Raw genomic sequence first — 108588 nt, 5'->3', positions numbered from 1 at the left:
TTCAAATCTTCAAATCTTCAAATCTTCAAATCTTCAAATCTTCAAATCTTCAAATCTTCAAATCTTCAAATCTTCAAATCTTCGCTTTATTCTCTCGACGGATTCTAATTTTTCCGCATTTGGGATGGAGAGTAGCCAAAGTGCTTTTTAAAGCGATGACTAAAATGGCTGCTGGAGCTAAATCCATACTGCTCCGAAATGTCCGTCATATTGGCAGTCGTTTGCTGTAGCGCTTGGTATGCCAGTTCAAGTCGACGTTGCATCACATATTGGTGCGGTGGCATGTGCATGGATTGCTTAAACATATGGGCAAAATGGTACTCACTGAGCTGAGTTTGCTCGGCCAAATCTGACAAGGTCAAACTTTGCTGGATATGCTGATCAATCCATTCTAATAACTGTTTCAGGCTATATGGAGAAAGCCCGCCTTTGACTTCGGGGACTTGCCACTCGGTATGGCTATAATTTTTAATCAAATGGTTGAGCAGAAGTGTCGTGGCAGTACTCATCTGCAAGTGATTTTCCCTGTTCTGCCAAGCCTCATTGAGTAAAAAGTGTCGATAGATCATGGCAATCTGTGGGTCGGCCACGAAACTTTGCGGATTTAAAATAATTTGGCTCGGCTCACGATCCCACACCTGTTCGGCGACACGTTGTAAATGTTGCTCGGTGTAGTACAGATGCACAAAAGTCAGTGGGTCGCGCAGATCCCATGTTGACTCAAAGTCCTGTGGCATCAAGCACATATGATCTGGCCCACCGCCATTATACCAACCTTGCGCTGTCTTTTGATAACTGTGATATCCCCCTTGAATATACAGACTAAGAGTATGGTGGTTACTACAAACACTGACGCGGTCTTGGTTGTTTTGCCACATGGCCAACTGCATGCCTGAACCCAATTCGACCGAGTCGAGGAGTTGAGCTTTATGTTGTTGTAATTGATCTAGAATCTGATATTTCATCATCTATACGCAGTGCCGAATGGAAGAATGAGTGTAGGACTTTGACTTCATTTTGTCATCTATATCCGAAAATCAGTAAAAAACCACAAGTTCATGATAGTGATCACAAGAAGGTGCAAGCAATGGGAGACCTAAATCAAGCACAATAGCGTGAGTAGTTTGAGTTTGGTTGAAAGAGTATGAATGCGCTGTTATATGCTTTGGTGGTCGTGATTTGGGGAACGACGTGGATTGCGATTAGTTTGCAACAACAAAGTGGTATATCGACCAATGTGGCAGTATTTTGGCGCTTCTTTATTTCGGCTCTGGTGTTGTTTACTTTTGTTGTGTTGTGCCGAAAACTGCAAAAGCTGGCTGTAAAAGATCATCTGTTTTGTATGTTGCAAGCGTGTTGTATTTTTGGTTTTAACTTTGTTTGTTTTTATTATGCAGTTCAATATATCAGCAGTGGTTTGGAGGCCGTTATTTTTTCGATGGCGGTAATTTTTAATACCCTCAATGCCAAACTGTTCTTTGGACAACAGGTTTCTACACGTTTTTATCCTGCGGCTTTGTTGGGTGGATTGGGGATCATCGCCTTATTTTGGCATGATGTGGTAGGGAGTACCTTAAACAATCATACGCTGATGGGGATTGGTCTCTGTGTATTAGGAACCTATGGTTTTTCATTGGGCAATATGATCAGTGCGCGCCATCAAAAACAAGGTCTGGATATTTTTACTACCAATGCTTATGGCATGTTGTACGGTTCAATTCTGATGGCATTGATTGCTGGATTTAAACAAGACGAGTTTTTCCCCGCTATGGAATTCAGTGCGGTGAGTGCTTTATTGTATTTGGCTATTTTTGGTTCAGTGATTGGCTTTACCGCCTACTTCTATTTGGTTGGACGGATTGGGGCAGGCAAGGCTGCTTATAGTACCTTATTATTTCCGTTGGTGGCTTTGGTGATTTCGACTATCTGGGAAGGCTATCAATGGCATATCAATGCGGTCATTGGGGTGATTTTGATTTTATGTGGTAATGCAATTTTCTTTATTCAAGCGCCTAAGTTGAGACTGAGTCAAATGTTGAAGCGAAGCTGAGTGATGGAGATCCAAAGGCACTACAGTTTATAAAGCCCAGACACGAGATCTGGGCTTTTAAATCTATAAGCTGTTAGCTCTAGTGAATCAAAATTTCCCTAAGCTACGGCTCAATATTTTGATTTTATAAACGCTAGTAATTCTTGGAATAGTGGATGCCAATCTGCGGTTGGTGACTCAAAAAGAGGGTGCCAAAAGAAATTAAACTCTAGCCCGCCATCATCATTGCAAAAATGTGTCCAGCGCTCTTTTAAAGTTTCTGTGGTATGGCATATAAATACATGCCAGTTAGGACCTTGCTCAGATGGATGATGTAAACCCACATATGAGTGAATGTGTGCAGAAGAAATCCCCGATTCTTCATAAAGCTCTCGCAAAGCTGCCTCTTCTAGTTCTTCATTAGTCTCAACTGTACCTTTTACGATTTGAATGCCTGCAATAGGATGTTTAAAAACTAATATTTCTGTTCTTTGATTTATATCCCGAAATATAACAGGGACTACTTTTTCTATTAATATCATTTTTCAATTTTATCAATTAGGTAGGTCATTATAGCAATTTAAAAGAATAGAGCTTCGGCGAAATAAACGTATACAGCGTTACCGCTGTGATCATTGGCTATACTGGACATAGTCGTATCTAGAGCTGTCAGGGAATTTTTCTACTGACAATAGCTTGAACTAAATCTACATGAGCTCATCATGATGCTGTATTGGCTTTAATCCGAAGCGCTTCCATCTCCATTTCAACCATTTTCTGAGCATTTTTCCATTTCTCATTCAGCTCAGCAAACTTTTGTCGATCTGGCGAAGCTGACAAGATAATGTTACCCATTTCAATTTGGAGATTATTTTCTTCTTTTAACCTTTCACGAGCTGCTGTGACTTCAGCACTTTTGAGTGTTACAGCATTATATTTTTGATTCAGGTCATGAATTCGTGTAGTGGTTTGTTTAACAGCCGTCATCAGCGCATTCCTATTACCGCTGTCTAGCGCATGCTGCATGCCCATAAAAGAATCTTGAGCCTTTTGTTTGGCGGTTTGAGATGCAGCTCCAAGAACGATGAGATCATATTTAATGTCTGCAGCATTATCTTGACTCAGATGTAAGGTGGTATGGGGAGGAGTATGAGCTGTAACATTAAGCTCAGCTGTTGATTTTGCTTGTTGTCGTGTGTTGTCTAATGCCCCAGTATTTAGCTGAGGGTACACCATGTGTTGCAAGGCTCTCATTTCACTGACAGAACTTTGTTGTATAACGCTGATTTTCGCTTCTAATCCGGTGATGCGATCCATCTGTGGTGGATTTTTAGTATCTTCTTGTGCAAGCTCAATTCCTAGAAGATGGACTTGCTTAAATTTTTCACTGAGCGCAGCAACCTCACTGCTTTTGAACTTTGTTGCATCCAATGCAGCATTAAACTTAAGTGAGTGGGTTTTCAGCTGCTTTAGCAGAGCAGGTAGGGCATCGACTTCTTTATTTTGAATGGCTGTTCTAATAGCCTTTTGTGCGTTCAAAATGGCTTGAGAGTTTTGATTTGAAACCTCATCTAAGGTATCAAGATCAGTTTTAATGTCAGTTGGATTGGCTGTACTTAAGTTTTTATGTGTTGGTGTTGAGTCTGACGGTGTTTGGGGTTGTTTAGATTCATTGCATGCTGTCAGGGAAAATGTTGCCATTATTAAAATTGGAAGCCATTTTTTATTCATTATGAGACCAATGATTTAGAATTTAATTATATCGCTTGAGTATATTTCTTAAGTGTCTGAAAAGTAAAGTCTTACTGTTTTTTCTGTGTTTGGGTGATATTCGTAAATATACAGCAGTTAAGCTTCGGTTATATCATTGAGCGCTATAAAATAAAAAACCACCCAACTGTTCCGCTGGATGGTTTTATCAGCTCAAGTTGCTTTAAGGTGTTGCTTGCTGTTCCGCTTGAATTGCGGTGAGTGCAATCGTAAACACGATGTCGTCGACCAAAGCGCCACGAGACAAGTCATTTACAGGTTTGTTCAAACCTTGCAACATGGGGCCAACGCTTACCACATTGGCAGAGCGTTGTACGGCTTTATAAGTGGTGTTGCCTGTGTTTAGGTCTGGGAAAATAAACACATTGGCACGACCTGCAACTTTAGAATCAGGTGCTTTCGAGCGTCCGACGCTTTCAACCGATGCTGCATCGTACTGAAGCGGCCCATCAATCAACAGATCAGGACGACGTTCTTTTGCTATACGTGTTGCCTCAGCGACTTTTTCAACCTCAGCTCCGGCACCAGAGGTACCCGTTGAGTATGAAATCATGGCAATACGTGGGTCTAAACCGAAGGCCTTTGCCGAATCAGCCGATTGAATCGCAATTTCAGCGAGCTCTTCGGCATTTGGGTCTGGGTTAATCGCACAGTCGCCATAAACATAGACTTCATCGGGTAACAGCATAAAGAACACGGAAGAGACTAGTGAGTACTCAGGTGCTGTTTTAATCAGTTGGAATGCTGGGCGTACAGTATTGGCTGTAGTATGTATTGCGCCTGAGACCAAACCGTCGACTTGATCGAGTGCCAACATCATGGTGCCTAGAACGACTGTGTCTTGTAGCTGTTCACGCGCTTGCAGCTCGTTCAGTTTGCCTTTACGCAGGTCCACCATTTTTTCGACATAATTTTCACGAATCAAATCTGGATCGATAATTTCTAAGTCATGTGGAAGCTCAATACCACGTGCTTTTGCCACTTCTACAACAGCTTCAGGTTTCGCCAATAAGATACAGTGAGCAATGCCACGAGATTGGCAAATGGCAGCCGCTTGAACTGTACGTGGCTCATCGCCTTCAGGGAGGACAATACGTTTCTTCGCAGCAATCGACTTTTGGACCAATTCATGGCGGAAAGCCGAAGGTGAGAGACGAGGTTGGTACGAGCCATTCAACATTACCTTTAGCCATTCTTCATTGATATGGCTCGACACAAAACGAGTGACTTGTTCAGCGCGTTCCGTATCATCGACAGGAATTTCATTGCTGAGATTGGCTAAGCTCTGCGCCGTGTCGAACGTGCTGAGCGCTGTATGTAAAATTGGTAAGCCTTGTTTAATCGCTGTTTGGCAGAACGCAAGCACTTGCTCGTTTGGCGTATGGTGTTCAGTCAGTACCAAACCTGCCAATGGAATACCGTTACTGCTGGCTAAGCTGGATGCCAAAAGCACATCGATACGATCTGATGCACTAATGATCAGCTCGCCTGCGACAAATTTATGTAGTTCATGCTCAATGTTCGATGCAATCAAACTGCTATGCAATACACGACGTTGGGTCGCATCGCCTTGATTGATCCATTCCGCTTGAATGTGCGAAGCCAAGTCTGATATACGCGGTACGCTGAGCGTGTTGCTAAACGGAACCAAGCCGATTACAGGGAGTTTGTCTGATCCGAGCTTTGCATGGGTCTTTTGGAGCTCAATTATAAATTTATTGGTATCGCTGATTAAACGCAGACTTGGGTCAAACGTCACTGGAATGTGTGCTGAGTCATCGGGCAAGCCTTTGGTGCGCATCAATAACACACCCGCAGTTCGCTCAGAACTGGCACCGCCAAAATAGCGTAGCTGGCTATCGACTTTTTCAGCCGTCGCGCTTGGTTTATTAATGTCTGCATTACTGACAATAATAACTTTGGCATCGAGTGCTTGCGCAAGTTGTGCATTTAGTTCAGAGGCAAAAGAATCTCGGCTATTCGGGACTAAGCCTTCAACAATGATCAGGTCATGCTTACGCGCAATAGCACGGTGCAAACGAACCGCATCTTCAAGTAACTCATCATTTTCACCTGCGCTGAGTTGTTGCAAGATGGTGTGATAGCTAATCGGTTCTACGGTTTCGTTTTTTGAAACATGGTGATAGAGCGCTGTTGTGCGGTCTGCACCTGTGGTCAGTTCTTGAGAAAAAGGTTTTAAAAATCCAGCCTTAACACCTTGGCATTCCAGCGCATAAACCAAACCCAGACAAGCGGATGTTAAGCCGACGCCTTCCCCAGTGGGCACAAGTAAAATCGTTTTCATATATTTATTCGTCATACAAGAATTTAAAACAGACTTGAGGGAATGTAACGACCGCTTAAGCGATCGCTACATTGTCTTCAGACTTTTTTGCAGCAGTTTGAATCACCTCATCGGCCACGGATGCAGTTTCTTTGGCAATACGGCCTTCTTCATCGGTCGGTACAACCCAAATTTGCGGGCCTGTACCTGTATCAATACGACCTTCGGTACCACGTTTTAAACTGTCATTGGCTTCTTTACTCAAGTTAAAACCAAAGTGCGGTAGGAAAGCGACTGTTTTTTCACGAATATATGCCGAGTTCTCGCCAATACCACCCGTGAAGAACAAGCCATCAAGACGTGGTAGACCACAGCTCAGCGCGGCCAATGATTTTGCGAGGCGGTAGCAGAACACTTCAATGGCTAAAGTTGCATCTTCATTGCCTTGTTCAGAGGCTTCAATCAAAGTACGCATGTCATTTGAAAGATCAGACAGGCCGAGTAAGCCCGATTGGCTATTCAGCATTTTATCAATTTTATAAATGTCCCAGCCTAAATTGCTGGCAAGGAAACTATGTAAGCTTGGATCGACATCACCACTGCGTGTACCCATCACGACACCTTCAAGTGGAGTTAAGCCCATTGAAGTGTCTACACTTTGTCCATTCCAAATGGCACAAGTAGAGCTACCATTACCCAAGTGTGCAGTTAACCAGCCCCCTTGTTTGAAGCTACCTGCCAGTTCTGAACCGCGTTCAGACACATAAGCATGGCTCGTACCGTGGAAGCCATAGCGACGGACATTATGCTCAGTGTATAAAAATTTTGGCACAGCGTAGCGGTAAGCATGTGCAGGCATAGTCTGGTGGAATGCTGTATCAAATACAGCTACTTGTGGTAGCTCTGGGAATAAACGCATCGTGGCGTCAATCCCAACCAAGTGCGCAGGGTTGTGTAATGGTGCAAGTGGTGTTGCTGCACGAATGCGTTCTACAATTTCTTCTGTTAAAAGCTCAGCTTTGGTCAATGTACCGCCGTGTACTACGCGGTGACCAATGGCTTGAGGGTTATAATGTGAAAGGCGTTCTAAGATGGTTTCCAATGCTTTTTCATGATCGGCATGTGGAATAGACAATTCAAGGGGTTGACCACCCGCTGTAATGCCTTTGATACGAGCGTCAGCAGAACCTAAGTTCTCAGCTAAACCGAAAATACGATCTTCACGACGTTCAGAAACGAGCGCATATTTGATTGATGAAGATCCGCAGTTAATTACTAATACTGATGTAGACACGTTTTAATACCTGATTCTAATTGAATTATCCGTCCTAGAACTGATCTTCATGCAGTACGTTCTTATGCAATCTTGATCATTTTTTATGTTGTATCATGTGTATATTTTTAGTCCAAGATAGACTTTAGGTGATTAGACTTAAGCACTATCGACCATCTGATGAATAATAATTAAAATTTATCGGTTCATGATTTTCATTTATTCATGAAATGATGCTGAATTATTCATCAACTTCAACGCTATAAAAATAACACGCTATCTGCTGAAAGCAGCTGAATATATTGTGGCGTTCCTGTTTATTTTTGATATGTCATTTTAAGTCCATACATAATCACATACGCAATCAACGTGACCATCAAAAAAGCATGATTTCCTCTAGATTTTGAGAATTCGCATTGAAATGGTAATGATTGAGTTGGCAAACGCCTTTATGTGAAAAAAGGGATATCAAGTCAAAACAACAACCGATAGGGGATCAGTAAAATACGCGTGCATCTTATGATGATAATGCTTTTATTTTGAGTGCTTGCAGAGGGTGTTCAGATATAAAAAATGCTCAGCCCTCTTAAGAGGGCTGAGCATCATGCTTTAAAATGAGTTGGACGCGCTATTGGCGAATTTGACCATCGCCAAACACAATCCATTTTTGTGAAGTCAGGCCTTCTAAACCGACTGGGCCACGGGCATGGATTTTATCAGTTGAGATGCCAATTTCTGCACCTAAGCCATATTCAAAACCATCGGCAAAACGGGTCGAGGCATTGATCATGACAGAACTCGAATCAACAGCAGCCAAGAACTCACGAGCTAGAGAGTAGTTTTCTGTAATGATCGAATCGGTATGGTGTGAGCCATATTTGTTGATATGCTCAATCGCTTCTTCCATACCAGACACCACTTTCACTGCTAAAATTGGACCGAGGTATTCGGTGTACCAATCTTCTTCTGTCGCCGTTTTGACTGCTGTACCTAGAATGCGCTGAGTTTCAGCACAGCCGCGCAACTCTACTTGTTTTTCAGTGTAGAGCTCAGCGACACGCGGTAAAAACTCATCTGCGACTTTTTCATCGACCAGCAAAGTTTCCATTGCATTACATACGCCATAACGGTGAGTTTTTGCATTGAGCGCAATCGGTAGGGCTTTTTGTAGGTCAGCTTGCGCTTCAACATAAACGTGACAGTTCCCATCCAAGTGTTTAATCACAGGGACACGGGCTTCATTACTGATACGTTCAATCAGGCCTTTGCCTCCACGTGGAACAATTACATCGACAAATTCAGTGAGTGTAATCAGTTGCCCCACGGCTGCACGGTCTGCGGTATTAATGACTTGAACCGCATGTTCAGGTAAACCCGCCAGTTTTAAGCCGCGTTGGATGGCTTCAGCAATGGCTTTATTGGATTCGAGTGCTTCAGAACCACCACGTAAAATAATGGCATTACCAGACTTTAGTGCTAAAGACGCAGCTTCTAAGGTCACATTTGGGCGAGATTCGTAAATCATGCCAACCACACCTAAAGGAACGCGCATCTTACCAAGCTGAATTCCTGACGGACGATAGGCCATGTCGGTGATTTCACCAACAGGATCTTTGAGGCCAATCACATCTTTTAAGCCTTGCAACATGCCTTTAAAGCGTGCGGGAGACAGTTCTAAGCGATCAAGTAAAGCACTGTCTAAGTTGTTGCTGTGTGCTTTGTTCATATCTGCTTGGTTCGCCGCTAAAATAGTGGGCTCACTGTTGACTAAAGCAGTATAAATAGCTGACAACGCGTTGTTTTTAGTTTCGGTAGAGGCACGCGCCAAAATACGAGAAGCTTGACGTGCTTGCTGTCCTACCGTTTGCATATATTGTTCAATCGACTCTTGCATAGCGGTTTGATCACTTAGAAATTTCACAGAAGATAGTAACAGCCTAACACTCGACCGCATAGTCTCTACATGAAAAATCCAGCGTATAGGCGGACTTATACATATTTTGAAATTGTTTTTTATCTAAAACATGATGAGCGGTTACACAATCTGTTGCGTGTAAAACAGTGCTCTGTATAGAATGAATTTTAGGACATGAAGTCCTTGCATAATTATTACAACACTGAACACCCTGTTGTCGTTGACAGGCGTGATCGTGCATTTCTTGCAAAACAAAAAGTACAGGCAAGAGTAGAGGGAAGTAACATGAATTCTATGATTCAAATGGATGCCGAGCTGGATGACGCGAATTTACGCTTAGGTTTTTTTGATGTTTACCATCGTAACAGCTTTAAAGAGCCTGCACGAACCACATGGATTGAGGGCTGGAAAGTCGAATACATGGCGATTGCTCAACCAGAGTCATTCCATCGCACGCCTATAGTGATTATCGGTGGGGCATTTCAAAACTTTAATTCCTACAAATACTGCGTTGAGCAACTGCTCGATGCCGGTCCGATTATCCTGATTGATCTGCCTTCAATGGGCGCCAATCAACAAATTCGTAATATCGATTCAGGCTTGTCTGCGGGCACGTTAGAACTGGGTGATCTCGCAAAAATGCTCGGCGTTTGGTTAGATATTGAAGGATTAGACAAAGTTTCAGTGATGGGCATGTCACTGGGTTCAGTGGTGGCGTCTTGTCTGGCCGATCAACGACCAGAGCTCATCGACCGTATGATTTTAATGGGTGTGATGCAAAAGACCCGTAAAAGCTGGCGGATGTTGCTGGAAGAGTCGCTGCATTTAATGCGTGAACAACGCATGGATGAGTTTGGTCAGGCTGTGATTTTGTATTTGGTCAATCATGCCAAAATGGATAAAACCAAAATGTCACCCACAGCCAAGCGTTTGTTCTTTAGACAGATGGCGGAGTTTACCGCAACAGAACAAGAGCGTTATGAAATCAACTGTAATCGTTTGCTTCGCCTCACCGATGTGCCGATTCCACAGTGTAAAGTCTTGGTGGCCTGTGGCCAATATGACAGTTTTACCTTGCCACATGAAAATGCCAACTTTGCTTTGCAATGTCCTGATATGGAATATGCGCAAATTGCCAATGCAGACCATGTGCCACAACTACAACGCCGTAAAGAAACCATGCACTTGTTTGCGACGTTTCTGAAGGATGAGTCAATTCAACATCTAGATGGGATTATCCCATTTAGTCGAGCACAAATGCTGGATATGGAGCGCCGCGGTGAAGAGCGGGTTCAGATTCAACAACCTGAAACCTTTTTAAGCTATCGCCATTCGGATTTGGTGATTGCGACAGAAGTGGTGGACTTGAACTACTTTGGGGTGCTTTTACGCTTTGAGTCAGACTTAGCTGCTATAGCGGCTAAATATCCGCGTGATTTGGCTTTACACTTGAGCGATGAAGAAGGCGAGTTTCAGATTGAATGTTTAATTTTTGCGGAAGATGGACCGCATATTCGTGCCTTGTTTAAACATGGCAGTTTTGAACTCGCGGAGCGACTGCTTCGCTTTGTTGAGCGTCAGAAACAAGAACAGACGTTGCTCGAAGCCGTGAGTTAATAGAGATTGAAAAATAAAAAAACAGCGTGTCATCGCTGTTTTTTTATGGGGACTAAGTTTATTGCTCGGGTTGATTGGGCTTTTGCCATTGGCTATGTATCAACCAGACCAAGTCACCTAAGTGATCCTGCTGATCTAAGTTTGAAGTATCGGACTGAGTGCTATTGAAAGCTAAAGTGGGTTGGTGAACAGTAACAGTATGAAAGCCCGCTTGTTTGAAAAACTGAGTGGCTTCAGGCGGGCTGATAAAGTGAAAGCCAAAGGCGCTACGGGACATCCATTTTAAAAGCTTGCTACTGCTCCAGATAAAGTTGGCCAGCTTATTTTTTACAGGTTCAGGGTAGAGGTCAGTCAGATAATACAACTGATCAAACTGCTGTCCGTATTGGACAATGCCTTGTAACAGTTGAGCGAGCATGTCTTTGCTAAAGTAGTTGATCAAACCTTCACTCACCACCACCAAGGGGCGCTTTGGGTCAAACACCTCAAAAGCACGGGCAAAATCTGCACTAAATAAGTCGGCGGAGAGAACTGCTGGACTGGTCTGATCGATCTGTTGTAAGGCCTGAGTTTTGATTTGCGCCATGTCAGGTAAGTCGAGTTCACGATAGTCAATCTCAGGATACTGTTGGCGAAAGCTCCAGCCACGTGGAGACAGGCCACTGGCAATTTCTAAAACTTGTAAGTTTGGGTGCTGTTGGATCAGCGCGCTGAGGTGGTCATCAATCATTTGATGACGCTGTTTTAAGGTGGTGCGCATGCTGCCACCGACATGTTTTTCGGCCCAACTTTCGAGTGGATGTACCAGTTTGGCCAGCAATTTTCCTTTGCTGGTGGCAAATACCGGATGTGAGATGCCCATGCTATACCAAATATAGCCTGTATAGTGTGCAGTAAAAGAGATGTGGCGATGAGCCGATAAAGTGTCTGTCATGGTATCCGTACCCGATATTTGTTGTTTTAGCGTTGTTGTTTGGGCAATGCGGAGCAAGCCTGTTGATTTATTTTGAGTTTATCATAATGAAAAAAGGACATCTTGTGATGTCCCTTTGTCCGAAATATCGTGGTTGAAATAGTCAAAGATGAAGTGCTTAACTTAATCTAAATAGTTCCACTTGGTCGCGTACTTTGGCCCAATCTTCACCTAAATGCAGCGTCGATTGAACGCTGATGTTTGGAATCTGACCACGCATGCGTTCTAAGCGATCTTGGTTTGGCAGCGCCAGTTGGCTGATCCCCTCCAAAGCCACACATGCGGCAGTTCGGTCATTACACACCAACCCCATGTCACAGCCTGCATGGAGTGCGGCTTGAATGCGGGCATCTGCACCGCCTGCAACACATGCGGCTTGCATGCTTAAATCATCTGAGAATAAGACACCATCAAAGCCCAGTTGCTGACGTAGAACGGTTTGAATCCAATACGGCGAAAAACCTGCTGGGTTTGGATCGACTTGGTTATAAATCACATGCGCAGGCATGAGTGCATCCAACTGTGGCATCAGTTTGATAAAGGTCTGCATATCTTTGGCAAAAATTTCATCATACGTGCGTGAGTCGATGGCTGCTGCGACATGCGAGTCTGCTTTAACTGAACCATGACCGGGAAAATGTTTGCCTGTCGATGCCATACCTGCGGCTTTCATCCCTTTTAGGAACGCACTGGCCAGCGGTACGATGTCTTGAATATTTTTGGCAAAACCACGGTCACCAATCACATCACTGATGTCATTGAGGTCGAGCACAGGGGCAAAGCTAAAGTCGATGCCAACGGCAAGAACTTCTGTCGCCATTAGCCAGCCAGATTGTTCTGCTAAGCTTAAGGCTTTTTCAGGTTCACTTAAGAATAGCTCGCCAAACTTACCCATTGCTGGAAGTAGGCTAAAGCCCTGTTTTAAGCGTTGAACACGTCCACCTTCCTGATCGACAGCAATCAAAATATCAGGACGAATTCGGCGCATATGGTCAGTTAGGGCGCGAACTTGTGCAGGAGACTCAATATTTCGTCCAAATAAAATCATGCCACCGACTTGCGGTGCTTGTAATAGTGCAATATCTTCTTGAGTAAGTTCTCTGCCTGCGATGTCGAGCATCAATGCGCCAATCATATTGGGTGTCCGTATTTGATTTTTTGGTCAGTGACTGTTTTGGCTCTGAAAGGAGAGCGAAACAGGTCGTCGAAAACAATACCCGAATTTTGCAATGATTTGCTACATTTTGTCAGCACAGATTATGATAAAACTACACGACATAAACAGATTAAGTTGTTTAAGATTTTGAATATTCTCAATTCATGTCGAAAAATGACATTGTAATTTTGGTCAAAAACCAAGGAACTAAGAATTATTTATGAAACTTCAAACCATTGCTTGTGCGGTTGCAATTGCAACGGGTGGATTCTTTTTCACCCATGCCATTAATGAAGCCATTGCAGCGACTGAATCAACCGCTGTAACCAAACAAGCTATTGTTCCGTCGCAGGAGCAGGCTTTGGTGTCTCGTCAACTGGCGACCTTGGTTGACCGTCAACATTATCTCAATCAACGTTTAGATGCGAAAACATCGGCGCGTATTCTCGATTTCTATTTGGACAGTTTAGATCCAGACCATTCGCTATTTCTTGCCTCTGAAGTAGACAGTTATAAGCGTAAATATGGTTCAAACTTAGGTGCGGCTCTAAAAGCGGGTGACTTAAGTGGACCGTATGCGATTCATGCACAGTATCGTGATCGTTTGACCCAGTTTTATACGTATATGCTGGATGAGCTGAAAAAGCCGCAGAACTTAAAACAAGCCAATGTTTATATCGAAACAGATCGTGAAAAGGCACCTTATTTTGCCAATGAAGCAGCGCAGCGTCAGCACTGGAACAAAATGCTGGTTTCGCAGCTGATCAATTTAACCATCAGTAAAGAAGAAGAATTAGCGAAGCAAAAAGCGCTTAAAGCCAATCCAGAATTGGCCAATGGACAAGATCTCACTAGCTCGGAAGATTTAACCCCAGTACAGACTTTAACCAAGCGTTATACGCGCCAGTTAGAACGTATTTCACGGGTGAAAAGCGATGATGTGTTAGACAAAACACTCAATGCGATGACGCTGACATATGATCCACACAGTAACTATTTCCCGCCTGTCGATGCAATGGAATTGAACCGTCAGACGACTTTGCAACTTGAAGGGATTGGGGTGTCAATTCGACCTGAACGGGGCAATGAAGACTACACCAAAATCGAAACCATTGTGGAAGGTGGTCCTGCGAGCAAGTCTGGACAGGTGAAGTCGGGTGACCGCATCATTGGTGTGGCACAAGATGGCGAAAAAATGGTGGATGTCATCGGTTGGCCGAGCAATGAAATTGTGGGTTTAATCCGTGGTAAACGTGGTACCAAAGTCACCATACGTTTACTTGGTTCAGGTGCATCGATGAGCCAAGCGCGTAATGTGACCATTACTCGTGACGTCATTCAAGAAGAAGATGCTGGTGTACGTTCACGTACCGTGAATGTGACGCGCGATGGGCAACAATACACCTTTGGTGTGATTGAAATTCCGTCATTTTATTTAAACTATCGTGCACGTCGTGCGGGCACAGAATATCGTTCTGTATCTGAAGATACCAACAATGCGCTCAAAACTTTAGCGGTCAAAAATGTGTCAGGGATTATTATCGACTTACGTAATAACCCAGGGGGGTCGCTTGAAGAAGTGGCTCGCATGCTTGGACAGGTGATTAAGTCAGGTCCTGTGGTGCAAATTCGAGATGGTAACGGCAATGTGAGCGTTTTCGAAGATGATGACAATGGTGCGCAAACCTATGCAGGTCCACTGGCAGTGATGGTGAATTTAGCATCTGCGTCTGCAAGTGAAATTTATTCTGCTGCGATTCAAGACTATGAACGTGGCATTGTGATTGGTAGCACCACGACAGGTAAAGGAACGGCACAAGTTCAGCTTGACAACTTGGCACATGGCCAAGCGACATTAACGCAACGTAAGTTTTACCGTGTAACGGGTGGTAGTACGCAAAACAAAGGCGTGATTCCAGACGTGAAATTGGTAGATATTTACAATGAAGAGTTTGGTGAGCGTAAAGCGAAAAATGCGCTTGAGTGGGACACCATTCCAACTGCACCGTTTAAACGTGAAGGCAGTATTGCACCGTATGTAAAACGTTTAGGTGAGTTGTCGCAAGCACGCGTTAAAGTCGATCCGCAGTTTAATTATCTTGAACAGCGTAAAGACATCTCGAAAAAGACCGAAGATCAAAAACGTGTGGTTTTAGATATTGATCAGCGTAAAGCTGAATTATTGGCACTGGAAAAACAGACTTTAGATTCGGAAAACAAGCGCCGTCAGATTGCAGGACAAAAGCCTTATGCAAACTGGGAAAGCTATCAAGCTTCTATGGAAGCTTTAGTTGAAGCACGCGCTAAAATGAAAGCGAATCAGCGTCCTGCATTGCCTGAAGAGGAAGCATTTGTGACTGAATCTGCAAATGTCTTGTTAGATTATGCCAAGTTGAAAAAAGGCACTGCAAAATAGTTTAATCTTTGTGCGGATGTATTAAAAAGCCAGTTTCGACTGGCTTTTTATTTAAATTGTGATTTAAAACACAAATGCAGGTTTGGCTGGTTACTAAGCTGATCTTCAAGGTAAAATAAATCTATAAATTCTAATAAGATTTCTATGTTTTTTTCTTGACCTGAACCTATTTGTATAAGATTCTTAATCGGGTAGCAATGCTTTTCGCCTTTGATAAAAAGGATATATAAATGAAGAAAAAGAGCAATTAATACGGACACTTTATATGATGCATGTGCATTACGATTTTAGTTTGGTATTAGGTTCAATTGTTGTGGCATTGTTGGCGTGTTTTTTTGCAGTGTCGACCGAACGCTTATTATTTCGTACTTGGCGTAAAAAATTTCAAACAGGGTTAATTTTACTCAGTAGTTTTTTCTTAGGCTGTGCCATTTGGGCCATGCATTTTGTGGGTATTTTGGCTTGTGATTTGCCGACGCATAGTTATTTTGACCCTGCGCTGACGATTCTTTCTTTTTTTATTGCCTTTATTGCATCTGTTTTTTCAATTTGGCTGACCACGCGTCAGACCTTACCTTTTTTAAGATTGGTTTTGGGTTCGGTATTGATGGGGCTTGGTATTTCGGGCATGCATTATACCGGAATGATGGGGCTGATTATTGAGGGCTATCAGAGTGTCTATGATCCCTTACTGACTGTTTTCTCTATCTTGATTGCGATTAGTGGATCGGGTTTAACCTTTTGGCTGATTTTTAAATATAAAAGTGCGGTTAGTAAAAAATTTTTGTACCAATGGTATGTTGCAGGAATGATGGCTTTGACTATCGTGAGTATGCATTATACGGGCATGCTTGCAGTCTCGTTCTATCCAACCCATAGTGATAAACTGGTCATGACCCTTGAAGCAGGTCAAAGCATCGTTTTATTTGTTGTTATCTTTATTACCTGTTTGATTTTGGTGGCAGCCTTTGTTGTTGCGGTGTTGGAACAACGTTTAGAAGAGCGCAATATTCAACTTTCTCTAGCCAATAAAGAGCTGGCAAATCAGGCAGTACAGGACAATTTAACCAAGCTGCCCAATCGATTGTATTTGGCGGAATACGCCCATTTTTTGTTTACAGATCAACGCTTCCGTAATCAAAGCATTGCCTTTTTATATATCGATTTGGACCGCTTTAAAGCTGTGAATGACGTCTTTGGACATCATGTTGGGGATCAATTATTGGTTCAACTGACCACTCGGATTCATCGTCACTTAAGTAAAAATGAAAAAATTCTCAGAATTGGTGGGGACGAGTTTCTAATGGTGCTGGAGCAGGCGACTCCTGAGCAAGCGTGCCAAATGGCTGAGCACGTACTGGAGTTGATTCAAGATAGCTTTTTGATTGCGGGTAAAGAAATCAATGTATCTGCCAGTATTGGTATTGCGATGTATCCTGAGCATGGTAGTAATTTGCAGGATTTACTGATTAATGCCGATGCAGCGATGCTGACCTCAAAATATCAGGGACGAAATACCTATTCTATTTTTAATTACAGTTTTGACCAACAAGAGGCGAAAAGCCAAACTAAGCTAATCAATGATTTATATAAAGCTGTAGAAGAACAACAGTTTGTTTTGTATTACCAGCCTAAATTTACCATCCAAGATCAACGGATTTGTGGAGTCGAGGCGCTGATTCGCTGGAAGCATCCAACTTTAGGTTTGCTGACCCCCAATATGTTTATTAAAGGTGCGGAGAAAACGGGACTGATTATTCCAATGGGATATTGGGCTCTGGAGCAAGCGTGCAAGCAACTGCAAATTTGGGAACGAGAGAAAATTGAACTGTATCCGATTGCCGTGAATTTATCGGCGGTGCAGTTCGAGCATAAGCACTTATTTAATAATCTTGAGCACCTTTTTGATAAATATAAAGTCAATCCAAATCATTTAATTATTGAAATCACTGAAAGTACGGCCATGCACCATATCGAAAGTAGCATTCGTACCTTACAGCGGTTACGTGAAATGGGGATTCGTTTGGCGATTGATGACTTTGGGACAGGACATTCCAGCTTTTTATATTTAAAAAATCTTCCTGTGGATGAGTTGAAGATTGATCGCGGTTTTATTCATGAGCTGACCGTTGGTTCAAAAGATGAAATGATTTTAGAAAGTATTGTTCATCTGGCGATTCGCTTGGGTTTGGTCGTGACAGCAGAAGGTGTAGAAAGTCCTTTGCAAATGGAAATCTTGTCGCGTTTAGGCTGTCAGCAATTACAAGGTTATTTGTTGGGCATGCCTATGGATGTTAAGCGCTTAGAAGAGTTTGAGTACACATCGTCAACTTATTTCAATTAAGCCGTTGATTGAAACACTTTGGCGTGAGCTGCTTTCTCACTTCACTTGATAAAAGACAATAGAAGCCCAAGCGGTATTCGGATACAATTAGCCCAATTTAGAATTTCTTTTATAGGACTTTGTGGTCGTATCGATCATGAGGGCTATGATCAATTGCAGATTTAATTTATGTTTAAAAATGAATTAGCCGCGCAAGTTGCGCAGCGTCGCACCTTTGCGATTATTTCCCACCCCGATGCTGGTAAGACCACCATGACAGAAAAATTGCTGTTGTGGGGACAGGCCATTCAGATTGCAGGTATGGTGAAAAGCCGTAAATCTGACCGTGCTGCCACTTCGGACTGGATGGAAATGGAAAAAGAACGTGGTATTTCGATCACCACCTCTGTAATGCAGTTTCCATTTAAAGACAAGATGATTAACCTACTGGATACGCCGGGACACGAAGACTTCTCGGAAGATACGTATCGTACCTTAACAGCGGTCGATTCAGCTTTGATGGTGATCGATGGTGCAAAAGGTGTCGAAGATCGTACCGTGAAACTGATGGAAGTGTGTCGTATGCGTGACACACCGATCATTTCATTTGTGAACAAAATGGACCGTGAAATCCGTGAGCCTTTAGAGCTGTTGGATGAAATTGAAAACGTTCTCAAAATCAAATGTGTGCCGATCACTTGGCCGCTTGGTACAGGTCGTGACTTCGCTGGGGTGTTTAACCTGATCGAAGAGAAGTTTTATGTGTATAAAGCAGGTTTTGGTTCAACCATTACCGAAATTGAAGTCCGTGATGGTTATGACTATCCAGACTTACGTGAAAAAGTCGGTGAGTTGGCTTGGGCGGCATTTGAAGAGTCTCTAGAGTTGGTGCAAATGGCCAATGAGCCTTTAGACCGCACAGAGTTCCTTGCGGGTCGTCAAACGCCTGTATTGTTTGGTACAGCATTAGGTAACTTTGGTGTAGACCATGTGTTAGATGCATTTAGCAACTATGCGCCTGAACCTAAAGCGCACCCAACAGAAAATCGTTTGGTTGAAGCAACTGAAGAGGGTTTTACTGGCTTTGTCTTTAAAATTCAAGCCAATATGGACCCGAAACACCGTGACCGTATTGCCTTTATGCGTATTTGTTCAGGCAAATATGAGAAAGGTTTGAAAATGAAGCATGTGCGTCTAGATAAAGATGTGCGTATTAGTGATGCTTTGACGTTCTTAGCTGGTGATCGTCAGCATCTAGAAGAAGCATGGCCGGGCGACATTATTGGTTTACATAACCACGGTACGATTCAAATTGGTGATACCTTCACCTCAGGTGAAAAATTGCAATTTACGGGTATTCCGCACTTCGCCCCTGAAATGTTCCGCCGTGTACGTTTGAAAGATCCATTGAAATCGAAGCAGTTACAAAAAGGCTTAAAAGAACTTTCGGAAGAAGGTGCAACACAGGTCTTCATGCCGCAAAATAGCAATGACTTGATTGTCGGTGCGGTAGGTGTGCTTCAGTTTGAAGTGGTGGCATACCGTTTGAAAGAAGAATACAAAGTCGACTGCGTCTACGAGCCTGTGAGCATTAACACTGTGCGTTGGGTGTCATGTGACGATGACAAAAAATTCAATGAATTTAAGAAAAAAGCACATGACCAATTATCGGTAGATGGTGGTGGTCACTTGACCTACTTGGCACCGAGTCGTGTGAACTTACAACTGATGCAAGAGCGTTATCCAGACATCGTGTTCCGCAATACCCGCGAACACTAATCGGGATTTCAAAAAATAAAACAGCTTCTTCGTGAAGCTGTTTTATTATGCAAGATACTTTAATTTTAATCATGAATTTCATGGAAGACGCATGTTGCAGAAACAGGCTATTTATACAATATTGGTGAGTTTGACTGTCTTGCTGACGGCATGTGACTCCTCTAAACAATCTGAAACAGACGCAGATGCCAAAAGCTCGGTATTTAAAACAGAGCAGGCTGAAGTGTTACCGTATTTAAATATTAAGCAACAAGCGGCTGATATTGCACAGCCATTTTGTGAAACCAAGAATTGTATTGAATTAGATCTGCAAAGCTTAACAACGGCAGATCCGTGGTTAAACCAATGGATTGCCAAAAGTCAGGCTCGAGTGATTCAAGATCAGATTGGCTTAAAACAAGACATGAACTTACAGCAAGCCATTAATGCCTATGTGAAAAAATCGGATACATGGCAAGCTGAATTCAAGGGCAATAAGGCTTATAGCTTGGCGATGTATACGCGTATACCGTATCAGCGCAATCAGTTTGTGCTGATGCAAATTGGGGTTGATACCAATCAAGAGAATGTAAATGTTAAGGAACGTTATTATTTCTTTGTTGCGGATCGTAAAAACCAAAAAGCGGTGGCATTATTAGATTTAATTCACCCGAAACAGCAACTGGCGATGAATGTGCTGGTGCAAAAAGCATATCAAGACTGGTTGAAGAAACAAGAACCTGACGTGAGAAAATCTGCACCAGAAAAGTTGTACTGGGGGCAAGCAGATTGGTTCTTTGACCAAGAGGGCATCGGTTTACACTATCGGACTCATGAGATTGTAAAAGATGGAGCTCAGCTTGATATTTATTTGACGAAGGCACAAACTCAACAGGTATTAAAAGCCGATGTCTATACCCAATTGTTTTAGGGCATAGGCCAAAGCAAGAGCTGGCTTCACAAGGTAATAGGTTATATATGTTAAAAAGCAAAACAATATTGACAATCAGCGTACTTGCAGCTGCCATCAGTTTGACAGCCTGCCAACCAAAAGATAAAGAGCCTCAAACCCCTGCAACGCAAACCACAGCGGCTTCAGAGGTAGAAACCGCCTTAAAGCTGGTCGGTGACACAGAAAAATTACAATTCGAATTACCTGAATGTGATGGCAATGCTTGCCCAGAATTAAACATTGATCGTTTGCAAAGTAATCAAGCGTTTATTGATGAATTTATCGATCAACAAATTGTGAAAGATCTATCGCAGATTATTGATATTTCGCCGATGCATAGCAGTTCTGATACCGAGGCATCAAGTGCGGTGGCGGCAAGTTCTGAACCTGCGGTAGTGGGCCAAGTCATCACCCCTAAACTGAAACTAGAGAAACAAGTTCAACCTTATTTGGCTGCTTTTCTGGGTTTAGATCAAGAGTTGAAAGCCTTAAGTTCTAACCATCAAATTAGTTTGATGATTAAGCCGAAAATTCTAAATGCCAAAGACCCTTTGGCCACGGTGGTATTGAACACAAGTAGCTACTTAGGCGGTGCACATGGTTCATCGTCACAGCATTATTATAATTTTGACTTGAAGCAGCAAAAGCTGGTGAGTTTGGATGATCTATTGTTGCCGAATCAGAAGGCGGCGTTAAATAGAGTAGCGCATGAAGCCTTTCGTGCTTGGGTCGTCGACTCTAAGTTAGCGACCAATGTCGATGAATATGAGCAAGCGTGGAAGTTTAGCTTGAGTAACAATTATTACTTGGGCACTGAAGGTCTGATTTTGCAATATGGCGAGTATGAAATTGGCCCTTATGTGGTGGGTTTACCGCGCTTAACTCTTGGTTATGATCAACTCCAGAAAATTTTAAAGCCTGAGTATTTGCCAAAAGCCAAACAGAGTGCACAGGCTGCTTCAGAAGCCAAGAGCTAATCAAGCATGAGCTTGCCTCTGTTTGATACCCATACTCACTTTGATGTTGCCGATTTTGATACTGATCGGCAACATTTGGCTGAGCAAGCAAAACGTGTTGGGGTAGAGGCACTGGTCCTCATTGGTTTTCTTGAATCACGATTTGATGCGTTGATTCAGACACATCAGCAATTAAAAAGCTGGAAGAATGTTCCGTGCTCTTATCTTGCCCCAGGTTTACATCCGTTTTATATCGAACTGCATCAGACTGAACACTTACAACGTTTAGAGCAGGTCCTGCAGCAGCAGGACTGCGTAGCTGTGGGTGAAATTGGTTTAGACACCTTTTTAAAAGAGCATAAACAGCCTGCACTTTTTGCCAAGCAGCAATCTTATTTTTCTGAACAACTGGAACTTGCTAAGCAATATCAAAAACCTGTGTTATTGCATATTCGCAAAGCACATGCAGAAAGCATTGTCATTTTAAAAGCCCAAAAATTTAAATTCGGTGGTATCGCTCATGCCTTTAGTGGTGGGGTGGAAGAAGCCAAGGCCTTGGTCAAACTCGGTTTTAAAATTGGGGTGACAGGGCAAATCACCAATCCAAATGCCAAAAAATTGCATCAAGTGGTGCAAGCTATTGGTAGCGAACATTTGGTGATTGAAACGGACTGTCCTGATATGACGCCGTTGTGTTGTCAAACATCGACTGAGCATCGTACCCGCAATACGCCGGTGAATTTACCTTATGTTTTGGAGAGCCTCGCACAGACACTGGATCAGTCTGAGCGGTCGCTAACAGCTCAACTCTGGCAGAACTCATTGGCTGCGTTGAATTTAAAAATTTAAGAAGAATAATACAGTAATCTCGATAAAAATAAGATAACCAAAAGGGAACACATTCTTTTCTAAACAGGCTTACATTAAAGAAAGAACATCATAATAAATAAATTCGCCAATACTGGGAGGGCAACCGAATGGCCAGATATAGCAAAATCAATAGTTTCAATGCATTACAAATACTCACGGTGGGTGCAAAATCCTATCAAATTTTTAACCTCCCACAAGCCGCACAAACATTGGGTAATATTGATCACTTACCCAAGTCTTTAAAGGTCTTACTCGAAAATTTACTCCGTTTTGAAGATCAAAAAAGTGTAAAAGTAGAGCATATTCAAGCCCTAGTCGATTGGCAAAAAAACAGAAGCTCTGATCAAGAAATTCAATATCGGCCTGCACGTGTACTGATGCAGGATTTCACAGGGGTTCCTGCCGTGGTTGACTTGGCTGCCATGCGTGCTGCAATGGCACAAGCGGGTGGCGATCCGAATTTGATTAATCCCTTGTCCCCTGTCGATTTGGTGATTGACCATTCCGTGATGGTCGATCATTTTGCGGATAAAGATGCCTTTGCTGAAAATGTCGAAATTGAAATGCAACGCAATGGTGAGCGCTATCAATTCCTACGCTGGGGACAATCGGCCTTTAATAACTTTAGTGTTGTCCCGCCGGGTACAGGGATTTGCCACCAAGTCAATTTAGAGTATCTGGCTCAAGCGGTATGGTTAGGGGAAGATGAGGGACAAACCTTTGCATTCCCTGATACCTTGGTGGGAACAGATTCACATACCACCATGATCAATGGCTTAGGTGTGCTGGGCTGGGGTGTTGGCGGGATTGAAGCTGAAGCGGCGATGCTTGGACAGCCTGTATCCATGTTAATTCCTGAAGTCATCGGTTTCAAACTCACAGGGAAATTGAATGAAGGCATTACTGCAACAGATTTGGTTTTAACCATCACACAAATGCTACGCCAAAAAGGCGTGGTTGGTAAATTTGTCGAATTTTATGGCGATGGTTTGGCCGACTTGCCTTTGGCTGACCGCGCCACTATTGCCAATATGGCGCCTGAATATGGTGCGACCTGTGGTTTTTTCCCGATTGATGACGTGACCTTGGCCTATTTAGCGCTGACAGGTCGTGAGCAACAACGGATTGATTTGGTTGAAGCGTATAGTAAAGCGCAGGGCTTATGGCGAAATGCAGGTGACGAACCCGTTTTTACCGATACGTTGAGCTTGGACATGAGCACAGTGCAGGCCAGTTTGGCAGGCCCTAAACGTCCGCAAGATCGTGTTTTGCTGTCAGATGTACCTAAAACTTTTCATGACTTGATGGAACTGAATCTCAAGCCAGCCAAAGAAGCCAAAGAGCGTTTAGAAAATGAAGGTGGTGGCACGGCTGTTGAAGCTAAAAAAGCCAATCTACCGCATGAGGAGCCATCTTGTACTATTGATGGAAAATCTTACCCATTGAACCATGGTGATGTGGTCATTTCAGCCATTACCTCATGTACCAATACTTCCAATCCCAGCGTGATGTTAGCCGCGGGACTTCTTGCCAAAAAAGCCATTGAAAAAGGCCTACAGCGTAAACCGTGGGTGAAAAGTTCGCTTGCACCTGGTTCTAAAGTAGTGACCGACTATTTGGCTGCGGCAGGTTTAACACCGTATTTGGATGAATTGGGTTATAACCTTGTCGGTTATGGCTGTACTACGTGTATCGGTAACTCTGGACCACTGCCTGAACCGATTGAAGAAGCCATTCAGTGCCATGATCTTAATGTCGCTTCAGTGCTTTCAGGCAACCGTAACTTTGAAGGGCGTGTGCATCCGCTCGTGAAAACCAACTGGTTGGCTTCGCCTCCTTTGGTGGTGGCTTATGGTTTGACAGGCAATATCCGTACCGATCTGACCACACAACCGATTGGCCTCGGCAAAGATGGGCAAGCGGTTTACTTGAAAGATATTTGGCCAAGTCAGGCGGAAATTGATCAGGCGCTACAGAGCGTGAATACCGCGATGTTCCATAAAGAATATGCCGCAGTATTTGATGGTGATGCTGCATGGCAGGCAATTCAGATTCCTCAAAGTCAGACCTATGCTTGGCAAGAGAATTCAACCTATATTCGCCATCCGCCATTTTTTGAAGAGATTGGTCAGCCACCAAAACCGATTACCAACATTGAACAGGCACGTATTTTGGCTGTGCTTGGAGACTCGGTCACCACCGATCATATTTCCCCAGCGGGTAATATCAAGAAAGACAGCCCCGCAGGACGCTATTTGCAACAGCAAGGGGTTGAACCCAAAGACTTTAACTCTTATGGGTCTCGACGTGGCAACCATGAAGTGATGATGCGAGGCACTTTTGCCAATATCCGCATTAAGAATGAAATGTTGGGCGGTGAAGAAGGTGGAAACACGATCTATATTCCAACAGGAGAAACCTTGCCAATTTATGATGCTTCTATGCTTTATCAGCAGCAGCATACACCATTAATCATTATTGCTGGGAAAGAGTATGGCACAGGCTCATCACGTGACTGGGCTGCCAAAGGCACGAACTTACTGGGAGTTAAAGCGGTGATTGCCGAGAGTTTTGAACGAATTCACCGTTCCAATCTAGTGGGTATGGGAGTATTGCCATTGCAATTTATCGATGGACAAACACGCCAATCCTTAAATTTGACAGGTCGTGAAGTGCTTTCGATTCATGGACTATCGGATGATCTCCAGCCGCATCAAACCTTGGGAATTCAAGTGTTTCGAGAAGATGGTAGCCAAGACCAATTTACAGTGTTGTGCCGTATTGATACCTTGAATGAGGTGGAATACTTTAAAGCTGGCGGCATTTTGCATTATGTACTGCGTAATTTAATTGCAGCCTAATCTCAATGGAATAAAGCCCTGTCAGTAGCAGGGCTTTATTGTGGAATATTTAGCTTAATAGACGAGATGGTCGGTTTAGTATCCATGTTCCTAATGGATTAAAGTAAAGCGAGTCGATTTCAAAAAAATTACTAGATTCTATTTTGCGGAGAGTTAAAGTTTCAAAGCCTTCTTCTGCTGTAAACGTATCTTTTTCTGAAAATAAAGAATTTTCTGCAAGTTGATACAATAAGAAACTACTTAAAACATAGGATGCATATTCTATTTTTAGATTAATACTTCCATCCGGTTTACCAAATTGATGCATTCCACAGGAATAGATAGAGTCATTGTCTGAAACTGTAGGAATAAATGCTTTATATAAATCTAATAGATTCATCGCGTTAAATTTTAGCCAATCATGATGAGAGTGGGTCAGTCCAGATGTTTCAACTTTAACTGCTAGTCCTCCTGCTTTAAGTAGAGCTTGTCCTAAGAGCAGGGCTTGTTGGGCAAGTTCAATACTTCCACCATCACAAATAACATAAATCACCATCTTATGTTGATCAATTGCTTGTAGCTCATTTTCAGAGAATCGTCCTAAACTAAAAGATCTAAAAATCTGACTTACATTAGGATCATTGTCATGCTCTTCTATTTCGGCAAAGTATTCACTTTCTAGTGATTTAATAATTAAACCTGCATAAATATAGCCAGTATCGTGTGCCAATAATGAATGCAGAAGTGCTTGATGGCTTTCCCAGACTCCAGGAATGCATAAAATAATTTTTTGATTCATTAGTTATAAGTTTTAGGCATATTTGATTGTTTATAGTATCGCAAAAGATATATATACCCCATGGATACAGGGTTCTATGGTACATATTTATATGTTGAGCATTTGAATATATTGGGCTTTGTTAAATCTCTCAGCCTACATTCAATCCAAGGTCGTATTCAGGTAAAATGAACACGATTTTACCGATATAGATGTACGCATGACTGATCTGCAACATGATGAATATGACCGCCGTTTTGCTGGTGTAGCCAAAATTTATGGAGACGAGGCCTTTTCATATTATGAAAAAAGTCATGTGATGGTGATTGGGATTGGTGGTGTAGGTTCGTGGGCAGTCGAGGCTTTAGCGCGTACAGGGGTCGGCGAATTAACCCTCGTTGATATGGACTCAATTGCGGCTTCAAATGTTAACCGTCAACTGCCAGCCATGAGCTCAACCTTGGGACATGAAAAAATTGAAGTGATGGCCGAGCGTTGTCGATCCATCAATCCACGGATCAAAATCAATTTGATCGATGATTATTTGACTCCAGAAAATGTCAAAGAAATTTTAGAACATCGACCAGACTTAATTTTAGATTGTATTGATGACGTCAAAGCTAAATTAGCACTGATGTTGCACTGTCGTTTTAATAAGATTCCATTGATTGTTTCAGGGGGAGCGGGTGGTAAGCTCGATCCACTAAAAATCCGAGTGGCTGATCTATCTAAAACCGAACAAGATCCAATGTTAGCAAAACTTCGAACCCAGTTACGTGGCATGGGGATTTGTAAAAAACCAAAAGAAAAGTTTGGCATTAGCTGTGTCTATTCGATTGATAATCCATTTTCCAGTGCAGATGTGTGTCCAAGTGCAGGCCTACGCTGTGGTGGCTATGGTTCTGCGGTGGTGGTGACTTCAAGCTTTGCGATGGTGGCAGTCGCGGAAGTGCTGAAAAAATTAGATGGAATGAAAGCGAAAAAATAAGACTGTTTTAGGTTTAATTGGACTGTATAAGTCGATATATTGATACAGTCCGTAGACCATAAAAAATATTGAAATCAATAGAAAAAAGAGAAAAGAAAAATGAGCTTTTTAAAAAAATTATGGGGTTCCCAAAAACAAAAAATGCCTGCGAATGAAAATGCATACACTACATTTTGGCAATGGTTTCAGCAGCATCAAGAGCATTTTCACCACATTGTGGATCAAGGCAGTAAAACTGAAATCGAGCGAGATTTCTTTGATCGACTGACGCCTGAATTGGAAAAAGTCCATAGCGGCATCTTTTTTCTGACAGGCATGCTGACCCCGCAAACAGCTGAATTAATTCTTACCCCCGATGGCATCATTCCAAATATTGTTTTTGTGGAAGAGCTGATTGCTGCTGCACCTGAGATTGCAGGGTGGAAGTTCACTGCGCTTAAACCTGAAAGCGATATTCATCAAGTCGGGATTAATATGCATGGTTATGAGTTTAGTCAGGAGACTTTGTCTTTTTATTTTAACCAGCAAACCGAATATCCCGATGAGATTGATCTGGTCGTGGTACATGAAGAATATAATGCAGCTGAAAACGATGCGTTTTTACAGGCTGTATATATTTTCCTCGATAATTATTTGGGCGAGTATGATGCGGTCACCAAATTGGACAATGTTTCTGTCCAGTCTAAACAATATGCCGAAAAAGAATTGCTACCGATTAACTTGCTCAAAAACATTTTAATTTTAAAAAGCAGTGAAATTTCAAGATTAGACAAAATTACACGCTCAAATACGGATGCCGATGAATTTGTCAGTTTGGAGGGAGAAACCAATGAAGGTCTACCGTTGCTGGCGACTTTAAATCGTACGCTTTTAACATGGGATCAAAAAGCTTCGCATCCATGGATGATGCTGATTGAAATCTCCTATGATGGTCAGTATTCAAATGGCATGCTTGCATCTACAGATTATGAGCTATTGAATTTGATTGAAGATGAATTATTACAAGAACTGAAAGATGTGGATGGCTATTTAAATATAGGCCGTGAAACGGGTAATCACTTAAGAACCATATATTTTGCGTGTAAAGAGTTTAGAAAACCATCCAAAGTCATTGATCAAGCGATTGAAAAATATAAAGACAATTTTGAAATAGAGGTCAGTCTGTTTAAAGACAAATACTGGCGTGCTCTGAGTAAATTTACCGCTTAATCATTTATATAAAAGAAGAGTTCTCCTGAAGAACGTTTAAAATATAAAGGGTTAAAGTAACTCAATGACTCATCTTTCAGAGCGTTCCAAACCTGATTTTAAAATAGTAGCTTTAGGGATCATTTTGAGTTGCGGTGTTGCATATGCTATTTATTCAACCGTTCGTCATTTTTATGTTTTAAATCAGGTCAATGAAGCCAAAGAGATGATGAGTGATATACAGTCATTATTGGTTTGGTCTATGCATCAGTATCATGATGATGTCACGCAGGCTTGTCATTTAAAAAATATACAACAGATTGCGCAATCTGTAGAATTTCAAAATATGAATCGTATTTTAAAATTACAGGATCAAATTCATCAGCAAAGTCAATTTGTTGAACAGATCAAAGTGAATGCCACACCTGATTTACACCACTGTATAACCACGGCTTACTTTAGAAAAGAACCCTTTGTCAGTGCGCCTATTGCAGGAAAATATATTTCTTATCATTATGATTTTAAAACTGAAACAATCAAATGTGTCACCAATATACACAAGCGTGCTTTAGTAAAAGCTTGCACTCGGCTATAACGGTGAAACATAAAAAAGCGAAGCAGATGCTTCGCTTTTTTCTTTTAAATCAAGGTTCTAAATTACTGGGCTAGAGTGTGTTCTTTTAAATAATCTTCGGTACGTTGCATTGCATCTTTAATGTTGATAATCGCATTTTCAACATCGGCAAAAGTCTTGGCATTACCACCACTTAAAGCCTGACGCCACTTGCGAGCACCCGGAAGGTTTTGGAATAGCCCAAGAATATGGCGGGTGATAATCGACAATGGCGCACCCTCAGCCATACGCTTTGCAATATATGGCAGCATTTGGTCGATAATTTCAAAACGATCAGGCAGATCCAAATTCCACAATTGACCCAGTTCAGCCAAAAGGTAGGGATTATGATAGGCCTCACGACCAATCATCACACCATCCACATGTTTGAGATGCTCTTGCGTTTCAGCAAAGGTTTTGATCCCGCCATTAATCTCAATGAGTAGATTTGGACGTTCTTGCTTTAAACGATAGACATCTTCATAACGTAGTGGCGGAACGTCACGGTTTTCTTTCGGAGAAAGTCCCTGAAGCAAGGCAATACGTGCATGTACGATAAAATTATCACAGCCCGTTTTGGCCACGGTATCGACAAAATGCAGCATTTCTTCATAAGAATGCATGTCATCAATCCCGATACGGTGCTTCACTGTCACTGGAATATCTACTGCATTCTGCATTTCAGCGATACATTCTGCAACGAGGTCAGGTTCTGCCATGAGGCAGGCACCAATTTTATTGTTTTGTACACGGTCACTTGGACAGCCGACATTTAAGTTGACTTCATCATAACCCCAGTCTTGTGCCATTTTGGTACAAGTGGCTAAGTCTTTAGGGTTTGAGCCACCGAGTTGTAAAACGATCGGGTGTTCTTCATTGTTATAATCGAGATGTCGGTTTGCACCGCCAAAAAGGATCGCACCAGTGGTCACCATTTCTGTATAAAGGATGACGTTCGGGTTAAATAGACGCGCAAAGAAACGATAATCTTTGGTTGTCCAATCCATCATCGGTGCAACACTGATTCGTGGAGATTGAGGGGTTTCAATGGTTTTGTCAGTATTCATTAAAAATCAGACTCTTGATCAGTGTTCATCAGCTTTTGTCTACAAATACATGGTGAAAAACCTATGTCTTGGAGCAGAAGCGAGGTGCAAAAGAATATGTGGAATGGTCTGTGGGAGCAGACACGAACAAAACGAAATGCGGTGCTTCATTTTTATTCAGGTATTTCCGATAGCGCGCAATACTATCATAAAAATGAAATTGGTTCATTTGGCAGTGCTTGTTGCTTTGCGGAGGAGGCGGACGCTACGAGACGGTATTTATTTTAAGATACAACTCATGCTACTCAAGGAATTGACTCAAAAGCTAAGTTGGTGGGGGGATCAAGATGCTTTGGATCAATTGAATTGTTTAAAACGCTCAATCGGCCATTTTATATAAATAACCGATTGAGAATACTATTCAACGCTATAAGTATATTTACATTATTTTTTCAAATTATTCGTGTAAGCAAGAACAATTTGCTGCGAAATATACGCCAATTGGCAATTATCACTTTCATGATGAGCATGTGCGAATAGATCTGACTCATGGTTTGAGCTTGGAATTTTATACGTCGTTGTAAGCGTAGTTGGTGTGCTTGCATGTTTATTTTTTACGGTAATCGGGAAGGTTCTTCCTTCAAATACCGTACCCCAAACAGGAACATCTTTAAGTTTGATTGGGTCAACTTTATACGGGTCTTGTTCAAGAATCGTAAAGTTGGCAATTTTCCCAGATTGAATGCTTCCGAGTAAATCTTCTTTACGCCAAGAATAAGCCGCTTCAATGGTAATGGCACGTAAAGCAGCGTCGACACTAATTCGCTGTTCTGGCACAGCAACCCGGCCATTAACCGTTATACGGTTCACACCAGTCCATGCTAAATACAAAGGATCAGCCGGTGCTACTGGTAAGTCAGAATGGAAGGAAAGATGCGGTGTTTGTTTTAAAATGGAGGCACTACGCACCATTGTATCTGCACGTTTACGACCTAAACCCTCTACAAACTTATCTGCAAAACCGACTGGGTAATAAGGATTTACGCTAAAGATGGCTCCATTTTTAGCTAACTCTACAATTTGTTCTTCTGTTGAATTGGCAAAATGTACGACGACAAAACGATGATCCATCTTCGGATTTTCTTGCATACGTTTCTTTAATGTTGCAAGTACAACATCAGTACCATGATCACCATTCACATGGATATGTAATTGGTAACCAGCATCCCAGAATAATTTAGCACGGCGTTCCAAGTCTTCAGGTTCAATCATCCATTCGCCATGATGACCATCGGTATACGGTTCTTTCATTTGCATAAATTGGGAGATAATCGCGCCATCTGCAAACAGTTTAATTTGTTTTGGGAAGAACATGATTTTTTTGCCTGAAGTCTCAGGGGCTTTAGCAATGGCAGCTTCGACCGCAGGTAATGCATTCTCTAGGCCGACTTTATTTACGATGGCACGGCCATCAGCCAAGAAAGTGGAATACATTGGGGTGTCATCAGCACCTAAAATCTGTTCATACAGTTTCCACATTTCAGGTGTAGCGATTGCCCCTGGTTCATTGTAGGCAGTAATACCATTGGCATGGGTATAGGCTATCATTTGTTTTAAACCGAAAGTCAGTCGTTTAGGTGTAGCCACTAAACCTAAAAACTTAGGCATGACTGCGGTTTCCATAAAACCCTGTTCCCAAAAATGTCCAGCTGCATAGTCCATCATCTTGCTGGCAGGCCCCAGATTTGCAAAGTCTTCTTGCTTAAGATTCATTAACTTGAGTGCAGCTGTGTTCAAGTACACTTCATGGCAAGAACGCTGCCAAATAATAATCGGGCGTGTTGAGCTGATCTTATCCAATGTCGCTCGGTCAATCGGTCCGTGCCATAGTTTATGATATCCCCAACTGATTAATAGTTCATTTGGATCTTTTAAATTGGCGTCTGCTTGCTTAAGTTTTGCAAGGTATTCTTCGGAAGAGTGAGCTGCTTTGAAGGTATGGTCGGGTAAATTCCAATCTTCAGTGGCAATTACTTCGGTTGCAAGCGTGAGCGCACCAAGGACAGGGTGTAAGTGTTGATCGATAAACCCCGGCATAATGATTTTATCTTTAAATTGATCATTGATTTTAATTGATGACTTGCCAGCCTGTTTTTTAAGTTGAGCAACAGTTCCCACCCCAATAATTTTTTTACCTCTGACTGAAACCGCGGTAGCCTCTTTTTGTGAAGATTCCATCGTAATGACTTTTTTCGCTGGGTAAATGATGATCTCTTCACCATTATTGGTAATTTCTGGACGAGGGTTGGCTGTATGGTCTTTTGCATTGCTGTAACCAGATAAGGTCGATAACAAAAAAATAGAGGATAGCGCTGCAAGTGAATTTTTCATTATGTTTCATTCCATGAACAATAAATAATTTGAAAAGATAAAAGCGATTTACAACGTGTAAATATCGAAGATGAATCAATCTATGACATAGATGTGTTGTTAAAAATACGTTTAAGGACGATTGTTGAATTGCCATGTAAACGAGCCGAAATTCTTGATTTTGGTGCTATATATCTAAATTTAGGCATCCATCTATTAGAAAATCGACAAGTCATTTTTCAGCTTTCACAGATCCAATATCTATAAAGTACTTTTAGGCCGCCGTGCCAAGAATGAAGAGTATGTTCCATATAGTACCCATTTCATTTGTATTGCTTTACGGTGGAAATTTATACATTTTTGGTAATGCTGGCTTGTATCAAACAGCTGTTTTGTGCCAAATCTTGGATATGCAATATTTAACAAATGAAATCAAAAGTTTGCGGTATTTTTCATTTTTCTATTCACTTATTGAATTAGAATATTTTGAGGTGATGGGTTATCTGCTGCAGGTTTTTGGATTAAATATTTATAAAATTAGGTATCCAGCCTTAGTTCGACTGAATACCAGAGATACGGATAAATTTAGGGCATTTGAGTATTGAGGGTGAATAGCCAAACAGTGTCAAAAAAGTTCGACTCATTTGTGCATGATCATAAAATCCAACACGATGGGCGACGGTCGCAATTTTTTCACCGCTTTGAAGGGCAAGAAGTGCACGTCGATAGCGCCGCCATAGTACATACGACCTCAGCGGCATTCCAATGTCATCAGCGAATAAATGAGACAATCGATCTTTTGAAAGATGTAACATTTGAGCAAGAGAATTTAGCTCTGGAGGTTGATTACTTTCAAGCAAAGGTAAAAGTAGATCAATTCGTTCATCTCGCAGGTGCTTGGCATTTGTACGTGGTAAAAGGGTGAGTGCCAATTCGTCAGATAGTTCTTCAATACCTTTATAATCAGCTAGCTCAAAACGAGATTGAAGTTCATCCGAAAGCTCGGAGAATCGATCAAATTTGAGGGGCATGAAGTCTTGACGAGCAACCAATCTCGAAAGTGGCAGAAAATGACGATTGCCAGGTTCAAAATTTAAACTAAAAAAAGTACTGTCTGTGGTCCGTAAACGACGTATAACCTCTGGTGCGACTAAAGCAGCCTTTCCTTCAAAGAGCAGATTTCCTTTGGGATCTGAAAATGCAATTTTTTGATCTGTAGTTGACCAAATGAGAACCGCGGCAGGTCGGCGTGTTGGACCTGTTTCAACAGCTTGAGCATTGACGATGACCATATGGTCGGTGAGATGTGCGCGTATAGGCGTTCGTTCAATTGAGTTGTGCATATTTTCCCTGTTCAATATTTGCTTCCTGCAATGATGGGAGAGAATAGGTTGAATATTTCTACATTGAAATTAGACTTAGCGTTAACAACATAAGTCAGAATTTTTATGTGGTTTATCCTATGTGTAAAATTATAAAAGCAAGTTTCTGGAGCTACTAAAAACAGATATCCATTTCGGATAATGGTTTTATGGGCTTCGTGACCTGATCCAATTTTGATCGCTAATATAATTTTGCAGAATATTAGTGCTATTTAAAATTCATAAAAATTGCAAAATATGCCAATTCTAAAATAGATGTCACAAAGCGTAATTTGTAGAGTTTAGCTGGCTTTTAAGTCAAACATTCTGTAGCTAAAATTAATATAAATCATTTTTTTCAATGACTTATGTGTTTTATAATGCACTTGGCCAATATGTTTAGCACTATTCATCTAGTCCTATTCAAAATCCGTCTATAACGTAGCTGTTTGATACAAGCCAACAAAGTCGACGTTGTATAAATTGCCATTTCAAGGACATAAAATCACAAACAAAATGAGAGCATATATGGAAAATACTCCTCATTTCTGGCAAGGCAGCCTAAATATACTCGCGGACTTAAAGTACTGTAAAAATGCAAAAAGCTTTCAGTATGCATTTCAATAGCTGATCAATCGTTCGGGACAGGTGTTCGAGTGATGGCATGATGGCTAAGAAGTCATGCTAATACTAACGCATTCAAATTTTACGTATTCAATAAATATTTAAAACTAACGTCTTGTAAAAAAGGGGTTGGATAAATGCACCTTAATGAAAATTAGGGACTATTCATCAGGATTAGATAAATCATTATTTAATCAAGGATAGTAAATGCTTATCAGAGGAAGAGTAGGCATTTACTGGATTAAATCTTAACTAAAGGATTAGAAATGAAGTTGAATCAGAAATATCTTATTGTTGCGATGTTATCAATCATCGCAGGAAATACCTTTGCTGCGGGTCTTGAGCGCTCCTCACAGCAAATTGACGCCCTCTTTGAATCTGGCACTTATGCAGAAATTGGTGTGACTCATATTGTGCCAAAAGTAACGGGTAAAGATATAGATGGACATTCTATTTCTGACGTAGCTGAAGATACGCAATCATTCAATTATGCCGTAAAAACAAATATAACCCCGAAGCTACGCGTAGCTGTTATTTATGATGAGCCTTATGGGGCGAAAGTAAAATTTGAGGGTGAAAATAACTTTATTGCAACCAATTTACCTGCCTCAGATGCCAATACTCGCGTTGAAGTAACGTCGAAAAATATTACGACATTACTGGGCTATAACCTGAATAAAAATGTCATGATTTATGCTGGCCCGGCACTGCAAGAGATTTCGGCTGAAACACATTTACGCGGTAAAACTTATGGCTTAAATAGTGGTTATAACATGACCTTTGACGATATTGCAGTAGGTTGGGTTGCGGGGATGAGCTATGCCAAGCCAGAAAAGGGGATTTTGGCTTCATTAACCTATCGCTCTGAAATCGAACATGAGTCAACAGTAAATGAAGATGTTCCTCTGGCAGATATCATATTCGCTGGTAATTATTCACATGATAATAAAGGTAACATTACGACACCTGAATCTGTGAACTTAAATATGCAAACAGGTTTAAATCCGACTACCTCATTGTATGCAAAAGCTCGTTGGGTGCCATGGAGTGATTTCGCCTATTATCCACCTGTGTTAAAAGCTACAACACAGGCTGCTGTTGGACGTGGCTTGCCTTTGGTGAATTATCATGATGACCAAACTTCAGTTGAGATTGGTCTAGGAAAGCGTTTAAATCCTAATCTTGCAATTTCAGTCTCAGGTTTGTGGGATTCAGGCTCTGGTGATCCAGCACCAACGTTAGGCCCAGTGAAAGGTTATTGGGGGGCGGGTTTAGCGGCAAAGTATAATATTAATAAAAATGTCGCATTCAGTTTGGGCGGTCGCTATATGTGGTTTGGTGATGCTAAAGGTGAAGTATCAGGCGGTCGTCTTGTCGGAGATTTTAAAGACAATACGGGATATGCAGTTGGGATGAAACTCTCTTATAAATCTAAATAAGACATTACATTTTTTGACTCCTTTGAGGTATTCCTTCTTTCTGAAATTATGGGAGAAGGAATTTTTTTAAGAAAAAAATCTTCGTATAACTCGGCTAGATAGAACTTTAGGCAATGGTAGAAGCATGATGGGGATAATTTATTTTGTTCTAAATTTTTCCACATAATGATGATTAAACAGGAAAGAGGAGCAAAGATTTTCAGCAATCCTTTGAAAATTTTAAAATTATGAAGAAGGGTTGCTTATTGTCCAAAAGTGGTTGTGATTTTGCTGTCCAAAAATTGCAAAGAATGGTGGTAAGTGAGTTTAATTTAATCAATAGAAGCGTATAGTAATATAGCTTAAATGAGTGTTTCACCATTCTAACTTTATAAAAATCCTGTCTACAAATATTAGTTAACCAATCGTTATTGGAGATAAGAAAATGTTAAAGCGTCATCTGTTGCTTTCTGCGATGCTTCTTGCAGGTATAAATAGTCAAACCTCCGCGCAAACACAAAAAGCGGATTTAATTATTCGTGGCGGTTCTATTCTCACGATGGAAGGTGCAACCCCTCAATATGTAGAAGCGGTTGCGGTTTCAAAAGGCAAAATTATTTTCACTGGTTCCAACAAAGATGTCAGCAAACTTCAAACCAACAAGACGATTGTTAAAGATCTCAAAAATAAGGTGATGTTACCCGGCTTTATGGATCCGCATAGTCACTTCATTGACTCACTTGCACTCAGTGATCGAATTAATGTTTCAGCACCACCAGTTGGTCCGGCTTCAAACCCAGAACAAATTGTTGCCGAACTGAAAAAAGGCGCTGAGCAAAAGAAATTAAAACCCGGTGAGCTATTGATCGGATGGGGTTATGACGATAATTTAATGCCGAATGGTCAGGTCTTATCACGAGCTGTCTTAGATAAAGCTTTTCCTGAAAACCCCGTGGTGATTGTGCATGTCTCGATGCATGGTGCGGTGTTGAACTCGAAAGGGTTTGAAAAATATGGTTATAAAGATGGCATGCCCACACCTGAAGGCGGCGTAATTCTTCGTGAGGAAGATGGGAAAAGACTACAAGGTTTGGTCATGGAAATGGCGTATTTGCCAATTTCAGCTAAACTTCCCGGTCCAACACTTGCGAATGAAGTTGAAGCAGCCAAAGCAGGGCAAGCGATGTATGCAGCAGCAGGGATTACGACCGCTCAAGAGGGTTTAACCCACGCAGAACAGCTTAAACAGCTCACGCGTATCGCAAGTAAAAATGGCTTATATATCGATGTAGTTTCATATCCATTTGTCACAGACCTAGAAGAAATTTGGAAAACACATCCACCTGCCACATTTGGGAAATATAACCATCGCTTGAAATTAGGCGGATGTAAGATTACAGCAGATGGTTCGCCACAAGGAAAAACCGCTTGGTTTACCACACCGTATTTAACCGGTGGGCCAGCGGGGCAAAAAGATTGGAAGGGGGAGCCTGGGGTTCCACCTGCTCAAATGAAAGCAGCAATGCAAAAATGCTATGACAAAGGCTTACAAGTCCAAATGCATGCGAATGGTGATGCAGCCATCGATTATTTGTTGAAAACACATGCTGAAGTTGCTGGTCAAGATGTTTCAAAAGATCGTCGCACGGTGTGTATTCACTGTCAGTTTGTTCGTCCAGATCAGCTGAAATTGTTAGCGAAATACAACATTATTCCAACCATGTTTACCGACCATACCTTCTTCTTTGGTGATACACATATTAAAAACCGAGGCATGGCGCAAGCAAGCTTTATTAGTCCAATGAAATCAGCCTTGGCAGCAGGACTGAAACCGACCAATCATACGGATGCATTTGTTGTACCTATTGATCAGATGATGACAGTTTGGACAGCAGTGAATCGCCCATTGCGAAGTGGCGGTGTGCTTGGCCCTAACGAGCGAATCAGTGCTTTTGATGCATTGAAGATGATTACAACCAATGTTGCTTATCAATATCGAGAAGAGAATACGAAAGGAACCATTAAAGTGGGTAAGTTGGCTGACTTTGTGGTTCTTTCAGCAGATCCAACTAAAGTTGAACCGATGACAATTAAGGACATTAAAGTCGTAGAAACCATGAAAGAAGGAAAGACCATTTATTCTGCGAAATAATCGTTTGATGTGATTTGAATACCTAATCCTATTTTCAGGGTTAGGTATTTTTTAATATACTGATTAGGTTAATAATAGTGAGTTTAGATTTTTAATATAAGTTAGTTAATATGGTAGGTTTTGTTGCACAAAATTCTCTCTCAAATTTTATTCAGCAATATAATTTCAAGATGATTACCTCTGTTGAATAGACTCATTGGGTTAATTAGTAATTGTACCAGAGTGTTTACTTGATTTTGGTTGCTTTAGAGCCGCTTTAATTTCTAAATATTGATGCAATAAAGTCTACAAATATTAAAATTTTTTAATATATTAGTTAATTGATAAATAATGAATTAAATACAAGTGGAATCTATTTCTAGAGTTTAAATTTTATTGCAGATGAATTAACTTTTTTCATTAAGTAAACCGTTGCAACCATATTGTAACTTTGGATGTTGATTTAAATATTAAATATCTGTAATTAAATAAATATTTTTAAATACATATCCAATCCATCATCGGTGAAATACTGATACGTGGTGTAACTTTCCTGCTCATTCATGAAATGAATAAATATAGGTTTGTCTAATGATAAAAAAGCCTTTAGTTCAAACTAAAGGCTTTTAAGTACTTATTCGTTAGTCGCTGAAACCAACTGGAGCACCAGGCTTAATATAACGCGGCATTTTTTGCCCCGTTTGTTGTGCAACGGCGTGAAGAGTACGTTCGATCCAACCCGCATCCATAATGAACATCAATGAATCGTCATCATTTAAGTTCACATTTGCGCCTTCAATAATCATGAAGCCTTCAGCGCCTTCTGGTGTTGATAACGTATGGATAGAACCTGCTGGTTCAAATAAATAGCTGCCCGCAATTTGAACATCCTCAGGATATTCAACATAATGCCATGAACCTGCTGTTGTATAAAAATGTACAACACCCGTATGGAAGTGGCGTGGAAGAACTGTACCTGCATCAAAGCGTGCACGAATAACCCATACACCATTATCTGGGTCTAAAAAGCAAGGGGTTACATGTACGCCGGGTAATGCGTTTTTGATTTCACCATCATTAACATTAATAGTTAATAAGCGATCTTGATGATTGATTGACTGTGCAATACTCATGACAAACTCCATGTATGTCTTAAATTTAGAATTTGATAATTAAAATCGGTATCAAATATTTCCATGAAACTCAGCATAGCAATGTTTGACTGGATATAAACCACTCGAAATAATGGATTTACTTTTGTTGAGTAAATGTTCATTTCTTCATGAGTCATCAAACATATTCGAGATAGAAATACTGAAACAGTATCTTGTTTTTAAAATGCTTTTATCCGTTTAGAAAATTGAATAGGCACCATCAACTTTCACAATCGCACCATTTACAAAGCTTGCTGCATCAGACGCGAGGAAGATCACCACATTGGCAATTTCTTCAGGCTTACCTAAACGTTGCATGGGTGAACGCTGCATAATTCCATTGAACACTTCAGGCATATCTTTCAATGGTTGAATAAGTGGCGTATCGATCCAACCCGGAGCAACCGCATTGACGCGAATTTTGGCTTGAGCCATGCTCAGTGCATGTGAGAAGGTCAATTGATCAATGGCACCTTTAGAGCAAGAGTAAGCGGGTGCAATGCCTGAACCAAATTGTGCATACAGTGAAGACACGTTAATGATTGATGGATTGTCTGATTTAGCTAAGGCTGTAGCCGCGACTTCACTGATATAAAAAACAGAGATGAGGTTAACTTCTAGCACTTTTCTATAGGTATCTAATTCGTGCTCTGAAACAGAACCCATACCTGCACCGTTGAATAAGGTATCAATGTGATCTACTTTTGCGAAAAAAGCATCGACAGCGGCTTTATTCGTGACATCCATCTCGACAGCTTCAATATCCAAACCTGCGGGAAAAATAGCCTTGGCTGCTTGTAAGCCAAGCGCCCATACTTTTGCTCCACGCTCAGCAAATGCAACTGCAACGGCTTGACCAATACCCGATGTGCCACCAGTCACGACGGCGATTTTATTTTCAAACATTTTTGTGTTGAAAGCGTCCATTTCTTCCGATCCTATTTTCTTTCAGTTTTTGAGTTCAGCCTGTGCTGATGGTTTTACCCTAGAACTTTAAGTGTCGAATGAAAAGAATGGTCTTTAAAAACCATTCTTTCGCATGGTTGCTTCATGTCATGAGGCTGTTAATCTTCAGACATAAATTGATGGATCAATAAGTGAGCAATATTTGTGTTTTCTCATTCTTCGAAAGCATGATTAAACGTTTATCACCACATTAAAAAAACTGTTGTGCTCAGAGGGCAAGATTGAGCCTTTTATGCTGAATAATTAAACAGCTATCTGAGAGAGACTGTCTGAAAATAAGTTTTTAGTTCTCAAAACTGTTAAGGAAAACACATGCGTAAAAAGATCATCTCACGTGCTATAGCGTTGGCTGGCGGTACTTTACTTTCCACAGCCTTAATGGCCAAACCGCCCAATATTTTAGTGATTATGTCGGATGACGTGGGCATGACCAATGTCAGTGCGTATAGCCATGGTGTGATGGGCTACAACACACCGAATATCGACCGTATTGCCAAAGAAGGCATTATGTTTACTGACCATTATGCGCAGCCAAGTTCAACAGCCGGGCGTGCAGCATTTATTACCGGTCAATATCCAATTCGTTCAGGTTTAACCACTGTGGGGCGCCCAGGTTCACCCTTAGGTATTAAGGCGGTCACACCGACGCTCGCAGAAGTACTCAAACCATTGGGTTATATGAATGGTCAGTTTGGTAAAAACCACTTGGGAGACCGTAACGAACATTTGCCAACCGTACATGGTTTTGATGAGTTCTACGGTAATTTGTATCATCTCAATACAGAAGAGACTTCTGAGCAAATTGATTACCCAAAAGATCCTGAATTCCGCAAAAAATTTGGTACACGTGGTGTTCTACATTGTTATGCATCTACAACAGATGATGAAACTACAGACCCGCGCTTTGGTAAAATGGGTAAGCAAAAATGTGAAGATACTGGAGCACTTTCAAGTAAACGGATGGAAACAGTGGATGATGAATTTATCGCAGCCAGCGTAGACTTCATGAAACGCAGTAAAAAATCGGACAAGCCATTTTTTGTGTGGTTAAACCCAAGTCGTATGCACATGTTTACCCATTTACGTCCTGAGCATCGTTATCTCGCTGCAAAGGCAACATCTGAAGAAGATCTGTATGGTAGTGGCATGATTGAACACGATATGCAAGTCGGTCATGTGTTGGATGAAATGAAGAAAATGGGGGTATTGGATAACACTATCATTATTTATACCTCGGATAATGGCCCTGAGCACAGTGCGAAAAATCATGGTGGAACCACGCCATTCCGTGGGGAGAAAATGACCACTTATGAAGGTGGTGTACGTGTTCCAATGATGATCCGCTGGCCTAAACATATTCCTGCTGGACAAGTGAAAACAGGCATTCAGGCGAATATGGATCTTTTCACAACTTTGGCAGCCGTAGCAGGTGATACAAATGTTGTGGAGGAAATGAAAACCAATCGTAAGCAATATATTGATGGTTTAAATAATCTTGATTACTGGACAGGTAAGTCTGCTGAAAGTAAGCGTAGTAATTTCTTGTATTACCATGAATCATCACTTCGTGCTGTTCGAATTAACCAGTGGAAGATTCATTTAGAAACCAGTGAAAACTATTATGACGGCTATCAAAAACAAAAGATTCCATTGGTATTCAACCTGCGTCAGGATCCATATGAGTCATTTGATAGCACAACAGACCGCTCTGAAATTGCTCAAAAAAAATTATGGCTAGGTGAACCAGTAGAGGCATTGATTGGGGAACATATTAAATCTTTGATGGATTATCCACCAGTACAAAAAGCTTCAACGCTTGAGTTTAGTAAGTTGGTTGATAATTTAATGTCACAAAAGAAATAAAATGCATCATGCGTAATCAAGGCAGTCCAGTTTTGGGCTGCTTTTTTTCTTGAGTGCATCAATATTCATTATCTAATTAAGCCCGTCTTTAGGTGACGGTATTGTAAAAATAAAGTTGCTGGTCATAAAATGTTTGTATTTGATGATGTCATCAACAATCAAAAAAGTAGAGTATTCGGATCGCTTTATACCGTCGATCTTTGCTATTTACTTGGCACATTGAAATATTAAAAACAATGCCTCTATTTTTCGATAGAACACTCCCACTGAACACATGAAGAGTGACGGGAGTTTTGCTGAATCAATCACTATGTCGAAGCAGGATTGAATTGAATTTAGCTGAATCATTCAGTATGTTGAATACATAGAAGAATAAAGTATAGGAAAAGCCGATGTTGCTTTTAGAAGAAATTTTTAAAACTAAAAAAGTACAACAGAGTGATGAGTTTAATCTGAGAATACATCGTGGGCTGAGTTGGTTAAAGCAGGCATTACTGCTTGATCATGATCCCGATTTACAATTTATTAGCCTCTGGATTTCTTTCAATGCGATATATGCACAAGACTTGAGGCAAAGTCAGGACAAACAAAGTTTACGTCAGTTCTTACATTTAATATGCCAGCATGATGTCGATCATAGAATTTATAGCATTTTATGGGACAAGTTTAGTCAGCCCATTCGTATGCTCTTAGACAACCAATACACCTATCAAGGCTATTGGGACTATCAAAATAAGAAAATTGGTTTAGAGGTCTGTAAGGCTCAGCTTGAACAGGAAAAGAAGAAAGTGGCGAAAGCGCTACAGCAGAAGCATTCGGTTGATATTTTACTGGTACTGTTTAACCGTTTATATACCTTGAGAAATCAGCTGATGCATGGCGGTTCAACCTATAAGAGTTCATTGAACCGCAAGCAGCTACAAGATGGCTGTCAAATTTTATCGGCTTTGCTGCCTGCATTTTTGTACATTGCTTTGGAAAATGCCGATAGTCTCGATTTGGGTAAACCTTTTTACCCCGTAGCTCAGGTCAGTTAGCGCTCAAAATGAAGTGTCCAAATAAAAAGACAGTTGACTCAGTCAACTGTCTTTTTAAGGGTTAAGCAATGCCATGTCTTTTGCTATACAGGGTATCCAGCAAAGCAAAGACACCCGCCATTATCACCAGTGTAATACCGACTAAACACGTACTACTCCAGCCGCCGTGATGCCATGCATAGACACCCAGTGCCGAGCCACACGCGCCGCCAATAAAATATAAGGTCATATAGATGGAGTTCACCCGAGACTTCGCATCGGGACGTAAACGGAAAATCACGTTTTGGTTACAACTGTGTGTGGTTGCAAGCCCTAAGTTAATCAATGCATAACCGATGATGTAGCTGATGAGAGAACTTCCACCTAAGTATAGAAAGGCCCAACTGAGGGCTAACGTCCCACAGCCGACCCAAGTCAAAAGCAGGGTATGGCCGCGATCGGCCCATTTACCAATCCACTGGGTGGAGAGTGCCCCAAATACACCGACCAAAGTTACCACTCCGACTAAAACATCGGAAAGTTGAAATGGCTCAGAGGTTAACAGTAAGGCAATTGTTGAAAACAGCATGCTCATGGCTGCAAAAGCAAATCCACCTGTGATGGAGCGAAACACCAAACGAGGCTCTTGTTGTAGCAGACTCCCCATGGACTTAAAAATGTCGAAATAGGTGATTTTGAGTTTTGGTAGTTGAGGCAGTTTTCCTTTCATCAGAAGGGCCAACGCAAACATGGCGATGCCACTCAGCACATAAATCATTTTCCAGTGCCATAAGTCGGAGAGTAATCCAGCCACACTGGTCGAGAGTAAGATCCCGACCAATAAGCCACTCATAAGGAAACCGACCACTTCTCCCGTTTTTTCAGGTTTGACTGCCATCGTGGCCAAAGGAATCAGCACTTGTGCTGCGACAGAAAAGAGTCCCGTAATAATGGTACCCAGCCAGAGCATCGATAAGTTGGTGGATGTCGCACAGATAAACAGTCCAGCAGATGCTCCAAACATCAAGAATGGAATCAGTTTGGCTTTGTTCAGCATGTCGCCTAAGGGCACAATGAACAGTAAACCCAAAGCATAGGAAACTTGAGCAAAGGTCACGGTCAAAGCCACTTGTTCTTCTGGGGCTTGAAAGCTTTGCTGAATAGAGGAAATCAAAGGCTGGCAATAATAGTTTGCCCCTGCACATAAGCCGCAGACAATTGCCATCAGCCAGAGCAGAGATTTGTCTCGACTGATGTCGAAAGAAGTATTCATAATAAGCCTTTGATGAGGGAGTATTTTTTTCAGAAAGACGTTTACATCGTGCTTGAGCTAAATAGATGCATCGTTTCAGAAATTGTATACGAAGCTGAGGTAAAAGCCTAAAACAGGCGAGACAATGACTGCATAAAAAAATGTGTCGGAGATGAAAACACAGAAAAGAGTATGACCTATTCTCAGGAGAGCATTTTCGTCCAATGCAATCAAAAAATGATGATGTTTCGAATTTCCTGTCAAAAAATGATAAAAATCTTTAAAAAATTCTGAACATACCCGTCTATTTTGTATGAAATTGTTGCATTCGATCATTTTTACTCATGAAGCACATCAAGCATTTGGGTCAAATTACTGAAATATTCATCTATTTAGGGTGTTTTTGCTCAATTATGGTGCATTTTTACTTAAGCCTAGTGTGCCAATGCACGCCATTATCATCCGATAAAATATGAAAAAACATTTTTGTTGGTCGTTCCGCGTTTCAGATCTACTTAAACGTGATCAATCTCTCTTCGTCTTTTTATATGATCCATTTCAAATACACGGTTCAGTTTGGCTAAATTTTGAGCATTAGCATTTTTGATCGATGTAAAATAGGAGCAGGCCAATTCTAAGCTTTTATAAATGGGGCAAAACTGTCATTTAAGTCAATGCCTGCAAAGTTTACGTGACGGGAGATGGCAAAGCTCAATGAATGAAAGGTTCGGGTTAATGTGAATGTGGTGGTCCATATTCTTGGATTGGTCAAAAAGATCAATACTGCGGAATTAAAAGACTTGGCTTCGTACAAAAAAAGTGCAGATTTGAGTGTGACAGGATCTGTAGTTCAGAAGTTGAATAGAAATAAATCAATTTTTAAGCGGATTCAAAGCAAATAAACGAAATATCACTCAATATTTTTTATGAATCACCAGTTCAGTATATGGGTATTTATTAAATAAATAGTGGGTGGTATTTTAAAAAAGTTTCATTAGAATCCAAAAATTCATAAGAACATCCTGTGAGGAAGCATTGCCTAATGGGTGATGTTTACTTTAAGAAAAACTAGCTTGAGGGACGCTCATGCAGATCGGAATTCCAGCCGAAACTGTCGTCGGTGAAAATCGTGTAGCCGCAACGCCAGAAACGGTAAAAAAGTTGATCAGTGCTGGTCATAGTGTAGTGATTGAACGTAGAGCAGGTGTGAAAGCTGCTTATATCGACAGTGCCTATGAGCAAGTCGGTGCTACGCTGACAGATGATGCCTATACCGGTAGCCAAATGATTTTGAAAGTACGTGCCCCTCAGGGTGCTGAAATTCAAAAGCTTGCGCCAAATACATCGGTTATTGCCATGTTTGACCCGTACCGTAATACGGAGCTTGATCAATTTGCATCACAACAAGTGTCTGCATTTGCTTTGGAGCTACTGCCACGGACTTTATCTCGCGCGCAGAACATGGACGTATTATCTTCACAAGCCAACTTATCTGGTTACAAGTCAGTGCTTCTTGCTGCGGCTGAGTACCAGCGCATGTTCCCAATGTTGATGACGGCTGCGGGTACGGTTAAACCTGCACGTGTCGTGATCATGGGTGTCGGTGTTGCAGGTCTACAAGCGATTGCGACAGCAAAACGTTTGGGTGCTGTGGTTGAAGCAACGGATTTACGTCCGACTGCGAAAGATCAGGTGGAATCTTTGGGTGGCAAATGGTTAGACGTACCTATGTCAGTGGAAGAACAGCAAAAAGCAGCTGATGCTGCGAAAAATGGTTATGGCTGGATGCCGGGCGAAGACTATATCCGCGATCAAGCCATTATTGTGGATAAAGCCGTATCGAATGCTGACATCGTGATCACAACGGCACTTTTACCAGGTCGTGATGCGCCACGTCTGATTAAGGCGGAAACGGTTGCCAAAATGAAACCAGGTTCAATCATCCTCGATATGGCGGTTGAAACAGGCGGTAACGTTGAAGGTTCTAAAAATGGTGAGAATGTTGTGACTGACAACGGTGTGACCATTTTAGGTATTCCAAACATTCCGTCTACAGTTTCAACTGAAGCTTCTGCTTTGTATGCACGAAATGTCTTGAACTTCTTAGATACTCTATTTGATGCAGAGAAAAACTTTGCTATCAATCCTGAAGAAGAAATTCAAAAAGCCCTTCTAGTAACTCATGGCGGTCAAGTACTGCTGAAGCGTGGTTAAGGAGATAGATCATGGTTGAAACAATTACAATTTTCGTCCTTGCCATCTTTGTAGGCTACTACGTCGTGTGGGGCGTTACGCCGGCACTACATACACCGCTTATGGCAGTAACCAATGCGTTGTCATCGATCATCGTGGTGGGCGCAATGATTCAAACTGTAGGAATTCCTGCAATTGGTGTTGATGCGAATGTTGCATTCCAAAGTGTAAATGTCGTGAGCATCTTAGGTGCGATCGCGGTGTTCTTAGCAAGTATCAATATTTTCGGTGGCTTCGCAGTAACAGCGCGTATGCTTGAAATGTTCAAGCCAAAGCAAAAGAAAAAAGAGGGCTAATATATGGAATTCATTCGAGACTATGCGGATTGGTTCTACCTGATTGGTGCTGTCCTCTTTATCTTAACTTTACGTGGTTTGTCTGGCCCGAAGACGGCAATTCAAGGTAACCGTTACGGCATGATCGCAATGGCGATTGCTGTCGTGACCACCTTCTTTGTGGCAGATCATCCTGTGATTTGGATGATTGGCGGTGCGATGGTGCTGGGTGCGATTGTGGGTATTGCCCGTGCGCGTACTGTACCTATGACGCAGATGCCTGAAACGGTCGCATTGATGCACTCATTGGTTGGCTTGGCTGCGGTATTGATTGCGATTGCGGCAATTCTACATAACAACCAACTGACTGCGTTATTTGCACAAAATGAAGCGGCATTAACTGCTGCGGGTGTGCAACATGCACACATGAGCAAGGTTCATTTATTTGAATTGTTCGTGGGCTGTTTTGTCGGTGCGATTACCTTTACAGCATCTGTATTTGCTTATGGTAAATTGGCTGCGAAAAAATGGGCGAAAACTATTTCTGGTGCATGGGTTAAGCCTGTACAAGCGCTGATTTTCCTTGCAATGTTGGCGTGTGGTGTGTACTTCTTCACGACAGGCAACATGAATGCATTCTGGGCCATGACTGTACTTGCACTTGCATTCGGTTGGGTGTGGATTGCACCAGTCGGTGGCGGTGATATGCCAGTGGTGGTATCACTATTGAACTCTTTCTCTGGTTGGGCCGCAGCAGGTATTGGTTTCACACTTGAAAACAATATGTTGATCGTTGCGGGTTCACTGGTGGGTTCTTCAGGTGCGATTCTGTCTTACATCATGTGTAAAGCCATGAACCGTTCAATCATCAACGTTTTGTTTGGTGGTGCAATGGGCGGAACTGCGGTAGCTTCTGCGGACAAAGGCGAACAAGCACAGCGTAACCATCGTTCTGGTTCAGCAGATGACGCAGGCTTCTTGATGTCAAATGCAGACAGCGTTGTGATCGTACCAGGTTATGGTATGGCGCAAGGTCGTGCACAAAATGCGGTGAAAGAACTGTGTGAAATCTTGAAAGAACAAGGTGTAAAAGTGCGCTTCGCCATTCACCCTGTTGCTGGTCGTATGCCGGGTCACATGAACGTACTTTTGGCTGAAGCAGATGTGGCGTATGAAGACATCTTAGAGATGGATGAGATTAACTCTGACTTCCCTGCAACAGATGTGGTGCTTGTGATTGGTGCAAACGACGTGGTCAACCCTGCGGCGAAAGACGATCCAACCTCTCCAATCTATGGCATGCCAATTCTTGAAGCACATAAAGCACGTACCATTATGGTCATCAAACGTTCTATGGCGACAGGTTATGCAGGTCTAGACAACGATTTGTTCTATAACGAAAAAACCATGATGATCTTCGGTGATGCGAAGAAAGTGGTTGAAGATATGACCAAAGCAATCAATGGTGGTGGACACTAATTCTCCTCCTAGAGTGTATAAAGACCACCTTCGGGTGGTTTTTTTATGTTTGCAGCTTTTGCTAAGATGATGTTTAACTTTTCAATAAGAAAACAATATGAACATAAATCAGATTTTGTTTCAGGTGTTGCTGATATTTGGTGTGTTCGTTTTGAGTCAAGCTACTCAGGCTCAGGTCTTCGAAATAAAAAATGCATCGAAGCACTATGATGTAAAAATGACGACGAACTGTACGGACAGGAGCTGTGATGGACAAGCCAATATTGATCTTTACCTAAAAGGGACAACACAGCACTTTCAGCACTTTTCCTCGGCTGAATTGACGATGGATCTGGACGAAACTTACAAACCGTCTGTCAATGTGGTGCAGCTTTATGGTGAGCAAAGCGCATTAATTTTTGATGACTTTAACTTTGACGGGAGTGAGGATGTAGCCATCCGTAATGGTAACTATGGTGCCTATGGTGGACCAACCTACGATGTTTATGTCTTTCATCGAACCAAGAATGAATTTGTTCTGAGTGAGGAGTTGTCGGCCTTAACCCATGAAAATTTGGGTATGTTTGAGGTTGATTCAAAACAGAAAAGAATCTTAACCTTCAATAAAAGTGGGTGTTGTTATCACATCCGTTCGGAATATATCGTGATTCCTAAACACGGCTTGAGTTTAGTCAAAGAGTTTATTGAAGATGCAACAGTTCAAGAGGGAAAGGTTAAAGTGACGGAGCGAACGCTGAATCGTGGTCGTTGGATAGAGAAGGTCCAGTATTATGCTGTGGATGAGTACTATAAAAACTAAAAACCATGTTTTATCAATCCGCTGATATATTCATTTTGACCTCTTGTATGGTGTATCGCTTTTTCACCTTGTTGAATTGCTGCATTTATATTGGCGGACATGGATCATTTTTAAATATATAAAGGTATTGAAACACTGGCATTGATTTTGCAGATGAGATGAATAATCTTTGGGGGATTATTCATGAAAAAAATAAAATACTTACTCTTCTTCGTGTGCTGTATTGCCTTACCCAGTTTTGCCGCAGAGTCCCTGCCAACACAGACTCAAAATATTCAAGAAATTCGTCTCTCGCTTGACAGTGTTTGGGTGGTGCTGGGTGGCATCTTGGTGTTTTTCATGCAAGCAGGTTTTGCCCTGATTGAAAGTGGTTCGGTGCGCTCTAAAAACACCATTAATGTACTCATGAAGAACTATATGGATGCCTGTTTAGGGGGCTTGGTCTTTTGGTTAGTTGGCTTTGGTTTGATGTTTGGTATCAATTCGAGTGGCTGGATAGGAACCTCGCATTTTGCACCCAATGTTCTGGATGACTGGCACTGGAACCTCTTGTTCTTTCAAATGATGTTTGCTGCCACCGCCACGACGATTGCCAGTGGGGCGATGGCTGAGCGGATTCACTTTGTGGCATATATCGTGAGTGCTGCGGTGGTTAGTGGTTTGATCTACCCGATTTTTGGTGCATGGGCTTGGGGGAGCTTATTTGATGGCGAAGGTTGGCTAAAAGCCATGGGCTTTATCGACTTTGCTGGTTCAACGGTGGTGCATTCGATTGGTGGATGGGTGGCCTTAGCCGGAATTATTGTGCTGGGACCTCGTTTAGGGCGGTTTGGGCGCAATGGACAGGTCCATTATTTGGCAGGACATAATTTACCGTTAGTGGCGCTAGGCGGTTTTGTTCTATGGCTGGCATGGTTTGGTTTTAATGCGGCCTCTACTGTGAAGGCGGATGTGAGTATTGGGCGGATTGCTTTGAATACGCATTTGGCGGCGTGTGCTTCGGCAGTTGCCTATATGATTTATACCTTAATACGTGGCAAAGCAATTTTAATGCGCGGCACCATTAATGCCTCCTTGGGTGGACTGGTTGCAATTACGGCGGGCTGTGCAACCATGAGTCCAGTGTATGCCATTATCAGTGGTGCGGTTGCAGGTGTGTTGGTCAGTATTTTACCGGTGGTGATGGAAAAACTCCGCTTGGATGATGTGGTCGATGCGGTGACTGTACATGGTTTTTGTGGGGCGTGGGGTACATTGGCTGCAGGATTGTTTTTTGAAAACCAAATGTTTAATACGGGGATCATTGCGGTACAAGGCTTGGGGATTTTGACAGCCTTTGCGTGGGGTTTTGGTGTGGCATTGATCGTCTTTAAAGTCTTAGACCTCGTTCTTGGTGGTTTGCGGGTGAGTAAACAACATGAACAACGTGGCTTGGACTATACCGAACATGCAGAACTGTCTTATCCCGAGTTTCAGCGTGATGTGACGTTTGAAACTGATGATATGACCAAACGTCATTAATGAAAGAGGATAGCTCATGTCGACTGAAACATTAACTATTGTACAAAAACGCCAAGCGATCGAGCGTGGACTGAGTCAGTACTTACAAGGAACACTTTTAGAGCAAGTATTGAATCACTGGGAAGCGAAATATGGTGATCAACCCTCTTTTGTCCTGAATCGTTTTTTGAGTGAAATTTGTACCACAGAGGAATTACGTTACTTTCGAAAGGACATGCTCAAAAATGTCTTGGCCGAGATGGCCCAAGTTGAAAAACAAGTGTTGTTGAATCCATCTGCAAAAGCATCGAAAAGCGAACAAGGGGGAGCAGCGTTACTCGATGCATTGACGTTTTTTATGCAAAATATCTGTCAAGCGGTCAAAGCTGTTGATGTACATGAGTTTGAGCGTGAAGTGAAAATGCAGCTAGGCGTTCTATCCATTGTGATTGATAGGTATCAGGCCTTGGATGATCGAGCAGTACTCGAAGCTTTGCCTATGACTCAATATGCGCAGGTCTTGACGGTCTGTTATGAAAATTATTGTGAGTTTTATGGTCCAGCAAAAGCAGATCAGCTCTATGCCCATGTGAAGCGCCAAGTGAAAGAGCGCTACCCAATGGTCGATATGCATCGCTTAATTTAAATAAAATTAGACATAAAAAAAGCGACCTTCAGGTCGCTCTTTTCATATTAGGCTACAGTTTCTTCTGGGGCTGCACGCCAAAGGCTTTCTAGGTCGTAGAAACGACGTGCTGTTGGCAACATCACGTGCACAACAACAAAGCCAAGATCAATCAAGATCCATTCTGCATCACGTTCGCCTTCGACACCGAGAGGGCGAAAACCTGCTTTACGTGCTTCTTCAGCAACGTTATCAGCAAGTGCTTTGATGTGACGCGTTGATGTACCGCTTGCAATCACAATTGCATCAGCGACGTTGCTGATTAGGCTGACATCAATCGCTAAAATATCTTTTGCTTTTACATCTTCAAGGGCTTCATGTACAACTTTTAAGCAAGCTTGTACGTCGGCAGCTTGGGTATTCATTGCGAAATCGTGAGAATTAGAAGCGCTGGGCGATGGTTCTAAATTCATAAAGGGAATTTTTCCGGACAATAACTCATCTTATAATATAGCGTTTTTAGGCGAAAATTTCAAATCCGCAATAGTTCAACTTTGAGGATGTGCAGCAAAGTATTTTGCCTTCCATGCAAAGGACTGAGTTGAAACAGTTTTTGGTCGATATTCAGCCGCAATAAAACCGTCATAACTGCTGTGTTGTAGCCATTCAAAAATATTTGCATACATAATTTGTGCAGTATCTGGTTCATGCCGCCCCGGACAGTCTGCAAATTGGATGTGACCAATATCTTGAATATTTTCTTGTAGCCCTTGCAACACATCTTCACCCATCATGGCCATGTGATAGCAGTCGTATTGCATTTTAAGTGTAGGGTGTTGTACTGCTTCTAACATTTCCTGTGCTTGGGCAATATTTTGTACTAAGAAGCGTGGCATATCCGTGCCGTTGATCATTTCAAAGACAGGTTGAATGTCATGTTCACTGAATATATGGCAGGCCAGTTTCAGGTTTTTGGACAAGGTGTTTAAACAGGGCAGTAGGTCTGCATCTAGGGGTTGTTTGCCAGCAAGGATATTCACACTTGGCACTTTGAGTGCGCTGGCATATTGCACTGCTAACTGAAGAGCGTGATGAAACTCTAGCTCTTTGCCGGGGACACCTGCGAGTCCATTTCCACCGGTCATTAAGTCGCCCGCAGGAACGTTAATTAGGCAGAGGCTTAAGTCATGAAGCATAAGCTGAGTTTGAATTTGTTCAATGCTGAGTTCATAGGGGAATTGGATTTCCACATGTTTAAAGCCAGCGGTTTGAGCCAAAGCAAAACGCTCAAGCAGCGGCACTTCGGTAAAAATCATGGATAAATTTACAGCAAGTTTGGTCATGATTTTCTCCTAATTTTATTTGGCTTGCTGTTCTACTTGTAATATGACTGAGGCAAGATCAGCTTCAGCATAGCCTTGTTGTTGGTGTGCTTGCAATTGCTGAAGTGCTCGCGCTGCAACAGGAATGTCGAGTTGGTGCTGCGCAGCAAGCTGCACAGCATTGTTCAAGTCTTTAGACAGGGTTTGAACTTTCCACTGTACGGGCTCAAACAGGTGAGTCGCCATACGTGGACTTAAAATTTGAAAGGGTTTTGAATCGGCAAAACCGCCTGCAAGCGCCGGTGCAAGTAAGCGAGTGTCCACACCAGCTTTGGCTGCTAAAGCAACTGCTTCTGCAATCAGAGTGCTATTGGCTGCCACAATCAGTTGATTACAAATTTTGGTGGCTTGTCCTGTTCCAGTGTTACCCATACAGGTGACACGTTGAGACAAGATATTATAAATCAAAGACAAGTCTTGAATCGTCTGTGTATCGCCACCAGCAAAGATGACCAGCGTACCTTGTTCCGCACCGACAGTCCCTCCTGAAACAGGTGAGTCGATCCATTGCACCTGTTTTTGTTCGGCACGTGCTGCAAGACTCAGGGTTTGCTCCACCGAAAGACTGGAAAAGTCGATGATCACTTGCTTCACCGTCAAAAACGGTTCGATTTGTTCATAAACGCTGAGTGCAGCTTTGTCGTCGGCTAAACAGGTCAGAACTACAGGATAGTCGGCAATATTCTGTAGCGCTAAGTCTGTTGCTCCCAAATCAATGAGGGCATCGCAGGCGCTACTGGTACGGTTCCATACAGCGACGTCGAAACCCGCTTGAAGTAAGCGGGTGGCCATACGGCTGCCCATGAGTCCCATGCCGAGAAATGCAATTTTAGTGTGTCGATCGAAACTCATGGGACCCTCTTTGATTGTCAGTGCTTAAATACTGTTATTTGTATTGGCGTGGTAGATACTGCACGTCGGGTTGTTTATCTTTTTTACGTGCGATTTGGCTGTTTTTACCTAACAGTAATTTGAGTTGCCAAATTTTTTCCAAACGTAAGGATTTTTTAGGCTCATGCTGCATAGCATCCAACACATATTTTGAGGCCATGAGTGCATCTGGTGAGCGTTGTAACATTTCTTCTGCAATGGCTTGAGCTTTAGCAAGCGGTGATTCATCAAGATGTGTGACTAAGCCAATTTCTTTGGCATAAGTTGCATCGAAAATACGAGCCGTAAGTGTTAATTCTTTGGCAAGATCTAGTCCGATCAAACCTTTCAAAGAACGCGTCAGCCCCATATCCGGAACCAGTCCCCAACGGCTTTCCATAATCGACATTTTGGTTGCAGGGTGTGCCACACGAATGTCTGCCGCTAAAGCCAATTGCATACCAGCGCCAAAGCAAAACCCTTCAATCGCGGCAATCACAGGAACAGGCAGTTCTTGCCAAATTAGGAAGGCTTTTTGAAAGAGGCTTTGTCCCGGTTTGATCAGTTCCCATGCAGCATAGGCGCGATTCTTCGGATTGTTCAAATCGGCAAGATCAATGCCTGCACTAAAGACTTGTGCTTCACCAGTAAGGATGACACAGCGAATGCTGAGGTCTTTTTTAATTTTTTCAGCAGTTTTAACCAATTCGCGCAACAGGTCGAAACTCATCGCATTGCGTTTGTCTGGACGGTTAAGTGAAACAGTGGCAATGCCATTTTTGTTTTCAATGCGAAGTAAAGCCATGATGAGAACTCTTATTTTTGCTCGCACGGAGCATAGCATAGCTCCCGTGCGGATAAATGACACCAAGAGTCACGTCGCAACTTGTCTTTGGTGTCACGCTCTTTTGAATGTTTTATGGGTTATGTTTGATTAAAATTTGCTGTGCCGCATGTTGTACTTGTTCAATCACGACTTTGAGTTCATTGAACCGCTTGATGGTTTCTTGAACAAACTGTTCATCTGCTTTACGACGCTCTTTACGTAAGGTTGAAACAAACTGTTCAAATGTCCCTGTTGCTTCTTGTAAGTTGGGTACACCGACATAGCGTGTTGCACCATACAGACGGTGTAGCACATGCTCCAATTGTGGGAAATCTTCCATTTCAATCAACTGCTTCATTTCATGCAGTTCAGTATCAAAACTGTCCATTAACATACGCAATAAGTCGACGGCTAAGTCTTCTTTATTGGCAGCCAACTGTAAGCTTTGCTGCCAGTCGAGCACCTTCGGATCGAGTGCTTCAATCACGATGGCTTTTTCAACAAGTGAGCCTTTGTTGAAGCGATCAGTGGTCCAATGGGTCAGGATTTGAATGAGCTGATCAATTTGAATAGGTTTGGTGACATAGTCATCCATACCGACTTGCAGTAGTTTCTGTTTTTCATCGGCCAATGCATGTGCGGTGAGGGCAATAATGGGCAAACGCTTGTGGTTTTCAATGGTTGACTCCAGCGCACGAATGGCACGTGTGGTGTCGACACCCGACATGACAGGCATTTGAATATCCATAAACACCAAATCAAAAGCTTTGCTGTTGTGTTCAGCGCGCTCTTGTAAAATCTCTAAGGCTTGTTGACCGCTTAAAGCTTTTGTTGTCGTGACATTCAACTCGCCCAGTAGGGCTTCAAGGACAATCAGGTTAGGGAGATGGTCATCTACCGCTAAAATATGTAAGCCTTGACCATTGAAGGACTCCATTTCGTCTTCTTCAAATAGCGGTTGATTACTGAGTAATTGAATCAAAGCACTCCGGCTGAGCGGTTGGTATAATGGTCGTGCGCGATATTCATTCAGCGTGGTCAAATCGAGTGACATCTGGTAACCATAAACCGCAAGGTTACCGCTATAACGCTGACGAATTTCTTTTAATAAGGCTTCGGTATCACCACTATGATCAACAATTAACCATGTATTTTCCACATCTTGAGGCAGTCTGTTGAGGTGGCTGAATAAGTCTAAAATTGAACTCGATTCTATGTGTTCCACAGCATAGTCTTCAAGATAATGACGCAGAATATTGGCCGTTGCAGGATGTGCCAAATACGAAACCACTTGCATGTTGCTAAATTGAGGATGTTCAACGTACTCATCTTCTTCATTGACCATAAACATTGCGGTAAACCAGAAGGTGGAACCTTTTTCGGTTGGCGCGCGTTCTTGGTTGTCCTCAAATCCAATTTGCCCTTGCATCAAATGCACCAGCTGTTTGGAAATCGCTAAGCCCAGACCTGTACCACCAAATTGACGCGTGACCGAAGCATCGCCTTGCGAGAAAGACTCAAACAGTTTTTTACGGTCGGTTCCACTGAGTCCGATGCCGCTGTCTTGTACACTAAAGTGCAATAGGCACTGTCCAATATCATCTTGTTCCATTCTTGCGCGGACGATGATCTCGCCATCAGGAGTAAACTTAATGGCATTGGAAATCAGGTTGGTTAAAATTTGTTTGAAGCGTAGGGCATCTCCAACCACATGCTTTGGCACATTGTCGGCATAGTAAAAGGCCATATCGATATGCTTTTGTGCAGCAAGAGGAGACAGCATATCCATAACATCAAAAATTGCTTCTTCTAGATCAAAAGTTGCAGTATCGAGTTCTAGTTTACCTGCATCAATTTTTGAAAAATCTAAAACATCATTAATCAGTGCCAGTAAGTGTGCAGATGATTTTCGGATGGTTTGTAAATACAGATTTTGATCATTGTTGAGGTTGTCTTGACGCAGTAAGAGGTGAATAAAACCGTCAATACTGTTCAGCGGCGTGCGCAGTTCATGGCTGATATTGGCCAAGAATACAGACTTGGACTGACTTGCTGAAATGGCTTGGTCACGCGCTTGACGATAGGTGATGTTTTGCACTTCTAAAGTGTCAAGGGTTCGACGTAAATCGTCTTCCGTCTGCTCAGTGTGTTCTTTCAATTCTAAAAAACTAAAATGCAGGCGTTTCACCACATTGGCAATATCGCGTTGTAGTAAGCGTAATTCACCGGTACTGTTAATCAGCATGTGCTGATCGAGGGTGTCGGCATTTAAACGTTGCAGCTGCATGCGAATTTCATACATCGGCGCAATCCAGCGACGCGAGTAGAAATTTAAACAGAGTAAAAGCAATAAGAGTGTCAACAGACCTGTCGCAATCAACACAATCAACACGCGATAACGGGCAATTTGTAAGGGTTGGTTATCTAATTCAACCACCAACTGTGCAGGCGTGCCTGTAAATTGGTTGATGGGTAAACCATATACCGTATTGCCTTTAAAATTCATCGGGCCAAAAAAATCAGTATTTTTTTTCAGCGCAGGCCACGGCGCTTGGTCTTGGTAGCCAATGCTAAGTTTGTTATTACCTTTGTCATCAATAATTGCGGCACGAATCAGATGTTTTTCATCTAACATCTTTTGCATCAAATAACGTGCATTTTCATACTGCCAAGGGGAGGCATTCACCAAATTGATCGCCGCTTCTGCATCTAGCTGGTAGCGCGTTAAAATCGCTATCGCCATTTGTCGCTGCTGGGCTTTGGCGGCATTTGAAGTTTCGGTAATAACCAGTAATGCACCTACACAGGCCAAAATCATAATCGGCACGAAAATAAGTGCAATGAGCTGTCCATAAGCATGGTTTAAGTGCAGACGATTAAATAACTTTTTATTGATATTTGACATGGTGCAAGTGATTTATTCCCTATGCTTTGAAGTGTAGCACGCTTTATAAAAAATCGATGGTGCTTTAATCACTTTCACGAAAAAGCACGCTAAATGGGTGCAGGGACAGGTATTTTTCCATACAATAGGCGCACCTCGATCAAGGTAAAAAGAATGAGTACTACATCCACTGATTTTCAAGCAGACGAATTTTTGTTAGATCACTATGTTGGAAAAACTCCACTGGTGCGTTTACAGCGTCTGGCTAGTCACACTCAAGCAACAGTATTGGCAAAGTTAGAAGGCAACAACCCCGCAGGTTCTGTCAAGGACCGTCCCGCGTATAACATGATTATGCAAGCGGAAAAGCGAGGGCAAATCCAGCCGGGCGATACCTTGATTGAAGCGACCAGTGGAAATACCGGCATTGCATTGGCGATGGTTGCTGCGATGCGTGGCTATCAGATGAAACTGATTATGCCCAACAACATGAGCCAAGAACGTAAAGATGCCATGCGTGCTTATGGCGCGGAACTGATTGAAGTGACCAAAGAACAGGGTATGGAAGGTGCACGTGATTTGGCTTTGCAAATGCAAGAACAAGGCAAAGGGCATGTACTCAACCAGTTTGGTAATCCTGATAATGTTGAAGCACATTATTTAACGACTGGGCCTGAACTTTGGCAGCAAACAGATGGCAAAATCACTCACTTTGTGAGCTCAATGGGCACTACAGGTACCATTATGGGCGTCTCTAAATATCTCAAAGAGATGAACCCAGACATTCAAATTATTGGCTTACAGCCATCAGATGGTTCAAGTATTGCTGGGATTCGCCGTTGGCCTGAAGAATATTTACCAACGATTTTTAACCGCAGTCGGATTGATCAGATTATGGATATTCCGCAAATTGAAGCGGAAAAAACCATGCGTAAATTGGCGCAAAAAGAAGGGATTAGCGCAGGAACTTCTTCAGGTGGTGCGGTGTGGGCATCGATTAAAATTGCTGAAGAAAATCCTGGTGCCGTCATTGCGTGCATTATTTGTGACCGTGGTGACCGTTATTTATCGACGGGTCTTTTCTCTGTGGTTGATCCTGAATAAAACGAAAAATAGAGTCTTAGATATGCGCTTACCTGTTCTCACCTTTGATATTGAAACCATGACTGATTTGAGATCGGGGGCGCATTTATATGGTTTAGATTTGCCTGAGGCTGATTTGGAGGCGGCACTGACCAAGTTGCGTCGCCAAGAGTCAGGCATGGATTTTCAGCGTTTAGCATTGCATGAAATTGTGTGTATTTCAGGCTTGTGGCTGGATGACCAAGGCCAGATGAAACTCTTTTCGTTTAGCCGTGAACAATATTCGGAAGCAGAAATCCTCAGTAAGTTTTTATCTATATTTGATAAGCGTTTACCGACTTTAGTGAGCTGGAATGGCGCTCAGTTTGACTTACCTGTAATTATGCTTCGTGCTATGTATCATGGTTTAACTGCACCTGCGTTGTTCGATCAGGGCGAAATTGACGCACAAAAGCGCTATAATAACTATCAGAACCGTTATCATCAGCGTCACATCGATCTGATGGATGTGATGGCAATGTTTAATGGACGTCATTTCCAAAAGCTAGATGATGTTGCCCATTTATTGGGGTATCCCGGTAAACGAGGTGATGGGGCTTATCATGTACCTGAATATGTTCGGGCGCAGGAATGGCTCAAACTCACCAGTTATTGTGAAGGTGATGTGCTAAATACATGGCTGGTGTATTTGCGTTGGCTCTTGCTCAAAGGGCAATTGCTAGCTCAAGACCACCGTCATTTTATCGATCAAACCATCCAGTTTTTACAGGTTCAACCGCAGCATCAAGACTTTTTGTCGGTGTGGCGTGAGACCTCACAGCAGACGGCTTTTACCGCTGCCGATTTTTCCCCTTCCCATCTTTAGGTACACATGAAACATAGAGCCAAACCTCGTCCAACTCAACAGCCCAGTTATATTTTTCAGGTTGAGTCACTTTCGCATGAAGGACGCGGCATAGCGCACTATGGTTCGCATCCAGACCATCCTGCGGACAAGCAGGGTAAAAAAGTCTTTATTAGCTATGCATTGCCGGGTGAAATGGTTAAAGCGCAGATTACCCATGCGGTAAAGCGTTTAGAGGAAGCCGATGCTATTCAACTCCTTAGTGAAGCCTCTACTTTTCGTGTTGAGCCGAAGTGCCCGCATTTTAAAAGCTGTGGTGGCTGTAATATGCAGCACATTCATCCCGATGAACAAATTCGTTTAAAGCAAGAAGTGCTTAAATCGCATTTGCAGCATTTTGCGGGGATTCAACCTGAAGAATGGTTGCCGCCTTTGCGCTCTTTACGTGAAGACTACCGCCGTAAAGCGCGCATTGGGGTGCGTTATTTGCCGCACAAAGATCAATTGGTCGTGGGTTTTAGAGAGCGTCAAACCAATAAACTGACTTCAATTGATCGTTGTTTGGTGTTAGATCAGGAGTTTGGTTCGATCACACGCTTAAAGCAGTTACTCCAAAGTCTAACAGCCAAAGCAGCCATTGGTCATATAGAATTGGCTATGGGAGATTGTGACATCGCCCTCACGGTGCGACATACTGAAAAATTAAACACAGAGGATGTCAACCGATTAAAACAATTTGCGTTAGACAGAGGGTGGCAATTGTATTTACAAGCTGCAGGCCCAGACAGTCTAAAGCGTATGGATGATGAACATGCAGAGATGCGTTTACATTATCGTTTAAATGATTTTGATGTGGCATTTGGATTTAACCCACACGACTTTACTCAAGTAAACTCAACCATTAACCCGCAAATGGTGAAATTGGCATGTGACTTGCTAGATTTAAAACAAGGAGAACGTGTTCTCGATTTGTTCTGTGGTCTAGGAAATTTCTCTTTGCCTTTGGCTCGATGCGTGGGTGCAACAGGACAAGTGGTTGGTGTTGAAGGCAGTGAAGAAATGGTTCAACGTGGTGCAGAAAATGCGGAACGTAATGCTCTTGGCCAGTTGAAGTTCTTTTCACAAGATTTAACAAAAGATTTCTCGCATCATTCTTGGGCAAATCAAGGATTTGATGCATTATTGATAGATCCTCCACGTGCAGGCGCAGAGGAAATAATGCATTATATGCCTAACTTTGGTGCAAAAAGAATCGTTTACGTGTCGTGTAATCCAGCGACACTCGCAAGGGATGCGGGGCTGTTGGTACAACAGGGTTATCGATTAGTCCAAGCCGGTGTGATGGACATGTTTACCCACACAGGTCACGTTGAGTCGATAGCATTGTTTGAAAAAGATAATGAGATAAACGATTAAAGAATATGAAGCGTAAAAGTGTAGGAGAAGGGTATGGTCACAGTACGTGAGCAACTACCTGGGCGACTCAATGAGTTGTCTCAGGAGGCGACTGTAGAGCATGCCGAACAAGCTCAACATGATTTGGCTGAATGGTTAGATCGTGTTCGAAGCATATTAGATGATGCGAAGCTTGAGCAACTCGAAGAAGTTGCCAATTTGACTTTACAAAAAGAGTTAGAAACCACGGTTAATCATCGTTCCAATACCTTTTATACCGGTATTGAAATGGCGGATATTCTGGCCCATCTACATGTCGATGAAGACACCTTGGCTGCTGCGATGCTCTATCGTGGTGTACGCGAAGGCGTGATTCCTTTGGCGGAAGTACAAGAGCATTTTGGCGAACAAGTGCATGCGCTGGTCAAAGGCACTTTGGCCATGGGTAAGTTGTCCGACCTCATTGAGCAGAATAAACGCCTCGAAGATCACTTTAATAACAATCAGCGTGAGCATTTAAACGGCATTTATAAAATGTTGATTTCGGTGACGGAAGACGTGCGCGTTGTATTGATCAAATTGGCTGAGCGAACTTATGCACTGCGTGAATTGGCGACTTCATCTAAAGAACGTCAAGAGCGTGTCGCACGAGAAATCTTAACCATTTACTCACCTCTGGCGCACCGTTTAGGGATTGCACAGTTAAAGTGGGAACTGGAAGATCTGGCCTTTCGCTATTTAGCACCTGATCGCTATAAAGAAATTGCGACGCTGCTGAATGAAAAGCGACTGGAGCGTGAGCAATATATTCAGTTTGTGATTGATACTTTGCGTGCATCTTTGAATGAGCATGGTATTGAAGCTGAAATTAGTGGCAGGGTAAAACACATTTATTCGATTTATCGAAAAATGAAAAGTAAGAACCTGAGCTTCGATCAGCTCTATGACATTCGTGCTGTTCGAGTCTTGGTTAAAACCGTACCTGAGTGCTATCACTCGCTGGGGATTGTGCATCAAATTTGGCGGCATATACCGCATCAGTTTGATGACTATATTACCAATCCGAAAGCCAATGGTTACCGCTCACTGCATACGGCTGTGATTGCGGAAAACAAATCACTGGAAGTTCAGATTCGTACTAAGAGCATGCATGAAGAAGCAGAGCTTGGGGTGTGTTCGCACTTTAACTATAAAGAAGGCGGTAAGAATACCGATCGCTCTTTTAACCATCGTTTACATTCATTGCGTGCAGTACTTGAACACTATCAAGAGCGCAATGATGCGAATGTACATAAGTCGGATGAAGACTCTGAAAATTTTGAGCAAATTCAAGATTTTGAGGATTTTGAGAAGATTTATGTATTTAGCCGTGATGGCGATATTAAAGAGCTCCCACGTGGTTCGACCGTACTAGACTTTGCTTATCATGTGCATACTCAAGTCGGTAATAAGTGTTATGCCGCGCGAGTGAATCAGCGTTATGTTCCGCTAACTTATACTTTGAAAACGGGTGAGCAAGTTGAGATTTTAACCAAGAAAGACCGTGAGCCAAACCGTGATTGGTTGGTGAACTCTTTAGGTTATATCAAGACGGCACGTGCGCGGGACAAGCTGCGCCATTGGTTTAGACAACAAGACCGCAGCAAAAACTTGGAAGTGGGCCGTGACCTGCTCAACAAAGAACTTTCGCGTTTAGCAATTCACCCAAAAAGTATTGATTTGAATGATTACTGCAATCATTTCAATGTCAAAGCGGGTGAAGACATTCTGATTGCACTGGTCAATGGTGACATTAGTCTGCATGCCTTGATCAATCAGGTGAACCGCCATATGCATTTGGATCAGGACGAACCTGAACTGGTGCTGAAGCCGACGTTGAATCCACGTGCTAGTCATACCTTGTCAGCGCATGGCATTCTGATTGATGGTTTAGATAACGTTGAGCTGCATGTGGCGCAGTGTTGTCAGCCTGTGCATGGCGAGTCAATTGCGGGTTATATCACCTTGAACCGTGGGGTGAGTATTCACAAAGTGGCATGTCCTGACTACTTACGCATGATTCAAAATGAACCTGAGCGTGCAGTAGAAGCCGATTGGGAAATGCAGCCAACACGTGGTCAGAGTGTGCAAATTGTGGTGGAAGCTTATGATCGTCGTGGTTTGCTCAAAGATTTGACCCAAGTGATTTTCTCCGATCAAATCAATATTCGTCAGGTCAACACCATCTCTGAAGCAGACGGTATTGCCAATATGAAATTGTTGATTGAAGTTAAAGGTTTATCGCAATTATCAAAACTGTTGGCGCGGTTAGAGCAACAACCGGGCATTATTAGTGCGCGCCGTTTGGTGCAAGGTAACTAAGCGAATTGAAAAGAAAAAGCCTGCAATTGCAGGCTTTTTTTATTTAGAAAGGTACAAATTAGTCAGGCGGTTGAGAAATTGAGGACTAATTTTACTCAGTTGAAATAAAACCTTGGCTTTGGCACCCACGGCTTGATGGGTTGCAGTAAGTGCCGTATCTTTTGCAACAGCACGTTGAAAAACGTGTTGAGCTACATCTTCTGCAGTTAAGTGTACCCCCATGTTTTGAATACTCTTCGCTTGCATATCCTGTACCATGGCAGTTTGTACAAATAGCGGCATGACATCTAATACGCGAATGCCATATTTCTGCCATTCGGTATCTAAGCCTTCGGTGATGCCACGTACCGCAAACTTACTGGCAGAGTACGAGACTAAATCGGCTTGACCATAGATCGCTGAGGCTGAAGAAAGATTGATGATGCGGGCAAAATTTGCTTGTTTGAGATAGGGCAATGCAGCGTGACAGCCATTCAGTACGCCATTGACATTGATCGACATGGTTTTGTGATGTGCGCTGATCTCTGTTTGTTCAAAAGGCCCTGAGAATAGAATTCCTGCATTATTGACCAAGATATTGAGCTCGCCCGCCCATGCGACAAACTCGGCTAAAGCAGTTTGCCAGTCTTGATAGTTGGAAACATCGAGCTGTCCTGCTTTGGCATTTGGGCCGAGGCTGGCTGCCAGCTGTTGGGCTTGAGCGCTATTGATGTCATAAATCCCTACTTTATAGTGATGTGCATAAAATAAGCGGGCGATGGCCGCACCAATACCTTGGGCTGCACCGCTAATCAAAATACTGCGCATTGAAATGGCTCCTTGTTGCTCTTTTTCTTGATGTTATTGTTGTGATTGGATTGAGCATAACAAATGAATGCCGTCATAATGTAATTTTTATCAATATGATTTTTGAAGAGAGATAAACATGGAACAATTGCTGAACGTGATGCGTGAATTACGTGAAAAATGTCCATGGGATCAACAGCAAACCCCAGAAAGTTTAACCCGCTATGCCATTGAAGAGGCTTATGAAGTTGAAGCTGCTGTGCGTTCAGGTAAAGCTGATGAGGTACGTGATGAGTTGGGTGATTTACTGCTACAGGTGGTGTTCCAGTCACAAATGTATGCCGAGCAAGGGGCTTTTAATTTTCAAGATGTGGTTCATGCCATCACAGAAAAACTAATTCGTCGTCATCCCCATGTCTTTCAAGCACAGCAGTTTTCAGCTTTGTCTGCCGAAGATGTAGGCGAGCTTTGGAAGCAAATTAAACAACAGGAAAAGCAGGGTAAGGCACAGTCACGATTAGACAGCATCAAACATGGTCCAGCCTTACAACAAGCGGAACAGATTCAAAAAAATGCAGCACAGATCGGTTTTGACTTTCCTGATGTGGCCGGTGCATATGCCAAGCTTGAAGAAGAGTTAGCTGAACTGAAATATGCGGTTCAACAGCAAAATTCCGATGAAATAGCAGATGAATTTGGTGATTGTTTATTTTCAATGATCAATGTTGGACGTAAACTGGGCGTCTCAAGCGAAATGTCGCTTTTAAGTACGATTCATAAATTTCGTACTCGTTTTGCTTTCATTGAAGATCAAGCATTGCAACAACAAAAAAAGATTGAGCAGATGTCTTTAGAAGAGATGGATCAACTGTGGGAGCAAGCCAAATTACAACTGAAATAATAAAAAGGGTGGCTTGAATTGATAAAAATAAAAGTAAGTTTGTTGATCATTGCGTTGTTATTACTGAGTTTGCTGGCTTGGATACCCAGTAGTTATGCGCAGTCGTTTGATCAGAACTACCTGAACTGGAAAGCAGAGCAGCAGGCGTGGGATGATCGTATTCAAACACCAAAGAGCGTGAAACATTCTGTGTCTCCTGTTCAGGCCCAACCTGTATCGAGTGCAAATAAAATTAGTTTAAATCAAGCCAGTGTCGATCAACTACAGCAACTTCAGGGTGTGGGCTTAAAAAAGGCACAGGCAATCGTGGCCTATCGCCAGAAACAAGGGCCATTTAAGACCATAGATGAGCTACAACAGGTGCGCGGGATTGGACCGGCAATTTTTGCAAAAAATAAAACTCGTTTGGGCTTGTGAAAAAAGCGGTGTCATTTATTCGTGAATTGATCAGAATCCTGCTTTGCTTTCGATAATCAAATTGCCCTTTGATTGTGTTAGATATATGATTAGCGTCATCTTAGAATTTTACGTTTAGGCGTAGGAGACAGCGGCTTTTGCAAACTTTGCGCGCGTCAAAATGTGGTTTATCAACCGCTCAATTACCTTCTTACATTTTAGATGTGATCGATGCATTAACTAAGGCAGGCTATGAAGCGTATATCGTCGGTGGCGGTGTCCGCGACATGATGCTTGGCCTAAATCCCAAAGATTTTGATGCAGTGACCAATGCAACACCGTCACAGGTAAAAGAAGTTTTCGGACGACGTTGCCGTATTATCGGGCGCCGTTTTGAGCTTGCTCATGTCTATTCAGGTCGTGAGTTGGTTGAAGTGGCAACTTTCCGTGCACCGCCGAAGAAAGAAGTCACCTCTGCGCAAGGCATGATTTTGCGTGATAACAATTGGGGTACGATAGAGCAAGACTTTGCTCGCCGCGATTTTTCAATTAATGCAATGTACTATCAGCCACGCAAGGGCGTTGTCTTAGATTTCTGTCATGCTGTGGATGACATTAAAAATAAAACCTTACGTCTACTAGGCGATGCACAAACGCGTTTTGAAGAGGATCCTGTGCGAATGCTGCGGACTTTACGTTTTGCTGCAAAATTAGGTTTCTCAATCGATCAGCAAATTCTCGACGTTTTCACCTTGGAAATGACGCAGTTGCTGCGTGATGTTTCGCCGCACCGTTTATATGATGAATCTCAGAAGCTGTTCACGATGGGGCATTTAAATCGTGTGTTGCCAATGCTGATTGACTTCGGCATTTGGAAGCAGTTATTTGCAGATATCCAACCGAATATCACCCCATTTATTGAACGTGCCGCTAAAAATACCGATCAGCGTATTCAAGTGGGCAAAACCATCAATCCTGCATTTTTCTATGCGGTGTTGTTATGGCAGCCGTTCTTAGAGCGTTGTGAGTTTTATAGTAGTAAAGGTGTGGTTGCGGCTGAAGCTCGTGCACAAGCGGGACTTGATGTATTAAAACGCCAAGCCACGCGGACTATTATTCCGCGCTTTGCCGAAACCTTCATTCGTGAAGTGTGGGAAATGCAAACCCGTTTACTCAACCCAAAAGCACAGCAAATTCAAGCTTTATCTAGCCATGCACGTTTCCGTGCAGGCTTTGACTTTTTGTTGCTTCGCGAAAAATCCGGTGATGACGGTACGCTTGGCATGGGACAATGGTGGGATGCCTATCAGTTGATGAGCACCGATGAAAAAGAACGTGCCATTAGTCAATATAATCGCCAACGTGCAAAATCACGTCGCAGTGGTAAAGCAAGTGCTGAAGAAGCGGCGATTGCCAAAACGGTAAGTCATGAAATTGAGCCTTTGGTGCAAGAGCAAGAATCACGCAGTCGCCGTGCACGTAAACCGAAGCAACACGCTGAAGCTCGTACCCAGACTGGTAAGGGAACAGGTCACAGCTCAACCGAGATTGGTGCAGATCACCCGATTTTAAAACGTAAGCGTGTTCAACGTGATTTAAGCAGCGTGATTTTTGGACCGACACAATGAGCATCGTCACGTACATTGGTTTAGGTAGTAACTTAGGCGACTCTAAAGTGATTTTGACTGAAGCGGTGCACAAGTTGGCCAGTCTTGGCGATGTGAAGATCTCCAAGCTGTATCAAAGCCCACCGATGGGGCCGCAAGACCAACCCAATTATTTAAATGCCGTGGTGCAACTCAGCACAAACTTGGCACCGTTGGCTTTGCTGGATGAGCTGCAACGTTTTGAACAAGAGTCGGGACGTGTACGTTTACGCCATTGGGGTGAACGCACTTTAGATTTAGATTTACTGATCTATGCAGAAGAGAAAATTCAGCATGAACGCTTAACCGTGCCACATGTCGGTGTGATGGAGCGTGATTTTGTGTTGATTCCATTACTGGATTTAAACCCCAATTTACACATTGATGGTATTGCGTTGAAACAGTTGCCCGTTGTACAACAACCCACGTTGAGCGTGCTGGATGCAGGCAATTGGGCAGAGATTTAATTTAGCCGAGCTAAAGATGTTGAAAGGAATTGTTTGATGATTAGTTTAAATGACTTAAGAAAATTTAAAGCAGAAGGTCGCAAATTTTCCTGCCTGACTTGCTATGATGCAAGTATGGCAAAGGCAATGGAACTTGCTGAAATTGATACCATTTTAATTGGCGATTCACTAGGTATGGCGATACAAGGTCGTGATTCCACTTTGCCTGTTACAGTTGAAGATATGGCTTACCATACCGCAGCTGTACGCCGTGGTAATCAACATGCCTTAATCATGACCGATTTACCGTTTATGAGCTATGCCACCTTAAATGATGCTTTGCAAAGCTCAAAAGTAGTGATGCAAGCTGGTGCACAAATGGTCAAAGTTGAAGGTGGCGCATGGCTGGCTGAAACGGTTCAAGTTTTGACACGAAGCGGTATTCCTGTATGTGTACACTTAGGTTTGACCCCACAGTCTGTACATGTGTTTGGTGGCTATAAATTACAAGCACGTACACGTGAAGCGGCAGATCAACTGATTGCGGACTGCCAAGCGGTGGTTGATGCGGGTGCTGCGGTGCTGTTATTAGAGTGTGTGCCTGCGCAGCTCGGTAAAGAAATTAGTGAGTTGTTCCCACAAGTACCTGTCATTGGCATTGGTGCAGGTGTGGATACCGATGGTCAAGTCTTGGTGGTACAAGACATGCTTGGACTGACTTTTGGTCGTGTTGCAAAATTTGTGCGTAACTTTATGAAAGAACAAGCAGGGGAAACGGCGATTTTGGATGCGTTTAAGGCATATCATGCAGCGGTGCTAGATAGCTCATTCCCTGCGAAAGAACAAACATTCCAAGTCGAGCTGTAAAACATGAAAACTGAAACCACGATCCAAGGCCTATCAGCATCATTGAACCCTGCGCGAACGGCTCGAAAAAGTATTGGTTTCGTCCCGACCATGGGCAACTTGCATCAGGGGCATTTGAACCTTGTGCGTGAAGCGAAAAAACTCTGTGATGTGGTTGTAGTCAGCATTTTTGTGAATCCGATTCAATTTGGACCCAATGAAGATTTTGACAGTTACCCACGCACCTTGGAGCAAGATCAGCGCTTGTTGGCCGAGGTTGGTTGTGACATCGTGTTTGCACCATCGGTTGAGCAAATGTATGGCAACAGTCCACGTTTGACCAATATTACTGTTTCAGATATCACTAATGATTTGTGTGGTCTACAACGTCCAGGGCATTTTGATGGTGTCGCCGTTGTGGTGACGAAACTGTTCAATATTGTGCAACCTAATTTTGCTTTCTTTGGTGAAAAAGACTATCAACAGTTGGCTGTGATTCGTCAGTTTGTTCGTGATTTGAATATGCCGCTTGAAGTGATGGGTGTGGCAATTACACGTGCAGAAGATGGTTTGGCTTTAAGTTCCCGTAATGGTTATTTAAGCGAAGAAAACCGTCAAAAGGCACCGACCATTTATCAAAGCTTAAAAGCGGCAGAACAGTCACTACAAGCTGGTACCGCTTTAGCTGATGTGTTAACAAATATAAAGGCGACATTGACACAGGCTGGCTTTGTTGTGGATTATGTGGAAGCACGCACACCTGCATTGCAGAAATTGGATGCGTTTGACCAAGATGTGGTGCTTTTTGTTGCGGCAAAACTCGGGGCAACTCGTTTAATTGATAACTTGAAAGTGAAACATATTTAATCAAGCTCACCTCTCAAAGGATTAAGATGAAGCGCATTTTAATTGTTACAGGACAGTCTGGTTCAGGTAAATCCTCTGCATTACAAGTGTTGGAAGACCTCGGTTATTACTGTATTGATAATTTGCCTTTGGCCTTACTCCCAGAGATTGTTGCTAAGCTAGATCGGGAAAATAATCTTGAGCAGTTGGCGCTTGGTGTGGATGTACGCAGTACACGTGCAGATTTGCAAGAGTTCGACTTGGTGTTTGAACAATTGCAAAGGCATGGTACGGTCGATATTATTTATTTGACCACACGTGACCAAGAGCTGATTGCGCGCTTTAGTGCTTCACGTCGTCCGCATCCGCTGGCGACACGCTTTCAAAGTTTGAATCAGTGTATTCAAGAAGAAAAGACCCTTTTATTGCCGATTAATTTGCGCTCAACCGTGCATATTGATACCACCGATAAAAGTGTGCACGACTTAAAGCATACCTTGCTGTCAAAGTTGGGTCAGTCGGATAACCTGATTTTGATTTTGCAGTCTTTCGGCTTTAAACACGGTATCCCGTTGGATGCTGACTATGTGTTTGATGTTCGACATTTACCCAATCCCCATTGGGATTTAGAACTGCGGAAGTATTCAGGACTGGATGCTCCTGTGCAAAAATTTTTGGAACAAAGTGAGCAAACGCACGAAATGTTCCAAGATATTTATAAGTTTTTAGATAAATGGTTACCAGCTTTTGCTGAAGGGCATCGTCACTATATGACCGTGTCAATTGGTTGTACGGGTGGGCAGCATCGCTCTGTATATATTGTGGATAGACTAAAAAAAGCCCTTGAGGCAAAATGGTCTATTCAGGTCCTCCATCGAGAAATGAAGCACTGGGCATGATTGACACAACTGTTGACGTAATTAATAAACTAGGGTTACATGCGCGTGCATCTGGCAAGCTCATTGAAGTGACCACCAAATTCCGTTCTTCAATCCAAATTGGAAAAGGAGACAAATTGGTGGATGCCAAAAATATTATGTCCCTCCTGATGCTAGGCGCAGGAAAGGGCACCACTTTACGCTTGGTGCTTGAAGGCGCAGATGAAGAACAAGCTTTATCTGAGATTCAGGCACTATTTGCAGCAAAATTTTACGAGGCAGATTAATCGTGGCACGTCGACCGCATAGTTTTACTGAAGAAGACTTTGAATCTTTAGAAGGACGTGCAAGTAAAACTGAACAGAAAAAAGCCGTACAACGTATGGCGTCTTTGGGTTCTCAACTTGCAGAGTTGAACACTAAACAAATTCAAAACTTACCTGTTGAAGAGCGTTTGATTGAAGCCCTTTTGGATGTGAAACTAATTACATCAAATGAAGCTCGTCGTCGCCAATTTTTACGCATTGGGAAGTTGTTGCGTAATGAAGATGAAACGGTGATTTTGTCTTATTTGACACCGCAACAAGGCGCGAAAAAAACCGCTCAATTGCAGCGTTGGGTTGATCGTATGATCAAAGATGGTGATGTGGTCATTAATGAGTTTTCCAAAACCTATAATGCCGCGGAACGTCATACCATTCGTCAGCATGTATTGCGTATTCACCGTGATATGAAACAGCAGGCTGATGAAGAACAACTTAAAGCTTCGCGTTTGAAGTTGTTTAACTACATTCAGCAAGTGGCTTTAATTTCAGATAATTAAGTCATTTAGACATAAAAAAAGCAACCTTCAAGGTCGCTTTTTTATTTGAGAATATTTGCTTGTATAGGCTGCTGAATGTTTAGCTAAACTCGCCCGTTGCACGCTCTTTGGCCCAATCGCGTAGAACAAATTTTTGTAACTTGCCTGTCGACGTTTTTGGAATTTCTGTAATCACTACATCTTTCGGGACTTTAAAACGTGCCAGACGTTGCTTACAGAATTCAATGATTTCCTCAGGTGTGGTTTCTTTACCTGCTTTGAGTTCAATAAATGCGCATGGCACTTCTTGCCAGCGAGGATCGGGTTTTGCGACCACCGCAGCCGTTAAAATAGCAGGATGTTGATAGAGAATTTCTTCAACTTCTAGTGATGAAATATTCTCACCGCCAGAAATGATGACATCTTTAGAGCGGTCAGTAATTTTGGCATAGCCATCGGGTTGGCAGACTGCAAGATCGCCAGTATGAAACCAACCACCAGCAAAGGCTTCTGAGGTCGCTTCAGGGTTTTTGAGATAACCTTTCATCACAATGTTGCCACGGAACATAATTTCACCCATGGTCTGACCATCATGCGGGACAGGTTGCATGGTATCTGGATCCAGCACTTTCATACCGTCTTGCAGTGGGTACGGAACACCTTGGCGTGAGTGCAGTTGTGCTTGTTCTTGAATCGATAAGTCAGACCAACCCGCTTGAGACGCACAAAGCGCAGAAGGGCCATAGGTTTCAGTGAGGCCATAGACATGGGTGACATTGATGCCAATATGACGCATGCCTTCAATGATTGCAGCGGGAGGTGCAGCACCTGCCACCATCACTTCAACGCGATGCTCAAAGTGAACCCGTTGCTCTTCTGGAGTATTGATCAGCATCGATAATACAATTGGTGCACCGCAGAAATAATCGACTTTGTGTTCAGCGATGAGTTTAAAAATGAGTTCAGGGTCAATTTTACGTAAACAGATGTTGGTGCCGCCATTGGCGGCCATAGTCCATGCAAAGCACCAACCGTTGCAGTGAAACAGGGGTAGGGTCCACAAGTAGGTCGCACGAGGTGTCATGCCACAAGCAATGATGTTGCTGGCTGCATTGATATAAGCCCCGCGGTGATGATAGACCACCCCTTTCGGGTTACCTGTCGTTCCCGAGGTGTAATTTAGGCTAATGGCATCCCATTCATCTTGAGGTAAATGCCACTCAAAGTTTTCATCGCCTTCGGTTAACCAGTCTTCATACTCGATTTGACCAATCGGAGCTGCAAAACAGTTTTCGTACTCAGCATCATCTACATCAATCACAAAAATGTCGCGCTTGACCAAAGCCAAAGCCTCTTGTGCAACCGATGCAAACTCAGGATCGACCAAAAGGACTTTGGTTTCGGCATGTTCCAACATAAACGCAATGGTTTTCGCATCTAAGCGGGTATTCAGCGTATTTAGTACCGCACCTGTCATGGGTACTGCAAAATGTGCCTCGATCATTGCAGGGATGTTGGGTAATAGTACCGAGACGGTATCATTCTTAGTGATCCCTAGTTTTTGCAGTTGTGAAGCAAATTGGCGACAACGTTGATAAGTTTCACGCCATGAAATATGACGGTGGCCATGAATGATGGCATCTTGATGGGGATAAATATAGGCAGCTCGTTCTAAATAACGCAGCGGTGACAAAGCCACAAAGTTTGCGGGGGTTCTTGGTAGTTCATCATAAGCGCTGACCATGTTTATCACTCCAAATTCAGTATTATTTTTCCATTGCTTAAAAGATATGCATTTTTCAGCCATCTTGCATTTATGCTTTAGTCGAGTTGCGCTTTTTAGATGAATTTATTGAATTTTTTTGTTTAGTTTATCTAAACCGAATCTGTGGATTCTGTGCGATATAAGTGATTTTAGCCTATTTTATGAGCAATATGTATATGCTTGTGTTGCTGCATTGTTCAATAAAAAGTGACCGATACAGTCATTATAAAATGTAGCTATAAGGATTGCGGCACATCAACTCCCTCATTTTAGGGAGGCTAATGGATTGGCAAATGAATTCAAAATACGCCGAAACGTGAATTTTCTAGGGGAAAAGGTTTAATCCTGTGGATAACACGTGTAAAATTCGACTGATTTTATTTATCCACCGTTTTTATCTTTTGAGGTTTTACCTCGATCATAATCTCGCGGTGACATGCTCCATGGTACGGGGCATCACTCCTTAAGGATTTTTTATGCCAATTATCACTTTGCCAAATGGCGATCAAAAACAATTTGATCAAGCTGTATCTGTGATGGACGTTGCACTGAGCATCGGTCCGGGTCTTGCGAAAAATACAGTTGCAGGAAAAGTCGATGGTCGTTTAGTCGATGCATCTGACTTGATTACCACGGATGCCAGCCTTCAAATTATTACGCCTAAAGACGAAGAAGGTGTCGAAATCATTCGTCACTCTTGCGCTCACTTGGTGGGACATGCGGTTAAGCAATTGTTCCCTGAAGCGAAAATGGTGATTGGTCCTGTCATTGAAGATGGCTTCTATTACGATATTTTTAGCGCAAAGCCATTTACACCAGAAGACATGCTAGCCATTGAAGAGCGCATGAAAAAGCTCATCGATCAAGACTATGATGTCATCAAAAAAATGACACCACGTGATGAGGTGATTGCAGAATTCACAGCGCGTGGTGAAGATTATAAATTACGCTTGATTGCAGACATGCCTGAAGAAACAGAAATGGGCTTGTACTACCATCAAGATTATTTAGATATGTGCCGTGGTCCACACGTGCCAAATACTAAATTTTTAAAAGCATTCAAGTTGACTAAAATGTCAGGCGCTTACTGGCGTGGTGATGCGAAGAATGAACAACTTCAACGTATTTATGGTACTGCTTGGGCTGATAAAAAACAGTTAGCTGCATATATTAAACGTATTGAAGAAGCTGAAAAGCGTGACCATCGTAAAATTGGTAAAGCTTTAGACCTATTCCATATGCAAGAAGAAGCACCAGGTATGGTGTTCTGGCATCCAAACGGTTGGACCATTTATCAAGTACTTGAACAATACATGCGTAAAGTTCAGCAAGACAATGGTTACCTTGAAATTCGTACCCCACAAGTGGTTGATTTCACGCTTTGGGAAAAATCAGGCCATGCTGCAAACTATGCAGATGGTATGTTCACAACGCATTCAGAAAGCCGTAACTATGCAATTAAGCCGATGAACTGTCCTTGTCACGTACAAGTGTTCAACCAAGGTTTAAAGTCATACCGCGATTTGCCAATTCGTTTGGCTGAGTTTGGCTCATGTCACCGTAACGAACCATCAGGTTCATTACACGGCATTATGCGTGTTCGTGGCTTTACGCAAGATGATGCACACATTTTCTGTACCAAAGAGCAAATTGGTCAAGAAGTGGCTGACTTCATTCAACTGACTTTAGATGTGTATAAAGACTTCGGTTTCGAAGAAGTACAAATGAAGTTGTCTACACGTCCAGAAAAACGTGTGGGTGATGATGCACTTTGGGATATGGCTGAAAAATCTTTAGCAGATGCTTTAGATGCTGCTGGTTTGGAATGGGAACTTCAACCGGGTGAAGGCGCATTCTATGGTCCGAAAATTGAATTCTCACTGAAAGACTGCTTAGGCCGTGTATGGCAATGTGGTACAATCCAATGTGACTTCAATTTGCCAGAACGTTTAGATGCGTCATATGTCACTGAAGACAATGATCGTGATCAACCTGTAATGTTGCACCGTGCAATACTTGGCAGTTTTGAACGTTTTATTGGTATACTAATCGAACACTATGCGGGCTTTATGCCACCTTGGTTAACACCAATCCAAGCATGTGTGATGAACATTACCGACTCACAAGCGGAAGCATGTGAGTCAGTCGTCGCTAAACTTAAAGAAAACGGTCTCCGTGCGATTTCAGACTTGAGAAATGAGAAAATCGGCTTTAAGATTCGTGAACGTACATTAGAGCGTATTCCTTACTTACTGGTACTTGGGGACCGTGAGGTAGAGGAAGGTACAGTGAACGTGCGTACCCGCTCTGGAACAAATTTGGGTACTATGTCAATCGACGCTTTCGTTGACCTAGTAAAAGCAGCCGTTGCCGAACGCGGCCGGTACATTGTGGAGTAACAGCGATTAAACAGCCTGACCGTAATCAACAGGGCGGTAACAAATCAAACCGTCCTGCTTTGAATGATGAAATTCGTGCGAAAGAAGTCCGTCTTGTAGACGAAAATGGTGAGCAAAAAGGTATTGTTAGCTTGGCAGAAGCATTACGCGCTGCTGAAAGTGTTGAGCTTGATCTTGTTGAGATCGTAGCAAACGCTGAACCGCCTGTTTGTAAAATCATGGACTTCAACAAGCATTTGTTTGATCTAAAGCAAAAGCAGAAAGAAGCGAAGAAAAAACAGCATCAAGTACAGGTGAAAGAAATCAAACTCCGCCCGGGTACTGATGTTGGTGATTACAACGTAAAACTACGTGCAATCACTAAGTTCCTTGAAGAAGGCAACAAAGTAAAAATTACCCTTCGTTTCCGTGGTCGTGAAATGGCGCACCAACAGCTTGGTTTGGCTCAACTTCAAAAAGTTGAAGCAGATGTGGCTGACTTGGGCGTAGTTGAACAAGCACCGAAAATGGAAGGTCGTCAAATGGGTATGTTGCTTGGTCCTAAAAAGAAAAAGTAATGATCCATTGATCTTAAAAAAAGCACTGCCTATGCAGTGCTTTTTTTATTTTGTTGATTGACTATGCCGAAGTGTTTTCAGTTGTTAATTTCTTTTGTCCGATTGGAATTCGGCATGGCGCTTTTTCTTCTGGAACAATCCGTCGTAGCTGGATGGTGAGTAAACCATTTTCATAATTGGCCTCTTGTACTTCAATGTGTTCATCTAAACGTAAAGATAATTTAAATGAACGCTGTGTGATGCCTTTATGCAAGAACTCAGCATGATTGTCTTTGGTCTGATCAGCATGTTGACCTGAAATATTAAGTACCTGATTCTCTAAGTCAATCGCGAGCTCATCTTGGTTAAAACCAGTCGCAGCTACGACAATGCGGTAGTGATCATCACCGACTTTTTCAATATTGTACGCAGGATAATGTGGTGCTTCACTGAGCATTGCATGATCAAACAAATCGTTTAAACGGTCAAAGCCGATACTACGACGGAATAATGGCATTAAGCTTAAATTACTCATTGATAAAACCTCCACTATTAGGAAAATTTATATAAATAAGCAACCTATGCGACTCGATTAGCATGGTTGTCACAGCAATAATCGGTGTGGATGTTTGCTGTACTTTTAATATTTGGATGCTCTACGAAATTTCAATATTAAAAAATAAGATTTTTTTTAAAATTCTCTTTGGTTGATAATTATTCTATTTATATGAAGCTAGTCATGCATATTTTAAGATTTCAATTTCAGTTTAACCTAATGTTTCTAGGCTGGAATCATGTTATAAACAGTATCAAACCTCGACAATATGAACTAAAACGAGAAAAGTAACAGGATAACCACATGATCGATTTGTACTATTGGGGAACACCCAACGGACATAAAATTAGTATCGCATTAGAAGAGATGGGTTTGGAGTATCAAGTCTTTCCCATCAATATTTTAGAAAATGATCAGTTTCAACCCGACTTTCTACGCATTTCGCCTAACAATAAAATCCCTGCGATTGTGGATCAAGATGGTCCTAAAGGTGAAGCCATTTCTGTGTTTGAGTCAGGGGCAATTTTGCAGTATTTAGGGCGTAAAACAGGGCAGTTTTATCCAAGCGATGAACAGTCTCGTGTTGAAGTTGAGCAGTGGTTGATGTGGCAAATGGGTGGCTTTGGCCCAATGCTTGGACAGAACCATCACTTTAGTAAATTTGCTCCCGAACGTATTGCGTATGCAACTGAACGCTATGTCAATGAAACCAAGCGCTTGTATGCTGTACTAGACAAGCAACTTTTTGGTCAAAACTATGTAGCTGGAGAGTATTCGATAGCGGATATGGCAATTTTCCCATGGATTTTGCGTTATGAGTGGCAGCAAATTGACATAAATGACTACCCAAATGTGAAGGCTTATATGGAGCGTATTCAAGCGCGTCTTGCAGTTCAGCGTGCGTTGGCGCTTCAAGTTAATTAGTTACAGAAGCGCTGACTTGAACTGTGTTAAGCTTAGCGCCTTCAAGGTATAAGCCATTCTTTAAAGCCACCGATGGGTGGCTTTTTTGTTGAAAGGTTGTTTGGACATTAGTGTAATGAAAAAAGAGTTTTTCCTCAATTTAACCCGTATTATTGAAGCGAATCCAAAAATCTATCTCAGTATTATTGTGGGGATTGCAGGATGTTTGGTGCTATTTGTAGCTGAAGCGGTACACATTCAAAAAATCATTGAACTGCTGAATACCAAAGATCAGGTGGTACTCCGAGCTGCAATTGAACCGATTGCCGATAAATATTCATGGTCACGTTGGTCTTTGTTGATTCTGGCATTGATCTGGTCAAGTTTTGCCTATAGCTCAACCAAGAAAAAGCTGGGTTTAAAATCATAAAATGATGTGGGCCTTAGGACTACTTTTCCTTTCTGCTTTTGGGGCAGCGACACTGCTACCCTTGCAGTCAGAGGCTGTCTTGGTGGGATTGTTGGCTCAGACGCAGTATCCAGTATGGTTGTTGGTAGCTGTTGCCAGTCTAGGCAATATTCTAGGTAGCTGTGTGAATTGGTGGCTCGGCTTGAAAGTTGAGCAATACAAAAACAAAAAATGGTTTCCCGTCTCAGAGCAAAAGATGTTGCAGGCGCAGGGCATTTATCAAAAATATGGTTTTTGGTCTTTATTGCTCAGTTGGGTGCCCATCATTGGTGATCCAATTACCCTCATTGCAGGATTACTCAAAGAAAACTTTGTTCGTTTTGTCGTGATGGTGAGTATTGCGAAAGTCGGACGCTATCTTTTTGTGTATTGGATGTTTAGTCAGTTCTAATTAATTTTTAAGTACTGAGAGCAGCTGGCCATATGCTTATATTTGGTGAATGGGTTCAAAGTTGATATAGAGATGACACGAGTGAGTGAAAACTCGTGTCATGTTAAATTTTAACGACAAGCATTCAGATCGAATTCAATCGCATCTTTAAATTTAGATTTTTTATAGAGCCACAGTGTGCTTGCTGTGCGTTTAACACTGACTTTGCTATTTGCAACGGCTTGTAAAACTTGTTGATCAAGCTGGTAAATACCTGAACCTTTGGTAATTTTGGGCTTCTTGATGTTGCCGTGTTTATCGGCTTTAAAGCTAAATTTAATTTGACGGTCATGACCATTCAACTGCGATGATTCTAGTGCAAGCGTAGGTTGAGCCTGATATTGAAAAGGCACTTTTTGCTGCTGTTGTTGCGCACGCCAGTTCTTCGAGTCAAAGCTATAGTTGCATGCTTCGGCATCATCTGCGGTTAAGTTTAAATTAAAAACTTGATAACCAATGACGGCTAAAGCGGTGTCGTCCTCCATAAACGGTTTTACTTTGGCTTGAAGCACAGCATTCACCAGCTTTTCATCCAAAGCTTTGAGTCCAGTCGTTTCTTGGACTGTCGCTTTGGTTACATCACCTGTTTCATCCGCATACACACGAATAATCGCTGCACGGTTTTGTTGGTTTAAATCACTATTTTTATATTGGGGTTTGGGAAAATCTACCCATTGAATACGCGTGGTCAAATGCGCCGATTGAGCTGAACTTTTTTGAATAGTGAGTTCTAATGGTGGCTGAGCTGCATGACTTAGATGAAAGGGCAGTGTAGATAATGCGAGCAAGAAGAGTGGTTTCATATGATCGATTTCTTTTATAACGCATCCAGTGCGCATGACTTAAATAATTGCTGCGAGTATTTCCTGAATTAGAAAGACTCGCAAGTTATATTGTTAAATTAAAACTATTTTTGCTCGGCTTGGGTGATGTCTACACCAAATAAGTCTTTGGTTTTAGCCCAACTCAGTACGACCACCAAGAGTGTCATGCTGCCGCCAAAAACTGTTGCAATCACAGGGCCTAGATATTTTGCTGCAAGACCTGACTCAAATGCCCCCAGTTCATTGCTACTCGACACAAACATGCCATTTACCGCTGCAACACGGCCTCGCATATTCTCAGGAGGATAAATTTGTAAAATAGTCTGACGAATTACCACTGAAATACTGTCACATGCACCCGTCATCGCAAGAGCAAATAAAGACAGCCAGAGGTAATTTGAGTAAGCGAACAATAAGGTGAATAGGCCAAAACCTGCAACAGCAAGCAGCATATTGCGCCATGCATGTCGGGTGGGCGGAAAACGTGTCAGTGCAATCATGGTAATGAGTGCACCAATCGATGGCGCTGCCCGTAAATAGCCCAATCCTTCAGGCCCAATTTTCAAAATATCTTCAGCAAATATCGGGAGTAAAGCAATCACACCGCCGAACAGCACCGAGACTAAGTCGAGTGAGATGGCCCAGAGGACGATTTTAGTTTTAGCAATGAAGCGGAAACCTTCACCTAGACTTTGTAGTACACGTTCCGTTTCTATTTTAGGAAAAGTGCGTTTGCTTAAAAGATTGACGAGTAAGAAACATAGGCTGAGCAGTACCGCCACACTGATGAAACTGGTTTCACGGCCTAAAAACGCCAGCATAAATCCACCGAGCATCGGGCCAATAATCACCCCACTTTGCCAACCAATGGTGGTCCATGTGGCACCATTGGCATAAAGTTCCCGAGGAATTAAAAAAGGTTTGAGTGATGTTGCGGATGGATTGTAGAAACCTCGAATCGTTCCAAGGCCAAAAATCACGGCATAAACACCCCATGACAGGGTGGAGAGTTCAATGTGCTTTAAGCCATAAGCATGAAATAACCCCCATAAAACCAAGGGCAGAGGAATGGCAAAGAATAAGCAGATTTTCATGATGGTTTGCTTATTAAAGCGATCGGCAAAATAACCGCCCCATAAGGAGAGCGCAATAAAGGGGATTGCTTCTGCCAGACCAATCAAGCCTAGAGTGAGAGGATCTTTGGTAATTTTATACAAAGAATACGCCACAATAATTTCCTGAATTAAAATGGCAAGCGTCAGGCAAAATTGATTGAGTGTAACAATAGAGAAATCTCGGTATCGGAGTGCGGCAAAAGCATCCTGTGTAGCGTTCATAAGGGTACAGTATGGAATGGATGAGGCATTATACGACTTGGACTAAACCTCGGTTATAAATTCATCGCTTAAAGCTTATCGGGAAATAAACTAAGCTTGCTTTTATTGTTGATTATTTGCTTTTGTTTTAGACAAAGTTCGATTAGAATATTCGCTCCCTTACCTGCAGGTCGTTTTGCAATGGTGCAAACGTTCCGAACAGGTGTTCAAAAGAGGTTGTTATGCCTAAGATGAAAACTCGCCGTGGTGCAGCTAAGCGTTTTAAAGCTACTGCTAACGGTTTCAAGCGTAAACAAGCGTTCAAACGCCACATTTTGACCAAAAAATCTGCTAAGCGTATTCGTCAATTACGCGGCTGTGTAATGGTTCACGTGAGTGACGTTGCTTCAGTTCGTCGTATGTGCCCATACATCTAAGGAGATTATAAATGGCTCGTGTAAAACGTGGTGTACAGGCTCATCGCCGTCATAAAAAAATTCTTGCTCGTGCTAAAGGTTACTACGGCGCTCGTTCACGCGTATATCGCGTAGCGTTCCAAGCAGTAATCAAAGCGGGTCAATACGCTTACCGTGACCGTCGTCAGAAAAAACGTCAATTCCGTGCTCTATGGATTGCGCGTATTAATGCTGGTGCTCGTCTAAATGGTTTATCGTACAGCCGTATGATCGCTGGCTTGAAAAAAGCACAAGTAATCATCGACCGTCGCGTACTTGCTGACATCGCTATGCATGATGCAGTTGCATTTGCTGCTATCGCTGAAAAAGCGAAAAGCGCATTAGCTGCTTAATCATCGTAGATGATTCAAAAAAAGACCGCTTTTAGCGGTCTTTTTTATGGCCGATTATTTTTTGAATCAAATTTTTTATGGGTCAAAGGAGAGACTGTGATACAACCATAATTACATATGATAAGAAAGACCACGTCAACGTTAGGTTAGTACAATGAAAAGAATCAATGTTGTAGGAACCTCTGCCACGGGAAAATCTATATTTTCCAGAGCTTTGGCTGAAAAGTTAGATTTGCACTATATCGAGTTGGATAATCTATTTTGGCTGGATGACTGGCAAGAATGTCCCGATGAGGTGTTCTTTGCCAAGATTGAGTCAGAAGTACAAAAGGCGACACAGGGCTATGTGATCGATGGTAACTATACCCGCGCCATTCCTGTGAAATGGGCGGAAATTGATACTGTCATTTGGTTGGACTTACCGTTTCCAGTCAACCTGTACCGTTCTGTAAAGCGTGCGGTTCAGCGGGCATGGGCACAACAGGATTTATGGGAAAACTCGAATAATCGGGAAAGCTTGCTGCGGATGTTTGGTCGGGATTCGATTATTTGGTGGATGATTAAAACGCATGCTAAAAACCGACAGAAATACTTAAAAATGATGCAGATGCCTGAATATCAACATATACAGTGGATTCATTTAAAGACACCAAAACAGGTGAGTCGCTTTTTAAATCAGTTGGCTGTTGAAAAGCATAGCGTTTAAATAAAAAAATATCAGTGCATACTCAGTGATCAAGATGAACCTTTAAGCTTTAGTTACATAAATCTGCTTTAATCTCAAAGGTGGCCGATGCCTAATAAATAAAAAGACTAAAAGAAAAGGAGCTGGATATGCTTGCAGAAATTACTGGGATGGGACAGGGAAGTATCACGGTGGAATTACAAATGATTCCCAGAAAAGGTGAGTCAGTCAAAATTATGTATGGACCTGATGCGGAGCTCGAAGGTGAGGTTGTTTCGGTTAATCATTATATTAATCAACATGCCAATCAGCATAAGGTGCAAATCAAAATCCGGCCTTTCAATCTTCTTATTACCGCCTGAAGAAATTGAAACCATAAAAAAGCGCTCTTTGAGAGGAGCGCTTTGATATATCTCTAATCGCTTATAAGCCAAAATAATAGCCAACTACACAAATCAAAATCGTAATCACGATTAAAGCAAATACCCCGGTTTTCCCTGATTTATGGTGTGTTTCATGAGGCTTGCTCTCTATCGCACTTAATTTAGGTGTTGAATGATTGCGAGCATCCAGTGGTGTAGTCGTGTCTTTGGGTGTGAGCTGCGCGGTTTGATAGTGATTGGCCACTTTCACAATAAACTTGGTACTTAAATCATCAATCTTTTGCTCAAAATGACGTAAGTTCAATTGCTCATCTGGCGTGAGCACTTGGCCTTCTGCATTGTAAGGATGTTGAATCTTAGTCTGGATAAATGCAGATAGCGCATCTAAACGATACAGCGTTTGATGTGCATAATCAGCAGTATAGTCTGTTGGTAAAAGAGCGAGACGGTGGGCTTCATCTGTGGCCTCTTGTTGTCCATAGTAAGGTAAGTTCACCGCCTTGGGCTCTACTAAACCTTGTGCAAATAGCGCACTAAACAGTTCTTGTTCGGTAAAATTTTCGATTTCATCCCATTTCGGCGTTTGTAAATCCGCTTCAATGCGTTTGCTGAGTTTGTGATTCAGTTCAAAACGCCATAAATTTTCGCTACGGATTGAGCTTTGTTGTGCTTTTGGAATTATAAAATCGTGTTCAGCGCTGTACCACTCAGCCAGTTCTTTACCGAAAATCCAAGCTGTTTTTTGCTGTGCTTGATGGCTCACAATAATATGTGGTGTAGCGAGGAGTTCAACATTTGGGTTAGGGTTCTTTTCATCTGCTAGCAATGTTGAGCTATGCAGACTGAGCTGTTTGACCCCTTGTTTTTTTAAGGCTTCAAGCCACACTTGAAAATGCTGAGCCAGTAAATGTTGGCTATTCAGATCACGAAACTGAAAGCAATGTCGGTCAAAAATGGCATGTTCTAACCAACGTTGGAAACTTAGGTTGTGGCGTAAATATTCATTGCCATAAGTAACTAAAGTAAGTTGTTGTTGCCAAATAGGATCAAGCGACATCGTTTGTTGTTCTCTTCTGTGATGGTGCTATCTTAACCTGTTTATAAAACCATGTACTAAACAAATTTTACTGATCGTAGAGCTTCATCAACGTGCTTAAAAACTGATAGAATATGGGGTTTTATTAATTTTATAAATTGTTGCTTTGAGAGTTACTATGTCACTGGAAGCCCTGACCACTGAAGCGCTTGCTGCGATTGCAGCAGCAGAGGACCTTGCTACACTCGATCAAGTACGAGTGCAGTTTACGGGTAAGAAAAGCCAGCTCGCTGAGCAATCAAAAGCTTTAGGTAAAATGGACCCTGAAGAGCGTAAAAATTTTGGTGCGCAAATTCATGCAGTCCGCGAAGCGATTACCGGTGCTTTAACTGAACGCCAAACACAATTACAACAAGCAGCGTTGGCGCAAAAACTTGCAAGTGAAACGGTGGATATTACTTTACCGGGTCGTGGTCAAACGATTGGTAGTATTCACCCCGTTACTCAAGTGCAAGAGCGTATTTGTCAGTTCTTTACCAAAGCGGGTTTTGTGATTGAAACTGGTCCTGAAGTTGAAGATGACTATCACAACTTTGAAGCTTTAAATATTCCAGGGCATCACCCTGCGCGTGCAATGCACGATACATTCTATTTCGATGCGACACATTTGCTACGTACCCATACTTCGGGTGTGCAGATTCGTACTATGGAAACCCAGCAACCCCCGATTCGTATTGTGTGCCCAGGTCGTGTATACCGCTGTGACTCTGACCAAACGCATTCGCCAATGTTCCATCAAATTGAAGGTTTGTATGTAGCTGAAAATACTAGCTTTGCAGAACTGAAAGGTTTATTGGTCAATCTATTAAACGAATTCTTTGAAAAAGACTTAAAAGTGCGTTTCCGTCCATCTTATTTCCCATTCACAGAGCCAAGTGCTGAAGTGGATATTATGGATGAGCGTGGTAAATGGTTAGAAGTGCTTGGTTGTGGCATGGTACATCCAAATGTCTTACAGGCAGCAGGAATTGATCCTGAAAAATACAAAGGCTTTGCTTTCGGTCTAGGTGTGGAACGTTTTGCGATGCTTCGTTATGGCATCAATGACTTACGTATGTTCTATCAAAACGATGTGCGTTTCTTACGCCAATTTACTTAATAGTTTAAACAGTTATTTTAGAATTATTGAAATCCCCCTAAATCCCCCTTCATAAAGGGGGACTGGTCTACCTAAAACGGTGGTGTGTTTTCCTCTCTTTAAAAGAGGGGTTAGGGGAGATTAAGGACATTGAATTTATGAAAATTAGCGAAAATTGGTTGCGTACATGGGTTAACCCAGCCGTTGATAGCAATACTTTATCTGACCAACTGACCATGCTAGGTTTAGAGGTCGATGATTTATCGCCTGCGGCAAAACCGTTCACTGGCGTGGTTGTTGGTGAAGTGTTGACTGTAGAGCAGCATCCCGATGCAGACCGTTTACGTGTGACCACGGTGAGTATTGGTTTGGGTGAACCTTTACAAATTGTTTGTGGTGCACCAAACGTACGAGTCGGTATGAAAGTCCCTGTGGCAACCATTGGTGCTGTGCTTCCAGGTGATTTCAAAATCAAGAAAGGCAAACTTCGTGGCATTGAATCACAAGGTATGTTGTGTGGTGCATCTGAAATTGATCTAGAAGATAAAATTGATGGCCTTTTAGAGCTGCCAGTTGATGCACCTGTCGGTGTGGATATTCGTGAATACTTACAGCTTGATGATCATGTGATTGACATCAGCATCACGCCAAACCGTGGTGACTGTTTCAGTATTCGTGGTATTGCCCGTGAAATTGGTGTGATTAACCAACTGACTGTAGCTGCACCTGAAATTAACGCCGTTGCTGCGACCATTGCCGATGAGAAAAAAGTCGTGGTGAGCACTGAAGGATGCCCACGCTATTTAGGTCGTGTGATTAAAAATGTGAATACCAAAGCAGCAACCCCAGAGTGGATGGAACGCGCTTTGGTTCGCTCAGGGATTCGTCAGCACAGTATTTTGGTTGATATTACCAACTATGTACTGATGGAGTTGGGTCAACCACTCCATGCTTTTGATGCAGCAAAAATTCAAGGTTCAGTCCAAGTTCGTCAAGCGAATACGGCGGAGAAATTGGTTCTACTGAATGAACAAGAAGTTGAGCTCAATGAAAAAGTCATGGTGATTGCGGATGATGAAAAAGCATTGGCGATTGCAGGCATCATGGGTGGCTTGTCTTCATCTGTTACCGATGAAACCCAAGAGATTTTCTTAGAGTCTGCATTCTTTGCTCCATTAGCCATTGCAGGTCGTGCCCGTAGCTTTGGTTTGCATACCGATGCATCACAGCGTTATGAGCGTGGCGTGGATTTTGAACTGCCAATGCTCGCGATGCACCGCGCATCACAATTGATTGCTGAATTGGCGGGTGGCGAGTTCGGTCCGATTACGACTGCGGAACAAGCGACTGTTTTGCCAAAGCGTGAAGCGATTGAGCTAGAACAAGCACAAGTGGACCAATTGCTTGGTTATCGCGTAGATGCTGCATTTATTGCGGATGCATTAACCCGTTTAGGTTGTGCTGTGACGGTTAAAGCAGAAGGTCAGTGGTCTGTAGTACCACCTTCACACCGTTATGACATGGCAATCTACCAAGACCTGATTGAAGAAGTCGCACGTATTCATGGTTATGACAACATTCAAATCAGTTTGCCAAAAATTGAAGCGCAATTAGCTCAATATCAAGACCAATTTGAAATGACTCAGCTGCGTCAAACTCTCGTGACTTTGGGTTATCAAGAAGCAATTAGCTTTAGCTTTGCAGATTTAAAGCTTGAGAAGCAACTCAATGCGGCTGTGAATCCTTTGGCTTTGGCTAACCCAATTTCAAGCGATTTAGCGGTGATGCGTTCAACACTGCTTTCTAGTTTGATTCCGTGTGTGCAATACAATGTAAACCGCCAACAAAGCCGTGTACGTTTCTTTGAACTAGGTTTACGTTTTGACTATCAAGACGCTGAATCTATTCATGATTTGAAACAAATTCCTACCCTTGCAGTGATCGCAACAGGTGCAAAAACTTCAGAAACTTGGCATGCTAAACCTCAAGCTATGGATTTCTTTGATTTCAAAGGTGAAATTGAAGAAGTATTGGCAGCAGGTCGTGTGCAAGTAGACTATGTTCGTTCTGAGCGTAGCTGGTTACATCCAGGACAGTCTGCTGAGATTTTAGTCGATGGCCAATCTATTGGTTACTTTGGTCGATTACATCCATCTTTAGAAGATGCACTGGATTTGAGCACAACTTGGGTGGCTGAACTTGATCAATCGGCTGTTTTGCAAACTTATGTATCTAATTTTACAGAATTATCACGTTTTCCGTCGGTTAGACGTGATATTGCGCTTTTAATTAGTGATAAGATAAATGTAAGTGAAATTCAGCAACTTATCGAAAAAACAGGTGGTGAGCTTTTAGACTCGACTTGGTTGTTCGATGTGTACACTGGGCAAGGCGTTGAAGACGGTAAGCGCTCATTGGCATTTGCACTTCTTTGGCAACACCCATCACGTACGCTTGAAGATGCTGAAATTAAATCCGGTATGGATCATATTTTACAAGTGTTGGAAAACACTTATCAGGCGACATTGAGGGCTTCATGACAGCATTAACAAAAGCGGAAATGGCTGACCATCTAAGTGAGCTCACGAGTTTAAACCGTCGTGAAGCTAAGCAAATGGTCGAGTTGTTCTTTGACGAGATTAGCCAAGCGCTAATCTCTGGTGAACAAGTTAAACTTTCTGGTTTCGGTAACTTCGAGTTGCGTGATAAACGTCAACGTCCAGGTCGTAACCCGAAAACGGGTGAAGAAATTCCGATTTCTGCACGCCGTGTAGTAACCTTCCGCGCAGGGCAGAAATTCCGCCAGCGTGTGGGAAATGAGCAGATCGATTGATCTGCTTTTTTTTGCTTAGAATTTTTGGTGATCGTTTGGCTGATTCAATTCTTGCCAAATAATGGAACGTCATTTTTTGATAAATTTTGAGCATAAAAAAAGAGAGCCAAGGGCTCTCTTTTTCTGACTAATCTCTAAGAGATTAGTGAGCTTTAGCTTCAGAAGCAGCAGCAGTAGCAACTTCAGAAGCAGCAGCAGTAGCTTCAGAAGCAGCAACAGTAGCTTCAGAAGCAGCAGCAGCAGCGTCTACAGCAACTTCAGAAGCAGCTTGAACAGCTTCAGATGCAGCAGCAACTTCAGATGCAGCAGCAGCAGCAGGAGCTTCTTCTTTCTTAGCACAGCCAACGAAAGCTAAAGTAGTAGCAACTGCAGCAGCAATAGCGATTTTTTTGAATAACATGGCATCACTCTCTAAAATATGAGATTAAAAAAAACCGACGTTAGTCTGTTGTGTGCTTTTATTGTTCCTAATTTTGCTAGGGACTAACAATGCAGGAGCAGCCTAACTGGTCTGCAAATATGCTATCACTGCGCATTTTGAATTGCTACTAGCTGGGATCAAAAAAGTGATAAAAAAGGTCTAAAAACAGGGCTTTTTTAACAGAAAATAACAATCAATGATGAGGTTTGTATTGGAGAAGTGCTGAATAAACATTTAAAAAGATGAAGGTTTTTTATTTCAAATTTTTGTTTATCAAAAACTTGCAAATAAGTTTACAGAGAATCGGGTGAAATGTTGCTTTGTGTAAGCTAAGTCAACCAAATAAAAAGGCTGTCGTTAAGACAGCCTTTTTAGATGAAGCAGGTCGAATTAGCTGGTCGCTTTACGCTTCATTTGATCAAAGAAATCATCATTGGTTTTGGTTTCTTTCATGCGATCAAGTAGGAATTCCATTGCTGCGAGTTCATCTTGGGTATGAAGTAACTTACGTAAAATCCAAACCTTACGTAGATTGTCTTCAGACATTAGACGCTCTTCGCGACGGGTGCCAGACTTTTTGATGTTCATCGCAGGGAAGACACGTTTTTCCGCAATACGGCGATCCAGTGTAATTTCTTGGTTACCTGTACCTTTAAATTCTTCGTAGATCACTTCATCCATTTTGCTGCCTGTTTCAATTAGGGCTGTAGAAATGATGGTTAGTGAGCCGCCTTCTTCAATGTTACGTGCTGCACCGAAGAAACGCTTAGGACGTTCTAGTGCATGTGCATCCACACCACCAGTTAAAACCTTACCAGATGAAGGCACAACCGTGTTGTAAGCACGTGCTAAACGGGTAATGGAGTCGAGAAGAATCACAACATCTTTCTTGTGCTCAACCAAACGTTTTGCTTTTTCAATCACCATTTCAGCAACTTGAACGTGACGAGCAGGAGATTCATCAAACGTTGACGCAATAACTTCACCACGAACTGTACGTTCCATTTCGGTCACTTCTTCAGGGCGTTCGTCAATGAGAAGCACGATCAGGAAGCACTCAGGGTTGTTGCGCACAATCGACTGAGCGATGTTTTGTAACAACATGGTTTTACCCGCTTTTGGCGGTGCTACGATAATTGAACGTTGGCCTTTACCGATAGGTGCAACCAAGTCAACTACACGTGCAGTTAAATCTTCTGTCGTCCCGTTACCAAGTTCCATCACCAATTGCTCAGTTGGGAAAAGTGGTGTTAAGTTTTCAAACAAGATTTTGTTACGTGAGTTTTCTGGCGTGTCGTAGTTAATTTGGTTAACTTTTAACAGTGCAAAATAACGTTCGCCTTCTTTGGGTGGGCGAATGGTTCCCGTAATGGTGTCACCAGTACGTAGATTGAAACGACGAATTTGAGATGGGCTAACATAAATGTCATCTGGGCCTGCAAGGTAAGAACCCGCTGCAGAGCGTAAGAAGCCGAAGCCATCTGACAGAATTTCCAAAACGCCATCCCCAAAGATCTCTTCGCCATTCATCGCATGGCGCTTTAAGATGGCAAAAATAATGTCTTGCTTACGGTTACGAGCCATTCCTTCGAGGCCCATAAATTCAGCAATTTTGATGAGTTCGCCAATCGGTTTTTTCTTGAGTTCGGTTAAATTCATAGGAGGTCAGATAAGAATCAAAAATTCTAAATTACAGGATGAAAAGGAAGCAACATTTAGCCGCAGACATGCAATGAAGTAACGCAATTGTATTTGAACTATAACAATTCAGAGGACTGATTCATTGTTTGAAGAGAAACGTGTCAAAACAATTTGTATTGCCGAGCGGCGATCTTATGTGTTGTGTCTTTTAAGAAAATGACAGGATTGAATAATCCTTTATCTCTTGATCATGCAATATAAGAGAGAAAGACAGACTTGTCAATTTATAGCCGAAAAAAATACGCTGTTGTTTAGACAGCGTATTTCATTTTCAATCTAAACGGCTGCTTAAATGTTTTCTTCAATGAAAGCAGTCAATTTCGATTTTGGTGCAGCGCCCACTTGTTGAGCAACAACTTCACCATTTTTGAACATAAGTAATGCAGGAATGTTACGGATGTTATAGTTCACAGCCGTTGCTTCGCAAGAAGTCACGTCAACTTTAACAATCTTCACTTTACCTTCGTATTCGTTCGCCAATACTTCTAATACAGGTGCAATTGCTTTACATGGCGCACACCAGCCTGCCCAGAAGTCAACAAGCACAGGAACGTCTGATTGAAGTACATCAGCGTCGAAGTTTGTATCAGTTGTATTTACGATATTGCCAGACATGGATAGCTCCAGTTTCAATTTTTGGATAGTTTTATGGCTAATAGTATGTCATAGCCTGCTATCACTGAGTAGATGGATTACTAAATTTTCAACCTTTAGTTTGAATTTGTCTAATTGAAGCTCACGATGTTACTGATCGTGTAACACAATTGTCATATATGCCGAAATTTTAAAAGCTCGTCAATTTCTGACCATAAATGGCTTTTAAATTGCATGGAGGTGAATTAATCTAAGCACAATTCTGTATAGGTTTATATTAAATCATGTCTGATTTTTTGATTGATGAAGAGTTACTTGCTGCCATCGATATGGGGTCGAACAGCTTCCACTTGGCGATTGCGCGAGTGGACCATGGCGAAGTGAAAAAAGTTGCGTCAATGTCAGAAAAAGTACAGTTAGCAGCGGGTTTAGATGAAAATAAAAACTTAACAGAAGCTGCACAGCAGCGCGGTTTGGCCTGTTTATCTCGCTTTGTCGGACGCTTAGGTTCGGTTCAGCCGAATCGTTTAAGAATTGTGGCGACCAATGCGCTACGCCAAGCCAAAAATGGCCATGAATTTATTCAAAAAGCGGCAGAAATTTTGCCGAAGCACATCGAAATTATTGCAGGTCGTGAAGAGGCTCGTCTGATTTATTTAGGTGTATCTCATACCATGGTAAACAGTGGACGCCGTCTTGTGATTGATATTGGTGGGGGGTCGACAGAGCTGATTATTGGTGAAGAATTTGAGCCCATTCATACCGAATCTTTACAAATGGGCTGTGTAGCATTTACAAAAGCCTTCTTTGTCGACGGTGAAATTAACCAAAAAAGTTTTGATAAAGCTGTGGTAGCAGCGCGTAAGGAGCTGTCTGGTATTGCCAATACCTATAAAGAAGCGGGTTGGGATACGGTGGTCGGTTCGAGTGGAACCATCAAAGCGTGTCGTCAAATTACCGTGAATATGGGTTGGAGTAATGAAAAAGAAGAACTCACCCGTGACGGTTTAGATAAGCTCAAAGAAAAATTGCTCAAATATAAACATGTCGCTGAGATGGAATTTGATGGCCTAAAAGAAGACCGTCGAGCAGTTTTGCCAGCCGGAATCGCTATACTTTATGCCATTTTCGATGTACTTGAACTGGATAAACTGGTGTATTCAGATGGTGCCCTACGCGAAGGGGTGATGTATGACTTGCTGGGACGTTTTCAACATGAAGATATTCGAGATCGTTCTGTACAAGCATTAATGGGCCGTTATAACGCCGATCCAAAACAAGCTGAACGGGTCGTGAACATGGCTCAGCATTTGTTTGATGGTGTGGCGGATTCGCTAAAATTAACCACAGAAGACAGTGATTTACTGCGTCGAGCGGCTTATCTGCATGAAATTGGTTTAGCGATTAGCCATGCGGGCTACCATCGTCATGGTGCATATTTATTGCAACATTCTGACATTGCGGGATTCTCGCAAATTGATCAAAACCATCTATCACATTTGGTGGCCCATCACCGTCGTAAGCTGCGTAGTGACGCGCGTGTCGATGTGATGAAAGTCGGCGGCAACAAATTAGTCTATCTGTGTTTGTTACTTCGCCTCGCAGTTTTACTGAATCATAGTCGTAGCGATCAGATGCTTCCTGCCATTGAATTAACAGTAGGCAATGCGCAACAATGGCAGCTGAGTGTTTCTGGTAATGCCGCGCAATGGCCTTTGCTGGTTGCAGACTTGCATGATGAGCAAGCGCAATTTAAGCATTGGGATGTTGAGCTGGATATCCAATCAGAACAATTTGTCGATGAATAAATTGGTCAATTAGGGATTTATGGTTGAGCTATGAAGAATAAAGCTGCGCAATCCAAAGCATGGACGACGGTTCAAATTGCACGTCATCCTGAGCGTCCGCAATTTTTAGATTATGTGAGTGAAATTTTTACCGAATTTGATGCTTTGCATGGTGATCGCTTATTTGGTGATGATGGTGCAATGATCGGTGGATTAGCTCGCTTTGATGGTCAGCCAGTCATGATTGTGGGTCAACACCGTGGTCGCAGTACGCGTGAAAAGTTACAACATAACTTTGGGATGAGTAACCCAGAAGGTTACCGTAAATCACAACGTTTACTCGATATGGCTGAACGTTTTAATCTACCCGTCTTTACATTTATTGACACCATGGGTGCATATCCAGGTGTGGGTGCAGAAGAACGTGGTCAGGCTGAAGCAATTGCAACATCTTTGGCACAACTTTCAAGCTTGAAAGTGCCTGTAATTGCAACTGTACTCGGTGAAGGCGGTTCAGGTGGTGCACTGGGTATTGGTGTGGCTGACCGTGTGGTGATGTTATCCCATAGTATTTATTCAGTCATTTCACCTGAAGGCTGTGCATCTATTTTATGGAAAACGGCTGAAAAAGCAGAGCAAGCCAGCGAAGCTTTGGCATTGACTGCGGAAAAACTACAGAAAATTGGTATTGTTGAATATGTGGTCGATGAAGGTGAAGGCGCTCATCTCAACCCAGAACAAGTCATGCATGCTTTAAAAACCGTTTTAAAAGATGCATTGGCTGAGTTGCAACCAATGGATGCGAATGAACGATGCGAAGCACGTTACCAACGTTTAATGAAGTTTGGCAGCGACAATTTAGGGCTAGTGTCTTAACTGAGTTTCAGGATACGCTTGAACAGCCTCATTTTTTAATCGGATGTAGTGGTGGCATGGATTCCATGCTGCTACTCCATTTGATGTCTCATTTATTTCCCAAGCGCATTCGCGCCATCTATATTGATCATCAATTGCAGGATGTCAGTCCGCAGTGGGGTAGCTTTGTTCAAGAACAATGCTATGTACTTGATGTCCCATGTGTGATTCAAGCAGTCGATGTTGATACAGGCAATGTAGAAAGCCAAGCGCGTAGTGCACGTTATGCGGCCTTTCAGAAGCATCTTCTTGCCAATGAAATTTTAGTTCTCGCCCATCATCAACAAGATCAAGCCGAAACCGTTTTACTCCGTTTACTCTCTGGTGCGGGGATTCATGGACTTGCTGCCATGCAGAGCATCGACATACGAGAGCAATTTACAATTTGGCGCCCTCTATTGGCTTTGTCCAGACAGCAAATTGAGCTGTGGGCTGCTGAGATGCTGCTGAGAAATATTCAAGACCAAACCAATTTTGATACCAGTTATGATCGTGCATGGTGCCGAGCTGAATTGTGGCCAATCTTAGAACAACGCTTTCCGAAAATGCAGCAAGCTTTGGCACGTACCAGTTATTTGATGCAAGATGCCGAAACGATTTTAGCCGATGTGTTGGCGCAAGATTGGGCCAGTTGCGGGAATGCTTCGGTTTTAAATTTAACCCCATTTCGTCAGTTATCTGCACCGAGACAGCGACAGTTACTCTCTGCTTGGATGAAAGGTGAGGATTTATATCGTCCTGCTTTTGATATGGTGCAACGCTTGTTTGATGAAGTGATTGAATCCAAAGTGGATGCCCAAGCCGCATTGCATTGGAACCAATATTATTATGTGCGTTATCAACAGCAACTCTTTCGTGTCAGTAAAGCAGAGTATTTAGCTGAACAATTTCAAATCATTGAGTCAATTGAGCAGCGTTTTAGTTTAGATCAAGCTTATGCATTGGCTTCAGGGCAATATCGCATTGAAACACAAAAATATGGACTGTCTTTGGCATTATTAGAGCAGCCTTTACAGATAAAACCGCGCTTAGGTGGGGAAAAATTGCATTTGTATGGACGTGTTGGGGCTTGGCCGTTGAAAAAAGCGATTCAGAGCGCACAAATTTTTCCGTGGCAACGTCATACAATACAAATATTAAGCATAGATAATGTTATGCTTGGTGTTTTTACGCCTAAAGGATTTTGGTTGGTCGAGTCGGCTTATTGTGAAGCGGGTGGATGGCAACCAAATTTAATCGCTTAGTTAAAAAATTCAGGATAGAGAAATAATCATGAGCGCAGTGTTGAATCGTAATATTTGTTTTATCGGCGGTGGTAACATGGCTCAAGCCCTCATTGGTGGCTTGATTTCGCGTGGTTTACCTTCAACTCGCATTACGGTTTCTGATCCTGTTGAACAAGTTCGTCATTTATTGGCTGAAAAAGACTTGGTGGTGACTGAGGATAATGCATCTGCTATTCGTGAAGCCGATGTCGTGGTCTTAGCGGTTAAACCTCAAGTTTTAGCCAATGTTTTAAAACCATTAAACGGTTTATTTGACGGTAAGTTGATTATTTCGATTGTTGCGGGTGCTGAAATTGCCACGATTGCTGCATTAGCTGGCAGTAATCGTATTGTGCGTGTGATGCCAAATACGCCTGCTTTAGTACAAACAGGTGCGCATGGTTTATATGCCACAGAGTCTGTAGATAAAGAAGACCGTGATTTGGCGAGCCAAGTACTTGCTGCAACAGGCTTGACCTTATGGGTAGGCGAGGAAGCGCAAATTGATGCTGTGACTGCGGTGTCTGGTTCAGGTCCTGCTTATTTCTTCTATATGATGGAAAGTATGATCCGTGCAGGTAAAAACCTCGGTCTAGATGAAAAAGTAGCAACGGCATTGACATTGCAAACTGCACTGGGTGCAGCACAAATGGCAATCACGAGCTCAAATACACCAGCTGAATTGCGTAAAAATGTCACTTCACCGAATGGTACAACCCAAGCGGCACTTGAAGTGTTTGATCGTGCACAAATTTCACAAAATATCCAAGCTGCATTGGCTGCTGCTCAAAAGCGCAGTCAGGAACTTGCTCAAGAGCTGAGTGAAAGTAGCAAATAATCGTTTTATTTAGGAAAGTTCAAGTATGGGTGCAAACTCTGCGCTAATTTTTGGCATCATTATTAACGTTGCAATTTTACTGGTGTTCTTCCGCTTTCTCATGCAGTTGGCAGCGGTTAACTTTTATAACCCAGTGGTGATGTCGACCGTAAAAGCCACAAAAATTGTGGATATGTTTGGTCGTATTTTTCCAAATGTAGCGAAAGGTCGTGTTAACTTAGCGGCTTTAGTACTTTTGGTTTTATTGTATTTACTGAAAATTTTTGGTGTCATGTATCTCTCTGGAGCGATGCCGAATAGTCCTGTGCATTTGGTTATTTTGACTTTTGTGACCATGATTCAGGACTTGATTCGTTTCTGTCGTTACCTGATTTTTGCAACGATTATTTTAAGTTGGGTCGTGATGTTTACCCAGTCACGCTCGCCTTATATCGAAGTGATTCAAGAGCTTGCTGAACCATTATTGGCACCGTTTCGCCGTTTATTGCCCAATATGGGGATGATTGATCTTTCTCCAATCGTAGCGTTCTTGGCTCTGTATATTGCTGAAATGATTATGAATGAAGTGGCGATTGTCCTGCTCACTGGTTTATAAGATTGTAGCGAATAAAAAAAGGACTCGATTGCGAGTCCTTTTTTTGTGGTTGAAATTTTTAGGTGAAGACGTTGATATTTCTTCTAGGAGGCAAATGACCTCCATACCAGCCTTCCTTCTAGGAGAAAGGCGCAAATGTTTTAGTGGGCTTCATCCCAGTTTCGACCTTTGCCGACTTCAACCAACAATGGCACAGAAATTTGCAAAACAGATTGCATCACGTCTGCCAGTTTCGAAGCTAGTTCATCTGCAATATTTTCATCGACTTCAAAAACCAATTCATCGTGTACTTGTAGTAGCATTTTGGCTTGATCTTTAGGCAGCATTTGATCAACAGCAATCATCGCCATTTTAATAATGTCCGCAGCAGAACCTTGCAGCGGTGCATTAATTGCGGCACGTTCAGCCGCTTGTTTGATCATTTTATTGCTTGCCATAATATCGGGCGTATACAACCGACGGCCTAAAATGGTTTCGACAAAACCTTGTTCACGTGCAATTTGACGGGTACGTTCCATATAGTCGAGCACGCCCGGATAACGTTGGAAGTATTTCGCAATATAGCCACGCGATTCTTCACGGCTAAATCCGAGTTGACGGGTTAAGCCAAACTCAGACATGCCGTAGAGTAGACCGAAGTTGACTGCTTTGGCCTGACGACGTTGGTCTGAAGTAACATCTTCAAGTGCGACACCTAAGACCTCAGCCGCTGTACGACGGTGTACATCTTGCCCATGATTAAAAGCATCGACCAAGGCTTCATCTTGGGAGAAATGCGCCATTAAACGCAGTTCAATTTGTGAATAATCGGCTGCCAAGAGCACGCGACCTTGTGGTGCAATAAAGGCTTTACGAATTTGACGTCCAATTTCCTCACGCACAGGAATGTTCTGTAAGTTGGGGTCGGTCGAAGACAGACGACCAGTTGCGGTCAGTGCTTGGTGGTAACTAGTATGCACACGATGGGTATCACTGTTGGCTTGTTTTAATAAGCCATCGGTATAGGTGCTTTTTAGTTTGGATAAACCACGATAGTCTAAAATCAGCTCGGTAATCGGATGGTCAATCTTTTCTAAAACGCTTTCAGACGTACTGTACTGACCTGTTGCGGTTTTTTTGCCGCCCTTGAGTCCGAGTTTATCAAACAAAATTTCACCGACTTGCTTCGGCGAGCTGACATTGAAACTTTGTCCAGCCAATTCTGTAATCTGGCTTTCAAGATTGGCCATGGTATTGGCAAACTCAACACCGAGTTGGTCAAGAAAGCTTAGATCCAATTCAATGCCGTTTTCTTCCATGATGGTCAGGACACGAGCAACTGGCATTTCGACATTGTGCAAAATATTGACCAGTTCAGGGTGCTTTTGCAGTTTGGCATCGAGCACTTCAAACAGGCGATAGGTCACATGGGCATCTTCAGCCGCATAGTGCGCGGCGGTTTCAATCTCAATTTGGTTAAAGGTTTTCTGTTTTGCGCCTTTACCCGCAACCTGTTCAAAAGTGGTGGTTAAGTGGCTTAGATAGAGACGTGAAACGTCATCCATCCCGTGACGAGTCGCCACAGCATTGAGTACATAAGAGGCCAACATGGTATCAAAATACCAGCCTTTCAGCTCAATGCCATGATTTTCTAAGACATGCGCATCGTATTTCAAATGATGACCAATTTTTTGAACCGACTCATCTTCTAAAATAGGTTTAATTTGCGCCAAGATCTGTTCACGCTCTAGCTGCACAGGTGCATTTTCATAATCATGCGCAAGTGGAACGTAATAGGCATCTTGAGCATCAAATGCGACCGAAAACCCAACAATTTGCGCTACGCGATAGTCTAAACTTGTGGTTTCGGTATCAAAGGCAAAACGTTTTTCTGTACTTAAACGTTTGAATAATTGTGCCCACTGTTCCGCACTGAGCACAGTATGGTAGTTCGCTTGACCCAGTTGGTCATCGACACTGCTTTGAACGGCCTGATCTTCTGTATTGATGGCGGTTTCAGACTGCGCTGATTTAGCAATGTGTTGCGTCGCTTGTTTGTAGGTTGCACTATTGGGATTGTTTGGATGATCAAGCGATTGCAACTGTTGACGGAATTCAAGTTCTGTATACAGTGAACGCAAGGCTTCGGTATTCGGATCTTGGAGTTTGAGATCGTCAAAGGTCAGTCCTGTCTCTAAGTCGCAGACAATACTTGCCAGTTGGTGATCTAGAGCAATGCCATCGGCATGTTCTTTGATGTTTTGACCGACTTTGCCTTTAATTTTATCGACATTTTCTAAAATGCCACCAATTGAGCCGTATTCTGTTAACAGTTTTGCCGCAGTTTTTGCACCAACACCTGGAACACCCATAATGCCGTCAGAGGCATCGCCCATTAAGGTCAGATAGTCAATAATTTGGTTTGGCCACACCCCAAACTTTTCAAACACACCATTCACATCCATCGGCTTGTCTTTAAAGCTGTCTTCTAAGGTGACTTTATCGGTCACCAACTGTGCCATGTCTTTATCGCCTGTGGAAATCAGCACTTGCTGTCCCGCGGCTTCTGCACGTTTGGCTAAAGTCCCGATGATGTCATCTGCTTCTGCACCTGGGAGCATGTATAAGGGGATACCCAAAGCACGAATTAAGGCATGCAAGTATGGAATTTGTTCTGATAATTCCTCAGGCATACTTGGGCGGTCACCTTTATAAATTGGCGATAGCACATGACGAAAAGTTGGTTCTGGCGTATCAAAAATGACTGCCATATGTGTTGGCTGGGTACGACGCATCAGTTTTTGGATGGCAGAAATTGCCCCACGAATTGCATTGGTATGTAAGCCAGTTGACGTGGTGAGCGGTGGCAAAGCATGAAAAGCACGAAATAAAAAGTATGAGCCATCGACCAAGACAAATGGTGGCATTGCAAGATTCCTTATCCAAATAACCCGTTCATTGTACGTGATTTTGACGCAGAACAAAGTGTATTGATGTACCGATTGGCATAGATGGTTACGGTTATGCGCTTAAAGATGTACTACAAGCTGATGTATTATTTGAAGATGAGAAAAAGAGATTGAGAACGGATGCAAACTGGACAGCGTGAAATTCGCATGATGTGGTTGATGGGGCTCACGATTGTTGCTATTGCAGCATGGTTTCTGGCCGTGCCGCTGTTGAGTGCATTGTGTGGAATTGCTTTGATCATGAGTGTTATGCACTATGTTGATAGCATTGAACACCCCAGTACGACCTTGGCGGAACAACGGGGCATTGCTTTTCAGCCAACGTCAAAAGTGCCGCTTTACCTCGCTGCTTTCGTTATTTTAATCGGTATGGTGGGGCAATGGGGCGGACTCATTGGGTTGGGGATCAGTGGTTGGTTGTTCTTTTTCTTTAGATGGTTACGTCGCCTAGAATATCTATTGTTATCCGTGCAAGCACAGCCATATCAGGTGATATCTGACCGATTCCCAAAATCTGAAAAGGCTCCCTCTTTCCCCACTACTCTAAACAACACAGATGATTTAAGTCTCAGTGAGCAAGTGAAACGCTGGCTTTGGCAGGGCAATCCTGTCTTAAAAGTTGCGATTGTGATACTGCTGATAGGGCTTATTTTATTATTACGCTTTGCCACCGAACATTGGCAGTTGAGTCTCGCGGTCAAGCTTAGCCTCGTTGCTGCGGTAAGTGTAGGTGTTGTGGTCTTTGGTTGTGCGCTCCTACAAAAGAACCGCAGTTTTGCTTTGGCTTTAGAAGCACTTGGACTGTCAGGCTTATTTTTGACCTTATTTTTTGCTTACTACAACGGCGTGATTGCAAGTTTAGCGATTGCAAGTCTGTGCTTTGTGGTGGTGATGGCAGTTACACTTTGGCTTAGTTTAAAACAGCAGTCGATTGAGCTGGCGTTGATGGCGCTGATCATTGCTTATTTGGCACCCTTTACTTTGCCAGTACGGAATGCCACTGCGATAGAACTGGTGGCTTATTATTTGGTCATTAATATTGCGGTTGCTGTTTTAAGCACGTTCAGACCGTGGAAAGTCCTCAACCAAATTGCTTTTTTAATGACGGTAGTCGTAGGCGGAGCTTATGCCTTTTATCAGGGTAAAGCGTCTGAGCGAGACATGCTGGCCGTGTTGGTTTTGGCACATAGTACGGTCTTTATTTGGTTGAGTTTTCGTTATAGCCAACTGTTGGCCCGTGAGGATTTAACTCAGTTTAAGTTAAAACCGATCTTGGATGTGGCTTTGATTTTTGCTGCACCTATTGTTGCTTTTGCTTTTTTGTATGTGATGTATTTTGAGGAAACGATTTGGCAGGCTGGCTTTAGTCTAGGCTTTGCAGCGCTCTATGCCATGCTTTATCAACTGCTAAAAAGAGCCCATAGCGTTGAGCTGATTGCGCAAAGTTATCTCAGTTTGACTTTGGTCTTCTTGGCGCTGATTCCCCCTATTTTACTGCCTGATCAGTGGGGTGTGGTGGGTTGGAGTGTTGAGGGTGCACTGATCTTTATGTATGCCTTATATCGAAATTCCGCCCTGAGTCGTTATTTGGCGATGGGCTTATTGGCCGTGGCAGGACTCTCAAGTCTGTACTATGTGGTGGAGCTCAATCGTTTTCCAACGGAAGTCTATTGGGCGCTGTGTCTGAGTTATTTTGCTGTGGTTGTTGTTGCCAACAGTGTAGAGCGCTTTAGACAACAGTTGTCCTTTGCCACCATTGCCTTTTTTTGCTTACAACTACTTTCAGCAACCAGCATGTTGTTTATCTTACTTTTGGATGAAATCGACAGTAAAAGTCAGGTAACGATGGCGCTGCTGATTATTGTGCTTTTATATACAGTACTGAATGAATGGTTGCTCTACCGCAAAGCCAGTTGGTCATGGCTATTACCCAAATGGATTGGCCTGATTCCGCTGTATGCCGTTGCCTTCATTTTCTTGGTTGACCTGAGCTATGATGGCGTCATTATGTGGTCGTCTGGTTTAGACCGCCTATTGTTTGCTTTAACGAGCGGATTGCTCACATTGTTGTGGCTTCGCCCGTTACAGGGTGTGGAGGATGAGCTAGAGTGGGTGAGTTTGGGGGCTTTATTGAGTTTAACGCTGACCAGTTTAACCCTCATTCCAAGTATGCCGTATTTGAGCATGGTCATTTTACCGCTGACCTTTGCTGCATGGTGTTATGCGCAGCCAAGTCAAACGCGATGGAGAAAGTTTTGGCAGGCCCGCAATACCTTAGTGCTCATGTTGTTTTGGATCGTGTGTTCTCAGATTTTTAGCCAACAAGCTTTTGCAGGGTACTGGTTACCCATTTTCAATCCATTCGACTTAGTTAGTATTGCGATGCTGACAGGTTTTATTTGGATGCTGAATTTGCAAATGAAAGCAGGTTTGGAGAAAAGCCTGGGTGCCATTTTGATGATGTCGAGCCTACTTTGGCTCAGTAGTTATGTGGTGCTACGTGCGCTGCATGTCTACTTCCTAACACCCTATAATGACTGGGAAATGTGGGAAAATGCTTTGGTGCAATTGAGCTTTACTTTGCTTTGGGTCAGTTTGGCGTTCATTTGCATGCTGACAGCAACCAAGCGTAATTTGCGCTCACTTTGGATTTTTGGTGGCTGTATTTTGGTATTGGTGACATTGAAATTAGTCTTGTTTGACTTATCTCATATAGGGACACTCACCCGCGTGATTTCATTTTTAGGAGCTGGTTTGGTGATGTTGGTGATTGCGTATATTGCGCCGATGCCTGAACTTGAGGAAAAGACCAATTAAACAAGTTCAGCTCCTTATGTCTGGATTTATATAAGGAGCTGAGACGATTTATTTGATGTTCGGTTCTCGTTTCAAGGCTTGTGCATTGGCATATTGATCAATTTCTTCATTGGATAAAGGACGCGAAAGCGGATGATCGACAAAGCCCATTTTCGGCACAGGAATTTCGATTTGGTTATCTAAGAAGCCATTACGAATACGTTCCTGCATTTCATCACGCACTTGCAAAAAGTGTTCTTGCTGACACCATACGGCAAATAATAACTCAATCGAAGACTCGCGAAAGGCGGTTACGGTGACGGCAGGTTTAGGGTCGGCCAGCACCAAAGGATATTTATTGGCGACATCAATCAGCACTTCACGTACTTTAATGATGTTCTCATGAAAGTTAATGGCTAGGGTGATTGGAATACGCCGTATTGGGAACTTAGAGAGGTTGTGAACAGGAGCTCGAATCAGTTGTTCATTCGGCAGTCGTACATAAATGTTGTCTTGAGTGAGTAACTTAACCGAGAGGAGGTCGATTGAAATGACTTCACCTTCAATGGTATTGCCACGAATAAGGGTGATTGAAATGGTGTCGCCAATTTCAAAAGAACCTTCACCAATCAGGAACAATCCACTGATTAAGTTGGATGCAGAGGTTTGTGAGGCAAAACCCAAAGCAACCGTCAAAATACCAGCTGCGCCTAAAAACACACTGAGTTTAAAACCAGCTTCTTTGAGGCTGGCCATCACAAAAATTAGGAAAATAAAGTAAAAAATACCACGTCGCCAGACCAGTCGTTGGTGGGCGTTAAACTTGGTGCCAATGGTTCGGATAAAGGCATTTGAAACCAGACGTGCCAAGAGAAAACCAACAAAACACAGCACTAAGGCAATTAAGATTTCTGTTAATCGTTCTGTATTGATGTTGGTAAAAATGCCTTTTAGGCTACTGGTAATTTCTTGGGGAATATTTGAGTTTGGCATCTGTCCCCCTTAGAAGAATGAATCAAACATATTAAATAATGCACTCGCCGAAGAGCGCGGTGGATGCACATAAATCACTTTGCCTGCATGCGGAGGCGTACGGTTTTCGATACGAATTCGCGGTGGTCGATCAGCACCTTCATGCAAGACTTTAATTTGTGATGTCCAAAGTCGTCCCGTACTTTCACTATAAAATAAAGGCAGGGCTGAAACAGGCACGTTCATGCGGTCGAAGCGCAGTTGTAAATGGCTGGTGTTGTGGAACTCAATGGGCGTCACTGCACGAAATGCACGTGGTTTTAGTTGATGCAATTCAGTTCGACCATCGACAGCCGTAGCGTAGGCAATTTCACCTGTACGGTGGTTTGGCCCAAACCAAGTTTCTTTGGGTAAAATCACAGGAATATCAAACAAGGGATCGCGCTGACCTTCAATAAAACCCGAAATCCATAACGGGGTGCTGATATACAGCGTCCCACGCTGACCCGCTGGAATATAAATCGGATCGACAGGTTTAATCACCACTGAACGATCGGCCAAACGTGGCATCAGTTGAATCGTATGGTGGGTGTTTTTAAACATGTAGCGTTTAATTTCAACGGGGTGTGGAAAGGCGAAATGTGGGTCTTCTATCGCATGCCATTTTTGCTCATAGTCATACTGAACTTGAGGACGATGAAACTCTAAACGCCACTCTTGTAGACCGCGGGTGAGGCGAAAAAGTAATGAGCCGAACTGCCACGCACGGGCTTGATTCAACTCGAAGTTGTATTCCCCCCACCATTTTAAATTGGGGCTATCCGATTCAAACAGTTCATTCATATTAGGCAACAGCACATTTCCTTATATTGCAAATCAGTGAAAAACAGACTTCACGCTGTCATATGCTTAGAGTACACTCAAAATAATATTTTTCATCATTATTATAATTTTAAGATGCAAGTGCTTAAACAATTACAAATTCCCTATAGTTTTGCGAAGCGTCATGGCGTGCTGTTGCGTTACGAAGGCGATCAAGCCTTTATTGTGCGCCGTGAAAGTACGCCGTTGTTGGCTTTGCAAGAGGCACGTCGTTTTTTAGGTGTGGCAGCACAACATCAACTGTGTAGTGATGAAGAATTTCACCAGCTTTTAAGCAGTAGCTATGCAGGGGACAGTGGCGAATCACAACAAGTGGCCGCAGGTTTAGAAGATCATCCCGATTTACTCAGTTTAGCTGACCAAGTGCCTGAAGCTGAAGATCTGATGGATCAAGAAGATGATGCTCCAATTGTTCGTTTGATTAATGCATTATTGTCTGAAGCCATTCGTGTTGGCGCATCCGATATTCATATTGAAGCTTTTGAAAAGAAACTATCGGTGCGTTTACGAGTGGATGGGCAATTACGTGAAATTGTTCAACCCCGCCGTGAACTCGCACCGTTATTAGTATCTCGTATTAAAGTTATGGCAAAACTGGATATTGCAGAAAAACGGATTCCGCAAGATGGGCGTATTTCACTGCGTTTAGCCGGGCGTGAAGTGGATGTGCGTGTATCGACTTTGCCATCATCACATGGCGAGCGTGTGGTGATGCGTTTATTAGATAAACAAGCCGGTCGTTTGAACATGACTCATTTGGGCTTATTGAAACCTGACTATGAGCGTTTAACCCAATTGGTGCATCGACCACACGGGATTATTTTGGTCACTGGGCCGACAGGTTCGGGTAAAACTACAACGCTTTATGCGGCGCTTTCGGACCTTAATGATGGTTCGAAAAATATTTTGACCGCAGAAGACCCGATTGAATATCAACTGGAAGGGATTGGACAGACGCAAGTCAATACCAAAGTCGATATGACTTTTGCGAGAGCCTTAAAGGCCATGCTACGTCAAGACCCTGATGTAGTAATGGTGGGTGAAATACGTGACTTGGAAACGGCTGAAATTGCGGTACAAGCATCGCTCACAGGGCATTTGGTTTTATCCACACTGCATACCAATACGGCCATTGGTGCGGTGACCCGTTTAAAAGATATGGGCATTGAGCCGTTTTTGCTGTCGAGTTCTTTGATTGGTGTCATTGCACAGCGTTTAGTGCGAACCTTATGTAGTCACTGTGTGACATGGCATGAAGCCGATACTTTTGAAAAACAACTGTTTCAGCATTTGAATCCAAAAGCAGAGCTTCAGTTACCTCAACCGAATGGCTGTGAACGTTGTTCACATACGGGTTTTACGGGACGGACGGCAATTTATGAAATTGTCGCTGTGGATGATCAAATGCGTCGTTTAGTTCATGGCAATGCCGCTGAATATGAATTAGAAAGTTATGCACGACAATACTCAGGCTCTATTCGTGATGATGGTTTACGTAAAGTGTTGGTGGGGAAAACTACACTGGAAGAAGTATTACGTGTGACCAATGAAGCGGCTGAATAATATCAGTCGAATACTGATTAGTGGATACGGGTTATGCGTGTAGTTGTATTATCCTGAAATTACCTGATGTGTTTGTATGGCAGCGTCCGTTTTATTTTTAGAATGAAAATAAAGAACTTTATAATGATGAATAAATCCTTAGCCTTGTTTGGTGTGCTGAGTGGTATGGTATTTTTTACTCCACTCAGTTTTGCAAAAGATGAAACTTTTAATGTTTATAAACAATGCAATGATGAAATGGAGTGGTCTTGTGATGTCATTAGAAGCACCAATGGCAAGAAAGAAAAAGTTTATGGCGGTATGAAATCACCAAATATTGAGCGTTTAAATCAAAATTATTATCATGTTCAAATGTCATGTGGTAGCCCATGTCAGGCTCATAGTTTTCTATCGAGAAATAAACAAGAAGATGATGCGACTCAAGAATTTATCGCTATTGATACGAAGAATAATTGTTTAATTGAAACTGATTCTGAACACAATAAAATCACAGCTCGCCAATTAAATTCGAAAAAAAGACATACTTTGATCAGTACTCAGCACCCTATTTTTCAAAATGTTCCTATTTTTGATATTGCCCAATATACTGTGTTCCAAGGCACTTCTTATTTTGATCAAAAAGGAAATTTGATTTTGCTGGCAGATGAAATCGATGATCAAAAGAAATTTAAAAAGATATTTCCAAACCCTTGTAAGTTATGAACTCTCTATCCCAAAGCAATGACTTCGGGATAGAAAAGATGACTTAAACAATCACATTCAATGTCACATCAATATTTCCACGCGTTGCATTTGAATAAGGGCAAACGATATGTGCTGCATCCACTAATTTTTGCGCTTCTGCTTGCTCTAAACCTTCTAAGTGAATGTTCAAGGTCACTTGAATACCAAAACCTGTTGGAATAGGGCCAATACCTACATCACCTTCGATATAAACATCAGGTGTAATTTTTAATTGGTCACGGTTAGCAACAAACTTCATTGCACCTAGAAAACATGCAGAATAACCTGCGGCAAAAAGCTGTTCAGGGTTCGTTCCACCACCTGCGCCGCCCATTTCTTTAGGAACGGTAAGTTTTACATCTAAAATTCCATCAGAAGAGGTTGCGCGACCATCACGGCCACCTGTTGCTTTGGCATGTGCTGTATAAACTACTTTTTCTAAAGACATTGTGATTCCCTGAATATTGTATTTGAGTCCTTATCCTGTCCTAAATTGCAGAAAGAATAAGCAGTGTTTTTGTAAATTTATACAGAGAATGCTTGCGATTAAGTTGATGGTTTAGTTGCTTAAAATCAATAATATGGATGGCTATTATTGTTTCTTTAACCGTTCTCAATCGAGGCTTGTAGATGTGAATAAGAACTGAAAGTACGGAAACTTTATCAATTAAAAAAGGGGGGAGACTCATGCATTTAGTGTGCTAAAGCATATTCAATGCAAGAGCAGAAGTGAATCAATATGAAGTTTTTGTGCGAAGAATGAAGTTGTCTTAAAAGATCACGGCTTGATTAAAACTGTACTAATTTCCGATGTTGCATCAACGGCATACTTTCACGAATTTGAGCTTGTTCTGCCAAGTCAAAAGGTACCGTAATTAACTGTGCGCCCGGATTAAGAATCAAGTCCAAAACTTGACCACGGCTATTGGCTGCCGCTGCATGTCCCCAAGTCTGTCTTTTTTCACCATGCCAGCCTTGTTGTGCGGCGCCTAACACGATGCTTTGGCTATCCATCGCACGGGCTTGTAATAATAACTGCCAGTGCATTTGCCCCGTGGTGTAGGTAAACGCAGCAGGAGCAGTCAAAATATTTGCACCACGCGTGCGTAAAGTTAAAGCCAGTTCAGGAAAGCGTAAGTCATAGCAAACCATCAAGCCAATATTACCAAAAGGTGTTTTTGCCACAACGACATCTGTACCAGGTTCAAAAAACTTAGATTCTTGGTAACCACCCACAGCATCACCAACTTGTACGTCAAATAAATGAATTTTGTCATAACGTGCTTCAGTACGTTCAGGGCTAATGCAAAGACTGACTGTACGAACACGACCATCTTCAATAACAGAACCATCTGGACGGAACGGGCATGGGAGAGTCCCCGCGACGATCCAGATCTGATATTGATGAGCAAGATTTTCTAAACGCTTTTGAATGTCTTCAAACTGTGCTGCTGTCTCACGTTGTTTGCCTGCGGCAAAACAAACGAAGTTTTCGGGAAACACAATAAGTTCAGCACCATTTACTTTACTTTGTTGAATGAGAGACTCAATGACAAGGAAGTTTGCTTCAATGTCATTTTGAGAGTTCATTTGTACAACAGAAAGTAAAGTCATAAATGGGCCTACAAAATTTGTTGTTATGCGTTTTGTTGCTGTGACACTTGATCGAGGCTGTCTTGTTCTTTTTGCAACTGTTTGACCAAAGGTTCAAACATATTTTGATTACTTTGATTCAGTTCCATCAAAGTCTTATGCGCATCTAGTACGGTGTTTAACATATTACGATGTGTAATGTGCTCTTCCATCAGTTCGAGGGTACAAACGTTTGGATCGCCACAGTAGTTTAAAATCACAAAAACCTGCCCTAGCCCCATACTGTTGGCTAAGGTAGTGATATCAGAGTTGGTGGACAACATGACAGCTTGGATATTATGGATCTGCTTAAGCTTTAAGCCTAACTTTGCCAAAATGCCTAACACAGTGCTGTCGATGAATGTAGTTTGGGTTAAATCTACGATTGCACCAACAACATTTGACTGTTGTTCAATACGGTTTAAAAGTTTGTCTAGACTGATACAAGATTGGGCACGCACTTCGCCAATAAGCTTAAAAATATGCGTTCCATTCAAGCTTGCATATTCAACATGACCTGTTGACATATAAATGCCATTTGCAGAGAAGGATAGGAAATTATCCCATAGGGCAAATACTTACTCAAGTATCTAACAGTCTTAGAAGATAGGATATTGTAATAAGTTATTGATAATTTGATTAATTCATTCGACGTAAACTTAAAATAGCAATATCGTCTGCAACATGCTCTGGTGCTTCAAAGGATTGATTTTGCAAATGATAGACCAATTGTGTGAACTGATCATTCAGTCCACCATTGAAGGGTTCGAGTGCGCCATCGGAACAAATAATGAAGCGGGCATGACGGTTGAGTACACATTCATGCTCTTCAACTTCCAGTTCTTCAGTAAGGCCCAAAGGAAAACTACTGGTATGTAATATCCTAGGAGCTTGATTTGGCTCAAAGATAATTGCGGGGGGGTAATGTCCTGCACTTGACCAGCGAAGTTGATGGGTTTCGAGGTTTAAAATCCCTGCAATCATGGTGATGTGCTTTTCAATATTCTCTTGGACCAACATGCCATTGAGTTTCTTAATGAGTTCACGCGGTGTTTTGGCACGACCATGAAAAGCCGCCATCCAAGAGGTTAGTAAGCTACTGGTGACCCCATGACCAGATACATCAGCCAAATAGAACATCACTTCTTTATCGCTAATTTTCCAATAATCAAACCAGTCCCCAGACAAATAAGCAGAAGGCTGAAAAAACGTTTCGACGGTGTAGTTTTGGAGTTCTATAGGATTTGGTAAAAGTCGCTTTTGTAACTCTGCTGCGGAAGGTAGATCGCGACTGTCTTGATTACGTTTATATTGTGCATCAATTTTGAGTAAGGATTGTTGAGGATTGCTGGGGAGTTTATTCCACATCCAGCCTGCTAAAGCACCGAGTTCCCATGCTTGGGCTAAAGCACTACCTTCATTTTCAAAGGCGAGGACAATGGTGGGTAGTGTCCATTTATAATCTAAATAATCTTGGATATCGGCAATAGCAATAATAGTCGGGTCATAAAGATCAATGTCTTCTATGCGAATCATTTGCACACTTGGTAGCGTGTCTAGCACCTGTTCTAAATATGGAATATGGCGAGAGGGTTGAATGAAATACATAAAAAAAATGGCTTATCCTTAGCATTAAGCTATTGCTTTACTATAACAAGCAAATTACAGCTAGAGAAAAAAAATTCAATCCTAGCTGCAATACATTGTTATTCCGTATCTAACATTTGATGCGATTCATTGGTTGATGGAGAGCTAGAAGAATCATCATCACCGACATCATCAATGAACATCCCTTCAGCTTCTTGGCCTTTTTTCTCAGCAATAATGAAGTTTTTACGTTGTAAATAAATATCACGAATTGAGGAGTATTTGTCGCCTTGAATCGCACCTTCAATATCAATCAGTTGTGATCGCACATCAATACCACGTAAAGTCTGTTCAGCCCAATATAGGCCTTCTTCATCTTCTAATATGTATCTTTGTGGGCGCGCATAGCCATCAACAACCAAGCCAAAACCATCACGGAAAGTACTGGGTCCAAAAATTGGGAGTACTAGATATGGGCCAGATGGAACACCCCAGTAGCCGAGCGTCGTACCAAAGTTTTCATCTTCAGTTTCTAAACCCAAGCGCGAAGCAGGATCTGCAAAACCTAAAGTAGTTACCGTATTAATGGTGAATCGACCTAACGTTTTTGCGGCACGACCGGGACGACCTTGTATAAGTTGGTTTACCGCATTCCAAGGTTCACCAAGGTTTTTACGAAAGCCACTATAAGAGTCACGAATCGGAGAAGGGATCTTTTCTTTATATTCCACAGCAATTGGGCGAACGATCGCACGGTCTAAAGCATCATTGACGGCAAAAATTTGTCTATTTAAAGGTTGAAGCGGATCTTTTACATTATCAGGTTGTGCTGCATTGGCATCTACTTTTAAATCTTTTGCTTTAATATTCTTTAATTCTTTAAGCGAAGAAGATTGGGCTGTTTGCGGATCAGCACTGGTATCTATTTCGCTGGCAGCTGTAGGCGCTACATCTTCAGCAAATGCAAATGTTGTAAAGCCTACAAACAGTAGACCAGCACATAAGTGGCGAATGTGTTGCATATAAAAGAGTTCCGGAACTTTATAATCAGCAGGTGAATTAAAAAAATAATCTTTTAACTATATTAACAGCTCTTTATTGCTCATTGTTAAATCAAATTTTAAGAAATGTTAGTAAAAAAGCGACATTTTGCCGAATAAGTAAACAGTTGGAGGTTTTTTTATAAATAATTGAGTAAAGGGGGTTGTGTTGGTTTGGAAATGCTGTAGAATGCACATCCATCGGCGGTGATGTTGATTAAAACT

General features: G+C 42.4%; 92 protein-coding genes. 55 read left to right on the top strand and 37 right to left on the bottom strand.

What is annotated here, in order from left to right; all coding sequences use genetic code 11:
* Nucleotides 1–104: 104 nt before the first annotated feature.
* Nucleotides 105–965, bottom strand: coding sequence for an AraC family transcriptional regulator (locus RR876_RS08605; protein WP_332477292.1), 861 nt, complete (start codon nucleotides 963–965; stop codon nucleotides 105–107).
* A gap of 179 nt (nucleotides 966–1144) precedes the next feature.
* Between RR876_RS08605 and RR876_RS08600 the strand changes: the two genes are divergently transcribed.
* On the top strand, nucleotides 1145–2050 hold the full coding sequence (locus RR876_RS08600) for a DMT family transporter (RefSeq protein WP_332477234.1): 906 nt from the start codon (nucleotides 1145–1147) through the stop codon (nucleotides 2048–2050).
* Between the two features lie 110 nt (nucleotides 2051–2160).
* On the opposite strand, the gene RR876_RS08595 is transcribed toward RR876_RS08600, so the two are convergent.
* The 5 genes from RR876_RS08595 to RR876_RS08575 form a co-directional block, all read right to left on the bottom strand.
* Nucleotides 2161–2571 (bottom strand): NUDIX domain-containing protein, encoded by a 411-nt coding sequence (locus tag RR876_RS08595; RefSeq protein ID WP_332477235.1) that lies wholly within the window; start codon nucleotides 2569–2571, stop codon nucleotides 2161–2163.
* Nucleotides 2572–2749: 178 nt separating this feature from the next.
* On the bottom strand, nucleotides 2750–3760 hold the full coding sequence (locus tag RR876_RS08590; RefSeq protein ID WP_332477236.1) for a hypothetical protein: 1011 nt from the start codon (nucleotides 3758–3760) through the stop codon (nucleotides 2750–2752).
* Nucleotides 3761–3962: 202 nt separating this feature from the next.
* Nucleotides 3963–6104 carry a phosphate acetyltransferase gene (gene pta, locus RR876_RS08585; RefSeq protein WP_332477237.1) on the bottom strand — a complete coding sequence of 714 codons (2142 nt, stop codon included), beginning with the start codon at nucleotides 6102–6104 and terminating at the stop codon, nucleotides 3963–3965.
* Nucleotides 6105–6159: 55 nt separating this feature from the next.
* A complete protein-coding gene (locus RR876_RS08580; RefSeq protein ID WP_183174958.1) occupies nucleotides 6160–7377 on the bottom strand; it encodes an acetate kinase in 1218 nt (405 codons plus the stop codon).
* A 607-nt stretch (nucleotides 7378–7984) separates the two neighbouring features.
* Nucleotides 7985–9250: a glutamate-5-semialdehyde dehydrogenase gene (locus RR876_RS08575; protein WP_259233646.1), complete on the bottom strand. Its 1266-nt coding sequence runs from the start codon at nucleotides 9248–9250 to the stop codon at nucleotides 7985–7987.
* A 306-nt stretch (nucleotides 9251–9556) separates the two neighbouring features.
* Between RR876_RS08575 and RR876_RS08570 the strand changes: the two genes are divergently transcribed.
* Nucleotides 9557–10888 carry an alpha/beta hydrolase gene (locus RR876_RS08570; protein ID WP_332477238.1) on the top strand — a complete coding sequence of 444 codons (1332 nt, stop codon included), beginning with the start codon at nucleotides 9557–9559 and terminating at the stop codon, nucleotides 10886–10888.
* Nucleotides 10889–10946: 58 nt separating this feature from the next.
* On the opposite strand, the gene RR876_RS08565 is transcribed toward RR876_RS08570, so the two are convergent.
* Both RR876_RS08565 and nagZ read right to left on the bottom strand, forming a co-directional pair.
* Nucleotides 10947–11822, bottom strand: a complete 876-nt coding sequence (locus tag RR876_RS08565; protein WP_332477239.1) for a class I SAM-dependent methyltransferase — start codon at nucleotides 11820–11822, stop codon at nucleotides 10947–10949.
* A gap of 157 nt (nucleotides 11823–11979) precedes the next feature.
* Nucleotides 11980–12996 carry a beta-N-acetylhexosaminidase gene (gene nagZ, locus RR876_RS08560; protein WP_332481857.1) on the bottom strand — a complete coding sequence of 339 codons (1017 nt, stop codon included), beginning with the start codon at nucleotides 12994–12996 and terminating at the stop codon, nucleotides 11980–11982.
* Between the two features lie 241 nt (nucleotides 12997–13237).
* Between nagZ and RR876_RS08555 the strand changes: the two genes are divergently transcribed.
* From RR876_RS08555 to acnA, 7 genes are all read left to right on the top strand, one after another.
* Nucleotides 13238–15433 (top strand): carboxy terminal-processing peptidase, encoded by a 2196-nt coding sequence (locus RR876_RS08555; protein ID WP_332477241.1) that lies wholly within the window; start codon nucleotides 13238–13240, stop codon nucleotides 15431–15433.
* A gap of 265 nt (nucleotides 15434–15698) precedes the next feature.
* On the top strand, nucleotides 15699–17777 hold the full coding sequence (locus RR876_RS08550) for an EAL domain-containing protein (RefSeq protein ID WP_332477242.1): 2079 nt from the start codon (nucleotides 15699–15701) through the stop codon (nucleotides 17775–17777).
* 168 nt (nucleotides 17778–17945) lie between these two features.
* Entirely contained in the window at nucleotides 17946–19535 is a 1590-nt protein-coding gene (locus RR876_RS08545; RefSeq protein WP_004692398.1) for a peptide chain release factor 3, read from the top strand.
* A gap of 91 nt (nucleotides 19536–19626) precedes the next feature.
* A complete protein-coding gene (locus RR876_RS08540) occupies nucleotides 19627–20445 on the top strand; it encodes a hypothetical protein (RefSeq protein WP_332481856.1) in 819 nt (272 codons plus the stop codon).
* Between the two features lie 47 nt (nucleotides 20446–20492).
* On the top strand, nucleotides 20493–21443 hold the full coding sequence (locus RR876_RS08535) for an RsiV family protein (protein ID WP_332477244.1): 951 nt from the start codon (nucleotides 20493–20495) through the stop codon (nucleotides 21441–21443).
* 12 nt (nucleotides 21444–21455) lie between these two features.
* Nucleotides 21456–22271, top strand: a complete 816-nt coding sequence (locus RR876_RS08530) for a TatD family hydrolase (RefSeq protein ID WP_332477293.1) — start codon at nucleotides 21456–21458, stop codon at nucleotides 22269–22271.
* 128 nt (nucleotides 22272–22399) lie between these two features.
* The gene (acnA, locus tag RR876_RS08525) at nucleotides 22400–25153 is read left to right on the top strand and encodes an aconitate hydratase AcnA (RefSeq protein ID WP_332477245.1); all 2754 of its coding nucleotides are present in this window, start codon (nucleotides 22400–22402) and stop codon (nucleotides 25151–25153) included.
* 49 nt (nucleotides 25154–25202) lie between these two features.
* Here the strand turns inward: acnA and RR876_RS08520 are convergent, their stop codons facing one another.
* Nucleotides 25203–25931, bottom strand: coding sequence for a hypothetical protein (locus RR876_RS08520; protein WP_332477246.1), 729 nt, complete (start codon nucleotides 25929–25931; stop codon nucleotides 25203–25205).
* A 199-nt stretch (nucleotides 25932–26130) separates the two neighbouring features.
* On the opposite strand from RR876_RS08520, the gene RR876_RS08515 reads away from it, so the two are divergent.
* The 3 genes from RR876_RS08515 (at nucleotide 26131) to RR876_RS08505 (ending at nucleotide 28681) form a co-directional block, all read left to right on the top strand.
* The gene (locus RR876_RS08515; RefSeq protein ID WP_332477247.1) at nucleotides 26131–26898 is read left to right on the top strand and encodes a tRNA threonylcarbamoyladenosine dehydratase; all 768 of its coding nucleotides are present in this window, start codon (nucleotides 26131–26133) and stop codon (nucleotides 26896–26898) included.
* A gap of 99 nt (nucleotides 26899–26997) precedes the next feature.
* Nucleotides 26998–28107: a DUF695 domain-containing protein gene (locus RR876_RS08510; protein ID WP_332477248.1), complete on the top strand. Its 1110-nt coding sequence runs from the start codon at nucleotides 26998–27000 to the stop codon at nucleotides 28105–28107.
* Nucleotides 28108–28171: 64 nt separating this feature from the next.
* Entirely contained in the window at nucleotides 28172–28681 is a 510-nt protein-coding gene (locus RR876_RS08505; RefSeq protein WP_332477249.1) for a hypothetical protein, read from the top strand.
* A gap of 62 nt (nucleotides 28682–28743) precedes the next feature.
* Here the strand turns inward: RR876_RS08505 and dusA are convergent, their stop codons facing one another.
* From dusA to RR876_RS08490, 3 genes are all read right to left on the bottom strand, one after another.
* Nucleotides 28744–29748: a tRNA dihydrouridine(20/20a) synthase DusA gene (gene dusA, locus RR876_RS08500; RefSeq protein WP_332477294.1), complete on the bottom strand. Its 1005-nt coding sequence runs from the start codon at nucleotides 29746–29748 to the stop codon at nucleotides 28744–28746.
* 441 nt (nucleotides 29749–30189) lie between these two features.
* On the bottom strand, nucleotides 30190–32136 hold the full coding sequence (locus tag RR876_RS08495) for an amidohydrolase (protein WP_332477250.1): 1947 nt from the start codon (nucleotides 32134–32136) through the stop codon (nucleotides 30190–30192).
* Between the two features lie 530 nt (nucleotides 32137–32666).
* The gene (locus RR876_RS08490) at nucleotides 32667–33458 is read right to left on the bottom strand and encodes a helix-turn-helix transcriptional regulator (RefSeq protein ID WP_332477251.1); all 792 of its coding nucleotides are present in this window, start codon (nucleotides 33456–33458) and stop codon (nucleotides 32667–32669) included.
* 908 nt (nucleotides 33459–34366) lie between these two features.
* Between RR876_RS08490 and RR876_RS08485 the strand changes: the two genes are divergently transcribed.
* Both RR876_RS08485 and RR876_RS08480 read left to right on the top strand, forming a co-directional pair.
* Nucleotides 34367–35539 (top strand): outer membrane protein transport protein, encoded by a 1173-nt coding sequence (locus RR876_RS08485; RefSeq protein ID WP_332477252.1) that lies wholly within the window; start codon nucleotides 34367–34369, stop codon nucleotides 35537–35539.
* 424 nt (nucleotides 35540–35963) lie between these two features.
* Nucleotides 35964–37670 (top strand): amidohydrolase, encoded by a 1707-nt coding sequence (locus RR876_RS08480; RefSeq protein ID WP_332477253.1) that lies wholly within the window; start codon nucleotides 35964–35966, stop codon nucleotides 37668–37670.
* A gap of 620 nt (nucleotides 37671–38290) precedes the next feature.
* Here the strand turns inward: RR876_RS08480 and RR876_RS08475 are convergent.
* Complete coding sequence (locus tag RR876_RS08475; RefSeq protein WP_332477254.1) at nucleotides 38291–38782, bottom strand: 2,4'-dihydroxyacetophenone dioxygenase family protein; 492 nt, start codon at nucleotides 38780–38782, stop codon at nucleotides 38291–38293.
* A gap of 219 nt (nucleotides 38783–39001) precedes the next feature.
* Nucleotides 39002–39730: an SDR family oxidoreductase gene (locus RR876_RS08470; RefSeq protein WP_332477255.1), complete on the bottom strand. Its 729-nt coding sequence runs from the start codon at nucleotides 39728–39730 to the stop codon at nucleotides 39002–39004.
* A 351-nt stretch (nucleotides 39731–40081) separates the two neighbouring features.
* Between RR876_RS08470 and RR876_RS08465 the strand changes: the two genes are divergently transcribed.
* Nucleotides 40082–41632, top strand: coding sequence for an arylsulfatase (locus RR876_RS08465; RefSeq protein WP_332477256.1), 1551 nt, complete (start codon nucleotides 40082–40084; stop codon nucleotides 41630–41632).
* A 392-nt stretch (nucleotides 41633–42024) separates the two neighbouring features.
* Nucleotides 42025–42669, top strand: coding sequence for a hypothetical protein (locus tag RR876_RS08460; RefSeq protein ID WP_332477257.1), 645 nt, complete (start codon nucleotides 42025–42027; stop codon nucleotides 42667–42669).
* Nucleotides 42670–42730: 61 nt separating this feature from the next.
* Here the strand turns inward: RR876_RS08460 and RR876_RS08455 are convergent, their stop codons facing one another.
* On the bottom strand, nucleotides 42731–43921 hold the full coding sequence (locus tag RR876_RS08455; protein ID WP_332477258.1) for an MFS transporter: 1191 nt from the start codon (nucleotides 43919–43921) through the stop codon (nucleotides 42731–42733).
* Nucleotides 43922–44986: 1065 nt separating this feature from the next.
* On the opposite strand from RR876_RS08455, the gene RR876_RS08450 reads away from it, so the two are divergent.
* The 6 genes from RR876_RS08450 (at nucleotide 44987) to RR876_RS08425 (ending at nucleotide 50852) form a co-directional block, all read left to right on the top strand.
* Nucleotides 44987–46114: an NAD(P) transhydrogenase subunit alpha gene (locus RR876_RS08450; protein WP_332477259.1), complete on the top strand. Its 1128-nt coding sequence runs from the start codon at nucleotides 44987–44989 to the stop codon at nucleotides 46112–46114.
* 11 nt (nucleotides 46115–46125) lie between these two features.
* Nucleotides 46126–46449, top strand: a complete 324-nt coding sequence (locus tag RR876_RS08445) for a proton-translocating transhydrogenase family protein (RefSeq protein WP_004692331.1) — start codon at nucleotides 46126–46128, stop codon at nucleotides 46447–46449.
* A gap of 3 nt (nucleotides 46450–46452) precedes the next feature.
* Nucleotides 46453–47907: an NAD(P)(+) transhydrogenase (Re/Si-specific) subunit beta gene (locus tag RR876_RS08440; RefSeq protein ID WP_148826712.1), complete on the top strand. Its 1455-nt coding sequence runs from the start codon at nucleotides 46453–46455 to the stop codon at nucleotides 47905–47907.
* Between the two features lie 97 nt (nucleotides 47908–48004).
* A complete protein-coding gene (locus RR876_RS08435; protein ID WP_332477260.1) occupies nucleotides 48005–48706 on the top strand; it encodes a hypothetical protein in 702 nt (233 codons plus the stop codon).
* Nucleotides 48707–48889: 183 nt separating this feature from the next.
* On the top strand, nucleotides 48890–50227 hold the full coding sequence (locus tag RR876_RS08430) for an ammonium transporter (protein WP_332477261.1): 1338 nt from the start codon (nucleotides 48890–48892) through the stop codon (nucleotides 50225–50227).
* 16 nt (nucleotides 50228–50243) lie between these two features.
* Nucleotides 50244–50852: a hypothetical protein gene (locus RR876_RS08425; protein WP_332477262.1), complete on the top strand. Its 609-nt coding sequence runs from the start codon at nucleotides 50244–50246 to the stop codon at nucleotides 50850–50852.
* 47 nt (nucleotides 50853–50899) lie between these two features.
* Here the strand turns inward: RR876_RS08425 and rsfS are convergent, their stop codons facing one another.
* From rsfS to RR876_RS08400, 5 genes are all read right to left on the bottom strand, one after another.
* Nucleotides 50900–51304, bottom strand: a complete 405-nt coding sequence (gene rsfS, locus RR876_RS08420; RefSeq protein ID WP_004692321.1) for a ribosome silencing factor — start codon at nucleotides 51302–51304, stop codon at nucleotides 50900–50902.
* A 75-nt stretch (nucleotides 51305–51379) separates the two neighbouring features.
* Entirely contained in the window at nucleotides 51380–52174 is a 795-nt protein-coding gene (locus RR876_RS08415; RefSeq protein WP_332477263.1) for a TIM barrel protein, read from the bottom strand.
* 15 nt (nucleotides 52175–52189) lie between these two features.
* Nucleotides 52190–53065: an NAD(P)-dependent oxidoreductase gene (locus RR876_RS08410; protein WP_332477264.1), complete on the bottom strand. Its 876-nt coding sequence runs from the start codon at nucleotides 53063–53065 to the stop codon at nucleotides 52190–52192.
* 34 nt (nucleotides 53066–53099) lie between these two features.
* Entirely contained in the window at nucleotides 53100–53888 is a 789-nt protein-coding gene (locus tag RR876_RS08405) for a crotonase/enoyl-CoA hydratase family protein (RefSeq protein WP_332477265.1), read from the bottom strand.
* 112 nt (nucleotides 53889–54000) lie between these two features.
* Nucleotides 54001–56814 (bottom strand): ATP-binding protein, encoded by a 2814-nt coding sequence (locus RR876_RS08400; protein ID WP_332477266.1) that lies wholly within the window; start codon nucleotides 56812–56814, stop codon nucleotides 54001–54003.
* A 153-nt stretch (nucleotides 56815–56967) separates the two neighbouring features.
* Between RR876_RS08400 and cysM the strand changes: the two genes are divergently transcribed.
* From cysM to RR876_RS08380, 4 genes are read left to right on the top strand one after another with little or no spacing between them, the layout of a single operon-like run.
* Nucleotides 56968–57897, top strand: coding sequence for a cysteine synthase CysM (gene cysM, locus RR876_RS08395; protein ID WP_332477267.1), 930 nt, complete (start codon nucleotides 56968–56970; stop codon nucleotides 57895–57897).
* A 22-nt stretch (nucleotides 57898–57919) separates the two neighbouring features.
* Nucleotides 57920–58741, top strand: a complete 822-nt coding sequence (locus RR876_RS08390) for a 3'-5' exonuclease (RefSeq protein WP_332477268.1) — start codon at nucleotides 57920–57922, stop codon at nucleotides 58739–58741.
* A gap of 6 nt (nucleotides 58742–58747) precedes the next feature.
* Nucleotides 58748–60136: a 23S rRNA (uracil(1939)-C(5))-methyltransferase RlmD gene (gene rlmD / locus RR876_RS08385; RefSeq protein WP_332477269.1), complete on the top strand. Its 1389-nt coding sequence runs from the start codon at nucleotides 58748–58750 to the stop codon at nucleotides 60134–60136.
* 33 nt (nucleotides 60137–60169) lie between these two features.
* Nucleotides 60170–62476, top strand: a complete 2307-nt coding sequence (locus RR876_RS08380; RefSeq protein ID WP_004979149.1) for a bifunctional (p)ppGpp synthetase/guanosine-3',5'-bis(diphosphate) 3'-pyrophosphohydrolase — start codon at nucleotides 60170–60172, stop codon at nucleotides 62474–62476.
* Between the two features lie 39 nt (nucleotides 62477–62515).
* Here RR876_RS08380 and RR876_RS08375 read toward each other — a convergent pair whose 3' ends face one another.
* Nucleotides 62516–63283 (bottom strand): SDR family oxidoreductase, encoded by a 768-nt coding sequence (locus RR876_RS08375; RefSeq protein WP_332477270.1) that lies wholly within the window; start codon nucleotides 63281–63283, stop codon nucleotides 62516–62518.
* 118 nt (nucleotides 63284–63401) lie between these two features.
* On the opposite strand from RR876_RS08375, the gene mazG reads away from it, so the two are divergent.
* The 9 genes from mazG to yjgA all read left to right on the top strand — a co-directional run bounded on the left by mazG (nucleotide 63402) and on the right by yjgA (nucleotide 70044).
* The gene (gene mazG / locus RR876_RS08370; protein WP_224467410.1) at nucleotides 63402–64163 is read left to right on the top strand and encodes a nucleoside triphosphate pyrophosphohydrolase; all 762 of its coding nucleotides are present in this window, start codon (nucleotides 63402–63404) and stop codon (nucleotides 64161–64163) included.
* A gap of 18 nt (nucleotides 64164–64181) precedes the next feature.
* On the top strand, nucleotides 64182–64580 hold the full coding sequence (locus RR876_RS08365; RefSeq protein ID WP_332477271.1) for a ComEA family DNA-binding protein: 399 nt from the start codon (nucleotides 64182–64184) through the stop codon (nucleotides 64578–64580).
* 137 nt (nucleotides 64581–64717) lie between these two features.
* Nucleotides 64718–66187, top strand: a complete 1470-nt coding sequence (gene pcnB, locus RR876_RS08360; RefSeq protein ID WP_332477272.1) for a polynucleotide adenylyltransferase PcnB — start codon at nucleotides 64718–64720, stop codon at nucleotides 66185–66187.
* On the top strand, nucleotides 66184–66672 hold the full coding sequence (gene folK / locus RR876_RS08355; protein ID WP_332481854.1) for a 2-amino-4-hydroxy-6-hydroxymethyldihydropteridine diphosphokinase: 489 nt from the start codon (nucleotides 66184–66186) through the stop codon (nucleotides 66670–66672). Before pcnB ends, folK begins: the two co-directional genes overlap by 4 nt.
* Before the next feature lie 36 nt (nucleotides 66673–66708).
* The gene (gene panB / locus RR876_RS08350; protein ID WP_332477273.1) at nucleotides 66709–67518 is read left to right on the top strand and encodes a 3-methyl-2-oxobutanoate hydroxymethyltransferase; all 810 of its coding nucleotides are present in this window, start codon (nucleotides 66709–66711) and stop codon (nucleotides 67516–67518) included.
* Nucleotides 67519–67521: 3 nt separating this feature from the next.
* A complete protein-coding gene (gene panC / locus RR876_RS08345; protein WP_332477274.1) occupies nucleotides 67522–68364 on the top strand; it encodes a pantoate--beta-alanine ligase in 843 nt (280 codons plus the stop codon).
* A gap of 26 nt (nucleotides 68365–68390) precedes the next feature.
* Nucleotides 68391–69242, top strand: coding sequence for an RNase adapter RapZ (gene rapZ / locus RR876_RS08340; RefSeq protein WP_004692298.1), 852 nt, complete (start codon nucleotides 68391–68393; stop codon nucleotides 69240–69242).
* Nucleotides 69239–69508: an HPr family phosphocarrier protein gene (locus RR876_RS08335; RefSeq protein ID WP_010325935.1), complete on the top strand. Its 270-nt coding sequence runs from the start codon at nucleotides 69239–69241 to the stop codon at nucleotides 69506–69508. Before rapZ ends, RR876_RS08335 begins: the two co-directional genes overlap by 4 nt.
* Before the next feature lie 2 nt (nucleotides 69509–69510).
* Entirely contained in the window at nucleotides 69511–70044 is a 534-nt protein-coding gene (gene yjgA / locus RR876_RS08330) for a ribosome biogenesis factor YjgA (protein WP_005400753.1), read from the top strand.
* Between the two features lie 79 nt (nucleotides 70045–70123).
* Here yjgA and RR876_RS08325 read toward each other — a convergent pair whose 3' ends face one another.
* The gene (locus tag RR876_RS08325; RefSeq protein ID WP_332477275.1) at nucleotides 70124–71767 is read right to left on the bottom strand and encodes an acyl-CoA synthetase; all 1644 of its coding nucleotides are present in this window, start codon (nucleotides 71765–71767) and stop codon (nucleotides 70124–70126) included.
* 497 nt (nucleotides 71768–72264) lie between these two features.
* On the opposite strand from RR876_RS08325, the gene thrS reads away from it, so the two are divergent.
* A complete protein-coding gene (gene thrS, locus RR876_RS08320; RefSeq protein WP_114392468.1) occupies nucleotides 72265–74187 on the top strand; it encodes a threonine--tRNA ligase in 1923 nt (640 codons plus the stop codon).
* A gap of 5 nt (nucleotides 74188–74192) precedes the next feature.
* Nucleotides 74193–74744, top strand: coding sequence for a translation initiation factor IF-3 (gene infC / locus RR876_RS08315; RefSeq protein ID WP_078425166.1), 552 nt, complete (start codon nucleotides 74193–74195; stop codon nucleotides 74742–74744).
* A gap of 61 nt (nucleotides 74745–74805) precedes the next feature.
* On the opposite strand, the gene RR876_RS08310 is transcribed toward infC, so the two are convergent.
* Nucleotides 74806–75258 carry an Hsp20 family protein gene (locus RR876_RS08310; RefSeq protein WP_004692288.1) on the bottom strand — a complete coding sequence of 151 codons (453 nt, stop codon included), beginning with the start codon at nucleotides 75256–75258 and terminating at the stop codon, nucleotides 74806–74808.
* Between the two features lie 324 nt (nucleotides 75259–75582).
* Here RR876_RS08310 and RR876_RS08305 point away from each other — a divergent pair, with 324 nt between their 5' ends.
* The 3 genes from RR876_RS08305 to RR876_RS08295 all read left to right on the top strand — a co-directional run bounded on the left by RR876_RS08305 (nucleotide 75583) and on the right by RR876_RS08295 (nucleotide 77042).
* The gene (locus tag RR876_RS08305) at nucleotides 75583–76203 is read left to right on the top strand and encodes a glutathione S-transferase N-terminal domain-containing protein (protein WP_332477276.1); all 621 of its coding nucleotides are present in this window, start codon (nucleotides 75583–75585) and stop codon (nucleotides 76201–76203) included.
* A 115-nt stretch (nucleotides 76204–76318) separates the two neighbouring features.
* Entirely contained in the window at nucleotides 76319–76612 is a 294-nt protein-coding gene (locus RR876_RS08300; protein WP_114836810.1) for a hypothetical protein, read from the top strand.
* Between the two features lies 1 nt (nucleotide 76613).
* Nucleotides 76614–77042 carry a YqaA family protein gene (locus tag RR876_RS08295; RefSeq protein ID WP_332477277.1) on the top strand — a complete coding sequence of 143 codons (429 nt, stop codon included), beginning with the start codon at nucleotides 76614–76616 and terminating at the stop codon, nucleotides 77040–77042.
* A gap of 110 nt (nucleotides 77043–77152) precedes the next feature.
* On the opposite strand, the gene RR876_RS08290 is transcribed toward RR876_RS08295, so the two are convergent.
* Complete coding sequence (locus tag RR876_RS08290; RefSeq protein WP_332477278.1) at nucleotides 77153–77884, bottom strand: TonB-dependent receptor; 732 nt, start codon at nucleotides 77882–77884, stop codon at nucleotides 77153–77155.
* Between the two features lie 104 nt (nucleotides 77885–77988).
* Entirely contained in the window at nucleotides 77989–79242 is a 1254-nt protein-coding gene (locus tag RR876_RS08285) for an MFS transporter (protein ID WP_332477279.1), read from the bottom strand.
* A gap of 221 nt (nucleotides 79243–79463) precedes the next feature.
* On the opposite strand from RR876_RS08285, the gene rpmI reads away from it, so the two are divergent.
* The 4 genes from rpmI to RR876_RS08265 all read left to right on the top strand — a co-directional run bounded on the left by rpmI (nucleotide 79464) and on the right by RR876_RS08265 (nucleotide 81076).
* Nucleotides 79464–79658, top strand: coding sequence for a 50S ribosomal protein L35 (gene rpmI / locus RR876_RS08280; RefSeq protein ID WP_004278281.1), 195 nt, complete (start codon nucleotides 79464–79466; stop codon nucleotides 79656–79658).
* An 11-nt stretch (nucleotides 79659–79669) separates the two neighbouring features.
* Entirely contained in the window at nucleotides 79670–80029 is a 360-nt protein-coding gene (gene rplT / locus RR876_RS08275; protein ID WP_151837196.1) for a 50S ribosomal protein L20, read from the top strand.
* Between the two features lie 154 nt (nucleotides 80030–80183).
* Nucleotides 80184–80735 (top strand): adenylate kinase, encoded by a 552-nt coding sequence (locus RR876_RS08270; RefSeq protein WP_332477280.1) that lies wholly within the window; start codon nucleotides 80184–80186, stop codon nucleotides 80733–80735.
* 128 nt (nucleotides 80736–80863) lie between these two features.
* The gene (locus RR876_RS08265) at nucleotides 80864–81076 is read left to right on the top strand and encodes a hypothetical protein (protein WP_004692273.1); all 213 of its coding nucleotides are present in this window, start codon (nucleotides 80864–80866) and stop codon (nucleotides 81074–81076) included.
* A 61-nt stretch (nucleotides 81077–81137) separates the two neighbouring features.
* Here RR876_RS08265 and RR876_RS08260 read toward each other — a convergent pair whose 3' ends face one another.
* Nucleotides 81138–82154 carry a hypothetical protein gene (locus RR876_RS08260; RefSeq protein ID WP_332477281.1) on the bottom strand — a complete coding sequence of 339 codons (1017 nt, stop codon included), beginning with the start codon at nucleotides 82152–82154 and terminating at the stop codon, nucleotides 81138–81140.
* Nucleotides 82155–82311: 157 nt separating this feature from the next.
* Between RR876_RS08260 and pheS the strand changes: the two genes are divergently transcribed.
* The 3 genes from pheS to RR876_RS08245 all read left to right on the top strand — a co-directional run bounded on the left by pheS (nucleotide 82312) and on the right by RR876_RS08245 (nucleotide 86104).
* Entirely contained in the window at nucleotides 82312–83292 is a 981-nt protein-coding gene (gene pheS / locus RR876_RS08255; RefSeq protein ID WP_332477282.1) for a phenylalanine--tRNA ligase subunit alpha, read from the top strand.
* A 137-nt stretch (nucleotides 83293–83429) separates the two neighbouring features.
* Nucleotides 83430–85811 (top strand): phenylalanine--tRNA ligase subunit beta, encoded by a 2382-nt coding sequence (gene pheT / locus RR876_RS08250; RefSeq protein ID WP_332477283.1) that lies wholly within the window; start codon nucleotides 83430–83432, stop codon nucleotides 85809–85811.
* The gene (locus RR876_RS08245; protein ID WP_004649746.1) at nucleotides 85808–86104 is read left to right on the top strand and encodes an integration host factor subunit alpha; all 297 of its coding nucleotides are present in this window, start codon (nucleotides 85808–85810) and stop codon (nucleotides 86102–86104) included. The genes pheT and RR876_RS08245 overlap by 4 nt, the downstream gene beginning before the upstream one ends.
* A 142-nt stretch (nucleotides 86105–86246) precedes the next feature.
* Here RR876_RS08245 and RR876_RS08240 read toward each other — a convergent pair whose 3' ends face one another.
* The 3 genes from RR876_RS08240 to trxA all read right to left on the bottom strand — a co-directional run bounded on the left by RR876_RS08240 (nucleotide 86247) and on the right by trxA (nucleotide 88841).
* Nucleotides 86247–86504, bottom strand: a complete 258-nt coding sequence (locus RR876_RS08240) for a hypothetical protein (protein WP_087011554.1) — start codon at nucleotides 86502–86504, stop codon at nucleotides 86247–86249.
* A 411-nt stretch (nucleotides 86505–86915) separates the two neighbouring features.
* Complete coding sequence (gene rho, locus RR876_RS08235) at nucleotides 86916–88184, bottom strand: transcription termination factor Rho (protein ID WP_004692266.1); 1269 nt, start codon at nucleotides 88182–88184, stop codon at nucleotides 86916–86918.
* 330 nt (nucleotides 88185–88514) lie between these two features.
* Nucleotides 88515–88841, bottom strand: a complete 327-nt coding sequence (trxA, locus tag RR876_RS08230) for a thioredoxin (protein WP_004692264.1) — start codon at nucleotides 88839–88841, stop codon at nucleotides 88515–88517.
* Between the two features lie 263 nt (nucleotides 88842–89104).
* On the opposite strand from trxA, the gene ppx reads away from it, so the two are divergent.
* From ppx to RR876_RS08205, 5 genes are read left to right on the top strand one after another with little or no spacing between them, the layout of a single operon-like run.
* A complete protein-coding gene (gene ppx / locus RR876_RS08225) occupies nucleotides 89105–90628 on the top strand; it encodes an exopolyphosphatase (protein WP_004692262.1) in 1524 nt (507 codons plus the stop codon).
* A 30-nt stretch (nucleotides 90629–90658) separates the two neighbouring features.
* The gene (locus tag RR876_RS08220; protein ID WP_078388708.1) at nucleotides 90659–91483 is read left to right on the top strand and encodes an acetyl-CoA carboxylase carboxyltransferase subunit alpha; all 825 of its coding nucleotides are present in this window, start codon (nucleotides 90659–90661) and stop codon (nucleotides 91481–91483) included.
* Entirely contained in the window at nucleotides 91420–92766 is a 1347-nt protein-coding gene (gene tilS / locus RR876_RS08215) for a tRNA lysidine(34) synthetase TilS (RefSeq protein ID WP_332477284.1), read from the top strand. Before RR876_RS08220 ends, tilS begins: the two co-directional genes overlap by 64 nt.
* A 22-nt stretch (nucleotides 92767–92788) precedes the next feature.
* Nucleotides 92789–93625: a pyrroline-5-carboxylate reductase gene (proC, locus tag RR876_RS08210; protein WP_332477295.1), complete on the top strand. Its 837-nt coding sequence runs from the start codon at nucleotides 92789–92791 to the stop codon at nucleotides 93623–93625.
* Nucleotides 93626–93650: 25 nt separating this feature from the next.
* Nucleotides 93651–94220 carry a YggT family protein gene (locus tag RR876_RS08205; RefSeq protein ID WP_004979206.1) on the top strand — a complete coding sequence of 190 codons (570 nt, stop codon included), beginning with the start codon at nucleotides 93651–93653 and terminating at the stop codon, nucleotides 94218–94220.
* A gap of 140 nt (nucleotides 94221–94360) precedes the next feature.
* Here RR876_RS08205 and polA read toward each other — a convergent pair whose 3' ends face one another.
* Nucleotides 94361–97126, bottom strand: a complete 2766-nt coding sequence (polA, locus tag RR876_RS08200; protein WP_332477285.1) for a DNA polymerase I — start codon at nucleotides 97124–97126, stop codon at nucleotides 94361–94363.
* A 162-nt stretch (nucleotides 97127–97288) separates the two neighbouring features.
* Between polA and RR876_RS08195 the strand changes: the two genes are divergently transcribed.
* The gene (locus tag RR876_RS08195) at nucleotides 97289–99985 is read left to right on the top strand and encodes a DUF2339 domain-containing protein (protein ID WP_332477286.1); all 2697 of its coding nucleotides are present in this window, start codon (nucleotides 97289–97291) and stop codon (nucleotides 99983–99985) included.
* A 48-nt stretch (nucleotides 99986–100033) separates the two neighbouring features.
* On the opposite strand, the gene RR876_RS08190 is transcribed toward RR876_RS08195, so the two are convergent.
* Together RR876_RS08190 and RR876_RS08185 are read right to left on the bottom strand one after the other, a co-directional pair.
* Nucleotides 100034–100957, bottom strand: a complete 924-nt coding sequence (locus RR876_RS08190) for a mechanosensitive ion channel family protein (RefSeq protein WP_218289398.1) — start codon at nucleotides 100955–100957, stop codon at nucleotides 100034–100036.
* 9 nt (nucleotides 100958–100966) lie between these two features.
* Nucleotides 100967–101779, bottom strand: a complete 813-nt coding sequence (locus tag RR876_RS08185; RefSeq protein ID WP_332477296.1) for a hypothetical protein — start codon at nucleotides 101777–101779, stop codon at nucleotides 100967–100969.
* Nucleotides 101780–101893: 114 nt separating this feature from the next.
* Between RR876_RS08185 and gspE the strand changes: the two genes are divergently transcribed.
* Complete coding sequence (gspE, locus tag RR876_RS08180; protein ID WP_332481853.1) at nucleotides 101894–103381, top strand: type II secretion system ATPase GspE; 1488 nt, start codon at nucleotides 101894–101896, stop codon at nucleotides 103379–103381.
* Between the two features lie 123 nt (nucleotides 103382–103504).
* A complete protein-coding gene (locus tag RR876_RS08175) occupies nucleotides 103505–104083 on the top strand; it encodes a hypothetical protein (protein ID WP_332477288.1) in 579 nt (192 codons plus the stop codon).
* A 43-nt stretch (nucleotides 104084–104126) separates the two neighbouring features.
* Here the strand turns inward: RR876_RS08175 and RR876_RS08170 are convergent, their stop codons facing one another.
* From RR876_RS08170 to RR876_RS08150, 5 genes are all read right to left on the bottom strand, one after another.
* Nucleotides 104127–104552 (bottom strand): organic hydroperoxide resistance protein, encoded by a 426-nt coding sequence (locus RR876_RS08170; protein WP_005400731.1) that lies wholly within the window; start codon nucleotides 104550–104552, stop codon nucleotides 104127–104129.
* A gap of 341 nt (nucleotides 104553–104893) precedes the next feature.
* Complete coding sequence (locus tag RR876_RS08165; RefSeq protein ID WP_332477289.1) at nucleotides 104894–105718, bottom strand: carbon-nitrogen hydrolase family protein; 825 nt, start codon at nucleotides 105716–105718, stop codon at nucleotides 104894–104896.
* Nucleotides 105719–105741: 23 nt separating this feature from the next.
* Entirely contained in the window at nucleotides 105742–106263 is a 522-nt protein-coding gene (gigB, locus tag RR876_RS08160) for an anti-anti-sigma factor GigB (RefSeq protein WP_004692241.1), read from the bottom strand.
* A 112-nt stretch (nucleotides 106264–106375) separates the two neighbouring features.
* Nucleotides 106376–107344: an RsbU family protein phosphatase GigA gene (gene gigA / locus RR876_RS08155; protein WP_332477290.1), complete on the bottom strand. Its 969-nt coding sequence runs from the start codon at nucleotides 107342–107344 to the stop codon at nucleotides 106376–106378.
* 98 nt (nucleotides 107345–107442) lie between these two features.
* Nucleotides 107443–108345 carry a VacJ family lipoprotein gene (locus tag RR876_RS08150; RefSeq protein ID WP_234963036.1) on the bottom strand — a complete coding sequence of 301 codons (903 nt, stop codon included), beginning with the start codon at nucleotides 108343–108345 and terminating at the stop codon, nucleotides 107443–107445.
* Between the last annotated feature and the right edge of the window lie 243 nt (nucleotides 108346–108588).

The organism is Acinetobacter sp. (assembly GCF_036666595.1).
In the GTDB taxonomy this organism is placed as follows: Bacteria; Pseudomonadota; Gammaproteobacteria; order Pseudomonadales; family Moraxellaceae; genus Acinetobacter.
Note: the sequence above shows the minus strand (reverse complement) of the source record. Positions and strands in the feature narration are given on the sequence as shown.

Coding starts and splice junctions, on each gene's coding strand:
- RR876_RS08605 (WP_332477292.1), bottom strand. CDS start 965: ATGAAATATCAGATTCTAGATCAATTACAACAACATAAAGCTCAACTC.
- RR876_RS08600 (WP_332477234.1), top strand. CDS start 1,145: ATGAATGCGCTGTTATATGCTTTGGTGGTCGTGATTTGGGGAACGACG.
- RR876_RS08595 (WP_332477235.1), bottom strand. CDS start 2,571: ATGATATTAATAGAAAAAGTAGTCCCTGTTATATTTCGGGATATAAAT.
- RR876_RS08590 (WP_332477236.1), bottom strand. CDS start 3,760: ATGAATAAAAAATGGCTTCCAATTTTAATAATGGCAACATTTTCCCTG.
- pta (WP_332477237.1), bottom strand. CDS start 6,104: ATGAAAACGATTTTACTTGTGCCCACTGGGGAAGGCGTCGGCTTAACA.
- RR876_RS08575 (WP_259233646.1), bottom strand. CDS start 9,250: ATGCAAGAGTCGATTGAACAATATATGCAAACGGTAGGACAGCAAGCA.
- RR876_RS08570 (WP_332477238.1), top strand. CDS start 9,557: ATGAATTCTATGATTCAAATGGATGCCGAGCTGGATGACGCGAATTTA.
- RR876_RS08565 (WP_332477239.1), bottom strand. CDS start 11,822: ATGACAGACACTTTATCGGCTCATCGCCACATCTCTTTTACTGCACAC.
- nagZ (WP_332481857.1), bottom strand. CDS start 12,996: ATGATTGGCGCATTGATGCTCGACATCGCAGGCAGAGAACTTACTCAA.
- RR876_RS08555 (WP_332477241.1), top strand. CDS start 13,238: ATGAAACTTCAAACCATTGCTTGTGCGGTTGCAATTGCAACGGGTGGA.
- RR876_RS08550 (WP_332477242.1), top strand. CDS start 15,699: ATGATGCATGTGCATTACGATTTTAGTTTGGTATTAGGTTCAATTGTT.
- RR876_RS08545 (WP_004692398.1), top strand. CDS start 17,946: ATGTTTAAAAATGAATTAGCCGCGCAAGTTGCGCAGCGTCGCACCTTT.
- RR876_RS08540 (WP_332481856.1), top strand. CDS start 19,627: ATGTTGCAGAAACAGGCTATTTATACAATATTGGTGAGTTTGACTGTC.
- RR876_RS08535 (WP_332477244.1), top strand. CDS start 20,493: ATGTTAAAAAGCAAAACAATATTGACAATCAGCGTACTTGCAGCTGCC.
- acnA (WP_332477245.1), top strand. CDS start 22,400: ATGGCCAGATATAGCAAAATCAATAGTTTCAATGCATTACAAATACTC.
- RR876_RS08520 (WP_332477246.1), bottom strand. CDS start 25,931: ATGAATCAAAAAATTATTTTATGCATTCCTGGAGTCTGGGAAAGCCAT.
- RR876_RS08515 (WP_332477247.1), top strand. CDS start 26,131: ATGACTGATCTGCAACATGATGAATATGACCGCCGTTTTGCTGGTGTA.
- RR876_RS08510 (WP_332477248.1), top strand. CDS start 26,998: ATGAGCTTTTTAAAAAAATTATGGGGTTCCCAAAAACAAAAAATGCCT.
- RR876_RS08505 (WP_332477249.1), top strand. CDS start 28,172: ATGACTCATCTTTCAGAGCGTTCCAAACCTGATTTTAAAATAGTAGCT.
- RR876_RS08495 (WP_332477250.1), bottom strand. CDS start 32,136: ATGAAAAATTCACTTGCAGCGCTATCCTCTATTTTTTTGTTATCGACC.
- RR876_RS08490 (WP_332477251.1), bottom strand. CDS start 33,458: ATGCACAACTCAATTGAACGAACGCCTATACGCGCACATCTCACCGAC.
- RR876_RS08485 (WP_332477252.1), top strand. CDS start 34,367: ATGAAGTTGAATCAGAAATATCTTATTGTTGCGATGTTATCAATCATC.
- RR876_RS08480 (WP_332477253.1), top strand. CDS start 35,964: ATGTTAAAGCGTCATCTGTTGCTTTCTGCGATGCTTCTTGCAGGTATA.
- RR876_RS08475 (WP_332477254.1), bottom strand. CDS start 38,782: ATGAGTATTGCACAGTCAATCAATCATCAAGATCGCTTATTAACTATT.
- RR876_RS08470 (WP_332477255.1), bottom strand. CDS start 39,730: ATGGACGCTTTCAACACAAAAATGTTTGAAAATAAAATCGCCGTCGTG.
- RR876_RS08465 (WP_332477256.1), top strand. CDS start 40,082: ATGCGTAAAAAGATCATCTCACGTGCTATAGCGTTGGCTGGCGGTACT.
- RR876_RS08460 (WP_332477257.1), top strand. CDS start 42,025: ATGTTGCTTTTAGAAGAAATTTTTAAAACTAAAAAAGTACAACAGAGT.
- RR876_RS08455 (WP_332477258.1), bottom strand. CDS start 43,921: ATGAATACTTCTTTCGACATCAGTCGAGACAAATCTCTGCTCTGGCTG.
- RR876_RS08450 (WP_332477259.1), top strand. CDS start 44,987: ATGCAGATCGGAATTCCAGCCGAAACTGTCGTCGGTGAAAATCGTGTA.
- RR876_RS08445 (WP_004692331.1), top strand. CDS start 46,126: ATGGTTGAAACAATTACAATTTTCGTCCTTGCCATCTTTGTAGGCTAC.
- RR876_RS08440 (WP_148826712.1), top strand. CDS start 46,453: ATGGAATTCATTCGAGACTATGCGGATTGGTTCTACCTGATTGGTGCT.
- RR876_RS08435 (WP_332477260.1), top strand. CDS start 48,005: ATGAACATAAATCAGATTTTGTTTCAGGTGTTGCTGATATTTGGTGTG.
- RR876_RS08430 (WP_332477261.1), top strand. CDS start 48,890: ATGAAAAAAATAAAATACTTACTCTTCTTCGTGTGCTGTATTGCCTTA.
- RR876_RS08425 (WP_332477262.1), top strand. CDS start 50,244: ATGTCGACTGAAACATTAACTATTGTACAAAAACGCCAAGCGATCGAG.
- rsfS (WP_004692321.1), bottom strand. CDS start 51,304: ATGAATTTAGAACCATCGCCCAGCGCTTCTAATTCTCACGATTTCGCA.
- RR876_RS08415 (WP_332477263.1), bottom strand. CDS start 52,174: ATGACCAAACTTGCTGTAAATTTATCCATGATTTTTACCGAAGTGCCG.
- RR876_RS08410 (WP_332477264.1), bottom strand. CDS start 53,065: ATGAGTTTCGATCGACACACTAAAATTGCATTTCTCGGCATGGGACTC.
- RR876_RS08405 (WP_332477265.1), bottom strand. CDS start 53,888: ATGGCTTTACTTCGCATTGAAAACAAAAATGGCATTGCCACTGTTTCA.
- RR876_RS08400 (WP_332477266.1), bottom strand. CDS start 56,814: ATGTCAAATATCAATAAAAAGTTATTTAATCGTCTGCACTTAAACCAT.
- cysM (WP_332477267.1), top strand. CDS start 56,968: ATGAGTACTACATCCACTGATTTTCAAGCAGACGAATTTTTGTTAGAT.
- RR876_RS08390 (WP_332477268.1), top strand. CDS start 57,920: ATGCGCTTACCTGTTCTCACCTTTGATATTGAAACCATGACTGATTTG.
- rlmD (WP_332477269.1), top strand. CDS start 58,748: ATGAAACATAGAGCCAAACCTCGTCCAACTCAACAGCCCAGTTATATT.
- RR876_RS08380 (WP_004979149.1), top strand. CDS start 60,170: ATGGTCACAGTACGTGAGCAACTACCTGGGCGACTCAATGAGTTGTCT.
- RR876_RS08375 (WP_332477270.1), bottom strand. CDS start 63,283: ATGCGCAGTATTTTGATTAGCGGTGCAGCCCAAGGTATTGGTGCGGCC.
- mazG (WP_224467410.1), top strand. CDS start 63,402: ATGGAACAATTGCTGAACGTGATGCGTGAATTACGTGAAAAATGTCCA.
- folK (WP_332481854.1), top strand. CDS start 66,184: ATGAGCATCGTCACGTACATTGGTTTAGGTAGTAACTTAGGCGACTCT.
- panB (WP_332477273.1), top strand. CDS start 66,709: ATGATTAGTTTAAATGACTTAAGAAAATTTAAAGCAGAAGGTCGCAAA.
- panC (WP_332477274.1), top strand. CDS start 67,522: ATGAAAACTGAAACCACGATCCAAGGCCTATCAGCATCATTGAACCCT.
- rapZ (WP_004692298.1), top strand. CDS start 68,391: ATGAAGCGCATTTTAATTGTTACAGGACAGTCTGGTTCAGGTAAATCC.
- RR876_RS08335 (WP_010325935.1), top strand. CDS start 69,239: ATGATTGACACAACTGTTGACGTAATTAATAAACTAGGGTTACATGCG.
- RR876_RS08325 (WP_332477275.1), bottom strand. CDS start 71,767: ATGGTCAGCGCTTATGATGAACTACCAAGAACCCCCGCAAACTTTGTG.
- thrS (WP_114392468.1), top strand. CDS start 72,265: ATGCCAATTATCACTTTGCCAAATGGCGATCAAAAACAATTTGATCAA.
- RR876_RS08310 (WP_004692288.1), bottom strand. CDS start 75,258: ATGAGTAATTTAAGCTTAATGCCATTATTCCGTCGTAGTATCGGCTTT.
- RR876_RS08305 (WP_332477276.1), top strand. CDS start 75,583: ATGATCGATTTGTACTATTGGGGAACACCCAACGGACATAAAATTAGT.
- RR876_RS08300 (WP_114836810.1), top strand. CDS start 76,319: ATGAAAAAAGAGTTTTTCCTCAATTTAACCCGTATTATTGAAGCGAAT.
- RR876_RS08295 (WP_332477277.1), top strand. CDS start 76,614: ATGATGTGGGCCTTAGGACTACTTTTCCTTTCTGCTTTTGGGGCAGCG.
- RR876_RS08290 (WP_332477278.1), bottom strand. CDS start 77,884: ATGAAACCACTCTTCTTGCTCGCATTATCTACACTGCCCTTTCATCTA.
- RR876_RS08285 (WP_332477279.1), bottom strand. CDS start 79,242: ATGAACGCTACACAGGATGCTTTTGCCGCACTCCGATACCGAGATTTC.
- rpmI (WP_004278281.1), top strand. CDS start 79,464: ATGCCTAAGATGAAAACTCGCCGTGGTGCAGCTAAGCGTTTTAAAGCT.
- rplT (WP_151837196.1), top strand. CDS start 79,670: ATGGCTCGTGTAAAACGTGGTGTACAGGCTCATCGCCGTCATAAAAAA.
- RR876_RS08270 (WP_332477280.1), top strand. CDS start 80,184: ATGAAAAGAATCAATGTTGTAGGAACCTCTGCCACGGGAAAATCTATA.
- RR876_RS08265 (WP_004692273.1), top strand. CDS start 80,864: ATGCTTGCAGAAATTACTGGGATGGGACAGGGAAGTATCACGGTGGAA.
- RR876_RS08260 (WP_332477281.1), bottom strand. CDS start 82,154: ATGTCGCTTGATCCTATTTGGCAACAACAACTTACTTTAGTTACTTAT.
- pheS (WP_332477282.1), top strand. CDS start 82,312: ATGTCACTGGAAGCCCTGACCACTGAAGCGCTTGCTGCGATTGCAGCA.
- pheT (WP_332477283.1), top strand. CDS start 83,430: ATGAAAATTAGCGAAAATTGGTTGCGTACATGGGTTAACCCAGCCGTT.
- RR876_RS08245 (WP_004649746.1), top strand. CDS start 85,808: ATGACAGCATTAACAAAAGCGGAAATGGCTGACCATCTAAGTGAGCTC.
- RR876_RS08240 (WP_087011554.1), bottom strand. CDS start 86,504: ATGTTATTCAAAAAAATCGCTATTGCTGCTGCAGTTGCTACTACTTTA.
- rho (WP_004692266.1), bottom strand. CDS start 88,184: ATGAATTTAACCGAACTCAAGAAAAAACCGATTGGCGAACTCATCAAA.
- trxA (WP_004692264.1), bottom strand. CDS start 88,841: ATGTCTGGCAATATCGTAAATACAACTGATACAAACTTCGACGCTGAT.
- ppx (WP_004692262.1), top strand. CDS start 89,105: ATGTCTGATTTTTTGATTGATGAAGAGTTACTTGCTGCCATCGATATG.
- RR876_RS08220 (WP_078388708.1), top strand. CDS start 90,659: ATGAAGAATAAAGCTGCGCAATCCAAAGCATGGACGACGGTTCAAATT.
- tilS (WP_332477284.1), top strand. CDS start 91,420: ATGCGAAGCACGTTACCAACGTTTAATGAAGTTTGGCAGCGACAATTT.
- RR876_RS08205 (WP_004979206.1), top strand. CDS start 93,651: ATGGGTGCAAACTCTGCGCTAATTTTTGGCATCATTATTAACGTTGCA.
- polA (WP_332477285.1), bottom strand. CDS start 97,126: ATGCCACCATTTGTCTTGGTCGATGGCTCATACTTTTTATTTCGTGCT.
- RR876_RS08195 (WP_332477286.1), top strand. CDS start 97,289: ATGCAAACTGGACAGCGTGAAATTCGCATGATGTGGTTGATGGGGCTC.
- RR876_RS08190 (WP_218289398.1), bottom strand. CDS start 100,957: ATGCCAAACTCAAATATTCCCCAAGAAATTACCAGTAGCCTAAAAGGC.
- RR876_RS08185 (WP_332477296.1), bottom strand. CDS start 101,779: ATGAATGAACTGTTTGAATCGGATAGCCCCAATTTAAAATGGTGGGGG.
- gspE (WP_332481853.1), top strand. CDS start 101,894: ATGCAAGTGCTTAAACAATTACAAATTCCCTATAGTTTTGCGAAGCGT.
- RR876_RS08175 (WP_332477288.1), top strand. CDS start 103,505: ATGATGAATAAATCCTTAGCCTTGTTTGGTGTGCTGAGTGGTATGGTA.
- RR876_RS08170 (WP_005400731.1), bottom strand. CDS start 104,552: ATGTCTTTAGAAAAAGTAGTTTATACAGCACATGCCAAAGCAACAGGT.
- RR876_RS08165 (WP_332477289.1), bottom strand. CDS start 105,718: ATGACTTTACTTTCTGTTGTACAAATGAACTCTCAAAATGACATTGAA.
- gigB (WP_004692241.1), bottom strand. CDS start 106,263: ATGTCAACAGGTCATGTTGAATATGCAAGCTTGAATGGAACGCATATT.
- gigA (WP_332477290.1), bottom strand. CDS start 107,344: ATGTATTTCATTCAACCCTCTCGCCATATTCCATATTTAGAACAGGTG.
- RR876_RS08150 (WP_234963036.1), bottom strand. CDS start 108,345: ATGCAACACATTCGCCACTTATGTGCTGGTCTACTGTTTGTAGGCTTT.